We start from the raw sequence: 115,343 nt of genomic DNA, 5'->3' as shown, positions 1-115,343 counted from the left end.
TCATAAGATTTGAATTTCGCTTGCGGATACCCGTTCGTCTGGGCTTGGCATTCTGCCCATGAACGATACACACCTGGCTTGTGCCCTACCCAAACCACATAAAATTTCACTGCTGCCATATTATTCACTCCGTATTTTAAGATGTAATTGCTCTACCAGCTCTTCGACAACCTTCACCGTATCCTGAAAATACGGGCGGTAATCCAAATCGGCGATAAACCGAAGATACGTTTCACCAATGTCTACAATTTGCTGGCGATATTCACGACTAGGAATGACATGTGTCTCTAACTCGCGGTACGAACCGTTCGAACGTTCTTCTACAGAAGAGAGCTCGAGCTGTTCATCCGCCAGATGTCGCACAACGAATGAGAAACCTCTGCACTCCGGATCACCGCAGCCGCAAACGAAGAAAGGCATCTGCTCCCACTGATCGGCGGGAGCGAAGCGATTCGGGGCTGTGTCATTCAGCGCGCTGTATAATAAAGCAGGCAGACCAACATCAATGCATAAAGGTTCTTCAATAATCAAACTATCATCCACAGACATATGAACATCCGCTTGAATGATTTGCAGATCTTTATCTAAGGACCAGCCCTTAATTGCTAGTTCAAACATGCTTTCTCCCCACTTTCCCGACTTCCATTTTTTCATTATAACAAAGTCGAAACATTCCTGCTTTTACGCTTTTATAAAAAGGATTAAATTCCCAAAAAAATAATGAGTAATATTAACAAAATTGTTCATACTACCTATTACTGGAGGTGATATCAGATGGCTACAGGACAATCTCGCAGCAGTAACTCCTTAGTAGTTCCTCAAGCTTCATCAGCCCTAGACCAATTGAAGTATGAAGTTGCTCAAGAATTGGGCATCCAAATTCCTCAAGATGGCTACTATGGTTATATGACGTCTTATGACACAGGTTCTATCGGAGGCAGCATCACTCGTCGTCTCGTTCAAATTGCTGAGCAACAACTTGCTGGAACAAGCAATAAATTCAGCAGATAATTTCGCTCCAAAATACTTAAGCAACAAAAGGGCCTTCATCCGGGTAGATACTCGGAGAAAGCCCTTTTTTTTCAACTTATTTAATGTCGTAGATTTTGTACAAATCATCCAACATGATGTTTGCTGATCGAACTCCGCCGCCCGTATTCCAAGTAGCATCATTTACTTTGACTAATTTATTTTCTTTCACCACTTTTAGATTTTTCCAAAGCGGATCATTCATCCATTCTTGCTCTTGCTTGTTTCCTTTGCCATCACCGGTTTCATACGTAAAGTAGAATACGCGATCTGCGGCATCCAGCTCAGTTAAACGTTCTTTGGTAATGTCTTCGAAAGATTTCTCATTACTTTTTGCATCCGAACGAGCGAAACCAAGCTGTTTGAAGATAACGCCCGAGAACATGTCATCATAGTAATATCTCGTTTTACCACCCATAAACCGGATGACAGCTACTTTTTCCTTCAGCTTATCGCCTGCTTTTGCTTTGAAATCATTAATTCGTTTATCGAAGCTAGCGATCACAGTGTCGCCTTCCGCCTTCTTATTCAACGCATCTGCATACAAACTAAAGTTGTTCTTCCATTCACCACGCAGCGTTTCCGAGAAAACCGTCGGCGCAATGGCTTTCAATTGCTCATATACTTTCTCTTGACGAAGCTTATTACCAATAATTAAATCAGGCTTCAGTGACGCGATAACTTCCAAATTCGGTTGTCCTTCGACACCTACTGTTGTAACACCTTGCATGTCCGCTTTAAAATGTTCAAACCAAGGATTGCCATAGAAGGATTCAACAGCTCCAACCGGCTTAATACCTAGAGCAAGTAAAGCTTCTGTTCCTTCATTCGTCAAAATAACAACACGTTTGGGATTCGCAGGTACAACGGATTCCCCCATAGCGTGTTTAATTGTACGCGGAGCATCTGCTTTCGCAGTTTCTTGCGGTGCTGCAGAGGCAGACGACTTCGTTTCTGCTTTCTCTCCACATGCAGTTACAATCATACTAAGAACAAAGAGACATGCAATTAGAGCCCACGCTCTTCCAAACGCATGGTGTTTTTTACTAAACATAATAATGGTGTTCCCCCTAGTTGACTTTTAATGTGATAACGATTCTCATTCTCTAGCACATAGTACTAGAATAGCACCTTATTTGTCAACACATTTGATAATGATTCTCATATTCGTTGACTTCGAGTACGGTTAACTTTAAAATATATGAAGCAAGAAAGGTAGGAAGGAAGCAGGTAACCATCATGCATACATCAGCGACAGAGCGGCTCTCTCATTTTTATAAAAGTATCGGTTTACTAGCAGCCGTTTGTGTTCTACTTATACTCATACTTAGCAGTGTCCGATTCGGCCTCAAAACGTATTCCTGGGATCAAATCATCACTTCTTTTGATCCTTCTGACAAACCAACAAATGAATCGATTATTATTCAAACTGTACGAATACCTAGAGCTTTGATTGCCGCACTCGTTGGCGGCAGTTTGGCCGTCGCTGGTGCACTTATGCAAGCGATGACTCGAAATCCACTCGCTTCGCCGAGCATTTTCGGAATTAATTCTGGGGCTGCATTTGCTATTGTTGTAGCTGTTAGCTTTTTCAACATATCCAGCCTAACGCAATTTACATGGGTTGCTTTTTTTGGTGCTGCCGTGAGTGCTACATTGGTCTATGGGCTTGGATCGCTAGGACGCGACGGCTTAACACCCATGAAGATCACACTCGCAGGCGCTGCGATGACGGCCTTTTTCGCTTCACTCACACAGGGGATATTGTTAGGTAATGGCAAAGCCTTCGAACAAGTACTCTACTGGCTTGTAGGTTCTGTCGAAGGGCGTACAATGGCTATGCTGCAATCCGTGTATCCTTATATGCTGCTCGCTTGGATCGGAGCGATCCTGCTATCCCCCCACATCAATGTCTTATCCATGGGTGATGATATTGCCAAAGGATTAGGACAACAAACCGTATACATTAAACTAATTACTGCACTCATCATTATTATTCTTGCTGGCGGTTCTGTGGCTGTTGCCGGTCCGATTGTGTTCGTCGGTCTCATGATCCCTCATATTGTTCGCTTTCTTGTCGGAATTGACTACCGATGGGTCATTCCCTATTGCGCTGTGCTAGGCGGTATTCTGTTAGTAAGCGCAGATATTGGGGCTCGCTTTATTATTATGCCGAAGGAAGTCCATGTCGGTGTGATGACAGCTATCCTTGGTGTTCCTTTCTTCATCTACATCGCACGCAAAGGGGGACTCCTGAAATGAGTACTTCTAAGCGAGATATTACGATTCGAAGCAAAAGTTACTCTTTTTTAATAAACAAAAAAGCCATCATCATCACGCTATCTCTATTCCTTGCTGTCATCCTAATGATGATTATAAGCACAGGTGTCGGCAGTATTACGATCAAACCTTTGAATGTCGTAAAGGCCGTATTCGGCTATGGAACGGATTCAAGTACGATGATCGTTCGCTCATTACGTTTGCCTCGTGTCATTGTAGCTGTTCTAATCGGCGCATCTTTAGGGGTAGCCGGCGCTATTCTACAAGGGATCGTGCGCAACCCGCTGACATCACCGGACACGATTGGAACAACAGGCGGTGCAACGTTAGGCGCTGTAGCTTTCTTCTTTTTTTTCTCAGATAAACTAAGTATTCATTGGCTGCCGGTCGCAGCTATACTAGGGGCATTCCTCGCAACCTTACTGGTTTACCTCTTTTCTTGGAAAAATGGCATCACACCGCTGCGACTCGTCCTCATTGGGACTGGGCTTACAGCTGCGATGAGCGCAGTCTCTTATCTCATGATGCTTACAGGCCCTATAGTACTGGCTCAACAATCACTAACTTTTATGACTGGCAGTATCTATGGCGTATCTTGGGCCAAAGCGGTTTATCCCTTGCTCCCTTGGGTGGCTGTGCTGATACCCGTTATTTTCTTCTATGCGCGGCACATTACAATCCAGTCCCTAGGAGAGGATATTGCACAGAGTGTTGGAAGCCATGTACAGCGTCAACGGTTTCTGTTAATTATGCTTAGTGTTGCCTTGTCCGGAGCGGCTGTTGCCTTTGGAGGTGCGATAAGCTTCATCGGGCTTATGGCCCCGCACATTTCACGAAAACTTGTCGGACCTAGCTTCGGCTCCTTGATTCCTGTTTCTGCACTCGTTGGATCTCTACTGTTGCTGCTTGCAGACTTAAGTGGTCGTTTCCTGTTCAAGCCACTCGATATACCAGCAGGTGTATTTACGGCAGCCATTGGCGCACCTATTTTCATCTACGTCCTATATCGCAGTAGGAATCGGGGATAACCCGCATGTCTACGAAAAAGGAGAACGAGCTTATGACAACCTCAGACCAAGCACTCGAAGCCCAAACGCTTCAATTGACATATGGCGATACTACAATTTTCCAAAGCTTAAATCTGCAAATCCCAAAGGGTAAAATAACCGTATTTATCGGCAGCAACGGCTGTGGAAAATCCACACTGCTCCGCTCACTTGCTCGACTTATGAAGCCAACCTCAGGCAGCATACTATTGGACGGTCATGTGATCGCTAAGCTCTCGACCAAAGAGATTGCACGACGAATGGCCATCTTGCCTCAAGGGCCTACAGCGCCAGAAGGTCTCACGGTCAGACAACTTGTCAAACAAGGGCGCTATCCTTATCAAAGTTGGTTGCAGCAATGGAGCCAAGAGGATGAAAACAAGGTCATGAAAGCACTCGAGCTAACCGATATGCTAGATGTTGCCGATCGGACCGTAGATTCACTCTCTGGCGGACAACGCCAACGCGCGTGGATCGCGATGACATTAGCGCAGGACACACCTACATTACTCCTAGATGAACCAACCACTTATCTCGATCTTACGCATCAGATTGAGGTATTGGACTTATTATTCGAACTGAATGAGAGAGAACAGCGTACGATTGTCATGGTTCTGCATGACATTAATCTTGCTTGCCGTTACGCGCACCACATTGTCAGTATCAAGAAAGGCTCTATTTATGCGGAAGGAAAGCCAGAGGACATTGTAAATGCGCCTTTGTTGCGTGAGGTGTTTGATATGGATTGTCAGGTAACAACCGACCCGATCTTCGGAACACCGATGTGCATTCCGTATGGCAAGGGCCGCGTACTGCGCCAAAAAGAACCCCAATCACAATTGTGATCGGGGTTCTTCCTCCTAATAGAAAGGGTATAAGTGCTAAATCGTTCGTGCGAATGTAGCCATATTATAATTACTTTCGAACATGATACTTATTGAAATAACATTTTTTCTTACAGCGAAGTCGAACATAATTTCCCCATGCGTCCAGCTCTTCTTACGCTTAAGTGACTCGATTGCCATTTGACGAAACGTTTGGAATTGTATTTCTGTTAGCCCTGCCTTTGCAGCAGGTAATACACCCTCTGAGCTTTCAAACGGCAAATGTTTAATACCAAATTTGCCAATCTCATTGTTGCGAATATGAACAAACACTGTACCTGAGTTCACATGAGAAAGCTCATCTTTAATCTTACGAAATACCACATCGATTTGTCTCGCGAGTGTAAACTGTTCCAATTTTGTATTACTCCTCCTTAAATTATGTATATTTACTAATTATGTTAATTTTGTGACTGTAGACCTATTATACCTAGACGATTTACATAATTCAACAGTTTATTTCCAATATTTGAATAATTCTCTATATTCTTTATATTTAATCTTTATAATTTCCAAACTTCTTGTAAATACCGAACGATTGTTGTCGAAAAACTGTAGAATGTTTCCATGTTCGGTGATATAATTTTCAAATACACCTATTATTTTTCTCCATAAGTAAACAAATTTTGCAGAGGAGTCGATCGGATTGGAACAAATCTCATCCTTATCGTTTAGAAAGAAATTACAACTTGGTTGTTTTGCACTAATTGGTTTAAACTCGCTATTCATGTTAATTGTAACTTTCGCCTCAGACTGGAACCGCTTACTTGGCATTATTTTCCTAGTCATTATCGTAGCTGGAAGCTTTCCCTTCATCCGTTGGTTTGAAGGTCAACTTACGGAGCCAATCGATGGTATCTCCCGGATTGCCCTTAACATTTCCAAAGGGGACTTCTCTCAAAAGGTCGCAATCACGTCTGACGACTCACTAGGTCAACTGGGCCAATCCTTTAACAAAATGATTGACAAACTCCGCGATATTTTACGTGATACAGGTTCTATTTCGAAGCAGGTTTTCCAGACAAGCCGTGATATTTATGTGAAGAATGAAAGCTTTCGTACCGTTCTTGAGCAAGTGAGTATTTCGGCCCATGAGCTAGCTGCTGGTGCGGGACAAATCTCCGAGGAGATCTCGGGCGTATCCATCACTTCCAAAGATATTGAAGTGAAAATCGTCAATTATGCTGGATCTGCCCAAGAAATGAAACACCGTTCGGATCTAATGATGACCCTCGTAGAAAAAGGACGCACATCGGTTGAAAGCCAAGGCGTCGGCATGAAACGAAATGTAGAAGTAACTAGACAGGTTTCAGATACAATTGATATGCTTGCTCGCCAAGCCGCTGGTATTACGAGCGTTACACGCTCCATTTCCGAGATTGCTGAGCAAACGAACCTGTTGTCCCTCAACGCATCCATTGAGGCTGCTAGAGCCGGTGAACACGGCCGAGGCTTCGCTGTCGTAGCACAAGAAGTACGTAAGCTTGCTGAAGAATCCACTTCCCTTACACGTGAAGTTTTCGGATTCGTAAAAAGTATTGAGCAAGGTATACAAGACGCGATTCGCAGCATTCAAGTCAATGAAGATGTCGTTAAGAAACAAACGGTCTTAATCGATCAAACGGAAATTGTATTTGCTGAGATTGTTGGCAGTGTTGGCTTTATTTCAGAGGAAATTACACGATTTGCAGAAGAAAGTGAAAGCATGCTGCAAAGCTCCGGACAAATCGCTGCAGCGATGGAAAATATTTCAGCCATCACAGAAGAGTCCGCGGCTGGTACGCAAGAAGTGTCTGCTTCCATGAATGAGCAAATTTCAACCGTACAGGGCATCGTCACGCAAGCGGAAGAAATGACGCGGGTTGTAACTCAGTTGCAGCAAACCATTCAAATATTTAAGCTATAATACATAAAAGAAACAGCCCCTCAGAGCCTTCTATGAGGGGCTGTTTCTTTGTTCTATACTTACTACACACGTACCTTCGATTCGGTTAGCTCCATGAACTGCTTCACATCTTGCGCAGCCATGTCAACAGCACTTTGCCAGAAATCAGGCTCCGTGAGATCCACGCCTAAATGCTTTTGCGCTAGCTCCTCTACGTTCATACTACCTGTATCTCGTAGCAAGGAGATGTACTTGTCTTCGAAGGTAGCACCTTCCTGCACGGCTCTTGCATAAATGCCAGCAGAGAACATGTATCCGAAGGTATACGGGAAATTGTAGAATGGAACATCCGTCGCGTAGAAATGCCCCTTCGCTGCCCAGAAATGCGGATGGTAGCTGCTTAATGCATCTCGATAAGCAAGCTTTTGCGCTTCGACCATGAGCTCATTAAGGCGTTCTACGCTGACTAAGCCTTGACTGCGTTCAGCATAGAAGTTCGTCTCAAAAATAAACCGCGCATGAATGTTCATGAAGAACGCGATAGCCCGCTGGATTTTATCCTCAAGCAATACAATGCGCTCATCATCTGTCGATGCACTCTTCACGACAGCATCTGCTACGATCATTTCAGCAAAGGTAGAAGCTGTCTCTGCTACATTCATCGCATATTCCTGCGCGAGCGCCGGCATATCCGTCATGACATGCTGATGGTAGCCATGGCCTAGCTCATGAGCGAGCGTAGAGACGTTATTTAACGTCCCGCCATACGTCATGAAGATTCGCGTCTCACCGGCAAGCGGGAATGAGGTACAGAAGCCGCCAGGGCGCTTTCCAGGGCGATCCTCTGCTTCGATCCAGCGCTTCTCGAAAGCTTCTTCAGAGAAGGCAGCAAGCTTCGGACTAAACCGCTTGAACTGATCAATGATCAGACTCGCACCCTCGTCATAGGAAATCTTCTTGGATGAATCGCCAAGCGGCGCATCCACGTCAACCCAAGCCAGCTTATCAACGCCAAGCAGCTTCGCTTTTCGATTTAGATACTCCACGAAAAGTCCCTTATTGCGGTCAATGACGTCCCACATCACGTTCAATGTCTTTTCTTCCATGCGGTTGATTGCAAGTGGTTCTTTATGTATGCTTTTCCAGCCTCTTGCCTTATAAACTTGAAGACGGAAGCCAGCCAAGTGATTTAATGCTTCTGCACAGTATTCTTCTTTATCCGTCCATGCTTGTTCCCATTTATCAAATAGGTCTAAACGTTCTTCACGATTCTCGGTATGCAGCTTATTAAAAGCTTGACCTGCGGATAATTCAACCTGCTTACCATCGACTTCAACAGCCATGCTGAATTGACCTACGGTCGAATTATACAAATCGCTCCACCCATGATAGCCATCTACGGCCAAATCATTAATTAAAGCTTCTTGCTCAGGCGGGAGCTTCTCTTTAGCCAGTGCGCGACGTTCATCGAGCGAAAAGGCGATAGCTTGAAAGGGCTCTTGTTGCAACACGGCTGCCCATACCTGATCTGGGACTCCTGTCAGAATCTGATCAAAATGAGTAAGGGAAGATAAGTGCTCGGCATATAAGCTTTTGACTTGCCCACTTAACACAGGTGCTTTCTTATCCTTCTGATTGTCCGCTTGCAAACACCCCACGAAGGAATCTGCCTCGTGAATATGCATCACATTATGCTGAAGCAATTCAATCAATTGTGCCAGCGACGAGGTATCCTCTACGCTTTGCGGAGAAGCTGTACGACGTACTTGCTCTTGAAAAGATGCAATGGACTCCTGAAGCTTCTTCAGGTGTGCAGCGAATGCAGGAGAATCACTTCCTCCAGGGAAAAATGTTTCAAGATTCCATGTTTGATTAAGAGGTAATGTTAACAATGCGATCACCTTTCCTTTCCACTATTAATTAAATCATATCCACTAGCCATTCGCCAACTATCCACATCTTCCTCATTGCTTCTCTTCAAAAAGTATGATTCAATTATGTATAGTTCCTTCGGACTAAATCGGAACAGGATGGGTGATTTCTTAATAATGAAACCGTTACAAATTTCTCCTGAAACCGCTGTTAAGTTAGCTGAGCAGCTTAAAGTACCTTTAGAACATCTCATGCATATGCCACAACATATTCTTCTTCAGAAATTAGCAGAGCTCGCGAAAAGCACATCGTCAGACACGAGCGACTCGGAATCGAAGTAGCCTTGATACCTTTTGCTAACACCTGGCCTTATGACATCATCATGAAGGACATTTACGTGGCCCAATGTCCATTCTGTCTAAGCTCAAATGTCTTGCTGCCGCTCAAAATCCATGAGCTCGACTCCATACACCAAGGTAAGAAGAAACTGCTTGTCTTCCCCTGTTGTCATAACAAATTGACACTTGTGGACACAGATCGAGATTATTTACTAGCGGACACCGCGGTACGAAATAAACATAATTCGTAGTTCATTGCAAGGAGCAAACGAACCTTTATGAATGAGTACCTCATTCCTTTGACAAGCGCATGTACATTAGTGACCTTAAATTATTTAGCCTTGAAGGTTCATAGCAAGATGTTAATTGATTCGCACGAACATCTATTTGCTTCATTGCTTACAGGGTTAGCCAGCATCGTCATGATGCTGGTTCCACTTCCAGAGACATTCGGCTTAATCGATCTTCGTTCGTTACCCATCTTCATGGCCGGATTGCGATATGGATTACCTGTTGCCCTCTTCTCAACCATATTGCCTGCTGGTTCTAGTCTTATCTCACAAGAAAATCAAGCCTGGTTCATCATCGCACAAGACCTCATTGCCCCAGCCTTCATTAGCTCCTTTTTCCATAACAAAGAATACCGCAATGGCTTCTTGGACATTCCTATTCGACTTGCCCTGCAAATATGTGGTTTCGTATTCATTATGCGCTTACTTTCCCACAGCTTCCTGGAACGCAGCTTATCTTGGTCCTATACGCTTGATCAATTGTTCATGTTTGCCATTACGTCCGCCACCCTCTTCATGATCATCATTATGGTGAATGACGAGAACAACAATTGGCGACTGCAACGCAAGCTTGAAATGCAGGCGAATCAAGATGGATTAACCAAGTTGCCCAACTTAAGAAGCTTTATGCCCATCGCTCAGAGTACCCTACATAAGCGTAATGTATCTATCATGATGATTGATCTCGATAATTTCAAGCTGTATAACGATCGATTCGGACATTTAGAAGGGGATCAATTACTCCAAGAAGTAAGCTCTGTTCTACGTCATTTGATTCATGAGCAAGATTACCTTGCGAGGTATGGGGGAGAAGAATTTATTCTGCTCTGTACAGAAACAGACCCTGCTCGAGTCCTTAGCTACGGCCAAACCTTATGTACCTCCATTGCGGAATTATTTCTCTATAAAAAGAACGGATTGGAAGCGGCCCCCATCTCCATTTCCATCGGGATCTCAACATCTGACTCTCCACACATGGATCTTAAAACACTGATATCGGAAGCTGATCATGCCCTTTACCAGTCCAAGCATACCGGCAAAAACCGTCCCACGCTATTCAAACATCAACAGGGAATCGCACAAAAAATGAACGCTTAACCATCCGGTAGGATACCGTATTATGGCTAAGCGTTCATTTTGTTTTCTTGCCTATCTATTCTGCCATTACGTAGCTTGTTTCATCTCATCCGGCAGTTCTAAACGCATAGCGAGCATATCTTCACGAGTTGTCACCCATTGTTCACGACTAGCCCTAATCATCCCGGCGTCCATAATCTTACGATCATTAATGATCCGCGAAAACCATTTGACAGCATCTGTAAAACGTTTTAATCTCCGGTTCAGCTCACCCATTAGATACATAAGCTTCGCATTATTCAAATCCATACCTTCGGTTTCGAAGACATTCACATAGGCCTCTAGCGCAAATGAGAGGAAACGTTCTTCTTGCTCCCAGTCACCTTTAATCCGGTAAAGCCAAGCCAAATGATGCAATAAACCAGCAACCACACGTGACTTCTCATTTTTGATTTGGGCACTTAGAAGCGCTAGCTTAAAGCACTGAAGAGCATCTTCCCACGTTCTCTCCTTGCAATAATCGCGCATCGACCAGTTCTGAGCTACTTTTTCATGGAATATGGCTCGTTCCCCTGAAGTCCATTTATCCGAGAAGTTCTCCGTATGGGCATAACCGCAAAAAGGACAGATCCGCACAACGTAGTAATCTGGATTAATATCTTTATAGTGAAGACAGAAATCCGTATCTGATTTACTTGCCTTCTTGAAGCTAGGTCGAACCTTCTTCGACTTAAACGTATTGGTACAATAGGTGCATGTCACTGATATTTCATATAAGGGTTCGACCACTTGAAATCCCGCCTTTTTCCCTAATTAATGTGGAAGGAAGAACGGACTAGTCTTCCTCAGGTGTGTTGATGAAATGATAGGCAGAACCTCTAAGCCGTTCTATGAGAAAAGCCTGTAAATCATCCGGCATGCCTATGTCAGCCATCGCTTCTGTCATACAAGATAACCATGCATCCGCACGCTCTCTTGTAATCGGAAAAGGCATATGCCTAGCTCGCATCATCGGATGACCATGGCGATCGGAGTACAAGGTTGGGCCACCGAAAAATTGGGTCAGAAACAACGTCTGTTTCTCTATTACTGGGTCTATGTTAGCTGGAAAAAGCGGCGAAAGTAACGGGTGCTGCTGTACTTTCGGATAGAAGGCCTCTACCAAACGACTTACCGTCTCCGCCCCCCCATTAACTCAAATATGGTTCTGTTTTTGCTCTCTGACATACAAAGGAACCTCGCAATTCATATTCAATAGTTCTCTAAATCCTCGTCCCCTGCGTGCATGAGCGTTTCTCGAATGACAAACACGAACATACAGACAACCAATCCGGCAATGACACCTGTCATTTGAATCACTCCCGACGTATAGGATTTAAGTTTAAGTTTTACTAGTTCTATTTTACCATAAAAACAAGGACTGAACAGTCCCATGGACCAAAATATACAGACACTCAGTCCTACTTGGACGTGGGTGTTTACCACATAAGAAATTATGTGAAACATATATAACCTACTATTTCAAGAATTTCGGGACGGCATGTATGTCCAAGCTTATTCATATAGTTGAATAAGAGGAGGTATCTACCGTCTATGCCGAAACAAAACTTCACCCCGGCCTTACTTATATCATTTGTTATTATAGCCATCATTGTATGCTTAGTCCTGTTCCCTCATGACGGGTTTCAAGCTGCTTTGCGCGGCGTTTCCATTTGGTGGGATGTGCTCTTCCCAGCTCTATTCCCATTCTTCGTCATCTCCGAAATTATGCTTGGCTTCGGAATCGTTCATTTCTTCGGCACACTGCTTGATCCAATGATGCGTCCCGTTTTCCGTATCCCTGGGATTGGCGGTTTCGTGATGGCTATGGGTTTTGCTGCCGGCTACCCTGTCGGTGCAAAGCTAACAGCGCAGCTCTGGGAACAGAAGCTGGTCAACCGGGAAGAAGGTGAACGGCTTGTTGCATTCACAACAAGTTCGGATCCGATATTTCTGATCGGAGCCGTTTCGATTGGATTTTTCCACGACGCATCATTAGCTTTTATTTTAGCCATTGCCCATTACGGAGGTTCTTTCATTATTGGCCTCGTCATGCGGTTTCATGGCAGGAAGGCGTTACCCACACCTCAACCACTTAAGGAAAGAGGTCCTGTATGGAAGCAAGCCTTTGAGACTATGCACAACGCGAGAATACAGGATGGAAGACCTCTAGGGACGTTGTTAAGTCAATCTATTGTGCAATCTTTGCGTTTAATGTTCGTTGTAGGTGGACTTGTTGTCTTCTTCTCGGTTGTTCTTGAGGTCCTCACTTCTGCTCAGGTGATGAATGTTTTCTACATGCTGATCACTACCCTCTTAACGATCACGGGCTTACCGCATGAACTCTCGCAAGCCATCATGAATGGGTTGTTCGAAGTTACACTCGGCGCTAAAGCTGCAGGTGGTGCCCCCGCTGAGATAGCCCTTTCCAGTAAAGTCGCGATAGGCGCCTTCATCCTCTCCTGGGCCGGCATGTCCGTGCATGCTCAAATCGTCAGCTTGTTAAGCCATACAAACATGCGCTATCTTCCGTTCTTGTTTGCCCGCCTCCTCCATGGCATTCTCTCTGCTGCTATTGTTCTCCTGATTTGGGAGCCTATGCAGCGATTTCGAAGTCCCCAGGCTGTATTCTTGCCGTACTATGAGGCGAATTCACCCCTTTTGAGCTATCTAAAACTTATCTTTCCGATAAGTGCGATGGTCTTTGTTGGTGCTTTTGCTGTCATCATGAGTCTCTTCTTCGCATATTCCTTACTTAGACTGGTGTATGAAAAGGTTGGTGGAACAAGATAATATGGGTAACTATGATCATGTTTATAAAGGGAGAGAATATTCAGATATGATAGCAGCCGACCCCCAAGAGGCGAGAAGTTTGCCTCCAACGATTGAACGACTTCGCGAGCTAGCTTTTAATTTATGGTTCAGTTGGAACCATGAGGCGCTGCAGCTTTTTGAAAGCATGGACCCTGGCCGTTGGAAAGCCCTCGGTCACAATCCCGTTCGACTGCTTAACGAGCTAGAAGCTCCCCAGCTTGAAGCATTAAGCCAGAACAATGATTTTGTCGAGCGGTATCAACAAGTCATGCTAAGATTTGATACGTATATGAATGAACCCGGTTGGTATCCAAACAACTATGCCGCCGAAGGTTATGTGCAAATTGCTTATTTCTCTGCTGAATTTGGTTTTCATGAATCGCTTCCGATTTATTCAGGCGGGCTTGGCATTCTTGCCGGCGATCATATCAAATCTTCCAGTGACCTAGGAATACCGCTTGCAGGCGTGGGCTTACTCTATAAAAAAGGCTATTTCACACAAAAAATTGATGCGAGCGGCAGTCAGCAAAGTGAATTATTCCCCTATGACTTTAAGCAATTACCGATTCGTCCGGTACTTCAAAATGACCAGCAGCTCACGGTTTCGCTCGATATATCTGGTCGTACAATCACCCTCATGGTTTGGGCTGCTAAGGTAGGACGCAATTTGGTCTTTTTGCTGGATACCGACCACGAAGCCAATCATGACACAGATAAAGCCCTGACCGAACAGTTATATGGCGGCAATCAAGATATGCGGATCGCTCAGGAAATGGTGCTGGGAATCGGTGGTGTCAAGGTACTTCGTGCACTCGGCATTTACCCCAATGTATACCATATTAATGAAGGTCACGCGGCTTTCCTGACTTTAGAACGGTTGAAGGAACTGCTTCATTTGGGCCTTCCGTTTCACGTGGCCGTAGAGACCGTGCGCTCCGCCACCGTTTTCACGACACATACACCTGTTCCAGCAGGTCATGATACGTTCTCCGTCCAGATGGTGGAACACTATCTGGGTCACCTTTTCAACGAGCTGCCTAAGCATAAACAAAGCATTATTTCATTAGGACTTGATCATAAGTCCGGTCAATTCAATATGACACATTTGGCGATGAATACGGCGGGGCTGCGAAATGGTGTCAGCAAGCTGCATGGGCAGGTTTCACGCGAAATGTTCAAAGAATTCCATGGTCATATCGATGCCAGTGAGGTCCCGATCAGCTCTATCACAAACGGTGTTCACTTGGACACTTGGACCGCCCCTGCTTGGAAGGAGCTTTTCGATCGATTCCTCCCCGGTACATGGCGAGCGGAGCAGTCCAACGAGCATCAATGGGCGCAAATCGAGGTTATTCCCGACGAATCCATTTGGAAAGTTCATCAGCATCTGAAGGAAGATTTAGTACGTTATGCCCGCAATAGTCTCATAGAGCAGCGCAAACGTAACGGGGAATCCGAAGATAGGATTGAAGAGGTTCGGCACTATTTAAATCCTAAAGCCCTTACAATTGGCTTCGCAAGACGCTTTGCTACCTACAAACGGGCCAATCTGATTTTCAATGATTTGTATCGTCTCAAGAAACTAATCAACGATCCCGATCGACCTGTGCAATTTATTTTTGCAGGTAAAGCCCATCCTGCTGATTACCCTGGCCAAGATCTCATTCGAGAAATTTACCGCATCTCACAATTAAAAGAATTTCTCGGTAAAATCGTTATTCTTGAGAATTACGATATCAACATGGCTCGCTATCTCGTTCAAGGCGTCGATGTCTGGTTAAATAACCCTCGCAGACCTCTTGAGGCAAGCGGTACCAGCGGCCAGAAAGCAGCTATGAACGGCGTTCTTAATTTCAGCGTGCTGGACGGCTGGTGGGAGGAAGGCTACAACGGTATGAATGGTTGGGCTATCGGATCCACGGGAGCCGCGGACTGGGCCGCACAGGAGAAAGAAAATACGAAAGCGATTTATCACCTTTTGGAGAATGAAATTATTCCGCTTTACTACAATCAAGGCGAGGTCCCACATCAGTGGATTGGACGCATGAAGCGATCCATTCAATCGCTCACCCCCGTCTATAATACGCACCGTATGGTGCAAGATTATACGAATCTTTCGTATGTACCAACAGCCAAACGTGCTCGTCTTTTTGTAGCGGACAATTATGATGTTGCTACCAAAGTTGCCGATTACAAGCAGTTCATCCGCAGCAATTGGCATCAGGTCCGGATTATGAATATTGATGATCATGCCAATAAATCGACTTCCGATGTTCCATTAGATGAAATTCCACCCGGTACGAAAGAGATTACGGCGCAAATCCATTTCGGCCCTATTTGGCCGCAAGATACGGCAGTAGAAGTCATTTATTACGCAGAAAATGGCGAAACGTGGGAGCAGAAAATCATCCTCATGGCTCCAATTGGGGAACTTATTGAGCAATCGCAGCATTTCCAAGCTACCATTCCATCCCATCTTGTTCATGGGCCTCACTTCTCGATTCGTGTGCGCCCCATCTCAATCAACTTTGCGCATTCGTTTGAACTCTCCCTCGTTACGAGCACCTTGACTTAATAATAAAATCGGATAACCTAAGCTAAAGCCCCGTTTGGGGCTTTTCTTATTGACTTAGATAAATTATGATGAGAAGAGAATTTACAGGATGAACAGGCAGATGTGAATGTAAATCTAACGACTTGGTGATGCTATGGATTGGAATAAGGTACTAGAATTGGCATCCTTTTCGCCAAATCAGGATTGTCATATTATCATTGTTGGTGAATGTAAAGATGGACAGCCTTTCTGCTTTGAAGACAACTTTGCTATCGACAAAATAAGTGAAGATTCGATAACCGTATGTCTTGAACAATTAGGCGTATACCCATTCGACAAGCTTGAACATGTTTCACTCGTTGAATTTTCTTTCAAAGATGGTGCCATTTTATATTATGCTTATGTCGATTTGATTGGGCTTGAACTCAAAAAGACGATCTGTTCCCTGACATTATCTCTTCCTGAGGAAGTTTTTCAGCATCAAAACCGAAGATATCCTCGAGCTAAGCTTACCCTGCGTACACCGATTACACTTCGTGTCGCTGGCATACGAAACTTATCTGCACAGAAGGGTGTCGCTTTTACCGGACAACTCCTTGATATCAGTGTTGGCGGACTATCCTTTGTCACCTCCAATCGACTTTTCTTTCCTTTGATTCTGGAGTTCAGCTTCATTCTCCCGAATGTCTCTCAGCCTATCACTGTCTATGGTGAAATTGTAAGAGTTGCGCATTTCAGCAACGACAGCTATCGGGTTGCCGCAGAATTTCGGCATACGCCTGAATCCATTCTCCAAGAAATTGATGCCTACTGCTCCAATTATTAAGAAGACCATTCTACGATAACTCTTAGGAGGAACAAGATTGAAATATAACGTCATTGAACGAGGCGATGACATCTCCAAGGAGCTGACCGAACGCTTCCACACACTCGCCGCTAAGCAAGGCATGCCAAGGGATGAAGATCATCCCGATATCGTCCTGTCCATTGGCGGGGATGGCACGATGCTCCAAGCTTTTCATAAATATGTCGACAAATTGGATCATATCGCATTCGTTGGGATTCATACGGGGCATCTTGGCTTTTTCGCAGATTGGAAACCGGACGAGTTAGATCATCTAGCTTCATTAATGTTTAGTGTGACAACACCTGAGGAGCTGCAAGTCGTCCGCTATCCCGTTGTCGAAATCGAAATTACGACGGACAAGGGTGTTGAAACACATCTCGCTCTTAACGAGTTTACGATTCGCGGGATTGAAGTTTCACTAGTTGCAAGACTTCATGTGAACGATGAAATGTTCGAAATGTTCCGCGGTGACGGTATCTGCATATCTTCTCCTGCAGGCAGTACCGCTTACAACAAGAGCTTGGGCGGCGCCATGGTCCATCCATCGCTTGAAGCTATTCAAATTGCCGAGATCGCATCGATTAACAATCGCGTGTACCGTACACTGGGTTCATCAATGATTTTACCGAAGCATCACCACTGTGACATTTACCCGAAAGCGCAACAGAATATGCTGCTGTCGTTGGACCATAAATATATGCAGCGTGCCGATGTCGTCTCCATTCGTTGCCGTGTTGCTTCCAACGTAAAAGTAAAGTTTGCGCGGTTCCGTCCGTTCCCTTTCTGGAATCGTGTTCGCGAGGCCTTCGTTGGCCTTGAAGTAAAATAGGACAATGAACAACGAAACAAACACCGACATGATAAAACGCCATCTGCTCTCCACGATTGTTGGAGGCCAGATGGCGTTTTGTTGAGCTAGTGCTGATTAAACCGTTGTTGAACTTATAACTTCTGACGGTGTTTGCTGTTTAGGCGCGTTAACTTTCTCGATAATAAAGTATGCACAGCCAAAGTTACAGTACTCATTCAAGTAATCTTGAAGAGCTGCGATGGAGGATTCTTTGGTCGCTTTTGGGTGGATTTCTTTGAAAAACCCTCTCAGTCGTAATTGACTATATCCCCAATCGCCCACAATATAATCGTACCGCTCCAACACTTCGCTGAAGCGTTCCTTGAACACTTCGAAATTCCAACCATTTTTGTGATCGGTAACAAGCTCGTATGTTTTATTGGCAATATGAATCATGGTGGTAGGAAGCTCTCCTTTCTATGATCCGTTCATTGAATTCTAAACGCTTGATGCTGCTTTCACCTGTTCATGCGCATGATAGGAACTGCGTACCAGCGGGCCCGACTCCACGTGCTTAAAGCCGCGTTTCATGCCCTCTTCTTTCAGCATAGCAAACTGTTCAGGCGTGTAATACTTGGATACAGATAAATGCGTCGTGGACGGCTGTAAGTATTGACCGATCGTCATAATATCACAATCCACTTTACGCAGGTCTTCCATCGTTTGAAGCAGCTCGTCCCACTCTTCCCCTACACCAATCATGACACTGGATTTCGTTGGAATGTTCGGCGCTATCCGCTTAGAACGCTGCAACAGCTCGAGTGAACGATGGTATTTCGCTTTGGAACGAACGCGATCTGACATCCGCTCAACCGTCTCCATATTGTGATTCAGAATATCTGGCTTTGCCTCAAGCACGGTAGCCAGTGATTCTTCTCGACCTAGGAAGTCAGGAATCAACACCTCAACTGTGCACATAGGCAGTTTACGACGGATCGCTTTGATCGTCTCTGCGAAAATCATAGCACCGCCATCCGTTAAATCATCGCGTGCTACTGAAGTAACAACACAATGACGAAGCCCCATTTGCAGCGCTGCGTCTGCAACACGTTCCGGCTCTTCCAAATCAAGCTCAGTAGGGAGACCTGTTTTAACTGCACAAAAGCGACAAGCACGCGTACAAATGTCACCTAATATCATAAAAGTCGCTGTCCGATTCGCCCAGCATTCATGAATGTTCGGACATTTGGCTTCTTCACACACTGTATGCAACGTCTTGGAACGCATCATGGATTTAATTTCTTTGAAATTCTCATCGGTCTTAAGATTGATCTTTAACCAGTCTGGTTTTCTCTCTAGTACTTTTCTAGGCACTGTAATTCCCGCCTTTTTATTTGGTTTCTCAATGATGTTATTATAACATGAATGACTGACAAAACAATCCACTTTAGGGGTCACTTGTGATACACTTGTTTAGATAGACCAAAACAGCTCAGCTTACTACATAAAGGCTGTATGGGAGGATAGAAACATGAGCATACAAGAAGTAACACGCGAGAAAGATCGCAAGCTTGGTGAAATTTTAAGAAACATGGGCCGTGTCATCGTCGCCTTCTCCGGAGGGGTTGACAGTACATTCGTCCTCAAACGTGCACAGCAAGAGCTTGGTGATCAAGTCCTTGCCGTTACTGCAGCATCTGAAACGTTTCCCACGAGGGAGTTTGATGCCGCGGCACAACTAGCTGAACAATTTGGCGTTCGCTTGCACAAAACAGAGGTAAAGGAATTGGAGAACGCGAATTTCGTTGCCAATAATCCTGACCGTTGTTATCACTGCAAGACGGGGCTTTATTCACATTTGCAAGATATCGCCAAAGAACTGGGTTACCCGTATATCTTAGACGGTTCCAATGTGGACGATCTAGGTGACTATAGACCAGGTCTTCAGGCGAAAAATGAGCAAGGCGTCCGCAGTACGCTGCAAGAAGCCGGCTTAACCAAAGACGAGATCCGAGCGCTTTCCAAAGAATTGGGTCTTAGCACATGGAACAAACCTTCCTTTGCCTGCTTATCCTCTCGTATTCCGTATGGTACGCAAATCGAGAAGTGGAAGATTGACCAATTGGATGAAGGCGAATATTTCCTTTCCCAGCTTGGTCTCTATCAGGTACGCGTGCGTCATCACGAGAAGATTGCTCGAATCGAAGTCATGCCAGAAGAGATTCACAAGGTCGTGGAACACCGTGATGCGATTTACGAAAAATTCAGCAAGCTCGGCTTTACGTATGTCACGTTAGATCTGCAAGGCTACCGCACGGGCAGTATGAATGAAGTGCTATCTCAAGAAACGAAAGATAAGGTGAAACAAGCATCCTTATGATGGACTTAGAGAAGATCTTAAAACTCGTCCAGACCGGCGATCTGGATATAGATGAAGCCAAAAAGCAAATCATCAAGGAAGGCGGATCAGGTCCCGCCAACCTTGATCTTGGATTTGCACAGCTCGACATCGATCGCGAGAAGCGTACAGGCTTCCCCGAGGTCATTTTCGGGGAAGGCAAGACGCCCGAGCAGATCGAGGCCATTTTCCGGCGGCTGATGGAGCATACCGACCGCGTGCTTGCCACACGCGTCGACGCGGCCAAAGCCGCTCATGTTGTAGCCAACGTGGCAGGTGTTACCTACCACGAAACCGCACGGGCGCTCACTTGGTTTAAGCGCCCGCTGCTCAAAGTCCACGACGGCTATATCGCCGTCGTGTGCGCAGGCACCTCCGACCTCCCCGTGGCGGAGGAGGCGGCCCTAACAGCTGAATGCCTAGGCAGCCACGTTGAACGTGTGTACGACGTGGGTGTCGCTGGCATTCATCGGCTATTCCGCCGGCTCGAGCTCATTCGCGGTGCGAATGCGATTGTGGTTGTTGCCGGCATGGAGGGCGCGCTCGCCAGCGTTATGGGCGGGCTTGTGTCTAAACCCATCGTCGCTGTGCCGACGAGTATTGGGTACGGTGCGAACCTTGCAGGGATCGCACCCTTGCTGTCCATGCTCAATAGCTGCTCACCGGGCATCTCCGTCGTTAACATTGACAATGGCTTTGGCGCAGGGTACTATGCTGGACTCATTAACAAAAATATGTCGAAACGAGCGTGAACTACGACCATGCGTATTTTATATTTGGACTGCTTCTCCGGAATTAGCGGCGATATGACCCTTGGCGCTTTGGTTGATGCGGGAGCAGATCGTGCTTATATTGAGGATGAGCTTTCCAAAATCAAACTAGAGCCCTACACTTTGGAGTGGAAACGCGTTGTGAAACGCGGCATTTCTGCCCTTAAGCTGGATGTCATACTCGATCCTGAACATCCTCCGAAGCATCATAGACATTATTCAGAAATCGTCAATGCCATTCAAAAAGCAGAATTCAATGAGAGAGTTACAGCATTAAGCTTAGCTATTTTCGAAAAAATTGCGATTGCTGAAGCTAAGATTCACGGGACTCCTATTGAAAAAGTGCATTTCCATGAAGTCGGAGCTATTGATTCCATCGTCGACATCGTTGGTGTTGCTTTAGCCATCGACTCCTTGCAAATCGAGCGTATTTTCTCCTCCCCAGTTCCACTAGGATCCGGAACCATACATATCGATCATGGTATTTATCCAGTACCCGCTCCTGCCACACTGGAGATGATGAGAGGCTTGCCTATCGCTTCAACTCCTTATAGTTTAGAAATGACAACGCCAACTGGAGCCGGTATTATTTCAGGTATTGTTGATGAATTCTCCAAAAGCTTCCCACCCATGGTAGTTGATCATATTGGCTATGGTGCAGGCACTAGAGACTTGCCAAAGCAACCCAATGTACTGCGTGTTGTCGTTGGTAAAGTTGATCCGTTTATTGGTAAATGGCAAGTTAGTCATGAGCATCTAGCGCATGATCATAGTCATGAACATACGCATACGCATGATGACCATCACCACCATCATGACCATTCACACAAGCATGATCATAAACACGATCATCATCATCATGATCACTCTCATACTCACACCCATCATGGCGTTGCCACACCTAGCACCCCACAATAGCTTATACATGACAAACGCTCTTCCATCACAATGGAAGAGCGTTTTTTTGTCTCTGTTGTTGCAAAAATAACAACCTAACTTCCTCATAAACCATCTTCAAAGGTACTTCATGCATCCTTGCTACTTGTTCACATTCCTTAAATTCAGGTGCATATTGCACCAATTTCCCTGCGTGATACCCAACTTTTACTGTTAAGAGTCCCCATGGTGTTTCCACACGCTCAAATTCTCTGGCTAATCGATGACAAGATGCATGCAGATATCGAATGCCAAGTGTGGTTGTTTCACTAAATATAATCTCCTCAATTGCAGACAATCGTTCCTCGTCCACCAATACATTCAGCATGATACCAGGACGCCCTCGTTTCATAATGATGGGTACCATGTATACATCATTTGCACCCGCATCAAAAAGCTTATCCATTACGTAAGTCATCCACTCTGGATTCATATCATCCAAATTGGCTTGAACTAATAACATGTGATCGTCAACATGCTCTTCTCTATGGTTAAAAGTCACTATTCCCACCTCTTATTGGCATCATAGCAAATATCCCGGGGCAACGAAAGATCGAAGGATAAACAACAGGACATCCGTACATCCTAAGAACTAACATTTCAGGAAGGATGATAGAGATGCAAAGCAGAGCATTTTGGTCAAAGGTTCTCGTCCTTAGCCTCCTCCTATCAACAATCACATTAACACCTATTTCAAATATTGATGTATCACCTGCTATGGCAAAAGAGCAGATTACTCCAATGCCAAGCTCCCAGCCGACCAAACCTTCACATGGAGAGCGAAAAGAGCTTTTTGAAAAAATAAGCTTACTCTCGGGTATCCCTTGGACGTACCTTGCTGCTGTAGATCAATATGAGAAAACGATGAACACCGCCAAAAAAAGAACAGTTCAACAAAGCATCACGAATATTTATTTTTCAGAGCTTGTTTGGGCGGGCATGCTTAATCCAGATCCACAAGACACCAATTTGATAAGTATTTCCTTTTTCCATGGTTTAGGGCGGGATGGATCAGGGGATGGCATTGCTGACCGAACTAACGATTTAGATGTACTAGCGGCTATGGCAGCAATCTTAGGCAACAATGGAACTAAAGTTGATAATTTACAAATGAACCTTTGGAATTATTACCACAACGCACGCAGCGTAGAACGCATTCGTCAATTCGCTGCGATCTATGAGTCTTTGGGCACTTTAGATGCGAATGCTCATGCATTCCCACTTCCTGTTACTTCCAACTACTCTTATCGCAGCACGTGGGGAGATAGTCGAGGCTGGGGTGGCCATCGTACTCATGAAGGAACTGATCTATTCGCTGGCTACGGTGTTCCTGTTAGAAGCACTTGTTATGGCATCGTTGAAATCAAAGGATGGAACCCCTACGGAGGCTGGCGAGTTGGCATTCGTGATCTAAACAACATATATCACTACTACGCCCACCTATCCGGCTTTCAAAAAACGCTCAAAATAAACGATATCGTCAAACCCGGACAAACCATCGGTTGGGTCGGCAGCTCCGGCTATGGAAAACCAGGTACATCCGGTAAATTTCCTCCCCATCTTCATTTTGGGCTATATCGCGATAATGGCACTACAGAGTGGAGCTACGATCCCTATCCATCTTTACGAAGATGGGAGCGCGAAGATCGAGGTAAAAAGAAATAACCCGCCTCTCACGGCGGGTTTATTTTTGCTTTTCATTTGGTTACGCCCACCTTGGGAGTAGAATTCGTTGCCCCTGAGTGCGGAATAGTTGGTAATGTTATGCTCGGCGGACTGCCTTCCTTCGAACTTCCCACTGGATTTCCCTTGTTGTCATAGTAATAAGTAGGAACATCGCCCACAACAAGCGAATAGGAAATAGGAATTTCAGTTTCTACAATTTCTGTTTCTGAATCGAAAGGGATAATAACAGAAACTTCTGCAACAATATGTACGTATACTTCGAACATAACCATATTAATACCGACATTTTGAGTACGTGTATTTAAATCCACCTTCACACTTCCAACAGGAAGCAATCTTATCGGGATATCTGGGCCAAAAGAGGCGAGAATAGCACTATCCATAGCCTGCCCGAGGGGAATATGATCTGAAATGCTTTCCAGATTATTCAACTCGCCTTGGACTGTTTTAATAGCCTCCGAAGTAATCCTCATATGTTCATTATAATTCAACATGAAACCTGTAATCTTATTGTTTTTATCCATTTTCCAATCAATCAGTTGCTCAGCATTCGTTCCTCCTGCTACATGATCGGCAATTGCACTATTAATCGCTTGGGTTGCAATCTGTTTAACCCTAACCTTCGCCAGATTCATCAAAGGCGGTCTAAGATTTCGTTCTACAAAAATAAAAAACTGTATGCAAAACAAGACTAAGATGAGCAAACCAATCCACAGTACCTTTTTACGGCTTGTTTTCACAGTTGGCCTGCTTCTCCATCGTCGCCTCTGCAGCATGCTTCTCCCCCTTTTCTCCGTGACCAACCCTACCTACCGCCATGATTCATTAGTACTACCTTATGCGGACATGTTTTGAAAAAGACGATCCAATCCGAGGCCAACCTACATTCCTAACGTACTTGCGCTCCCGTTTACATTTTCTTTTCAAACAAATGGCCTGGAGGCTTTCGATGCCCCGAGACTGCGACTGCGGCATATCGCGGGGCCAAACGGGGACTATTTGGGAGCAACTAGGGAACGACTGGTTACTTGAGATTTGAAGAACAAAAAAACTTTCGTCCCCATCATTTGAATGGTTGCGAAAGTTTGGAATTAATTGTCTATGTAGCTATGGAGTGTAGCTATCGTGCAGATGGAATAAGAGCAGTGCCACCAAGTCCGCTAGGGGTGCTGCTTGTTTTGGTTAGTGCGATCTTGTCCACTTTGGCTCCATCTTCCCTTACTTTGATATATAGCGTATGTGTGCCAGTTGAAAGTGAGATTGAGCTGCTCGGCTTTTTCCAGGCCCAGCTGCCTGCGCTGCCAGTTGTTACTTGGTAGTTACTACCTGAGTCAACAGCCACGTTGAAGCTATCTGAACTGCCATCTGGGCCTTGTGAAAGCAAGTAGATATAGAAAGAACCGCCATTTGTTACTTCCAGATCATATTTAAGGTAGTTTGCATCACTATCTCCCGAACCATTTGCCGTTTGCATGTTTGCCGTTCCTGAGCATTCCGTGCACGTTGCTTGTGTAAATGTTCCAGTTTTCGATGTAACTGTTTCGGCTTCCAGATAGGATACGGTGCTTCCATTGATAGTGTAGTATAGTCTTCCTGTACCAGATCCGCCACTTGCAAGCGTCGTAACTGAAGCAGCATTGCTTGCAGCAGATACGTTACCAGCAGCATCTTTGGCAATGACTGTATAGCTATAGGCAGTTGAAGCCGTAAGACCCGAATCACTATATGCTGCTGTTGATGAAGTGCCCACTTTTGTCCCATTGCGGTACACGTCATAGCCTGAAACTGCCACGTTATCAGTCGAAGCTGTCCATCCCAGTTGAACTTGCGAACTCGATGTTGCCAAAGCGGCCAGTCCAGTTGGCACAGAAGGTGCTGCGGTATCTGGCGTTGGCGCAACTGGCGCATATCGCTCCATGATGAGACTCGTTTTTAGAACATCAGATTGTACTAGCCAGCCTTTGGTTGTAAGTAGATTCATCAAGTCGGTACGTGCACTTGTCGCTTCACTCAGAGTATCTGCTTTGAAGGAAGCCTCTACGATGTCTTCTGTTCCTGTCTTAGCCGCATTCAGAATCGTCCATACTTCGATATCTAGATCATAATCATCAAATGAGCCCTCGTATCTTTTGAAATCAATAGGTCCATATATGAATGAATTGTTTAATTGGGTTGTTCCCCAGCCTGAGCTGGTCCAGTTTTTTAACTGGCTTGGTGCGTTGGATACGGAAATAGTTTGAGATGTTGCTAAGTTGGGTGCATTGAGCCCACTGCCGTTGTACCCTGAGACAGTTACATCTTTTTCATATTGTACGCTTAATGTTTGCTTGCTGAATGTCCAATCAACTTGAAATTCAAAACCAGAAGCGGAGCTATTCAAACCATCGTTCGCTGCTGTAGTCAATGCTCCTGTTATGTCACCATTTGTGATGGGATAGCGCTTTTTGAATTGCAGTTGATGCGTGCTGTCGCTGCTTTTTTTACGAATACGATCACTCCAGCCTTGTGCATCCAATGCTCCTGTCGCAGTATCCATATATTGTACACGATAGGCTTTCGAGGATGAGCCGGTTGAAAATTGACTACGTACGCTGCTAATCAAGTTATGACTGGAATCCACCACGATGCTCGGATTTAAATTAAATTTCACCTCATAGTTTGGCGTACCGTTTGCTGCAGAAGCTTGCTGAGGCGTAAGGACTCCACTTGTTAGTAGCAGAGCTGCTGTTGTTGAAACCATGATTAACTTAGTCATCTTGTTAACTTGAAACATCATTTCATCTCCTTTATCCTTCATGAATGATAGTTTTCTTACCGTCCTGAGCATAAAGGAGTTTTGTTCGCAGATTGTCATTTGGGTTTGTGCTTTTTGTAAATGGGAGCATCTCTGGCAGTTTATAGGTGCTCGAAAAAGAGGGAGAGCAAGATCTGCTCTCCCTTCAGCCAGGTGCTCGAATCGTTGTGTAACGATGTGAGCACCTTTCACTTTTTCAACCCTTCATAAGCTCATCTAGCTCATCCCAAGACGTAATCCGCGGCAATTCCAGATGTCGATTATAGGATCTGTCTTTCACACAAATGCGAACAGGCAGGTGAGCTAATGTTTCCAGAACTGTCGGTTTATCATCAAAATAATAATCCAGTTCTAGCGCCTCTATAATATGTACTTTCTCGGAATCACTCATCCCACAGAAGAAATGCCCCTCTGTCACAGGGAATCCATGGTCTAGCAGCCATTGTCGTGTGCGCTCCGTATGCTCTTTGGCTCGTGCGGTAATGTAGTACACCTCGTGGCCTTGCTCCACCAGTTGGTTCAGAACCTCTCGCGCATGGGGGAATGTTGCACAATCCGAATAATAAATCTCATCACGCAGACTGTGCCACAGCTTCCCTCCTTCTTCCTTGGATAATCCAAACGCACTGTGGATTTCCATCGTAGACAGGGCTTGAAACACCTCTAGCCCAATGTTCTGCTGCAGCGTCTTATTATAGATATGAAACGCATGCTCTCTTAGATTAATGAGGGTATCATCAATATCAAATCCAAGTTTCACCGTCTAACCCTCCATTCACCTTGCCTCTATTCCTTTAATTTGATCCCAAAAAGACTTACAAATACGGAAGCCTGCCCTCTAGAAATGATGCATCCACGCAAATCTTCAATACTAACACCTAAACTTGTAAACTCACATGTGCTGAGGTCGATCCCTTCCAGTTTCGCACCTGTAAATTGTGCTTGCTCCAACTGACAAACCTCAAATTGTAGCTTCTGCAAAGTCGCTTCATAAAAATCAGAGCTGTTTAAAGAACACGTATGAAACGAAATTTGTTTGAGATTTGCCATTCGGAATGTCGCAAAATCCCCTAAGCAATCTTGAAAAAGGATATTTCGTAATGTGGCTCCCGTGAGATCCATACCAATAATTTTGCAATTCCGAAATTCCGTTCTATGTATCGTTGCTTCTGTAAAGTCGACATTCGACAAATCACATCGGTCAAAAATCACATCGGTCAGCTCAATTTCTTTCATCGCAATTCGCGTAAAGGTCACGTTGCGAAAAATAATTTTATCAAACGCGACTTTATAGGCGGATTGATTATCTATTACGCAATCACTAATAATACCAGTATGAAAGCTATCCTCAGGCTCAAATTTCCCTTCTTGCAAGGTAATGACGGGCAATTCTTTAGGCATTTTGGGTGCATCTAATTTAGGATTACTCATGTGAAGCTCCTTTATTATAAGGTAATGGGCAAAAAAATAAGCCTTATCGGCTTACTTTATAAAATGATCACAGTGGATAAGCTGTGCAGCATGAAGAATAAGGATCCCCATTTTCTTTTGATATAATTCCGGCCTCGAAAAAGCCTAGTCTTAATCGTAGAAACAGGTAAATTCACTTCGCGGCTGATGTCTTCTAAGGACATATCCAAATAATATTTGTAAACAATAAGGTCTTTATATTTATCGGGCAGATCTTGAATCATTTGTTCCACCTGGCTATACGTTTCCTGTTCAATGAGCTGAAGCTCAGGCGTCTTCTCATGACTCACCAGCTTCTCAATCAGGGGGCGTTCATCTTGGGATGGGAACCCACTCGTATCCATGGAGAGTTCTTTTTTCTTCTTCCGCATCAAATCAATCGTGACATTTTTGCCAATGCTGAAGATCCAACTGGAGAAGTTCTTGGTAGCGTCAAATCGATGTGAATTTAAATGTGCACGCAAAAAAGTCTCCTGAACAACATCTTCGGAATCTGATTTATTTCGAAGCATACGAAAAGCTAATCGATAAATTCTGTCCTTATACAGCTCCAGAAGTCGATTAAACGCTTTCGCATCTCCTTGACTCCACATTGTTGCAAGTTGACTATCGCTTAATTGCAGCATGTTAAATCTCCTTCACATATAAAACTACCTATCTCCTATTCTACCAAATCGAAACAAAAAAAAGAAACCTTTTCAGGCTTCAAAGATGACTATTTATCGATAAAATTGGACACATATTCCGCTTTCTCTGCACTTGCTATGACGATTAACGTTACAATAATTCCGAATAAGATAATCCCGCCTACGATCATACCGCGCACCCTCTTTGCTGATTGATACGAATGATCATCTCTTATCAAAGATATGATGCGCGCTACTTATTATTCACCGATATTCATAATAACATATTTCTCAATATGACTTACCAATAAGCCGAAGGTCGGCTTTTGGACTTCAACATGTTCGCCAAGCAGCGATTTCACAGCTAAATACGGGAAGTTAATGCCCGATAAACAGGTGACATGTAAACCGCCTGACATCCGAGGATTAATCTCCAACAGCTTCGGTACACCCTGATTATATTTAACTTGAATATTATAATTAAAAGGAATGCGGTAGGTAGCAGCTACCTGATTAGCGAGTTCGATCAGCTCTGGCACTTCCTCTAACAGCCTCAATCTTCCATCCGCTTTACGACGCGGGACAGCTGCAAGAAGCTCGCCGGATGCGGAAGCTAAGCAATCGATGCTGTATTCATGGCCACCCAGTACTTCCATAACCATGACATCATCAAAACGTTCCACTGTCGATAAGTTCTGATATGCTTGCTCTTTCGTGAGATACGGCATTACCGGTCCAAACATATCACCCAGCGCATTTCGCTTATTGCTGATAATCCGAAATCCATTGCCGCCCTCACCATTCGTTGGCTTCATGCAGACGTCATGACCAGCTGCCGTGAGCGCATCATGTGCCATAAGAAACTGCTCAGCCGTATTCACCACATGATAATCGGGAATTGCGACAATCCCTTTTGGCCCAATGGATTCGTAGAATTTTTGCTTTTCCATGAGATTTTCTAGGAGCTCCAGATCACGACAAACCGTTACACGTGTACCTATTTTCTCGAACTCTTCAATGTGCTTGGCAATCGCGTACATATGCAACCTAGGGATAAACACATCGATACCATGCTGCTTACAAAAGTTGAGCGCATATTCCACATAGTCATCGTCACCTAGAACAGGCTCCGTATCTGCAAAATCAGCTGCTTGCAGCGCTATGTGAGTACGATCCGGATGCGTTGCATACATCTTGAACTGAACCCCGTCCTCGTTGTTACGGATGCTGTTCATGTAATGATAAGCAACAGAGAACCAGCGGTTAAACCATACTTTTTTCATGAGGGCTCCTTTATGAGCAACTTTCGGTGCTCGCTATGTGTGGAATGGACAAATGAGGTAATATCATCAGCTGCAAAAATGCCGGATTCCTCGGTAAATCGATATTTCCCGGACTGTCCCATTTGCTCTTGGCGGAATAGCTCTCCATGACCCGGAGCAATGGCATAATCAGCGATGTCTAACAAGCTCTGGTCCAGAAGTGAGTCACCGGAAGCGATAACTTTCCGTCCACCAAGGACCTCGCTCAGGTGTGCGACCGCTGCTCCCTTACTCACAGCCTCAGGAACGATGTAGACCTTCCTTCCTTGAACGGAAGTACGCCAGCCCATCCCCATCAACTGTGTGCTCAAATCGGCTATTTCCTGCATAGGCATGCGGTCGCGCTCGACGATATGAGAGTAAAATAAATCATCGCAGAAGCTCGAGCTGATCAGCCAATCCTGTTGCAACACTCCCTGCATCACAGGGAAAACATCCTCGACAGGAGCACTGGTATCGCTAACACGGGTCCTGACAAGATCTCGCCATTCTGTATCTACCTTGCCATCAATCAGCATATTTCCTCCATTGCTTGTCACGGCATATTGAGGTTTCAGGGTCTGACTAATGAGATGAATTCGCACATACTGTGCAATCGTTCGCGTTGTCACAGGGATGAATATGAGCTCATTCATCAGCTCTTGCAAGCGTTGATACGTGGTTGAAGACATGTAGGATCTTACCTTGCCATCAATCAGCTCGGCGACCATGATACGATCTCCCCAGTGCTCCGCTCGTTCTGCGGGCTGGGAATAAATTAAGGTCTGATCTAAATCACTGGCATAGATCATTCGGCATCCCCTTTCACAGATTGTATGAGTCCGCAACAGGAATAAGTGAGGCCTGGATAGACCTCAACAGGTACACCACGCGCCTCAGCTAGCAGCAGGATATGGCGAATATGCGGATTATCCATGCGATCTACCAAGATTCGCCACGGCACTCTCCTGAGCAGGACACGAGTCGTTTCTCCCACACCAGGTTTAATCAAGTTGATATCAGCCATCTGATAAGTCGTCTGAATCGCTTGGATATCATGTAAGCCGTGCCAGGAAATCTCAGGCGGATGAGTCACTAAAGATTGAGCCATCGCCTGAGCATCCTTGGTCACCTTGCTAAAATAAGGCACAATCGTTTCGATAAAATGATTAGATTGATCGTGATCTAGCCATTCCTTGTAATATTTCGAGCCATGAAAATCATGGGGTCCAATCAAATCGTCGCGCAACACTGTACGACTCATTAAACCGGAGACCGTCGAGTTCAGGCATGCACTCGGAATGAGAAAGTCCTCGCGGGTTCCGAACATGTCTGTGCAATGCCCAGGATCGGCGAGCACCGCTAGATCATCGTCCAGGATGATCCCGTAATCCCTTTCCATTTTGCAACAAGCTTGGGTAAGCACTTTACGAATAGCCCCCTTGCCTGTCCACCCATCAATGAATTGCAGCCTTGCGTCCGGATGTTTCTGCAACATGTACAAGAGAGCGTTCTCATCAATCCCCTTGCCTCGAATAATCGAGATACTATAATGCGGCAGGTTCATCTGGTGGATATCTTGCAAGTAACGCTTGATCAAAATGCCAACAGGTGTGCCCGCTCTAGCCAAGGAAACGAGGACCGTGTTCGGCCCCTTCTTTGTTCGGATGATCTCAGCTACCACACCTACGGATACGGCTACTTTCTCTGCCGACAGCTCGAGTGTTTCTTGATAAAGGTTCAAATAATCCGAGGAAGGCAGATGCTCCTGCGGAAGCATTTCGGAATAGTGCGTTCCGGACTGGATCGCTCGCTCTCTGGCATCTAGGGCAACTTCCAGCTTGATATTGCTGATATCCTTCAGTAGAAATGTCACATCGGAAGGTGGATAACTGCCCATTGGCTGGGGGTCATCTATTCGTCTGGATCGCCAAGTTTCCATACCTTAGCCTCCTTCCAATCGACCGTTTGAGGCGAGAAGAAGACGATATGCAATGTGTCCAGCCCCCTCGCTTGGAGAATTCGCAATATCGGTTCCATAGATGAAGGCGAAGCTTCTCTCTCCATAAAAAGAAAGAGCTCCTGATACGTGCCGTAAGGGATATTGTAGAAGAAGTGCACGACTTGTTCATCCTCTGGAGAAGGGAAAGCATGGCCATATTTCACCGCATAGTCACCGTGTTCAATGACATGAATAGGACTGCGTGTCGTCGATTGATAAGACACCCCTGCACCCATCTCAGCAGCAATTCGCATTGGGATATACATAAACTCCCCCGTACCCACACAGAGTGTCTTGATCCCTGTACGTTTACGCTTGAGCAGCTCGGCCGTCTGCGTGATGGAACGATCCAATTGTTCCGTATTGGAGGGGGTAAGTCCAAACCTGCCGCTATGATGCAAATAAGGGCGGTTACCTGCATAAGGAGCGTGCGAGAATAGTCGATTCACATAGGATATGTGCAGCAGTTCTGTGCGCTCTTCAAGCAAAGGGCTAGGCGCTTGCAATGGCAAGCTCTCGCTAGAGCCAACTACCTTCGTATTCCCGCGAATTAATGAGATGACGTGAATCGTAATGTGTAGTTCCTTCTCCAGCTGGGCAAATTGCAAGATATCTTCCTCTGTACGCCAATCCAGCAGTGCTAACACATAGTAAATTTTCTTTGGAAATTTCCCTTGCAGGTCGCGAATGATATTAAGCGACGTTTTCCCTGTTGTAATTTCATCATCGACGAGAACGAGAATTTCGGGCTGCGCAAGAATTGCAGGGTCATCGGAATAACCATAATGTGCTGTAGCATGCGAATGCTCTTCTTCAAACTGAAGAATGGACGGTGATTCTTCGATCACTTCGCGTGTCGTGTGCAAATAATGGCTTCCTTGCCCAAAAGCTTCATATACCGCATGACCAATGGCCGTAGCTGTTTCCGCAAATCCAATGAAAGCAATTGGCTGCTTCAATGGTAAACGTTCAGACATAATCGCTTTATAAGCCTTTTCCGCTTTCTCCGGGTATACGAGCCCCTCAACAGCCTGCTGTACCTTCTCTTCTGACTTCGTTCTTTGTAACGCTTGCTGCAATAATAACGCTAAAGTAGTTCCACTTAAGAGTGAGGTGTACGGATTCACCGGGATATGTTTGCCTAACACCTTACTTACAAACAAAAAAGATCTTTTCTTGTTAATTCTCGCCGCCATCGCGAATAATGCGTCGGGCGGTATGTTGTGGGGATTGGAAGTCACGGTAACGTGCAGCTCCAAATCACCTGCAATTTTATACGTACGCTCGGTTAGTCCGTGTGAGTAATCCATCAAAGGTTTGTTGTTCATGCAGCACCCCATAAACTTGTGATCGTAAAAGAATACGTTTCGCCCAATTGAAATGGGGTTTGAATTCATTCATTTTATTGCCGTAGTCACTCTTCAGAACTCCAAGGTCGCCATGATTGTTCTTAAGAATACTTGTAGCATCCGTATATTCTTCATGTGTAACCGCATAGAGAGTTTGCACTGGCTTAATGTGCGTAGGATGAATAATTGTTTTGCCGATTAAACCATTTTCCTTATCCAACATCACTTCGTTTATGAGTCCCTTCGTAGGGAAATATTCCCAAACAGGTCCGGAAATTACGTTGGAGGCTTCCATACGACCAAAAATATTAATCATATCAGCGACACAATCCCGTATCGGGGCGATGTCATAAATCGTTCTGTCCGGACTTCGTCTCAGCCCAAATAAGCTTGAAAAGTCAGTAGCCCCAATCCGGATGTTCAAGACCAAATCCTTAAATTTCGTTATAATTTCGTTAATCGCCAATAAGGTAGAAGTGCGGCTTTCTTTATAAATAATCGAGGCAGATTCCAGAATCGGTAATCCATATAAGATGGGTGCTGATGCCGATTTCTCATCATTGTAATTTTCTAAGACTTGAAAATAATCCTCGCCATTTTCCACAGTAAATTTCGGGAACACAATGCCCGTAAGAAGGGCTACATTCTCTTCCAGTCTCTCTAGCACATAGTTCAATTGATTCACGCTTCTCACGCGAATGAATATCAGCGGCAGATTCTCTACACTTACAATACCAACTTCCATCCAATGGGCGATCTGATTCATTTGCCCAATAAGCGATTCTTCTGCAGCATGCACTTCGTTATCACCTACAGCATCCTCCAGATCAAGGACAACGGACACTAAGCCTTCAATTTTACCAAAAGCAATATCTTCTGCGAACGTACGTCGGGTCGCTGGCATGTACAAAGCAGCACCGACAGAATGAGCTAAAATGTCTTTGTGCGAATGATTATGGAAGGAATTCGGCGGTAAATAAAATAAAGCTTTCTCTTCATCCGCGGTTAAATAATTGAAATATCGCATGCCGATTCCTCCCTCTTTATTTCAATGAGAAAACCTCTATCGAGGCCATTCAAGGATGAGCGACCGCGTTTAGAGGTAGGTTTTATCGCCAATATGAAAGCAATTTTCGGGGACCGAAAACTTATACTTTCCTATGTGGTAAACAATCCCTCCTTAGCGGAGGGATTGCCCATTGGTTACACTTATGATTCTTTTACGGATCCAGACTTGTCCTTTTTGCGAAGCATACTAAGAATGATTGTTCCTCCGAACAAAGCAATAATGACGGAGAAGAATACTACGTGAGAGATGTGGAAACCGAATGCTCCAGCAATCATTTTAAGACCGATGACGATAATTAAAATAAACGCTGTTTTCTCCAATTCAGGGATCTTGTCAATGAGCTTCAAGAAGATTTGCGCCACGCCTCTCATCATCAGAACGCCTAAAATACCACCTAAGAACAATACCCACACCTTGTCGCTCACACCAAATGCTGCAAGAACGCTATCGACACTGAATGCGATATCCATGATTTCTACTGCAAGAACGGTGCGCCAGAAGGAAAGACCTTTGTTCTTAACCTCACCATCTTCGCCATGCTTCTTCATGAAGAGATTACTATAAGCAATCCAAAGCAGATACGCCCCACCGGCTACCTTAATCCAGGTAATCTGTACTAAGAACGTACCCACACCAATGGCGATAAACCTAAATATGTAGGCACCTAATAGACCATAAAATAAAGCTCGCTTCTGCTGTTCCTTCGGCAAATGCTTGACCATTACAGCAAGCACTAGCGCATTATCTGCGGAAAGCAATCCCTCTAGAAGGACGAGCGTGCCGATAATCCCCCAGTTTACGGGATCAGTTAATGTTGCTGAGAGCACGTCCCAACTAAAAAAATTCATGAAATTATCTACAAAGCTTTGAAAAAAGTCTGACATTAAGATGGACCCCCTGTTTTATTTGCTATTCATCCTTACGCGATCTATCCTCATCTATCTCATTCACCGATTACACGATTCGTCTACTCGGATCATTGAATTCCAATCCATAACGCAACAAAGCTGGTCAAGTGAACACCATTTCTCGAGTCGAATTGATTAAGAAGAGTAGGGTAGGTGATGCTCCTAAAAGCACCACCCTATGACATTAAACTTCCATCTTAGGAAGTTTGTAAACCATAATCGCGTGCCAATCCTGCTAGTCCGTCTTTATAACCGCTGCCGATTGCGCTAAATTTCCACTCACCGCTATGACGGTAAAGCTCACCGATTACAACGCCTGTTTCAATGGAGAAATCTTCGCCAAGATCGAAACGAATTAGTTCCGTGCCAGATCCTTCATTCAGTACACGCACGTAAGCATTGGAAACTTGTCCAAAGTTTTGCGCTCTTGTTTCCGCGTCATGAATCGTAATGCAGAAAGCGATTTTCTCTGTTTCAGCAGGTACTGCGCTAAGATCAATGGAGATAACTTCATCATCGCCATCGCCTGCACCTGTACGATTGTCACCTTTGTGCTCGATAGAACCATTTGCATTTTTACGATTGTTGTAGAAAATAAAATCAGATTCGTTGCTAACTTTACCTGCAGCATTCGCCGCAAAAATGGAAGCATCCAAATCGAAATCCTTACCGCCATCATATTTGTTCGTATCCCATCCTAAGCCAACGATAACTTTCGTCAAGCCTGGGTTAGTTTTTGTTAAATCGACTTTCTGACCTTTAGATAATGAAATAGACATCTGAAATACCTCTCTTTATATTGATTTGGATGTGCCATTATTGATATCTTTTGACCAATTGTCCAATGGTTGTGTCTGTACTGCCCTCACCAATTGCACTGAATTTCCATTCGCCGCTGTGTCGGTAAATTTCACCAACAATGAGGGATGATTTGCCTGAATAGTCATCAGTTAAGTTAAACTTAACCAACTCTTGTTGATTAGAACCATTCAATACACGGATATAAGCTGATTGAATGAGACCGAAATCTTGCTTTCTATTCACACAGTCATAAATATTCACGACGAATACGATTTTACTCACATCCGCGGGAACTTGTCCTAAATTAATAGCAATTGTCTCATCGTCACCATCGCCATCTCCAGTACGGTTATCACCAGAGTGAACGACTGAACCATCAGGGCTTTGTAGATTAGCAAAATAAATCACATGTTTCTGATTTGTTATTCTTCCCTTTTCATCCAATAAGATCACGGAAGCGTCACAATCGATCTCAACTGCCGATTTCTTCGAGCCGAAGAACCCCTTCTTCTCAACAACAGCAGGATCCCAACCCAATCCAACCACAACTTTAGAAAGACCTGCGTTACCTTTTGTTAAATCAATCTTTTGACCTTTGACTAAACTGATTGTCAACGAGGTCACCTCCCTTCGCTTACCTGTTTTAGTGAACTCCCTTATCTGATACGCATGAAATTCAATCACGTTTCACTTTCCTGGGTAAATTATTTGTGAATTCGACTTTAGTAGTCAAAATCCCCCAGACTCAAAAGAAAAACAGCCACAGGATGATCCTAGGCTGCGTTATTATTATTATAACATTTTACAACTTATGGTATTCAAAAGATTTCCATTGGGACGTCTCCGACACCGACTTCTGATCCGCGTGTGGAAGTGAAGTGATCCAAGGTCCCAAGAGCTTGGCCTGCTGCCAAATGGCTTTCATAGTCTTTCTTGTCCCATTGCGGCCAATATTGATGGAGCTGCATCAGATCAATCGTTTCAAGCCCTGAATCAAATAGGCTTCATCATACGTACCGAATGACCCGCCTAAGCCCATTGCTCCGAAGCCAAGACGTGACACTTGATCGGTTGAACCTGCAAAACTCGTATATTGCATAGTCGTATTTGCCTCCTCTTACCCGAATAGTCAGGGATAATTCCACTGAATAAATCACATTATAACGAGCAGGAGAAGGTAAGTATTTATCCAAAACCAACAAAGTTGTATCCAAAAACACTATGCATCCTTCTGGCTACCACTGTCCGCCATATCGAATTGGACCTCGCCAGGCGAAAGGATTCGTCGCTTTCAATTGCTCATCAGTTAGTTTAGGCTGTGTATGGAAGAGAATACCTGTTTCAGCTGTATGGTTAGCTAGCAAGTCAGGAAACTTCGACGTTAATAACGTTCTCAACATCACCAGCATATCGCGACTCCCAGCATTTGAATCCTGACTAAGATCATTCCTTTCTTCTGGATCCTGCACCAGGTCGAATAACTGCTCACTCCCGCCACAGACATAATACAGATACTTCCACTCGCCGTTCGTTACCATATACAACCCGTCCAGATCATTCATATAGCCATAAATCCACGGGCGCCCCTCGGATAATGCGCTCAAATTCAGCAAGCTTCGACCGTCCCTTCTCCGGTCATCCTCCATCAAACATCCAGCAAACTCAAGCACAGTTGGGTAAATATCAGCTAGTATAATAGGTGTCGTGCTTACCGTAGAAGATGTTAGTTCTCCCTGCCACTCTTTTGGCGGCTTCAGAAGGAAGGGAACTTTGGACGAAGGTTCATAGAAGCATGTTTTGTGAAATAGTCCGTGGTCGCCCAACATTTCCCCATGATCTGAAGTGAAAATAACAACTGTGTTATCCCATAGGTGCTGACTTTTTAATTCACCAAATAATCGTCCTAGCTCGTAATCAATATGAGTCAGTTGCGCATAATAATGCTTCCTTGCCATACTTACGATGTGTGGCGGTAATCCATCTAATTTATGACTCTTCTTCCTTGTGCGAACCCATTCGGGAAGTTCCTCCGACGTATTCCAATCTGCAGCTGCTGGCGACGAAATGTTCACACCGTCATAGAGTCTGACAAAGGATTCTGGTGGGTCGTAGGGTGGATGCGGCGCTTCAAAGCTGGTCCATAGAAAGAAAGGCATCTCTGAATCACGCTGACGCAAAAAATCGATCGATTCATTCACTGTCCAATGTGTGGCTGAATATCGAATGGGAATCGGATTATAAACGGGATATACTTCATTTCCACCAATACCGTGTCCACGATATAATCCTCGATATTCCGTGGTTTCAAGGAAATTCACATAATCCTCTGGAACGAGTCTCATCCGTTCAAAACCATTTCGATTCCTTGGCGGAATGAACTGCATCTTTCCGGCAGCATGCGTCTGATAGCCTGCGGTGCTCAACCTGCCAGGCAAGGTCATGTTCGAATCCTCAGGGATACGAAACTCCCCATTCTTGGCTACACCATGATGATAGGCAGCCTGGCCTGTCATCATCGACGTCCTGGATGGTATGCAAAGCGGACAATCGGAATACGCGCTTGTGAAACGAATCCCTTCGCACGCTAGTTGATCCAAGTGTGGTGTCATGACAGGATGCATGGAATCAGCAATCCCAAGGCAATCGAATCGTTGCTGGTCTGTCGTGACGAATAGAATGTTCGGGCGTTGGCTCAAAAGTAAATCCCCCTTTTCGGATAAACCGCTTACAATAAGTATAGGGAAATGCTCCGATCATTCCTATGCGCTAATCTACAGAAAAGGTTTGAAATATCCAGTACTTCCTGCGAGATACGTAGATAGTGACGTTTAAAGATATACTTTATCGAAAATGAAAAACCGAGGCAGATCGCGATGATCCACCTCGGTTTACATGTCTTGGTTGCTTGACTGCTCACCCAATGATTAGCTTTTCTTCTGGATATCGGATTAGAGGTTTCTTCTTCCCGTTGGTAAATAAGGAGTAGAATAGAAACAATCCGATCCTTCCGATAAACATAAGCACGATAAGCGAGATTTTACTAACAGAGCCAAGATCTGCGGTGATTCCCGTGGATAGACCGCACGTTCCGAATGCTGACGCCACTTCGAATAGGATCGCGGACACTCCCCAACGGTTCGGCTCAGCTAACAGCAGCATGAAGATCCCTCCTAGAAGCAGTGCTATACCCGTTAGGAAAAACACAAAGCTTTTGAGCGAATCCTCTTGGCTTATCATCCGACCGAAGACCTTCGGTTCTTTCTCCCCGCGCGCATAAGCAATAAGAGCCAGAACAATGACCGCTACGGTCGTTGTTCGAACACCGCCCCCCATACTGGAGGGGCTTGCCCCAATAAACATTAAGACAGAAACCAGCAGCAAGCTTGCCTCTGTAATGGTAGACATGTCAATTGTTGTAAGTCCAGCGCTGCGTGATGTGACGGATGTAAAGAGTGCCGTAATGATTTTCCCATGCCAGCTCATACCTACCAAGGCATGTGTTCGCTCCGTCAACCAGAAGCCGATCGTTCCGAACAGCAACAATACCGATGTCGTAACGAGTGTCAGCTTGGTAAAAAGGGAGAATCGGAAATTCTTATGCCCGCCCCACCAATATTCTCGCAACTCAGCCAGTACGGGGAACCCAATCCCACCTAATACAATCAAAAATATCGTAAGCGCTTGTACGAAATAATCACTCGAATAATTAAGTAATGAGTTACCAAACAGATCAAATCCAGCATTTGTAAACGCCGAAATGGTATGAAACATCCCATAATACAGTGCACTCCCAATCGACCCATACTCACCTGTGAAATAGAAATACAAGCCAAATGCCAGTGTACTAATTGCCTCTAGAATCAGCGTAAAGCCAAGCACTAGCTTCATTAACTGTACCAATCCAGATAAATTGTTGCGATTCTGGTCAATCATAATCATCTTTCGCTGCAGCAATCCGATTTCCTGCCCGAACAATAGCCAGTAGAAGCTCCCCAACGTCATGACGCCGATCCCACCGAATTGAAAAGCAACGATTAGTACGCCGATGCCGAAACTGCTAAGCGTATCATTAATACCAACCGTTGTCAGCCCCGTTACACTGACAGCACTAGCTGATGTAAAGAGGGCGTCCACAAAGGAGATTGTGGCGCCCGCTTTTAAACTGATAGGTAATTTAAAAAGGATGGCGATAAGAAAGATGCCAATCAGATAAGCGATAACAATAAGTCTTGATGCAGGCATTTTCTGTAGTTTATTAAGCATGATTTATACCTTCAACTCAGAGTAATAGGACTAGATACTCTTATAGTGTCCTTTGAAATGTTTTCCCATCCAAAGGCATACGTCCCATAAATCTGCAACAGGCTGGTTCGTAAACGGCAAGGTGTGCAAATAACCTGGAGGTCCAAACTCAGGTGTATAGGTAATTGTTGTTAGGCCTGCATCCTGCTTCGCTTGTACGATGCTGTCCCACCAGCTCATGTGCCTCTGCAATTCGTGTGCGTATTCCGGTGCTCTTGGATCTGGTACTTGAGGTCCTTGTGCATACCCTACTCGGCCGTGAATATGCTGGACACGGGAGAAGGTTTTGCGCAAATTGTCCTCTTGATTCTCTAAGGTGGTCTCGGTTACACAGCACCAGTGGCTGTAATCAGCTGTTAGATTGATCCCCGGCACGGCGTCTAGCAGCCTGCCCGTTTCCCATGGATTATACAAGGCTCTGCCGCGATGAGTCTCGTGGCCGATTGTAATCCCGTATTTTTTCTCAATTTCAACCGCTTCACGAAAGAATTCAACTTGCTCTTCAAAAGACATCGAATCCTTGGCACTATGTGAAGTAATGCTAACAGGACGGAATGAAACTGCACGTGCCACTTGCTCAGCAAAAGAAGCTGCATGATTAGGACCTTGGGTAAATACCATCGCAATATAGTCCAATTGATGCGTTTCCAGTAGCTTTCGGAACTGATCTTCTTCCGCAAGTGCCGGCAGGGGCGCTTCAATTCCGTCATATCCCGCTGCAGCAATACGCTCAAACTGGGATTCAAGCGCCCCCTCCATGCCCCACAATGCTTTAAATAATTTGATTTCCATCTTAAGTAGCCCTCCTCATCACATTACATCACAACAATGAGTCAAGCTTAAATCATCTTACATTATTTGACTAGTACAAATTTCAGACCTTCTCTATTTATAAACCAGTTAATCGGTCCACGTTCAAATAGTTCGTATTCCCTTTCGAACTGGCCTGCCCCAGTCGAATCGTGTTAGATCCGGCAGCCAGCGATACCGTCAAGGAAACGGTGCTCCAGGTGCTCCAGTTAGAAGTGCCATTGAAAGTGAGATTAGTCGCAACATCGACGCCATTGACATTCACATATCGGCTCGCATTCCCTGCTGCTGCCGCATAACGGAAAGTAATGGTTTTGGTCCCTGCCGTATTCTGATTCACATAGAAATCGATTGATGTACCGTTCGTGTTCCAACCTGCCACATAGCCTCGCCCATTAAAGCCAGTCTGTGTGCTTTCATTGATAATACCGCTGCCGCTTACTAAGGTTCGCCTTGCATTTTCTGCTTCATATACACCATTGCCAGCAATATTTCCCGTATAATTATCTGCTGGAGCAAGTTGCAGAATGGAGGCTCCTGCTGCGGCTGCCAAGCTTTGAACATAGCCTGAACCGGTAGGTGCCGTCCAGTCACTCCCGATGATACCGTCTGATGTTCGCCTGTGGTTATGCAGCGATGACTTCATTCGTAAATACTTTTTATGATGCATCCGCCAAATACTTCTACACGAACAGCGACCATCAGATTCAAGCTGCGCATGCTTATGGTCCGAACGGTGGACTCTACACGGATTTCTGGTGGGAGGCTCAGTTGTGGGAAACGGTGATGGATGCATATCAACGTACAGGAAGCAGCACATATCGCACGATGATTGATGATATTTACACAGGCTTCAATGCGAAATACACGAACATGGTAGCGAATCAATTTAATGATGATCTCGGCTGGTGGGCGCTAGCTTGTCTGCGTGCCTATGAGATTACGGGAACACAAGAATATTTGAACCGCGGCTCCTTTCTCTTCGATCATGTCTACGCCAGCTGGGATACGACCTATTATGGCGGCGGGATCTGGTGGAGAACGGATGCGCAGAATCCAGCAATTAGCACCAACGCACAGAAAAATATAGCTACCAATGCTCCAATGGTCATGACAGCCATTAAGTTAAAGAATGCTTATAATAACGCAAGTTACTTAACGAAAGCGCAGCAAATATATAGTTGGATCCAAACGAAGCTGGTTAATGGCAGCAAGGTGAATGATCACATGGAAGGCACAGGAGCCGGCATTGTGAAGGATTGGGATTTTACGTACAATTATGGCACTTACCTCGGCGCTGCTACAGCCTTATATATGGCTACAGGGACAGCTAGTTATTTGACAGATGCGAATAACGCTGCTACTTATGTCATCGACAAAATGACTTCCGCAACTACGCTATTATATGAAGGAGAAAATGACGCCCCTGGCTTCAAAATGATTTTTGCCCGCAACCTTAATCAACTTCGCACGCAAGCCAGTCAATCCCAATATCTCGGCTTTTTACAGCAAAATGCCACACAAGCGTGGAAGTTCACCTCCTTTCAGACAGCTGGTCTACCTATCCTTATACCTACCTCTACCTCGTCGCAACTCCTTTCTCTTGACTAGCTGCAGATTCTAACGGACATGGCGGATGTTAATTCTGCCACAATGGCTCGCTTTAGAATCTAACGGACACCATTGCCGTTATTATGGCATTCATCCCTCTAAATTTGACGAATGTCATGGAATAACGTCATCTGTGTCCGTTAGCATTGCAAAACCTTCTATACCATGCAAATAACGTCCCCTATGTCCGTTAGTAAAGCTTGGGGATCGGGGGTGAGATCCGAAAAATCGAGATCTGAGCTCGGGAATCAGATTCCCTCTGCCACACACCTTTTATCGCTGGCTCAGCAAGCCATTCTTCTCCAATACAGCCATTCTCTCCAACAACATGACGCCGCTCAAATTAACACTTAGATCCTCCGCTGGTTCAGGCGAGGTTGCCCATGATTTGCTGAACATCACGCGCTGTTCATCTCTTCCGTAAGACCAGAGGCTATTCGCATTCGTTACCAATAACGCTAGAGACTCCTCCTGGCTCGGGTCTATCTGCACGAGTTCTGCTAAGTAGCGGACAAATATACCTTTGAATAAACCGCCATCCCCGTTGCTTTCGCTAGGCAGCATGCCCGTGATCGGGCTGGTAAGCCTGGCTTTCGAAGCTTGGGCAGTCCGCACGGCGTCATCTAGATAGCTTCGCTCCCCCGTTGCCCGGTACAATTCAACGCCTGCACCGATGTAAACCCCTTGGCAGTAGGAGAACTCCCAGCTCTTATCGATCTTGCCATCACCCTCGCGATTCTTCCCGTCCCAGACGAAGCCTGACTCTGGGTCTACTAGATTGGCCTTCTGCCAATCGTATATCTTCTTCGCCCATATGAGGTCTTCTGCCTGGCCAAACTGCCGATACAATCTCGCCGCTAAGATGACAGCTGGGGCATTCGCTGGTGTATTCTTATAATCAAGCTGCGGCTTGCGCCACGCAATGCCTCCGCCTTGCTCCTCGTTCCACCCTGTTTTAATATCTTCCCAAAGAAGCAGTGTCGCTTGTTTATACTGTTCATCACCCGTTGCCTCATAAGCTCGAAGCCATGCTATCGCTAGCCATTCCATATCATCATAGAAATCATTGGGCCAAGCACCGCCGTTGCGCTCCAACATGCCTTGATACATATTCGCCAAATAACCTTTAACTTCGCTATCCTCCGTTCTTACATAAACATCCACCAATGTATCTACACCATGGGCTTGCCACCAATAATGGAATTTCTCATTGCATAAATCGTTACACGGCGATAAATTATCGAATAAGTTCCGCTTGCTGTTCCAATACTGCTTCATCAATCCCGCTTGTGCGAGGTCTGCTCTCTCCGCCCAGGTTTCTGTTATTGGTGCACTTACTTGTGCATCCATGGTTTCTTTATGCTCGTTCCCCATGCTCATCACTCCCCAGATAGCCACTATAATTATTCCTATCCCGACAGCCACTAAGGCTATTCGCATACTCCACCGTTTGTTCAATCGGATTCACCTTCATATCTAACGTGCGGATTACCCCTTGGTCCCCGTAAAAGCAATCCCCTGCACGAAATACTTCTGTAACAGCAGAAACAGGATCAGAATGGGGATAACTGCGATTAATGCCCCTGCCATCAAGGGTCCGAAATCGACCTGTTTGTTATACGTAAATGCAGCTAATCCTAGCTGAATCGTTTTCTTAGCGGGGTCGTTCAGCATGATGAGCGGTCCGAGAAAGCTATTCCAGCCTGCTTGAAAGGTGAAAATACCTAATGTGGCTAAAGCCGGCTTCGCCAGTGGCATATAAATGTTCCAATAAATACGGAGCTCACCGCTCCCCTCAATGCGTGACACCTCTTGCAGATCACTCGGTAAGGATACGAAAAACTGCCGCATGAAAAATACCGCAAATGATCCCGATGCACCTGGCAAAATAACAGCCCAGAACGTATTCAACAGTCCGTTCCCGCCACCGCCAAGCCAATCATTCCCACCTACGAAGGGGATATGTTTGAGCACAAAAAATTGCGGGATTAAGGTCACAACACCAGGAATCATCATGGCGGCCAGCAATATTTTGAACATCGCATCCCGGCCTCTGAATCGAAGCTTAGCGAACGCATACCCGCTTAATGAACCTAATAGCAAGTTAAACATGACACCCATGAAGGCTAAGTAAAATGAATTTTTGAAATATAGGCCAAACGGGACTAAGTCGAACGCCTTCAAATAATGCGATACCGTCAAGCTAGATGGAATCCAGCGAATCGGCAGCATGAAAATCTCCTCATCTGGCCTGACCGAAGTAATTAAGCTCCATACAAAGGGAATCACCATGACCAGACAAACCGCGATGGAAATGAGATACAACATCGTTGTGTATAAATAGTTTTGTTTCATCGTCCACCCTCCTAGATCATGGCATCTTCTTCTTTGTTAAGCTTCATATTAATGAGTGAAAATACGAGAATTAGAAGGGACAAGGCGAAAGCCATCGCGTCTGCGTACCCCATCTGCAGCTGCCCAAACCCTTGCTGATAAATGTAATACACCGTCGTTTTGGTCGAGTTCGCTGGACCGCCTTTGGTTAATACGTAGGCTTGATCGAAGAGTTGAAGCGCCCCAATAATCGCCATGGTACTTACGAAAAAAGTAGTCGGCCTTAAAACGGGCCAAGTAATGTAGCGGAATGATTGCCAAGCATTCGCACCATCTAGCTTTGCTGATTCATACAGATGATCAGGTACGCCGTTCAGTCCGGCAATATAAATGATCATATTCGAGCCTACAGATTGCCATAAGGTCACGAACACGATCGAGATCATCGCATAGGGCATTTCTCCCAGCCACGAGGGTCCTGTGATGCCAATTTTGCTGAGCAGTTCATTCACTAGTCCGAATTCAGGATTCAGAAGCCATATCCAGACCGTTGCAGCCGCAACGCCTGAAGTTAACGTTGGCAAATAGCCTGCCGTGCGAAATAATTTCACTCCGATGCGTTTGCGCATAAAGAGGACAGCCATGGATAAGGAGATCGCAATATTCAATGGAATATAAAGCACCGAATAGAACAAGACATTTTTCAATGTTGTCCAAAAAGTGGGATCATCCACCAGTCGCTTATAGTTTTCCAAGCCAACAAAATCATTTTTACTCACAATGTCATAATTCGTGAAGCTGAGATACAACGCCATAATCACAGGAATGACGGTAAATATGACAAATAGGAATATTGTCGGCGTAATGAAAAAGTATCCCATCCTAGCTTGATGCCGGCTAAGCTTACTGACCGATGCCATAGAATTCCTCCTTACAAGAAAGGGGAAGGATCACCTTCCCCATGTGCGTCTATTTACTTTCCTACCGCGTTCTGATCGAGCAGCTTATCCCCTTGCTCTTGCCCCTTCTTCAAGGTTGTTGCCGCATCCTGCTTACCTTGGACGAATAGATCCAGATTCGGCATCAGCCCATCCACTTCCATGACGGAATAGCCAGGATGCTGTGGACGAATCTTCGCGAATTCCAATGTATCCATGAATGGCTTCCAGTTCGGATCATCTTTAAAGAACGGATCCTGCATTGCTGGCTTGAAGCCAGGCAAGTTCATGCTGGTTTTCGCCCAAAGAAGCGCATTGTCTTTATTCGCTAACCACCATTTCTCAAATTCCCATGCCTCATCTTTGTGCTTAGAGCCAGCAGGGATTACGAGACCGAAGCCGCCCATGACGCTTCCTTTGCCACCGCTAGGTCCAGTTGGTGGAGGAACAACACCGAAATCAAGTTCTTTGCCATATTTCTTATACGTGGACAGCATCCAAGGACCTGTATAGGTCATCGCTACTTTCCCCGTTACGAAGGCATCTGTGCCTTCCCCTAAGCCTTTTTCAAAACCAACTTTATATACCTTATCTTTGTTGATCAGTTTATCCCAGAAATCTAGCACTTGCTTGCCCTGATCATTATTGAAGTTCGTTTTCTTCAAATCGCTTGTTACCATAGAGCCGCCTGCTTGCTGCAGCCACATATTGAACAGACCATTATCGTTCATCGACATCCCGGAGCGAACCAGTTTATCGCCTTCCCATACGGTTAACTGCTTCGCCGCATTCTCCAGCTCTTCCCATGTTTTCGGCGGTTGCAGCCCTTTTTCAGCGAATAACTTTTTATTATAAAAGAGTGCTCTCGCATCAACTGTTAAAGGAAGACCGTACAATTTATCGCCGGAAGACAGTTCTTTTAAGGCTTCATCATAGTAATCGGTACGCTTAATGTTATCTCTCTTCATATATTCATCAATTGGATGAAGGACATTTTTGGAGGCGTACAGGGAGGTCCGCCATCTATCCCAGAACATCACATCCGGTGATCCGCCCGAGGTCGCTGCTGTCAGAAACTTTGTAATCATATCTTCCTGAAGCACGTATTTCACTTTGATTTTGTCTTGTGATTTATTGAAAGCATCAGCCATCATGACGAACTGCTTTTCTCCTTCACCACCCCAGTCACCCCAGAATGTGATTTCTACAGGAGCTTTGGCTGCAGGAGCTGTTGTTGTAGAAGCTGCTGGGGCTGTTGTGCCCTCAGGCTTCGTACTTGCTACTGTGTCTGTGTCGGTTTTGGACGTACAGGCTGCTAAGCTAAGCGTTAGTGTAACAGCGGTTATCACAGTCATCCATTTTTTCATGATTCTTCCTCCCTTTTATATGAAACAATAAGAATAAGTGCCTCAATATTATGTTAGAAGGGGTTACCCCCGCATAACCTAGCATCATTGCCGAACTATTTTCATAATCGAAAGACCACACACATCCAACACTAACTCACTAAACATGGCGTTTGCCCAGGAAAACCAAGGTCGCGTATACTTCGACGGATCATCTACGTGAAAGCCTTCATGCATGAATCCTGTTCCAGCATCTGTATCTGCCATGAGATCCAATAAGCGAAGCTTTTCTTCACGGCTAGAAGCCGTAAGCCCTTGAACAGCCAGTGCAATTGGCCATATGTAACGCTCTGGTGTATGCGGACTGCCAATGCCTTCAGCAACTTTTCCTGTATAAAAATAAGGATTTTCTTCGCTTAGTATGAAGCTCCGCGTACGCTGATAAGTAGGATCCGACAGTTCCGTGTAGCCTAAATACGGGATGGAGAGCAAGCTGGGAACATTGGCATCATCCATCAGATGATAGCCTCCGAGACCGTCTGTTTCGTAAGCGTACATAACGCCCAGCGTAGGATGATTGGTGGTTCCATATGATTCAATTCCGCTTCTAATTTCAGCTGCCAATTGAAAGGCCTCGGCACTAACCGTATGATCGTTCCAAACCTCATTTGCGATCTCGGCCAAATAGCCAAGCACTACGACGGCGAACATGTTGGATGGCACCAAATAACCATACGTACAAGCATCGTCACTAGGGCGAAAACCTGACCAAGTCATTCCGGTATAGCCAACTTCGCTGCCAAGTCCTTCTCTTGTTAGTGTATCTGTAGGTGGACAGTTCGACCGTTGGAAGCGATACGGGGAATGGGTTTCATGCGCTTGTTCTACTCGCCAAAGATGCAGAATGGAAAGAACGGCTGATCGAAAGTTATCGGTGAATTGGGAAGTTCGGCCTGTTACCTTCCATAACAAGTAACTAAGCTGAATGGGATAGCAGAGGGAATCAATTTCATATTTACGTTCCCAAATCCATGGGCTCATTTGTGTAAAGTCCTGTTGATGTCCTGCGCCATGGGGTTCTTTGTTGAAGGCATTCGCATACGGATCAAGCCCGATATACTGAACTTGCCGCTTTACGACACCCTCAATCATCTCGGCAATTTGAGGATCTTCTTTCGCTAGCAGCAGATATGTCCGAACTTGAGCCGAAGAATCGCGCAGCCACATAGCTGGTATATCGCCCGTTATCACGAACGTTGAACCATCTTCTAGCTGCCCAATCGTGGTTTGAAATGTATTTGCGAAGCATTCGCCAAACATATCAGCGAGCTTTGGCCGCTCGATCTTATGCAGCTCGTTCCTTACATGATCAATGAGATTACACATGGATGTCGGAAGCACAGAAGATTTGCTCATCGGGTGAACCATCTCCTTAACTTGGAAATAAACCGCTTACATTTATGATTATAGGCGACCTACGAACGTTATGTCAATATGTATTTATTATATTATTTGTATACCATTTAAATTGATTAATATATCATTATATAAAAAAGAGATTGCTAGGTTAGCAATCTCCGGTGTAGGCCTTGTGGATCGTTTATTTGTTGATCCGATCATTTTGCTGGACCTGTTGACTCTCCGATGATCAGCTTGGCATCCAAAGTTGTTTTATTGGACACTTTCTCACCGCGCTTTAGCTTGAGCACATTCTCAACAGCCAATTTGCCGATTTCATCTTCATTCTGAATCATGTGCGTAAAGCGATAGCCGCTGCCTAGCGTAGTTGGCGGACTATCGAAACAAAGGATAGAAATGTCCCCTGGTATCTGAAGTCCCATTTGTTCTACTGCTGCCTTGGCAAGCAAGGCTATATTATATTCCATCGCGAATAAAGCTGTAATGTGCGGATTGCTCCGCAAGTGCGCTTTGATCATCTCGATATCTTGATCCATGTTGGGTTGATGGAACGAATTCGGAAGCGTAGACGTAATGTCGTCTAACCACAAGGATCGATCCACGAGTACACCGCGTTCCGCATGAGCGCGAACGAAGCCTTCGATTCGATCTTCAATCGCCGTTGTATCCATCGGCGGCGGCGTAAGTAAGCAGATTTGCTTATGGCCCAAATCAAGCAAGTAATCCGTCCCTGTGCGCGCAGCACTGATGTTATCTGTACTGATCGAAGCCGCAGCTACCCCTTTGAGGTGACGGTCCACCAACACTAATGGGAATTGTTGAATGACTAGCTTCAGGATTTCCGCATTGTAGAACTCCCCTTGCGCAGGAAACACAATGATGCCATCCACACCTAATTCGAGAAACGAGCGAATCGCTTTCTCTTCATTCTCAGGCAAGCCGAAAGAGCGGCGCAGCACAAGGAAGCTATCGTTGTCGGCAGAGGCGCGCTCCATGCCGTAAATCATTTCCGTTCCGAACGTATTCCCGAAATCTGTGATGACAAGGCCAATCAGCGTATGTTTCGCCCGTGCTTCGGAGGACAAGACTTCCGCTGAAGGCTCGCCTTCCTCTGCGACAAAGGAGCCTTTGCCTGGCTTCCGGACGATCAGTCCAACTTCAGCCAGCATCTCCAGCGCTTTTTTACTCGTGATCCGGCTCACGTTATAGTCATCAGCCAATTCCTTCTCAGATGGAACGCGGTCGCCAATGTTATATTTGCGTTGTAGAATCTCTTCACGCAGCGTTTCATATATTCGCTCATAAATGGGTCTTGAATCTGTCGACATTGCTCCCCACTCCCTACACCCAACTAAATGTTATATCATATATTGATATTAATATATCATGTTATACAGGTTTTGGAAAGATGGGAGTTGAGATGGGATCTACCTGCAGTTCGTTCTACTAGCCTCTAAACCGCTAACCCCATTTGGCAACTGAGGGTTAATGCTTTAGCATCAGTTGGTGCACCTAACTGGACTTTCTCCAGTTAATTTGTGGGGAATATGCCTATTTGTACAAATAAATGTATTTTCTCCAGTTAATTTCATCGTTTTGTAGCCTTTCAGCCGATTTCCCTGAAATTAACTACATGAAATCCATCTATTCGGCGAATTATGGTGAATACGTCAAAATTAACTGGAGTTTTTCCATTTATTCCATCGAACTCCGTCCACCGAGCCTCTATTTTTCCTTCTGGTTACTCTGCCGGCTCATAAACCACAGCGTTAACCAGATGAGTATAAAGCCAACTAGCTGACCAATCGTTAACTTTTGACCAAATACAAGCCAATTCATACAGACACCAACCGCAGGGAAGGCAAGTTCGGCTAGCGTTGCGAAGAACGCTTTGGTAGAAGATAAGCCTTTATAGTAAAGCAGCATGCTGAGCAGTCCTGGGAAAAAGGCTTGGAACAACAGGTTTACCGCGATCATCGTCAGCTCACTGCTCGAACCGTTCAACTGCCACTGGTCGCCACTTGCCAATAGCACTATCGTTAGTAGTGGAAGTGCCAGCAAGAACCGAAGTGAGGTCACCACAGGGAAATCCAGCTTTTTCTGAAGCAGGAATTTCCCCATCACCGTTGAGCCGCCCCATAAAACAGCTGCCAGAATAGAAAATAAGCAACTTATCGTACCTAAATCCTTCAAGCCCATACCAGGTAAACTGAGGCCGAACGTCAGCAAATACGTACCTAGCAGCGCTACCCCGATATAGGCAGAAAACTTCGATGGCAATGTCTCTTTGAGCAAAACACGAGCAAGAATGATTGCGAATAAGGGCTGTAATTTCTGCAAAAGCAAGATAGCATTGGCGCTTCCGTGAGAGAATGCCGCAGTGAACAGAATGGTGGCAATCGCCGATCCGCCCCAGGATATGAAGAGCAGCGCACCAATGACGGCAATGGATAGCTTACCTGTTAACGTTCGACGATACTTCATCAATACGGGCAGCGCGTAAATGGCTAGTAATACATGTTCAATGAATACAATTTGCGCCGAGGTAAAGCTTTTCAATAAAAGGATCCGAAATAGCGGATCCAGTCCCCACAGTGTGGCGCCAAGTGCCACATACCAGATCCCGCTCATACCACTTGTACGTAAGCCTTGAGATGCCGCACCTTTACTTCTAAACTTAACTACATTTTCCAATTCAAAAACCTCCTATTGAACGTTTTGAATTGAACCTTCATGAAGAAACAATGCCCCCGTCATTATAAACGGGGGCATTGACAAACAGACCTATTAAATTATCGAAATTTAAAAAGCTGTTCTTCACCTTCTCCCATCCGGACTATACCGTCGGCCTTGGAATTTCACCAAGTCAGTCCCAACCATTGCTGGCTGAGAGTCGCGGGCTTAGATACACACGGGTATCCTCACCGCCGGTAGGGAATTGCACCCTGCCCCGAAGGTTCATATTCGATTAAATGTATACTATCAGGTTACAGTTTGATTGGCAACCCTTGATTTATTGAATGCCACTATTCAACATTCACACCTCTAAAGCTGTTTCGGTATTCAAATAGTTGACCAAGGTCATCACCCAAGTAGTAATCCACCTATATGGCTCATATGTTCAGCACATCAAGGTCCTCTACAAGTAGTTTGCCAAAAATAGGGCTAAGTGCCTCCGCGATGCGAAAATAGCTTAAATCTGAAGGATGAATTTCGTCTACGGTGCAATCCTGGTAATCCGCTCCCAATAACTCTGCACCATCACAGAAGTGGAGATTAACATCCCCCTCCTGCTGCAATTGCTCAACAATTTCCCATTGAAGATGTCTACGTTCTTCGCGACGATGAAGCATGTTTTCGTCAAAAGCTTCCTTCGCTAATCGGATTTGTGAGATGACGAGAATAGGGACTTCAGGATGGCTGAGGCGATAAATCCGGATAAATTTCGGTAATGATTCCTGAAGCCGTTCTGTACTAGGCGTATTAGCTTCATAATCTAGAACAAGCAGCGCAGGTTCATCGATTTGGCTGATCAAATGGGCAAGCTCGGGCTCACCTTGAGCATTCCCGGAGAATCCGAGATTCACAATTTCAATCGGGAATTTCCGGCTTAGAATGTTGGAATAGCCATACCAGGCCTAGAGGCGCACGCTCCATGGGTGATGGAAGTTCCGTAAATAAGAACCCTCTTGTGGGTGGCAAAGCCGGGAAATCCGCCTACCGATGAAGAAGGAGCTAGACCTATCCAAATCTCCTTCACTCCCTGATATAGCGGGAGATTTAGTGTGATATCCCGCATTTGCCACGGCATTGATTCAAAGAGAGTGGATTCGTATTCATTTTTTAACTGATCAAAGCGAGTCGTATTTACATAAAGTTGATTTCCTGTCGTACCGACGTAGCAATCAACCCCACATTGACCTGTGGCGGGCATTTGGTACATGGTGGCCTTATCAGCCAAAATGACCCTCACAGAAAGCTTGGGTGAATCTGTCTGGAAACGAATCTGCACGCCAGCAGTAAAATTCGCGAGTCGATCTACCTCTGGTCGAATCCGATGGCTTGGTTGGAGTGGCAATCTTCGATATAGCCCGTCTTGTTCAAGCCAAGGCAACCCTGTGACCCGAAATGGCTCACTAAGAGGCGAGTGCCATTCCCAATCGGTATTGATATCCGCTACTATTTTCATGCTTTCATCTAGCTTCTCTATCTCGTTCTTCCTTGATGCACTCATCCATTGTCACCAGCCTTTCACATGACAGATTGTTTCATCTAGTATCTGATATATTAGACCATTACCATGATATATCAATTGTTCCGCTAATATTGGTTAGTAGTACGCGACCCCCTACAATTTTACCGGATAATTCCAAATAGTGTTCGCCATTCTTCACTTCGACGACTCCTGCTTGCAGCTGCGCAAGTGGCGGATAAATGGTCACATCTGCCTCAATAAGATTGTAAACACTAATATTACGAACAGTGCGTTTCTTCGATGTCGGAAAAGGTTGATGTTCCCTGGACAAGATGCGGGACAATTGTTTTTGATTCACAAATACGCGGCATTCATCATGAAACGTTCGATCAAGCGCATAAGTAGCTGTTCCTTCCCCAATCAGGGCTGATTGTCCGATGATGAGCGGAGCCCCATCTGGAAAGCGAAGCTGCAGCGTTACGGAAGTATCCTGTTTACAGCCTGTAAGAATGAACGCGTTGTCGCGCCTTGTGATGAACATAAGCGCAGGATGGGCATCTACTTCACTCTTCGTCTGGTAGAAGGAATAGCCGAATTCATGGAGCAGATAGCGCACTATAACTGAGCTATCCATTAACTCCTTCTCCTGCCGTACTGGTAGGTGCGTCACGCCTGCAGTTTGAAACGGCAGCGCCCCGCGTACCCAACCAATCCTTCCTCCGTCCCATTCAGGTAAGGCTCTAGTTAGTGTAAACGTACGCTCTAATCCATCCTGCTTCACTGTTGCATGTACTTGCGTAAATGGGTCAGCCGCATCATCCACGACCTCTTTCAACCCACCTCCGGAAATATGCGAGCTGATCTCAAGCAAATGAACCCCTTTTCCCCCCTGATGCTGATCACTTGTGATCGTATCTTCTGACAATGACAAGTTGACAGAGAAACTACCGTCAAGCTCATCCTCAGATCTGAGATTCAGCAGTTTACGTAGCGCCGGATCATCGACAGTGCCATAGAAAATGATCTTTCCTCCACGACGAATATACTCGATGATTCTCTGCGCTTTCTCCCCTTTGATCCAAAATGCCGATGTAAACAAGATCGTATCTTGAAGTTTTTGGATAGCATCGTCATGCATGGCGAAAAAGTCATCGGTGCTAAGTACCGTATTAAGCGGCAGCCCTTGGTTAATCGCGTTACGCACAAACCAATCATTGAAGAAAGCGTCACTCGAATGCTCGCCCGATTCAGCCATCGCTTCATGCATCTCTCGAAACGGGTACAACCAAATTAAGATCCCCGGCTGATCGGGCGCATCTTTGAAGGCCTTCTTGATATGAGGAATAACCTCCATCGGTACATCTTGATTTAGCTCGCCTTTTTCCGTATCTATGGTCAAAATTTCTACGATACCCGGGCTCTCCAGCTCCCCCTCAGCGTTAACTCTAGCAACAGTGAGCGGACAATAAATGTCATGCGGCTCCCGATCGTAGAGATCCCACCACGGATTTTGCCAGAACCAAGGATCATTGGCATAGAAGCGGTACGGGTAAGTCTGTCCCGGCAGCACAGCAATGCGCGACATGTAGCCTGTTAACTCCAGACCGAAATCGTAATTAAGAGCTCCCCAAGGCGAGTTCGGCGGCGGAAATTCGATATAGTTTCTCTCATACAGATCAAGTAAGGGAATACAGTCCTTGGCTAGATCCATGCCAGTTCCGTAGTTTGTCCCTCTGATTTCTGTCCGGTATTCCGGGCATTCTTGCTTGAATAGTTCCCAGAACGACAACATCTTAGTCGATAGCTCTTCATAGTCAGCCATCGCAAGCTGCGTGCCATCGTAATTGGCTCCCAGATACGTCCAAGGAAAGTACGACAGCGCAAATCCATTGGAAAACCAAATATAATCAAAGCCTAATGCAGGTAAAAAGCTTGCACACTGCCGCCCCAAAAACTGTCCAAACGCTGTACCCTCGGGAATGCCGTCAGGGTAAGTCGCATAAGCTACGTTATCTTCTTTAAGCTTCGACCAACCACATACGACTGTATAGTCCGCCTTCAGCGAGATGAACTGCCCGCCCACTTCGGCGCGATTGATTTCCGGGTGAAGCTTGTATTTAAAATCTGAGTAAGCAAATTCTGGTCCTGCGTCAAAGGTGGCTCCCACCTCTATGCGAATGCCGTAACGTTCTGCTGCAATCTTTTTAAATGATGCTATAATGAACTGCAAATCACCATAGGTGATTCTGGCTGTTTCGCTAATGTAAGGCTGGGCGATTCTTGGGTCTTTGTCGTCCTTGATATGTCCGAAATACTCCTCATTGGCGAATCCGATATAGCGAGCCCATTCGATCTCGCGCTGCAAATCACCGTCCCAGACTAGAATCTCGCTTCCGTCAGCGACCCACAGCAGCATGGAACAGCTTTCTGCCATGCCGATCAGAGGAAGCCACTGACGGATCGCTTCCGTACACACATCTTCGATGGCCTCAGGGGCCATACTCTTGAATGGCTTGAGGCTCATTTCCAGTGTGACTCTTTGCAAGGTATGTTTTGGTTTTACGGGTATTGTCATACGATTTCCACCTCAATGCCTAGTACTTTGGCAACGTTACGGATCTTCGAACTCACGTGCCCCACGCCAAGTGCAAAGTGATGAGTAGGACCTGCCGAACACCATCTTTCCACGAATTCTGCAACACTGTAATTAAATTTACAGCGTGTATTCGTGTTTCCTGTCTGTGGAATTTCTCCTTTGATGGATTCGCCTTCCGTGGCGATCATTTTGAATTTGCCGTTAGCGGTTTGTGAAATACTGAGCAAAGTAACAGGGCCTGATTTAATGCTGAATTCGACGCCGATTCCCGAACCGCTTTTGCCATGAAACAGATCCAATCCGCGAATGATCGGCTGCCCGTCGCTAATCTTGATGTTGTGCGGCCCATCATGTCCGACCAGCACAATCTCATCGACGAAATCGCAGGGATGCAGCTCCGCGAACGAACCCCCTGCATCAAGACGATCCATAATTAACATCGCTGCGCACGTCTTCAAATCGGCTTCTCCGGCAAGCGGAACCCCTTTGCCTGTCAACAGTGAGTTACCGAGCACCATATTCGATCCGATTCGTTCATATTCATTATTGTCGAGACCCCGGTAATAATAGGCCAGGCCTGTTAATCCATATTCCAAAATCAACTTATCCAGTCCAACCGCGACCTTAGCAGACCATTCCAAATCCTCCTGCTTGATCGGTCTTGTTACCGGGTCGATAAAGGGATCTGATATTTTGAAAACGCTTTTAATTTCATCCAGTTTGTCGGCCGTTTCCTTAGCCGTTGCTCCATTTACCAACTTGGCTAAATCGCACATCTCCAGCATTAGCACATGCGAACCAAATGCAGCCGTAAAAGCCGTCGGATCGGAGTTCATATCATACATACCCTCGTAGGTATGCCCCATATAGCCGATTTTGGCATATTTGAATGCTCTGCTCGTATTGGCGACTTGGCACCATCCTTGTAACTCCTTCATCGCGCGGTCATCATCATAGAGCGTTCCTACGATCATCCCTGCTGCAGGCTTTCCTGCTCGTACAAGCACGCCGCCTATTTCGGGAAGCGAACAAATATTATCGTTGGCTAACTGCATATACGTCGTCGTATTTCTATAGTCAAGACGCTTCCTTGGCTGTAATGCAACAAGTACCGTCGGAACGGACAAGTTCAAGATCGGAGTCGCTGCCGTCGAAGACGTTACATACGTGCTCAAGAAGCAAAAAAGGAAATCAATGTCTTGGCTTCTCAAATAGGACGATGCAGCAAACGACTTATCTACCGTATCAACAAAGCCTGCCGATACTACCTCCACGTCATGCCTCCGAAGCATTTCCTCAAATTCACGGCCGTATCCCTCCAGCTCCTCTTTTAACCCCGGAAATTGTACCCAATATGGCTCGTGACCAACCGTCATCACGCCGACTCGCGCTTTTACTTTTTGGAATAAACTACTCATTTCCTCATCATCCTCCCTGCTTTGTTTTCTTCTTAAGCTTAGTAAAATCAGTCTATTGAAACAATGAACAATCCAATAATTATTTCAACAATTCTACGATTTCAGTTATACTAAGAGAATGTTCACTGACCTGACAGAGACAAGAGAATTTGCTAAAAGGAGCCTTCTATGATCCAACCGGTTGCTATCTATTTCGAGCATTGTGAGCCGAATTGGCATGTACCTAAAGCTAAAACAAACAACCATATTTTGATCCTCATTACAAGTGGAAGCATTCTCTACACGATTGAAGACCAATCCTTTTCTATGCAAAAAGGCGATCTTTTATTTGTTCCTCAAGGTGTTTGGCGCAGCGCGATGAATTCGACCAAAGAACCGCATGACATGTATGTCGCACACTTTCATTATCAAGGGGATGGGGACGGACTTCCCCTGCTTATCGCACCTGATCGTTGCTTAACCAGGCCTTTTAACTTTGACTATATGAAGCAAAGATTTTCATTGTTGACCCAGCACTGGCTGCGTAAATCCGCCTATTCGGACACCATTTGCCACAGTATCATGCTTGAATTGCTTGCTGTCATCAACGAAGACATTGATTCTCAATCGACGCAAGGCAAATCTTATAGTATCGTTATGGAGCTTCAGGCCTATATTCTCAATCATTATCATCGCACCATCTCCGTGACCGAATTAGCTGAACATGTGGCACGAACACCTAACTATGTAAGCACCATTTTCAAACAGGTTACCGGACAATCCGTCACGGACTACATCCAGCAAATACGCATTACCGCCGCCTGCGACCTGTTGACCAACTCGCAGATGAATGTAGGAGAAATCTCCGATTTTCTCGGATTTTGCGAGCAGTCGTATTTTAATAAAGTGTTTAAAAAATGCACCGGCACCCTGCCCTCGACCTACATGAAGGAAAAGGTTCAGGTATGGAAATCTTAGGCGGTTTCGATGTGTTTATTTTGTTTGGCCATACCGAGGCAGCCTTGAAATAGGTAACTCTTTCAGCTGTACAGCAAATTTCTGTTTCATTTTATAGGCTGCCTTCGCAATGTTTTAGTGTGATCGATCGAGGTACGATCCGATCTGATGTGAGGACAATCTCCCCGTGCTTATATAGAAGTGGCTGCATGCTTTAGCCGATTTCTTCGCTCACTGCATATACCGATGATCCAGTAATTTATTCCTAAAAATTTTCACGGGTGATTTTACTTGTAAAATGAAAAAAAACTTCCAGGTTTATGTGCTTGAACATACACATAACTTAGGAAGTTCATTGAATTTGACCCAATCTCACGATTCGCATATTAACATGGACATCATACGTTGCCGTTTTATACATCTCATGCCAACCATCACTTGTCAGATTCGAGTGGTACACCCGACTACGGTAGATTTCTCCAAATCCAACCGGATCGGAGTTTAGAGCAGTTAATTTCTTTAATAAAGTTTGTATATGCGCTTCAGATTTTTTACTCATTTGCTTTTGCAGGGCTTGAATAACATCGGCTTGACCGAGATCAAACTGCGCAGATGTTTCTGTCAGCATACCCTTCAATTTAATATCAACCTGAAATTTAAGCGGGTCTTGGCTGATCAACTTCTTCGTGCTATCACTAGCTATATTCTCCACGACCACTCGCACGGTCTTATCTTTGACATTCTTCGCGATATCTCCCAATTGATTCGTATCCAAGGACAATTCTATATTACCCGCTTTATATCGATCCCGTATCGTCTTAAGGAAGAAAGCCTCACTCGGGTCGATTGAACCTACCATTTTATCACCACTGAATACGGCCACATCTTTCAGCTCTACGCTATCGCCTTTTCTTTGTAGAAGCGGTACCATGGGATCTGCCGTAGAATATAAGGCTGAGAGAAATTCATGAAGTGTGCCTGACACCATCTGTTCACCCACAATATTCTGGTGAATGCTGTCTACAATAAAGCTTCCAACATCCGGGAACTGCGGATATTTATGCTTTAAGAGATCTTCTGTACTGTCTTTACTGACAGCCATATAAACCGTACTGGCGATGGAGGCATCCCGAAATAAGGTATCTACCAATGGTAGAAGTCCTGCCTGAGCAAGTTTATTATCATAAATAGCGACCCGAAGTTGACCTGAAACGACCTTCTTATTCGATTTGCGGTTCGCAGCCACACGAGCTCCTTTACTAGTCAGCCCCTCACCGGTGATCGTCATCACAGAGGATTTGGAAATCGGATCGATCTGATGGATCACATAGGTAGTATTAATCTTATCTCCGTCCCCATGGTCATACCCGACTGCAATCGCCATGCCTAATTTCTCCAACACATTTTTCTCCAAATGTAAGCCGGTAGCCAAAACGAATACCAGCAACACAAAGAAAATGAGATTGAATCTTTTCATGCAATCACCTCTGGTTGTCTCCTGTTCTTCTGTCTCCACAAAAATAAATGGACCATTCCGAACAGGATCACAGGATACACATAAACGATATAGACCGCCCACTTTGCAAATAGATTATTCATAGTATCCACCTGAATCCGAGAGTCAATGAAAGAACAAACGATCCAGACTATTCCCAGGTATAGATACAACCAATATTTTTGCTTCCAGGAAAAAGTACGTTTGAGTCCTTTCGTCGCGGCCCAGCTATACATGAGTAGATTCGGAACAATCACTAAGAGCCACAGACTAACACCGATATACTCAAACCGTTCTAAAAACGGAAATTTGATAATCTTCAGCATGGTAAAAGTAGCCCAATCCGTCTTCAGAAGCTCCCCCCCACTGAAGAATACGATAGAAACGAACATGACGGCTGTGTACACAAACGTGACACTCATAATACCAATTTGGGTATATCGCTGGACTTTGGACTTATCTTTGGCATAGGCATAAATAAAATAGATGATTTCAAACCCGGCCATCGTTAAAGTCATCGAAAGCACCCCTTTACTCAGATGCTTCAGATCTGTTTCCAATATGGGTAATACACCGGTCCACTCCGCATACATCAAAGGAAAGTAAAGAAGAGTGAGCAGCCAAACTGTTAGAATCACAAACATGACACATGCGCCTACAATCGTTCGCAAGCCCCCATTTACACCATAAAATACGACACTTAAAATCAATAAAGAAAGCAACCATTGCGGGGCGGTTGGAAATAACCAGACCTGAATCATTTCGACATAATTGCGCGTCACAATAATGGTTGCAAATAAGAAATACATCAGATAGATTACATTTGCAATATTGCCTATCACTTTTCCATAAACCAGCAAGTGAATGTCATAGAGGTCCTTATTTTCGAATTTAGCCAACGTTTTAATCATCAACCAGACCACGAGTTGTGTTAGGACACCAGCAATCAAGGCCGCAATCCAGGCATCATGGCCTGCCAAACTATACACAACTCGTTGGTAACCAGGAAGCCCTACCCCCACCTGAGCGTCATGGATAATAAACATGAGTAAAAAGGAGCTATACATATACGTTTGATGTGGTTTACTCATCGATATCCTTGTTTCCCTTCGAGTTGTTCTCCCCCGTATTAGCGAATACGGATCGTTTCGGGGCCAGTTGGTAGGGGACCCTTATGAGGCCGTCTCGTTTGTTTTTATCTTCAATTGAATACGGAGGGTAGAAATAAGGTTGTCCCAGACTGGATTGTCGGAGCAAATGTAAAATAAAAAAAGCGACGCTAACGGCGATACCTAAGCCGCCCATTATACCTGCGGATAGGATGATTGGAAACCGAATAATCCGAATCGCATTCGCCATGGCAAATACCGGTGTTGTGAAAGAAGATAAGGCGCTTAATGCAATGATGATGATTAAAATATTGCTGGTGAACCCGGCTTGTACCGCGGCCTGCCCGATGACAATACCGCCAACAATCCCCATCGTTTGACCTACTTTGGACGGCAGTCTTGCACCCGCTTCACTTAAGAGCTGAATAATCATTTCCAGAATTAGCGCTTCTATGAGTGGAGGAAAAGGTACTCTTGCCCGAGATTGGGCTAGAGGGACAAGGAGTGCCTGTGGAATAATTTCGTAATGGTACGTAAGTGCAGCCACATACGTTGCCGTCGCAAATAGGGATATCGCAATACCCACAATTCGCAATGCACGGAAAAATAATCCCGTAGCCCATCTAAAATAATAATCTTCGATCGATTTAAAAAAATCAAAAAAAGTGTTAGGACAGATGATTACCTGCGGACTGCCGCTAACTGTAATCACAACCTTCCCCTGCAGTAGGGGAAATATCGCCCGATCCACTCTTTCAGTGGTAATCATTTGCGGGAAAACCGAACTTGGATTGTCTTCCAGCCATTGCGCTAAAATCGTTGCATCCAATAGCGCTTCAAGTTGTAACGCATCAATACAGTTATAAATATGTGTAACCATTTCTAAATCGGCTCGATTGCTCAAATAGACGATACGGATATTTGTTTGGGTATTTCCACCCATATTCATGGCGATTTCGCATAAATCAGGGTTCGGCAAATATTGATGAATCAGCGCAACATTGGTCTCCATATTTTCCGTGAAAGCAATTTGAGGACCTAATATCTGACTCTCATTTTCCGGCTTAGCCAATGCTCGTTCTCTGCGTTTAGTGGTGTTAGCTAGAATCCCATACGGATACCCGCTTATGTGGATATACGTCCAGCCACGCAAAATATACTGCTGCATGTGGTACCAACTATCGTCAAGCAGCAGTTGACCTATAGGGAGTATATTAACCAACTTCTCAGGTGAAGGCATATCTTCGATCTCAATTAATCGATTCAGAATTTCTTCGATGAGAAGATCCGAATCCACCAAATTACTGATATAAAAAATGCCATACGTAACCTTATTCGCCAATTCTCTACTTACGAAATCAGGAAACATGCGAAATGTTTCTTGGAATTGTGTGTTCATTTGAGCCAATTCAGCAACGAAGTGAAATGACGAAGTCTCCTTCGGGTTTGGCTGCTTGAACGTGGGTTTGGACTTGAATAACCTATTTTTTATGGAAACCATGGACGTACTCACCATAATCCTGACATTTCGATACTAGGAATATCATGCGCTGAATCGATGTAGATTATGTAAATCAATGGGTATATGTATAGTCAAAAAGAGGCTGAAATCACCTATTCTTCCCTGGTGATTTCAGCCTCTCACTAATTAGATAACAAATTCTATAAATTCCGGTGAACGCAGTCTCCCGCTATGGGTCCAGCTCCTCGTCTTGATCCTGGCCATGATCCGAGGTTCCATATAAGCGAAGTTCTTGTCTTCCTTGAAGACTAATCGCCTCTTCACGCCTTCTATGGCCTTCATATGAAGGGGAGATACGCCTGATTCAACGATTCCAACTGGTAACTTGGATCCATCAGCTGCATCAATAGAGGCTAACAAGGCAAAATTATTTTTTCGATAACCAGTAATGTACACATCTGCATACGTCCAATTAATTACTTTTTGCCAGCGGATAGAGCGTTTGTTCGTTTCGTATATGGAATTTTCTTTTTTGGATTTAATAATAATGCCCTCAAGCCCTCGGCCGCGAACTTGTTCATAATAATCGATTGCATTCCCTTCAAACATTTCAACTTTTTTATAATTCTCATTTTCCTTAAAAGCCTGGTCCAATAGTTCTTTACGCTTAAGTAAGCTTAAACCCGTGACGTCAATTCCTTTATATCGCAAAATGTCAAAAGCACAAAAAACCACAGGTTTCTTATTTTTTTTAGATAAAAACCTCGCGGACATGGCTTCAAAATCAGGTTTCCCTTGATCATCCAGTACGACTAACTCACCATCAAGTATGGTGCCTTCTGGTACAGGGCATCTTAGTAACTCAGGGAATTTATACGTGATTAAGTCATTGTGTCTCGTATACACATATAGTTTATCCATATTGGAAAGAATACATCGTAAACCATCTAATTTAAGTTCCGCAATATGATTCTTACTGTAAAATGGCTGATTATTTTTGGCATTGTACAGCATCATAGGAGAAATGAACATAGTAGTATCACCCTGATCTAAATGATACTTCACTATGAACCTTCTGCCTATTGGTAACTGTTTCCCGAGTCTCTCTTCCCTTTTGGGCAGAAACCTAGTATATTAAACGTACAGTTAAATAAAAGCGTTTTCATTGGCCAGGAGATAATGAGAGGCCCTAACACTAAACGATGTGTATTCATCGTTGTTGTTAGGGCTTTTTGTTGTTCTCTCGCGGGAAGGAGTAGACATGAAGAGTCTATCATAGTTTTGTCCTGGAATTTTCCGGATTTTTCGTTCTCACTGTCACAAACGAAATGGAGGAATAACATTGCGCAAAAAAAGTTTTTCGAAAATGCTCGTTAAGTGCTTGGTAGCCGCGCTGTTGGTATTGAATATCGCGGGATTAGGAAGCGTCCCGGTTGCCCATGCAGCAGTAAATCCCTCCGACTTGGTGATTACCGAAATCGTGCCAGCATCAAGCGGTACAGGTCAACCATATGAATTTGTAGAGATCTTTAACCGTACATCACAGACGATCGATCTAGAAAACTTCAAGTTACAGTATTATACTTCGTCACCTTATACAACTCCCGGCAACACATGGAAGATTACCGGCAAAACGATCGGACCGAGAAGCTATCTGGTCCTATGGTTAAAAAAATTTGACTACCCTAATGTACCTCTAAGCGACTTTAACTTAAACTATGGCGTCAATCTGACCACAACAAACGTATTCGAGATTGCTTTAACGACGAGCGCTCAAGGGCTGCATGACTCATCCAAGCGTCGTGTCGCCATTGCAGATGGCAGTGGAAATGTGATTAGCGGAGCTTTTATCAACGATGGCGTTGCTGACGGCACCGCCGGCAACATCAACAAAAGTGTAACCTACACATACACTGGGAACCTTGATGTTACCAAAGCCGCAAACGGACAAACTGCTGCTCCAGGAACAAAACCCTCAATACCAACTGGTTTGACGGCAACGCCTTCATTGAACAGCGTAGCGTTAAGTTGGAGCGCGAATACAGAAGCGAATTTGGCAGGCTACAAAGTTTACCTTGCAGAGACGCAGCAAGCCTTTACCGTTACGGGCACGACATATTCAATTGCCAGCTTGACAAGCGGAACCACCTATCATTTCCAAGTCTCGGCAACGGATACAAACGGCATCGAGTCACCTCGGACGTTAGTCAGTACAACCACACTAACGAATGTTAACCAGCCTCCCTCAACACCTGCCGGATTGATGGCGGTTGCCGGACCAGCGTCAGCAACGATTACCTGGAATGCCAACACGGAATCCGATTTAGCAGGCTACAAGGTTTATATGAACGGAAGCGACATTTCCGGCACTGTAACAGGTACGACGTACAGGATAACCGGATTGACAAACGACACGACGTATCATTTTACGATCACGGCTATGGATACCAATGGCCAGGAATCATCTCTTTCAGGTGTAGTCACCGCCACACCACAGCAATATCCTGCCCTGATGATCACGGAAGTAGTGCCTGACAGCTTGAAGATTGATTTGACCAGTGGCACACCAGACGCCTACGAGTTTGTTGAAATCTATAATACGGGCAGCGATCCCATTCAGTTAAAAGACTATAAAGTCATTTACTCGACGCCGACTGTTTATAAATGGCCGATTACGACCGATATCGTCATTCAGCCACAAGGAACGATCGTGTTATGGGCCAAAAATACAAGTAACTCCACAACGAATACGGCCACATTAGCAGGCTTTAACGCGAGCTACGGCACGAACCTGAACACGGATCAGTTCGTTGTGGTAGATGCTTTAGGAGGAATGGCCAACGCGTCGCCTAGAACATTATCTATTGCAGCTCCGAACGATGTGCCGATCAGTACAGTTTCCTATGACGCGGTAGATGTTGGGGAAAATCGAGGGGCTAATTTCACCTATCCGACGGACGGAACGATCACATTGCGAAAGCTAGCATATGCCGAAGCCGCAACGCCGGGTTCCGTGTTTGCCGCTCAGCAGCCGCCTTCTCCATCGGACAACAGTGCACCAGCCGCGCCTACTGGTGTTGCTGCTACAGCCAGAACAAACAGCAGCGAATTGAGCTGGAATGCGAATCTGGAGACAGATGTCGCATATTACAATGTATATATGGATGGAACTCTGAATCAAACGTTGCTTGGCAATCATACAACCACTACTATCATTAATTTGCAAAATAATCGACCTTATGCGTTCGAGGTAGCTGCAGTAGACACAGCAGGTCATGAATCACTGAAATCCGAAACGGTAACGGTGACGCCTAACGGTGCTATGCTGCCTAAGCTTCTAATCACTGAGCTTTCTCCAGACACAGGTAACTATTTACCAACAGAGGCGCCTACCAGCTATGATGCATATGAATTCATAGAGATATTCAATTCAAGCAACACTTCGATAGATCTCCAGGGATACAAACTACAATTTACGAGCGCCGATGTGACGAAAAGCTGGGAGAAAACGATCGACCAATCGTTCACGATCGCTCCGCGCGAAACTAAGCTGATCTGGACTCGAAATGTCGGACTCGATTTTTATTCGGATGAGCAGTTTAATCATTATTATTTTGACTCTTATTCGGAAAAGTACATTCCACAAGGAAATATATACAAGATCAATGACGTCAACGGTTTAGTCAATGCCGGTCAGCAAACGATCGCGATTTCCGATCCGAATGGAACGGAAATTATCCGTGCTACCTACAACAACAACGGCACTACCGACTTTGCGGAGAAAAAGACAATCAATTATGCCTATCCGTTTGACGGATCGACAATCATGAGAAAGATCGGCACGATGCAATCCACATCGCCTGGCGAAGTACAGGATGGACAAGTGCCTCCAAAAACGAAAACAGACGATCTTGCCCCCGCAGCTCCGACTGGCGTCATCGCTGTTGCCGGTGAAGGCGTGGTTTCGCTCAGCTGGAACGCCAATACGGAATCGGATCTAGGTACGTATAAAGTGTATAAAGATGGGCTGTTAGACATCATTTTACCTGCAGGGCAAAGAACCTTAAATGTTCCGCTGCTTCAAGGAGGAATCACGTATTCCTTCGAGATATCCGCACTCGATTCATCTGACAACGAATCGCTGAGATCTGCAGTGGTAGTGGCAACGCCGACGCATCAACTCATCACGCAAACGGAACGGGCTATTAATCCCTATAATCCGACATACCAAATGCTATGGAACGTAAGCAGTGAAGGAGCGATTATCCCAGGACTTGTCGAAGATTTCGTTCCCCAAGGAATGGCGTACGACAAAGATGAGGATTGGATTATCATCACCAGTTACATGGAAGACAAACGTCCGAGTACCCTTTCCATCATCGACGCACAAACCGATCAATTGATCAAATATGTAAACCTGTATGATGGGAATGTACCTTACAACGGCCATGCCGGAGGAGTAGCCGTCAGCAAAGATCATGTGTGGATTGCCTCCGGGGGGGCCATCTATCAATTGAGTAAGGAAGATCTGATCAATGCGCCGGATAAAGGCGGCGTCTCCTTCGAAGGCAAGTTTTTAACGATCACCAACGCATCCTTTACCAATTATGCAGACGGTGTTCTGTGGGTAGGAGAATACTACTTCCCGCCTACCTACACGACGGCTTCCAGCCATACGATGTTGACCCGCGACAATACGTACCAATATGCGTGGGTAGCTGGTTACCGATTAGACAACCAAACCGACGTGCTGCCAACCGGTAAAAATGACGGAACGAATACGGTTGTTCCCGATTTGATTTTGTCCATACCGGATAAAATCCAAGGAATGGCGATGCTGAATGACAGCATCATGCTTAGCCAGTCCTATTCGCGGAGCAGGGACAGCGATCTTTTGAAATACAACAAACCTGACTTTAACGGAGCATCCGATACGTCCGTGAAGGTAAATGCCATCGATGTGCCCGTATGGTATATGGATAGTCATGCGAAAGCGGACGGCAATAACGATTTACTCGTTCCACCCATGTTGGAGAATATGATCGAACGGGATGGGAAGTTATATCTGTTGTTCGAATCCGGCGCTAACGAATATCGGGATACGGCCAACTATACCCTTGATCGGCTCCAGATGGTCGATTTGACGCACTGGACGAATTACGGGAAACCTTCCATTCACGGTTTGGCCGCTTCAATGATAACAGGAACGCAAGGTCAGGCGAGCGTGCTGGAGGAAATGGGCAATCAGCCTCAAGCACACGCTACACATTTGTATCAATTTTCGAGCAGTAACCCGAGTGTCGCGGAAATCACAGCAACCGGACAACTTGATGCAAAGACGAATGGAGAAACCATTATCAGCGCATCAAATGGCATTCAGACAGCTACGTTCTCGTTGATGGTAACGAATTCGATACTCAACAACGTAACACTCATCGGGGTTCCTAAGACAATTGTAGAAGGTAGCTCAATTCAATTAAAGGTAGAAGCCGCATTCAATAACGGGAAAACCTATGATGTCACATCACAAGCATTATACAGCGTCAAAGAGGGATCGGATAAGGTTCTCGTTAACACTTCCGGCCTTCTGACAGCTATCAAGCCCGGCTCTACAGTCGTCACAGCGACTTATGGCGGTGTGATCTCAGGTGAATTTAAAATCATCGTCTCACCTAGAGAGGCACAAAATCAGGAACTCGATAACCATTCAGAAGTACCCGTGTCAAAACCTGCACCGAAGCCGGAAACAACCTCGATCCTTGTAAAACCAGAAGATCTGACTTCGGCTAATGGGAAAGTTATTTTCGAGCTATCGAATGAAAAGAACCAGGTTCTGTTGCCTGCCAACACGGTAGAACTGCTCACAACCAGCACTTTGGAAATCACCAGAGACGATCTTAGGGTAACACTTACGAAAGATGCGCTTCAATATATCGCCGCACAAGTGACCCCAAACGAACTGAAAGACGGAACCATTTCTATTACAATAAACAAATTGGAAAACGAGAACGTAACCACACGGCTGAATCAAACCCTTGGATTGGAAAATGTGATATGGAGAGACGCCAGCGATGCCGTTGACTTCCATCTGAGCATTACGACCAGTAACGGGGAGCAACAAGAAATCAGCAAATTTGAATCTCCGATCACGGTTACCTTTAAGATCAACCCCGATGTGGATAAAAGCCTGTTGGGCATCTATTACATCGACAACAACGGAGAATTGGCGTACGTCGGTGGGAAATTGAAAGGGGATGTCTTGGAAGCTCAGTTGTATCACTTCAGTACATATATCATGCTGGAGTACAACAAACTTTACGCTGATATTCCTGAAGGACATTGGGCGAAACCAGCCATCGCCGAATTGAGCGCTAAGCACATCGTTCAAGGCGTAACCGATAGGACGTTCGAACCTGCCAGAGCCGTAACGCGAGCTGAATTTGCAGCGTTGCTTGCAAGAACTATGCATCTGAATGCAAAAAAACAATCTACTTTTTCTGACGTCTCCGAGCATGCATGGTACGCCGAAGCAGTCGCAGCACTAGCAGAAGCCGGTATCGTGAATGGAGCCGAAAGCAATAACTTCGCCCCGGATCATACGATAACCCGCGAACAGATGGCGGTTATGCTGCTTCGGGCTGCAGAAGTCGGCGGAGCTGCTGCTGGTGCCGAAAGCGTGAAACCGGCATTTACTGATGAAGACACGATCAGTGATTGGGCAAGAGAAGCTATAACGAAAGCAATCGTCCATAGTTTGATTGAAGGGAAAGACCACAATCGCCTGGATCCGCAAGACCCGACATCCCGTGCGGAGAGCGCAAAGTCGATCTACAATCTATTGAAGAGATTGAAATCATCATTGCAATAATGACACTGGAAAAAGATCTGGATGCGCTAAGCTCCAGATCTTTTTTCACTTTTCACATGCGTTATCACAATTTTAGCGAGGCAACTCTACAGATACCTCACGATGAGCTGCCGCAGAGCGCAGCACGCCGTCAATAATCGCTTGTTGGATGAGAATTTGCTCACCAGGAATTGGAGCTGGTCGACCATCCCGAACTGCTTCGGCAAAATCATGCACTTTCTGATCGAACAGATTCAATTTATGCTCGACAAGCGGAATTGGCGTCGATGTATGACCGCCGAATTCATCATGGAATAGCGTGATGGAACCTACGGAGCCATCCCATACACCTGACCACGGCCCAGTACCTGCCGGCATTACTTTAAGACCCGCATCGGTACCGAGGAACATCGTTGCTCCGAGGGTATCCATGTGCATCGCCCACGATATTTTGAATTGCAGCACTAGATCATTCTCGAAGCGCACCATCGCAACCCCGAAATCTTCGACTTCGAACTTGCTCGCTTCCGGATGGTACAAGGCATTCGTACCAAAATGGTTAGACGTAAATGCGGACACAGTTAGTGGACGGGGATATCCAAGCGTATTAAGCGCCATGTCTAGCGAGTAACAACCAATATCCGCCATCGCGCCTGCTCCGGCGAGCTGTTTACTGATGAATGTCCCGCCCGGCATTCCCCGACGACGCCCGCCTCCCGTCTCTACATAGTAGACATTGCCGAGGCGTCCTGATTGCACAATCGTTTGCAGCAGCTTCATATTCGGATCATAGCGAGGCTGGAAACCTAGCGTTAGCATTTTCCCGCTTTCTTTCGCCGCCTGTGTCATTTCAATGCCTTCTTGAAGTGTCACGGACATCGGTTTTTCAAGTAATACATGCTTGCCTGCGCGCAGAGAATCAACAGTAGTTACGTGATGGGAAACATTCGGCGTACAAATACTAACCCCATCCAAGTCCAAGCGCAATAAATCAGTATGGCTATCAAATGAAGCAGCTTCCGTTAATCCTTCCGCTTTCGCAAATGCGAACGCCTTGCCTGGGATCACATCTGCCACACCTGCAATCTCCACATATTCAAGCTTTTTATACGCGGATATATGGGCTCTAGCAATGCCCCCAGTTCCGATTATCCCAATACGCAGCTTTTTGCTCATAATCGTCAATCCTTCTCTCTATGAAAGTGTAGGAAGTCCGAACTTCCCCTTCATTGCAGTACAGATTGACAATAGCATATAGCAAGACGACTTTTTAGTTCATATTGATGCCATCGGAAGTGTAAGATTGCGACACCAGTAAGCTCACCGCTTATTCGATTCGCTAACCCCCCTTACTATCTCAAGAGCTGAAGCCGCACGTGGCCATCCTGCATAGAAGGCCATATGCGTAATCGCTTCTACTAATTCTTCTGTGCTTAGGCCATTCTCTTTAGCCAATCGCGTGTGATACGGAAGTTGTTCCGTCATTCCTCCCGCAACCAGCACCGCAATCGTGACTAAGCTTCGATCCCGAAGAGGCAGCTGCTCCCTTCGCCACAAATCTCCGAAGAGCACGTCTTCAGAGTATTCAACGAATGCTGGCGCGAATTCACCGTAGGCTTCCCTCGCGGTAGACACTATTTTCCGATGAGTCATAGGTCACAACCTATCATAGGCTGCTTTAGCATTTGAGCTTCTCCGTTACCAAACGACCAATCCTCAAATTCGGTATCCACCAGTACCACAAACACATCTTCTTTCCGCATAGGAAGTTCATTGGATAGTTGTTCAGCCAACGCTTTGTATAAATCTCTCTTCTGCGTAGTCGTTCTCCCAGATTTGAGTGTAATTTGAATATAGAGCAGCCCATCACTTCTCTCGACTCCTAGATAGCTAGGACTGTAATAAAACTCCCCCTCCTTATGGGAATGAAACACTTGAAATACATCGTCCTCCGGTACGTTGAAGTACTCCACTAATGCCCTCCCGATCATTCGGCTGATCTGCCCTAACTTGTTAAGATCATATTGGTGCTCGTAGTAGCTGACTCTTATGAATGGCATACCATGCATCACTCCCTTGATGAGATAGCTACATTGTACTCCGTGAATCTTAATCTATATAATGGAATAAAATAATGATCTTAATCAATTTTGTCGATGGAGGTAGAGGGAATTGGATTTAAAAGAATTGATCACTTTTCAAACCATCCTTAAAGAGGGGACGTTCTCTCGTGCAGCGGAGAAATTGAATTATGCACAATCAACTATATCGAATCAAATGCAACGATTAGAGAAGGAAATTGGCGTACAGCTGTTCAATAGGGGATGGGACGTGGAACTGACGAACGCAGGGAAACTATTCGCGTTGGAGATTGAAAAACTCATTCAACATTGGAACGAAGTGACCGATCTGACCAAAGCTTTGCAGCATGATGAAATCGGCAACTTGCATGTAGGCGGAATCGAATCTGCTATACAGATGTTACTCCCTAACACCATGCGGCTATTTCACGAACAGAAGCCACGAATCTCCTGTCAATTCTCGATGGGAAATACCGACGCTTTGTCACAATTAATTATCAAAAAAGAGCTCGATTTCGCAATTTGCGGTGAACCATACGATTCGTCACCCTTCTTTTTCGAGTCTCTTTATCAAGAAAAAATAGCTATTGTCGTTGATCGAGGTCATCCACTTTTGGAACGAAATCAAGTTACTTTCCGTGAGCTTCTTCATTACCCGCTCCTCTCTGGGGGACCCACCTGTCTCTATTTTTCACAGATAACAAAACTACTATCTCGATACGAGGCAACGCTTCCTAATCTGCATACAATGAATCAAATTTCAGCCATCCCTCATTTCGCTAAAGGAACACTGGCTGTGGGTCTCGTTCTGGATTCGACGCCTTTGATCTCGGAAGTGGTGAAAATTAATGTAGCATTGGATGAACCTGTCATCCCCATCGGTATCTTGCAACTTCGTGGACAGCACGCCGCCCCCTTCTCTCCTAAGCAATTGTTCTTACAACTTTTGAAAAAGGTAATGAACGACTCATGAGCGCTCTTTTGGATCTCTACACGGCCTTACCAGATAATAGGCGTACTGCCTCTTCAAGTATCGTCTTATCTCGAAAAAGCATAAATTTGGCTGAATAATCCGTACAAGTTAGCACTGACTCTTGCATCACTGCCAATGCTTGGTCTAGTGTCATCCATTGAACGACCATACCCAGCTGCATTTCGTTTTCAGTAAGCATAGTATGACGGAAGCCAGCATTTGCTTTTGCTAGATAACAGTAGGAGAATTGCATATATTTATTTCTGTTTTTATGCTCTTCGATATACCCCAATTCATGAATGATCTCAGCATCATAACCAGTCTCTTCCTGGATTTCACGCAAAAATGCATCCTTCGAATCTTCGCCGTCATCCACCCCTCCGCCAGGTAGCTTGTACAGGTTCTTTTTGGACATATACATCATGGCAACGTTCAACACATTATCAACTAAAACTCCTCTTGATCCGAATCGCGAGATGGTATCTATGTATTCAGGTGCACTACCTAGAATATCGTTATCTGTAATTTTTCTGATTAGTTGCACAAAATCAACCCCCAATTCATGTCTTCATTCCACATCATTATAAGCTATAGATTCAGTTCTGCGTGTAAAAGAGAAACTCAATAAGTCAGCCTCGGCAGAGTCGTTTGTATTATCAAATCCATGAGTCAATGCAAAAAGAAGGTAACTAAGTAAGGTTGTGAACCGATGCCATCCATTGGACCCATTGGCAATTTTGATTTGGTAAAGAAAATAGACATAGAACATGCTCTCTCAACGATTCTACAGTATCGCCCTTTGTCCCGTGCCAAAATTGCTTCGCTTACAGGTCTCAATAAAATTATTACAACATCCGAACGGATGTCGTTGATTTCAGCGCCAATCTGCAGGAGTGAAACGATTTCCCTTTGCGGGCTGAGTTAACCAAGAGAGTCCCAGATACGGATTTCTATATCAATCCTGCTCCTTATGCAGGGGCTATGGGTGAAGTGCATTTCGGAGGGGCCAAATCTGCTGATCATTTGGTTTATGTGACTAGCTCGTGGGGGTTGTCTGCCGGGGTATACAGCAAGGGCGAATTATTCACCGGATCGACAGGTAATGCAGGGCGATTAGGGCATTCCACCATTCATATGAACGGCAAAAAATGCACCTGCGGAAGCAGGGCTGTTGGGAAATGTACGCCTCCATCAAGGCGTTGTATGAGCTGCTCGACACTACCCCTCAGGCGCTGTCTTTTGCAGAAATTGTGGAGGGCATCAAACGCGGCGATTCTCGAATGACCAGTGCTGTGCACGAGCTTGGCCACTACCAAGGCATCGGTCTCGCCAATGTGATCAACGCCTACAATCCGAAGGTCATCTGCATCGGAGGTCTGCTAGCTCTGCTCGGTCCAACGCTGATCAACTCCATCTGGAACACGTTGCGCGAAATGATTCCAGAGCGCTTCCTCCTGAACCTGGAGATCTACTGTTCGGATCTAGGCGAGCTTGGCATTGCTCACGGCGGCGTCTCGATGGTACTGCGACATCTGTCCGGAATGATTATTGAGCATTCGCTGCTGGAGCAACCGAAAGTGTAAGGAGTCTTTTGGTGAAGAGCATGAAACTAAAAAAAACGCTAACCCTGCAAAGGATTAGCGTCATTTTGTTTTACTACTTTTGAGGTAAACCACCTGGTACATAATAGGGAGGTATCCTAATCCAACCTCGTTTACGCATCAAAGTCTTTAAAGTTACCCCATAGCTTTTCTAATGTTTACTACATCCGCTGCCTAGCCGCCTCAAAAAGCAAAACCGTCGCCGCCATCGCGACGTTCAGCGATTCCGCCTTGCCCTGCATCGGAATAATGACCTGCACGTCCGACTGCGCAGCAACTTCCGGCGACACGCCCTTGGCCTCGTTGCCGAAAATCAGCCACGTCGGCTGCCGCAGGTCCGTGTCGTAACACGAGCCCTGCGCCTGCAGGCTCGTCGTCACGAGCCGCACGCCGCGCTCACGCGCGCGCGGCAACAACTCACCCAAATCTGCCTCCACGATCGGCAGATGATACATCGATCCCATCGTCGAGCGGATCGTCTTGGGATTGAACAGATCGACCGTGCCGCGGCCGAGCACGACCGCTTTGGCACCGACGGCATCCGCGCTGCGGATGATCGTGCCTAGATTGCCGGGGTCCTGAACACCGTCCAGTACCACGACCAGATCGTGCTCGCCGGCAAGCAGCTCGTCCATGCCAACCTGTGGCCGTGTCACGATGGCCACTACCCCCTGCGGCGTCTGTGCGTCCGAACACTTGGCCAACACCGCCGCGCTTACGCCGACCCATTCGACGGCGCAATCACCAGCGAGGGCGACAAGCTCGACAGGACTCCCTTTTTCCGCTAGAAAAAGAATAGCCTCCACCTCTGCCCCCGCTTTCAAAGCTTCCTCGATCAAATGATAACCCTCAATGATATATTTGCCTTGCTTATCTCTGCCGCGCCGCTCTAAGAGCTGAGCCCAGTCCTTCACTCTCGTATTTTGAACAGACATGATTTCTATATATGCATGTGTCATGATTTACCTACTCCGCAAAAGTGACTTCAAAGTTTTGAAGACTCGAATTTTTACCCACAATGACCAAAATATCTTCTTGTTTAATCGGCTCCTCCGCACTCGGCGGTATGATCATCTGTTCGTTATGTTTGATCGCAATCACGTTGCAGTCATATTTGGCACGCACATCGAGTTGACGCAAACTTTTGCCAATCATCTCTTTCGATGCTTTCATTTCTACAATACTATAATCGGCGGAGAGCTCTATATAATCAATAATGTTCGATGAAATCATATGATGGGCTACACGCTGCCCCATATCCCGTTCTGGATAGACGATTTTATCTGCGCCAATTTTTTTGAGTACCTTGCCATGGAGATCATTCACAGCTTTTACGATTGTCGTAGCTATGCCCATCTCTTTGAGAATTAATGTAGTAAGAATACTTGCTTGAATATCTTCCCCTATGGCCACAACCACAACGTCAAAATTCCGAATCCCCAACGCCCGCATAGCTTCCTCATCGGTAGAATCGGCTTGAACAGCATGAGTCACATAAGTGGAAACGTCTTGAACCGTTTCTTCGTCCTGATCAATGGCAAGAACCTCGAATCCTAGTTGTGATAACGTCTTAGCGACAGCTGAACCAAATCTTCCCATCCCAATAATCGCAAATTGTTTTTTCACCGCTCACGTTCCTCCATATTCCCAAGAATATTTCCCATTCATTATACCATACTCAGCCCCTTGAGCCACTTTACAACAATGGAGCCACTGCCTGCATTGGCGAAGAGTGGGAAGGATGAAGCCATCTTAATTTGCACATAGTAATAACGAGAATGAAATGGAAGCGAGGTCCTTGAATGAATATTACCCTTAGACAAGCCATCCACCAGCGGGTTAACAACAAAACACCGGAAGAACTCAAAGAAGTTATTGAAGACTCGATTGGCGGGGAAGAGAAAGTTTTACCTGGACTAGGTGTTCTTTTTGAGATTATATGGCAGCATTCAGAAGCGAGTACGCAAGATACACTTGTCGAAACACTAAAGGAACATCTTCAGTAAATTCCCTCCTAGTATGGACCATCGCTTTGTTAAAATCCTAAAACTTGCTGGGGGATGCTTCGGCATTCCTTAGCAATCGTTCTATTACCTGCCACGCAGAAAACCATCGCAATTGTAACTCACACGTGCAACTTTCATTCATTTCAAAATAAAATCCCCCTCATCAGTCACTGACCAAGGAGGAGGAGATCGCTAAGCTATGCTACTTCATTTACTATAGTTCCGTCAACGGATTCATCGCTTTCGGCTTCTCGCAGCTGCTCTTCATTACATAATGCTGACCAGAGTCAGACGCATCATGGAAACCATGCATCGCTTCCAGCACGTGATAGGCAAGCTCTCCGTTCGCACGATGTGCTGAGTTATCGCCAGTTATTAGCGCTTGTGCCATTGCAGCAACACCGAGTCCGCGGTTATTGTCTATGTAGCCGTGTGAAAGTGGAATCGGTTCATATACCGCAGAACTAGGTTTGCGAATAAGCACTTCCCCGCCAAAGTTATTCGGATTAGGCACACTCAACGAGCCCTGACTGCCGTAGATTTCAATGTGTGGCAGCCCAGTACCCGCCATAATATCAAAACTTGTCACAAGTGTTGCAATAGCACCACTGTGGAAATCTAATACACCAGCCACGTGTGTTGGCGTATCTACTTGAATTTTCTGCCCGCGCTTCTTCTCACTTGAAATCGTGCGCTCCGGGAAGCTCACAGCCGTTGAACCCGTTACACGACGAATGGGCCCGAGCAATGCAACGAGAGCAGTTAAGTAATAAGGACCCATGTCGAACATTGGGCCGCCGCCTTTGGCATAGTAAAACTCTGGATCTGGGTGCCAATGCTCATGCCCCTTACCCATCATGAAAGCCGTAGCGGCAATCGGTGTACCAATCCATCCATCCTGAATCAATTTCACACAGGTTTGGATACCGCCGCCAAGGAACGTGTCTGGCGCACTGCCAATCAGAAGTCCTTTGCGCTTAGCAACCTCCAAGATTTGCAGCCCTTCCTCACGCGTTACGGCAAGAGGCTTTTCCACATAAGCATGTTTACCTGCTTCGAGAATTTGAATACAGACTGCAGCATGTACAGCCGGGATCGTCAAATTAATCACGATGTCCACTTGCGGATCACCTAGTAATTGTTCTACTGTGTACGCATGCGCAATCCCGAACTCTTCGGCACGCGCTTCTGCTTTACTCACATCAATATCTGCACAAGCGACCAACTCCAAGTGTGCGTAGTTAGGAATATTTTTCATATAAGCCGCGCTTATATTTCCGCATCCAATGATACCAACCTTCATCTTACTCATCGCTTCATGTCCCCCTATAGTTAGCGTGTTGCCCAAAGCAATCCGCGTCGCATTAATTCCAACGTTTCTGGCATACGAACAATGTTAGCCTGATGGCCCAGTGAATTATAATAGACTTTGCCTGCACCGTAAGTTTTAGTCCATACGACCGGCATTTCCACATCATCGAAGTCCGTCACCGCATGCACCTTGATCGCAGGGTCGACATGCATATAATATTTTTCCGAAACTACGACGAAATCACCGATCCCCGCTGTCAGTGGCTGCTCGCTATCTTTCATACGAACCGTATAGGTAACACCATCATTTCCAGGATGCGCCACCCACTGGCCGCCTACCATGTACTGGTACTCCACTTCATTACGGAAGGAATCCCCCATCCCGCCATGACAGCCTGCAATCCCCGTTCCGCCAACTTTTACCGCGTTAATGAGAGGTGTCAGCTGCTCTTTCTCAATTTGCCCCATCGTCCACACAGGAACGATTAGATCTATGCTCGCCAAACGTTCCTCATCCCGGAAGCTGTCCAGCGTGTCTGTTACTTCTACCCCATAGCCCTCTTCACGCAGCACACCTGCAAAAATCCCCGCAACCTCCTCGGGTTGATGACCATCCCAGCCACCCCATACAATCAATGCTTGTTTCTGACTCATGCCATTCCCGCTCCTCTCTCCATGACCCTTTTATACTTCACTTATACGAACCCAGCGACGCTGTTCGATCGATTGATCCACGGCTTCCAGTACCTCTTGACACTTGACGCCATCCACAAAATTCGGAACTGGTTGTCGATCCTCAGAGAGGGCTGTCATCAACTCCACAACTTCATGTACGAAAGTGTGCTCATACCCGATCGTATGTCCTGCTGGCCACCAAGCATCCATATAAGCATGTGAGGCATCTGTTGCAAGAACACGTCTGAAGCCCTGAACATCCTCATCATCACTTGTAAAATACACCTGCAACTCATTCAATCGCTCAAAATCGAATTTCACGCTGCCTTTACTGCCATTAATTTCAAAAGAGTTCGTACACCGGTGCCCGGGAGCAAATCTCGTTGCCTCGAAGCTGCCCAATGCACCATTCGCGAAGCGTGCCATGAATAATGTCGCATCATCAACCGTAACAGGACCATGCGGTGCATCTTTGCTGCCTTTGGCACTTAGCCCCGTCATCGATGTCGGAAGCGGACGCTCCTTCACGAATGTTTCACTCATTCCGATCACTTCGGTCATCTCGCCAACGAGGAAGTGCGCCAGATCGATCAGATGCGCGCCCAGATCGCCATGCGATCCTGATCCCGCAATCTCCTTCTGCAAGCGCCATACCAACGGGAACGTCGGATCGACGATCCAATCCTGCAAAAACCATGCACGGAAGTGGTAGATTTGACCCAGTCGGCCGCTCTCCACGAGCTTCTTCGCCAGCTGAACCGCCGGTGCAAAACGATAGTTGAAGCCGACCATGTGCTTCACGCCAGCTTCTTCGGCCGCTTCCAGCATCTCCCTTGCATCCGCAAGGGTCAGCGCTAGCGGCTTTTCGCAGAACAGATGCTTGCCCGCTTTCGCTGCCGCCAAAGCAATCTCCTTGTGCGCATCACTCGGCGCATTGATATCGACGACGTCGATATCCGGATGCGTAACCAGCTCGCGCCAATCCGTTACATACCCGTCCCAGCCGAATTGTTCTGTTGCCTGACGAACACCACTCTCGTCGCGACCACAGATGAGCTTCATCTTCGGAATCGCCGTCTTTGGAAAGAACATAGGTAAATCTTTATAAGCATGACTATGTGCTTTTCCCATAAATTTATAGCCAATCATACCGATATTGAACGTTTTTTTCATCGTATACACGCCTCCCCAAGTGTGTTGTTACCAGCCTATCCACCCAACTCATCCCCCATAAACTGTAGAAAATCCATCTAAACCTCCAAACAAGCTAATTCCAAGGTAATTACCTACAGGAAATCCAGTTATTTCTCTAAAAACCCTAGCACTCTCACTTCACACTCGACACTCTGCATCCACTTAGCACATAGCACCCATTCCTCAACTATCAGCCCTTCAGCTCCCTGCTCTCAACACCCCAGGCTTCGACGACTGCCTAATCTTCACTTCCGTCGGCAGCTTAACTTGCAGTTGAGCCTTGCCCGCTCCCTGCCCGACAGTAGCAAGCACTGCGCGTGCCGCCTGCTTGCCCATTTCAAAGAAGGGCACTTTAATGCTGCTGAGCGGCGGATCACTTAACTTGGCGGCATCCGAGTCATCGCACCCGATGACCGCATAATCTCGCCCAGCTATCCATCCCCGTTCACGAAGTCCTTGCATGAGTCCAATGGCCATTCGGTCATTAGCCGCAAACACAGCTTCCACCTGATCACGGTTCTCCCACACCTTAGCGGCAATCTCATATCCGCTAGTACGACTGTAGTTCCCCTCAAATTGCAAATAAGGATCCATCGTTAAGCCGGCCTCTAGCATCGCCTTTTGATACCCCTGAAGTCTATCTAATGAATTGGTGTATTGGGGAGAACCATTGAGAAAGGCAATCTTCCGATAGCCTTCATCCAGTAAATGGCGTACCGCTTGATAGCTCCCCTCCACATGATCCGCGTCAACTTCAAGGAAGGATAGCCCCTCGAATCGTTGATTGACCAAGCAGAACGGTAGTCCCTGTTCCTGCAATTGCAGTAAAGAACTTCGCTGTGATTCAGTATCTCTCGCCCCCAGAATGACACAGGCATCTACCTTTTGCGAGCGATATAACCGGCCATAATCCAACTCGTCATCTGGTGTTAGGAGGGACAACAACATGTCATAGCCCTGTTCCCTCACTTGCTCCCCAATCCCGCTAAGAATCTCTGCAAAATAATACGCGGAAAACAGATGCACCTTCGGCATATACGGAAGCACGACACCAAGATTACCGCTTCTTCTTCGAGCAAAGCTTTGCGCAATCGCATTCGGATGATAGCCAAGTGCCTTCGCTGCTTCGAGAACTCTTTCTTTGGTTGCAGGCTTCATCGGACCAAGTCCATTGAATACACGAGATACAGTCGCCTCTGATACCTTGGCTAACTCGGCAACTTCTTTTCTCGTCACCATGTAGATTGGCTCCCTTCCGCTCACTTACACATAAAATGTACACGCGTACATTCTCTCATTCAGAACCTACTTCTGTCAATATAAATTCAAACACTTTACACTTCATTTCATTTTCGTCATCATTCGACATTTTCATCAATTTTCCATTAAGAAACTCGCATATAAAGTCCATTTTTTGTCATAATAGCAAACTCTTAATATTGTTTATCTCCTCTTAGAGCTTTATGATAAAGGATATTGGGACAACAATGAGATGGGAATGAGTGATAGCAAATGAAAGCAATCTGGCGCCATCTTCTGTTCACTGCGTCAACAACGATCGAAGCTCTCACGAGCAGGACAAAGATCACTCGACTTCACTCTCGCGGGCAGCTCCTTGCCCAGTTAGAACATGCTGTTCGGAAACACGATGACACCTCATCCTCTCAGGTCCGTGCATGTCTTGTTTTCGATATTGATCGTTTTCGCCAAGTGAATGTCTCCCTAGGATACGCATGCGGAGATCATCTATTGCACGAATTAAGCCGCAGATTGAAATTACTAGATCACATCGATCTTGTTGTTCGATCTGGCGATGATGAATATACACTTCTTCTTCGAGCAAATAACCAAGAACAACTTCAATCTGCGCTCCATCGCATTCAACACGTATTTGATTCTCCCTTTACCTATCAGGGTCAGGACTGCTTCCTTCGTGCAAGCTTCGGTCTGAATGCCCTTACGATAACACCTGAGAATATAGCGCAGGCACTCCACCAAGCTGAGCAAGCACTCCTCCTTGCCAAACAAACGGGCAAGAATAAACTTATTACTTTCCACTCCATGCCTTCACTAACACAGTTCACTAGTCAGATTCAAATGGAGACCGACCTTCGAAAAGCGATCACAGAGAATCAGCTTTTGTTATACTACCAACCTCGACTTGAGCTCTCGACCGGTCAAATTACTTGCCTTGAAGCCTTGGTGCGTTGGAATCATCCTACACATGGCATGATTGCGCCTGCCGATTTCATCCCGATTGCTGAGGAATCCGGCCTCATTTTGCCACTAGGTGAATGGGTATTGCGGGAAGCCTGTCTACAGAAAGCACGATGGCTCGCTGAAAATAAGCTTGATTTTCAAGTTGCCGTCAATATTTCACCTTGCCAGTTTCAAGATGAGAACTTTGCGGATAAAGCCATTCACATCATTCAACAAACCGGCATTAACCCCTCTTATATGGAGTTCGAAATTACCGAAAGCTCAATTATGCAAAATATGGAGAAAACAATCGCCGTCCTTGATAAGCTTTGTTCCAAAGGAATTACCATCTCCATCGATGATTTTGGAATTGGTTATTCGTCCCTCAATTATTTGAAAGAGTTTCCTATTCATTGCCTCAAAATCGACCGTTCCTTCGTCAAAAACATTCAAAGCAATTCCAATGATTTAGCGATTACCAACGCCATCATTCACCTCGGCCATGCCCTCAATATCCAAGTGGTCGCCGAAGGGGTTGAGGATGTGGGACAGCTGGATATTCTTAAAGAAACCACCTGCACAACAATTCAGGGTTTCTTGCTAAGTCCCCCTATTTCCGCCTATGACATTGAACAAACCTTTCATATGTATGACAACAGACCGGTTATGATTTCATAACCGGCCATAAGCTTTGGCGTATCTTCTTATTTTGGCAAAAACGCGCTTATCCTTTAATTTCCGAAAAATGTACGGGTCTGGACTCGTATTCACTTCAAGAATCCATGGCTCCAGATCTTTATCTAAGGCCACATCGACGCCTATCTCTTTTACCCCTCTATACCGAGCATTAATCGCCTTAGACACCTGGATTCCCATCACTTGCAGCCGCTGCACAAACCCTTTCCTCTCCGTAGGAGGCAAATACTTCTTTAACAAAGTATCCACCGATTTCAACGTACCTCCATTATGAAAGTTCGTCACAATCTTTGCGGGATGTGCCACGCGGCCAATTATCCCTGTCGTCTCCCATTTGCGAGTAGGCGTTTGCTGCACCATAACGCGAAGATCAAAGCGGTTCCCCTTGTAGGTCAACAGATGAATCCCTTTCTGAACTAAATAAGGCCGTTTCCTTGTCACCTTGAGGAGTGAGACGTACATGTCTGCGAAGGTTTTGAACCTTTTGATGGTGACCCCCGATTGGTAGGAATAGGGCCGTTCTGCATCCTCCCCTGCTAACTCGATACGGATCACACCGTTCCCGAACATGCCTATATTGGGTTTCACGTAGACCATTTTATATTGTTCGAGCATTTCTTGTAAGGTTGCTGCAGTCATGCGTTTGGTGCTTGGCACATACTTGCGAAGTGATTCAACCGACTCGACGGCCTTGGTTTTTCCGATTTTGCTGCTTACATATCTTGCCTTATTCAAGGGCAGCGCCTTTTTTGAACTATTCTTTATTCTCTTCTTCATACTTAGCCTCCAGCTTCGAATTCACCCCATCCTAGTGTATGAAGGCAACTGAGCATTGGCGACAACATCCAACAAGAAGAGGCTTTCCCTGAAATCTTCAGGAAAAGCCTCTTTTTACTTGCTATTATGGGGCACTCGTTAAGAACTGTGCACTTGGATTTTTATCAATGGAAGAGCGCAGCGCATATTCACTTTCGAACAAGCCTACGAAATTCCCTTTCTTATCTTTCACCAATTGAGAGTTAATCCGGAATTTAGCTGGATCGATTTTATCATCGATAATCCAACGCGCGAATTGATAATTCTGACGTTGCAAAAGGATATCCACACCATACTCCGATTTCATCCGATGCTCCAGAACTTCGAATTGAAGTTGGCCTACGACGCCAAGTATCATATCTTCGAAACCAATCGTGGTGAAGACTTGGATCATCCCTTCTTCAGTCAACTGATCGATCCCTTTCAGGAACTGCTTTTGTTTCAAGGCATTTTTGATCGATACCTTGCTGAATAGCTCCGGTGAGAAGGTTGGCAGTTCATCGAAGACGACCTCTTCTCCCTCGCTTAAGGAATCACCAATCCGGAAAATACCTGGATCGAATAGACCAATGATATCCCCTGGGAAAGCTTCTTCCACGATATCACGATCTTGTGCTAGGAACTGCTGCGGCTGTGCCAGCTTGATATCCTTGCCGAGCCTTACATGCTTCACGGACATTCCTCGCTCGAACTTTCCGGAGACGATACGTAAGAAAGCTACGCGGTCGCGGTGAGCGGGATTCATATTCGCTTGAATTTTGAACACATAACCAGAGAATTTCTCTCTCGTTGGCTCGATCACACCAGCAGTACTAGTGCGCGGCTCAGGTTGTGGCGCTAATTGCAGGAAGTTCTCGAGGAACGTCTGAACCCCGAAGTTGTTCACCGCACTCCCGAAGAAAACAGGCGTAAGTTCACCCTTCATCACTTTTTCCATATCAAAAGGGTCACCAGCAACATCCAACAGCTCGATATCTCCGCACAATTGCTTGTGCAGGAACTCACCAGCGATTTGCTTCACTAACGGATCTTCTACACCATCCACTTTGCGGACTTCAATTTCCTTATGATCGTCGCCTTGGTATAGCTCTAACTGCGATTTCCCTCGGTCGTAAACCCCACAGAACTGCTTCCCTGACCCAATTGGCCAGTTCATCGGATAAGAACGAATGCCGAGCACTTCTTCAAGCTCTTCTAATAACTCGAACGGATCACGGCCCTCACGGTCCAATTTATTAATGAATGTGAAAATGGGAATCCCACGCATACGACATACTTGGAATAGCTTCTTGGTCTGTGTCTCGACCCCTTTGGCAACGTCGATCAACATCACCGCGCTATCCGCGGCTGTCAATGTACGGTAGGTGTCCTCACTGAAATCTTGGTGACCTGGTGTATCCAGAATATTGACGCGGTGACCTTCATAGTCGAACTGCATAACGCTTGATGTTACAGAGATACCCCGTTGTTTCTCAATTTCCATCCAGTCCGATGTCGCATGTTTACTCGCTTTACGGCCTTTAACCGTTCCGGCTAAGCGAATTGCGCCCCCGAATAAAAGCAGTTTTTCTGTTAATGTTGTTTTCCCGGCATCCGGGTGAGAAATAATCGCGAACGTCCGTCGTTTAGCGACTTCCGTTTCGAGAAGCTTAGTGAGTTGGGTTTTCATGTGTTCGTTTATTCCCTTCTTCTTTTAGAGGTAGTTCAAAAAGTCCACTTTTGATCACGAAGTAGTCCATGAAGCGTATTCGACATCGAATATTGAATTCAGCCGGAACTTCCGGTGCTCACGTAGCTCTCACTACGCTCCGCTCCTCATTTCCTAGCTTCTTTCAATCTTCTCGGTGCTGAAAACCGGACTTTTTGAACACGTACTTATACCTATGACTACTTCAGAATCAAGCGTGTGCTTTCTCCAGGGGAACGGTATAGTTCGCTTCTTCGATGAACGTGCGATTACTGAATTCCCTGCCGCGCACAACCACTTTATCTGCAAATACTTGCACATAAATACCCTGTGCTTTATCCTGTGCAGTTTGTTGGTACGCCCGATTCAGCGTTCTCCCTACAGAGGCATTATGGAAATAATGGAACGTTTCCTGAATATAGTGCGGTGTCCCATTCTGAAAATCCTGATGACGATGACCACAGAAGACGAATACATTTTTGTAAGGCTTCAACGTTTCGCGGAACTGTATGGCTCGAATGAGCTGGTGAGTAGCACCATCGGTGCCAACAGGCGGCAATGGTTGATGCGTCATCACAAACAGAGGTCTTCCTGGTTTATATAAATTGCCCATCCTTCCTTTGAACCAAGTTAGCTGTTCATCGGAGTACCATGCACCTTCACCCACCTCGGGCTTCTCTTGCACGTAAGCTTCTTGTGATAGCAACAGTATAGAGTGTCCGTTCGTCGTAAAATCATTATAAATGGAAGTATAGCCCATGAATTTCTTGAACTGCTCTCTACTTACCGCATCACTTTTGCCATTCGGCACTTTATCTTGATCCCAACTATTCGCTTTATTAATCCAAATCGTATAATAATCATGATTCCCCATGTTCCCATGAATAGGAGGAAGCTTATAATTATTCAGTATGGCACGCAATGCCTTATAGTCAACCTCGGTTCCTGTATCCGTCAAATCACCGGTCAGCATAATTGCATCGACAGGACCATCGAATTGAGTGACATCATCTAACGCAAGCCTAAGCTTTTTATTGGGAAGCGAATCTCCCGATGTAACATGAAGGTCACTTAAGATAAAAAAGGACATCAACGGGCCGAGAGGCAGAGGTTCATCCGAAGGCGTTGGCGTAGCTTGAGGAGGCTCGGAGCTAGCAATGGGTGCGGCTACAGCCTGTTCCTCGGGAATGAATTTCTTCTTTACAAGTAGACTAAACCAAGCACTTAATCCTACTAAAACAGCCCCAATGGCAAGCAGCCATCGCACAAACGCTCTCCGTGACATCGATGCACCTCTAGTGTATAAAATGAAAAAATGGCCATATGCACTAGTATACCACAAATTGTGACCTATACGTCGTTCAGACTCGACAACATCAAGGATTTTCTTGCTGCGCTTGTACCTGCATGCAAAAAACCAACAGGCGAATTTCGCCTGTTGGATAAGCTCCCTATGCTAAGCCAATACGGTTGTTTTCTGAACAGCTTCCCAATCGACTTCCCCTTCATTCTGGCCATTAATCGGCCACCACTTGAATCCATCGTCACTCAAGAGCTTCGCTGCTTCTGCAGGACCCCATGAGCCAGCAGGATAGTGCTTGAGGTCATCTGTCTGTTCGCTCCATGCAGCCGCGATGCGATCCACATAAGACCATGCAAGCGCAACTTCATCCCAACGTGTAAAGTAAGTGGAATCTCCGCGAGTTGCATCATACAGCAAGCGCTCGTAAGCCTCTGGTGTATTGATACCGATTTGACAGCTTTGACAGAAATCCATCGCAACCGGTACGATCACGCCTTCTGAACCAGGTTGCTTCGCGTTCATTTTCAAATAGATGCCTTCCATCGGATTCACACGGAATACGAGCAGATTCGGCTCTAGCTCATGCTTTTTAGCCAAATAGACATTGTTTGGAATGTTCTTGAATTCCACAACGACCTCTGTCGTTTTGACTGGTAGTCTTTTTCCAGTACGAATATAGAATGGCACACCCGCCCAGCGGAAATTATCCACGTGAACACGCGCTGCAAAATAGGTTTCTGTCGTCGATTGCGGATTCACCGAATCCTCTTCACGGTATGCAGGCAGTGCTTTGCCTTTGGAAGAACCGCTGGCATATTGACCGCGAATCACGTTCGCACGTACATCCTCGCCGTCTTCGAACAGACGAAGTGAACGGAGCACCTTCACCTTCTCATCACGTATATCCTCCGGATGTAAACGGCTAGGCGGTTCCATCGCCATCATCATCAGCATTTGCAGCATGTGATTTTGCCCCATATCGCGAAGAGCCCCTGAGTGGTCGTAGTAGCCACCGCGCTCTTCTACACCAACAGTCTCACTCAACGTGATCTGGATGTTCGCTATGTATTTATTATTCCAAAGCGGTTCGAAGAAAGCATTCGCGAAGCGAACGAACTCGATGTTTTGGACCATTTCTTTACCCAGGTAATGATCGATGCGGTAAATATCCTTCTCTTCGAACACTTGACGAAGCTGTCCATTCAAACGCTCCGCAGATGGTAAGTCGTAACCGAATGGTTTTTCAATAACCAGACGATGCCAGCCCTTCGTATTAAGCAAGCCACCTTCGCTCAAATTGTACGATACATTGCCGAACAACTCAGGCGCGAGTGCCAAATAGAACAGACGGTTGCCGCCCGTTTGATACTTCTCATCCAATTTCGCTGTCAGTGTATTCAGTTCATGGAAACCTGCGACATTGTTAATGTCGAGTGACATATACTCAAATCTTTGGGCGAATTTCTCCCATTCTGCAGCATCCGTATTTTTGTAACGAGCGAAATCTTGAATCGAATTTTTCACGTCTTCACGGAATTGCTCATTCGTCCGAGGTCTGCGAGCCAGACCAACTACAGCAAAATTTTCTCCCAGCTTGCCTTCCCGATAAAGGCTATAAAAGGCTGGAAACAGTTTTCTTTTCGCTAAATCTCCCGTTGCTCCGAAAATATAAAACACAGCTCCACTCATCTATGCATCATTCTTTCTCTATTAGAATTAGTTAATATGCTTAGCATACCTAAAATTGTCAAGCTATTCAACTTATATAGACACTTTATCTCATAACATTTTCTTATGAGAAACTAGACATTCGTCTATACCGTTACATTCTGCATGGCATAGGCTAACAGTACATACGAACACGGAGGTGCCCTTAGTCATGCAACCCTTTCACCCAATCACCGAAAAAAGCTGCAAAAATCTTGTCGGAAAGCACGTTCTTGTCTACTTAACGAATGGCTCAGAGATCTATGGGATCGTTAGTCGAGTGGAGAAAAACAAGCTTATCTTAAATGACAATCAACAAACAAGCATCAAGTCCTATTCCAAAACCAGCAAGCCAACGCCTACGAAGAAGGGGAAAAAGAAGCAAGCTCAACCTGATGCCCCGACTCAGACGTCAACAGAAAATCAGTTGTCTTCCTTCGGGCTTATCCGTTTTGGAGGGCCTTTACAAGCCCCACTAGCTAGACCCAATGGTCCCGTAGATATCCAAATCGACTATATTGCTGCCATGCTTAGTGAATGACGGAAATCAAGGCTGTGGATGCTTAGCTCATCAACAGCCCCTTTCTCAACGTTTCAACCTTTTATTCATGCGATAACAGCTAAGCTCAGGCACATACGAATCAATTTCATAACCTCTTTTGCTATAAAATCGTATTGCCTTCGGGTTGCTGTCATCAACAAACAGCTCCACCGTTTGGCAACGTTCACTAAGCCCGTAGTCTTCTGCAGCCTTCATAAGTGTATGTCCAATACCTTTGCCCTGCTCACGGGGATCAACAGCCAGCATATCAATGAAGAGCTTGCTCGATTTGCGTATGATCGAAATGAAGCCGTAAGGCCGTTTGTACCCTTTGGCGATGACGAACGTTTTATTGGCGTTCAATCGCTTACGGATCTCTGAGTAGGTCACAGAATTACCTGAATCATACATTCTGGAAAAAGGAACTAATTGTTCAACAACTAAGCGATATATAGCAGCGTCGTCAATGGTAGCCAAACGTTTGCGTATCACATGGCACCGCCTCCACAAGAAGCAATAATGCTATCTTATGTAGCGAATCCCGTAATTGACCCCACAATACCAATTTACCCCAGTCTACTGGGGTGATATACTTAGCGTATGTGAAATGAGGTGATCGCATTGATCAATGCTTACCCGTCCGTCATGGCAGTGAACAGGTATCAAACTCATAAAGATTATTACCGTGTTGGCGCTGTAAGTGCGGTCTCTGGAGGTAAATCGAATACCATACGTCGTATGTTGGATTTACCGTTTGAGCAGCTCGCCTATAAACAGTTCGCACAGACGGCCGCCAAAGACGTGGCTGGCTTGGTTCAATCTACGCAAAACGTTAAACAATCCGCTCAGACACTCGTCAACACGACTGCTTTCACTCCGACTAAAGAGTCACAAACCGACATCACCCAGAACCTTCTAACGTTTATTCATACATATAATGAATTGCAAGATCAACTAGGGGATTCACCCGACTACGTGAGTCATGCCCTGCTTCAAGGCCTAGAAGGGGCCTCAAAGCCCAACACATTGCATGATCTGGGCATCGCCAAGAGTGATAATGGCAAGTTGACCCTACAACCTGAGGTGCTAGAGAAGCAACTTAATCAACCTAGTGCCATTAATCGCAAAAGTTTGCTTGATCTCACCAGCTTCGCTAGCTCGTTAGTAAGCCGTATTGATCATCTGCAGCAGCTGCCTTCCGTCTCATTGTTTCAACTTTCCACATCACCGCTTAAGCCATATGGTCAGTATCAATCCCAGCTTGAGGCGTATCTGCCTGTTCCAATGCGCGGCCTATTGCTGGATGCGAAGATGTGACTCCCAACGGGTTTTTCTGGCTAGTCAGTAGCCCTACTGCGATATTAGCTACCGCAGGGACTTCTTGCAGGAACAGCCCCGCCGCCTCCCGCAACGAACGCTCCCCATCCGAGTGCAACCCCATTCAACATTAACTGGAAAACATGTAGTTATTTTCACAGTTTCGAGCCATTAATCTCAAACAACTGGAAAACCTCCAGTTATTTCTCCCATATCTACTCCTTTTCCATCAAAAGTGGAGAAATAGATGTACATTATCCATTTATTCGCGGATTCAAGGTAATTCGGACAAATTTAACTGTATCTTTTACTTCTAAAGCTACCCTAATCAAACGTCCTTTAGCCGCCCCGGACTCCTGTTCTGACCCAACTACAACAAAAAGGCTGTATCCCCAAGTAGAATCATCTACTGGTGATACAGCCTCTTCCATTTAAAATAGCTTTTTCCCTAGCACATGGTCAATAGGAATGAAGCCAATGACGCGACTATCCATGCTATTGTTCCGATTATCCCCCATCACGAAAATATGATCAGCTGGAACGGTCCACTTTTTGTTCCCGTTCGCTCTCATTTCCTCATTGATGTAAGACTCATTCAGAAGCTCCCCGTTGCGATACATCTGATTATCCTTAAGCTCAAGTTGGTCCCCTGGCTTACCAATCACACGCTTAATCCATACATGCTTATCATCGCCTCGAACAAATAAGCTGAGCAATGGGCTGTCCAACAAATCATGTTTAAAAGTCCGCTTCATCTCAACCCTAGAGTCGATAATGACAATATCTTCATAATTAGGTTCGTAGTGAAAGGTATGCGACAATTTCGAAACATACACTCGCTGACTATCATGCAATGTCGGATCCATCGAATGGCCGCTGACTCTCGTAGATTGAAATACAAAAACTCCTAGAAAGACGACTAATACAAAGGAAATCGCAATGGAACCAAACCAGCTCCAAATCTGTTTGACTAGATTCAAATTTATCGCTCCCTTGCCTTATTCCGCCAGTCCGTGCTTAAAGGCATAAATCGCCGCTTGCGTGCGATCTTCTACGCCAAGCTTGGATAGAACGTTGGTGACGTGGAATTTCACCGTCTTCACACCGATAAATAAATCATCAGCCAACTCTTGATTCGATTTGCCCTTCGCGATCAAGCGAAGCACTTCCATCTCGCGGTCCGTTAGCTCCTCATGGGGCTCCGCAACCGGCTTCGGTTGACGGAAGCGATTCATGATTTTCGAAGCCACCTGCGACTCCAGAATCGATTGCCCTTTGGCCGCGGCTCTAATCGCTTGCGCGATTTCGGAGGCACGCGAGGTTTTCAACAAATAACTGAAGGCACCCGCTTCAATAACTGGATACATTTTCTCATCATCTAAGAAGCTAGTCAATACAATGACCTTACAATCAGGGTATAGTTGCAGTAATTTCCTTGTCGTTTCAATGCCGTCCATACCTTCCATAACAAGGTCCATCAGAACCACATCAGGACGGTATTCCTGGGCTAAACGAATGCCATCGTGGCCATTACTCGCTTCGCCTACGACCTCAATCCCATCTTCCGTCCCTAGAACAGCTGCTAGTCCGATTCTGACCATTTCATGATCATCGACAAGTAGTACTTTGATTAAGGTGTCGTCCATTTGCTTCTTCCTCTCTATGTACGATGTTAATTCTCGATCAATTGAGAATCGGTTGCTAAGATTGGTACTCGAATCTCGATACGTGTTCCTCGGTCTGGTGCTGTAATAATATCCACTGAGCCGCCGATTTCGTTCACACGTTCCTTCATGGACACGATGCCATAGGAAGTCAGCTTCTTCGCATCCAGCTCAAAACCAACACCGTCATCGCGGATCACTAATCGGATGCCGTCTGAACGATGCAGCAGCTTCACTTCCAGCTTATTCGCCTTAGAGTGACGCAGAGCATTCGAAAGTGCCTCTTGCACAATTCGGAATAAATGATCCTCGATCCCTTTGTTCAAGCGTATCTCCTCATCCATATCCCAGCTAATCGCCATTGGAACTTTGGCCGCCAGCTCCTTCAAGAGCTCAACGAGTCCCTCCGACAGTCGTTTTCCTTCGAGATGGATCGGTCTCAAATGCAGCAACAAGGCTCTCATTTCGGATTGAGCGACGGAAGCCATTTCTTCAATAAGATGAATCTGCCGCTTCGCTTTCTCGAAATCTTTATCCAGTGTCCGTCCAACAGCCGTGGCTGTCATAGATATAGCAAACAACTGCTGACTTACCGCATCATGCAGCTCGCGCGCCAAGCGCTGACGCTCTTCAATAACCGCGGAAAGCTTGGCTTTCTCGGTAAGTTCAGCATTACTATTCGACAGCCGTTGAAGGGAGGTCACTTGCTCTTCCCATCGCTTCATAATCCGGCCGAGTTGTTCGCCTAAGCGTCCAATCTCATCATCATCCCCGTTTTGAAAGCCTTCTCGGGCAAATGTTCCTTTTTCTAATAAAATCATCGTCTCCATCATCGGCTCCAGTCTGCGTGTCACCTTAGAGCTGTTCCAGTAACCGAACACCGCACCAATTACACCCAGAATCAACAAGGCCATGAACGAGAACTTGACACCCTGCTGCCAGCTGGTAAAGGGCTCAATTAAATGTCTTGAATTCAGAAAATACAGCATAGCACCGAAAACGGCGAAGCTAAAAAGGATGGCTTCCCCCATGCTGCGCCAGATCATGTTCGTTAATCGTCGTTTGTAGCCATCCACTTGGTGAAGAACCCCCTAAAGAAAGTTACAATACTTTGACCTTGATATCTCCTACGATGAAAGAGAGTATGAGTTTCACCCGATGGTCGCAATGTTGATAATTCTGCGATTGCCAAACTACTTTGTTCATCACACCTGATTCTTTTTCTTCCGCGATTTGAAGCTGACCTAGCATGACGGAAGCTGTAACGGAAACGCCGATATCATCAGGCACTTTTATATCGATATCTCCTACAACACCCTGTAGGATAACTGTTGTTTCTTTTTGTTCGAGAATGGCCATTGAAAGATCTATATACGTTTCTCCCACCAAGTACCAAGTCGAGGTATTCCGTTGAATCCATGGCTCTCGTCCTAGGCGAACACTATCGACAATCTTTTGCTTTTGGGTATACGTATCATCTTTATGAACCTGCTTGGATCGAATGAAAAATAAACCTAATGAAATCAACACAACCGAAATGACAATGGTGAGATGATCACCAAATAAAATGACGGCACCAATCCCCATCAGCACATAACCCTTGCGCTCTTTGCGTGAACGAACACGATGAATGCCCAGCAAAATAAGGATTACGGCCATAACGGGAAAAAAGCCTATGGTATGTTCCAGAAGCAAAAAAACACCGGCTCCAATCAGCACAAGCGCTGTATTCCGGCTGCGGTTATTTTTCGTTTCCTCTCCCATCGATGCACCTCCTCTGGCTGCCATTTCTCTTACGTTCATACGATTCCTAGCATACCATAAGAATGGACGACCTCCAAGATGCAAATCCTTATAGAGCAAGGCTTTGCTTTCGTGGAGGCCACCATCCAGGACTATTTGCTATCGCGTGGATCTCGCCCATCGCGAGAACGCTGCTCCTGCTGCCACTCATGCTGCAGCTTGCTTCGCAGCACGCGCAGTTCATGCTGAAGGTTGCCTCCGGCTTCCTTCAGCGTTTCCTTCGACAGGCGGCCCGCCACGCGGAGCCCCTGCAACGCCTCCCGGCCGAGCTCGCGGCCGGTAACCTCCAGCTCGCGCCAAGTGTCGCGAGCCTCTTTGCCGTGCAGCCCGCCGCACGGCTGCACATCCTCGGCTGCGTGCCCCACACGCAGCACGCGCAGTTCCTCTGCGAGCGCCAGGCACAAGTCCTGGCTGCTCGCGTACTGCGCGCGGTAGTGCTCGCTCGCAGCTTCCTCGCGCAGCTTCTCTTGCAGCGCGAGCCTCGCGAGATCCTCTTCGCCAGCGCGCATCGCAAGCTCGGCCTGCTCGCCGCGCAGCTTCGCCATCTCTTCCGCTCGCGCGATGTGACTGCGCAGCGCAATCGTTGCCTGCAGCGCGTCCTCGTAGCGCTCCTCAAGCTGAGCTATCAGGCTGCCGTCATTAGAGCCAGGATTCGTTTTGCCGATAGTCTCGTGCCAGACGGTTTCAGCCATTTTGCCAATACGGTCAAATATATTAGTAGGATCAATTTCCCGATTCTTATTGTTCATGTTAAATCGCCCCTCACCCTTCATCATACTCTTATGGTAGCTCACTTTCTGATGTTCTAAAACCGACTATCGACTGTTTTTGTACCTAGACCTAAGTCCAGTATCAGAGGGGCATAACCATATATTGGTCGTTGTCCGAGCATGCCTGTGATGATAAAATATTTGAAGCCGAGTCTAGTGCATAAATAAGGCACTGGTACGGGGGACGAAATACTTGGGGTGAATATTTGCTTCGGCTTGGAGCAGACTAGGGAGAACCTTCTTCCCGAACCCGTCAACTAACCTCGAAGGCTCATGAAGGAGGATTACCAATTGAATAAGCTTACTAAAGGGTTAACTAGCCTTGCTGTTTCACTAACAGTTTTGGCAGGAGGCTTTCTTTCCCCATTTACTGCGCCAGCGCAAGCGGCTGAAATGGAAGTGAAAGTGCAAGTCAATGATGACCTGATCCATTTCCCTGATGCACAGCCATTTCTGGATGGCAACCACACGACCCAAGTTCCACTTCGGTTTGTAACGGAGAAGCTTGGATACACAGTGAATTGGAAAAAAAATGGAAATCAGATTCAGGTAACATTAACTAACAACCAACATACGATTACCTTGGTTTCAGGGCAAAAAGAAGCCAACATTGATGAGGAAACGGTCGTCTTAGACGGAGCTTCCCAATATCAAAATGGACGGGTATATGTGCCGCTTCGTTTCCTATCCACAACCGCAGGCGTACCTGTGCAGTGGGATGCAAGCAGTAATCTAGCTATCTTAAGTAAAGATGGCGAGCAGCATGCACCTGATTATCAAGTATTTGAATCTACAGCTTACTCGGCAGATCCTTCTGAAAATGGCGGCTATGGAGCCTTTGATTACATGGGCAATCCACTAGCGATCGGCACAGTAGCTGTTGATCCTTCCGTCATTCCACTTGGCACGAAGCTTTATATTGAAGGTTATTCGTTTAGCGGGCTTCCTAAAGGCGGAATGTATGTCTATGCAACCGATACCGGTGGAGCTATTAAAGGAAAGCGACTAGACATCTTTGTCCCAGGCTCGAGGAATTCCCTACGAAGCTTTGGCATTCAGAAAATTAAAGTGTACCAAATTCCTAATTAATTGCATGGAGAGAGCTGCCCTAAGAGTCATCAAGGGCAGCTCTTTTTGATAGGTGAATGTTCCATCGAATAAGGGCATATGTCCAATCAACAGGGTTCCCACCTACATATGATGTATAGTGTTTAACCCACATTCATTCAAAACCGGAGGGGATACTATGTCAGCTGTAGTTGGTTGTGGAACGCCAGGATACGGAAATTCCGTAGGTATAATTCTTGTTCTTTATGTACTGTTGGTCATCATTCTTGCTACTTTCTACTAAGACCATCTTCCGCCTGAGAAAATAGACCCGCCTACTGAAGCTTCTCATTTCGAAGCTTCAGTAGGCGGGCTTTTTCATTTATAATCAATGCCACTTCCTGCAAAAAAGACGCCACAGCTTACCCTCCTGACAGACGGTTACTTGTTAGCGCCAAACTTGCGATGTTATCGATTTTCAACTGAATTTCACATATATAAGAATAAGTTCATTTACGTTATCGCGTTGTATACACCTTCACGCCATCACCACGGTGGTAGCCCTGCCCCCCAGCTGGCAGCCAAATCAAGCAATCCGCGTCTTTGATCGATACCATGATGCTCGATTTATCAATGCCCGCTGGCCTTACCCATAGGCACCCTGCTTCAACTCGTGTTGTCCCTCGTATATAACGTGGATAAGCGGAAGGTTTATCGTATGGAACATCCAAAAAGGCTGTTAACTCTTCCGCCTCTGTACGCTGGCACCCTAACATTGCCTTAATAATCGGCTTAGCGAATAGCTCAAAGCCTACAAACGAAGCGCCGGGATTACCAGACAGTGCCATGAGCAGCTTGCCTTTCCATAACGCAGCACTCGTTGGTGTGCCTGGGCGCATCGCCACTTTATTAAACAATAGCTTCCCATCGAAACGACCGAATAAATCGACGAGCACGTCGTAATCGCCAACAGAGACACCGCCAGATGTCAGAATAAGATCGACATCAGGCAGAACAGCTTCAAGCGCGGCTTCCACTTGCCCAGGATCATCCGAGAGTGCTGGCATGATGAGGGCCGCTCCCCCGTTTGCTTCTACTTGAGCCGCTAACATATAACTGTTACTGTTACGTATTTTCCCTGGTTGCAGTTCTTGTTCGACTTGTAAGAGCTCTGAGCCTGTTGAGAAAATAGCCACTCTTGGCCTACGGTACACCTCAACCATGGAGAACCCGAAGGTCGCTAATATCGCGGCTTCACCTGGACCAATCTGAGTACCTTGTGGGATCACTAACTCCCCGTGGGGAACTTCACCAGCAATTGGCGTAATATTACTTGCAGCTTGCACATTTTTCTTAATCTTCACCTTGGCATCCAAAGATAACACTGACTCCTCCTGCAAGGAATCCGTCATCTCCAACATTACAACCGTGTCCGCACCGTCTGGAACAGGCGCCCCCGTCATGATACGAGCCGCTTTCCCTGGTTGAACCGTAAACTTAGGCACGGTACCGCTTGGGATTCGCTCAATCACATGTAACACAATCGGATTGTCCGGCGTCGCCGCAGCGATATCTTGGGAACGCACAGCATACCCATCCACGCCTGATCTACGAAAATGTGGCACAGCATGATCCGCATAGATATCCTTTGCTAACATTCTGCCGAAAGACGTCGGAAGCGAAATAGTCTCCGTCTCTGTGGGTTTAACGTATTCGTAAAGTAGGGCTCGTGCCTCATCGACCGAGATCACTTTACGGCCAAACCTAAGCTTCATTTCGCTGCTCACTTGCTTCCCATGCCTCCCTATGCCCGTTAGCTAGCCGCCGATTTGTGACATTCGACGAATAGTTGGTGTATGTGACTGCTCTTCATTCATCAAGGCCTGTGCCATCTCGTGATTTTGTGGTTTAATATCCAGCGCTCGGAAGAATAAGTCTTCCACCGCAGCATCATCCCCAATATATTTCCGTACATTGAATTCATCCGACCAGTATAAGCAAGGCTTGATATTGCCATCCGCAGTCAGCCGCAGCCTGTTGCAAGTTTCACAGAAGTGATCGCTAATCGGATGGATGAGGCCGAATGAGCCTAAAGCACCTTCAATGCGATAATTCTGTGCAGGACCGTTGCCATAAACCGCGTCAGAGGCTGTTGCTTCCCAACCCATTTCCTTGCAGCGATCGAGAACCGTTGTAAGAGATAAATACCGCTTTTTCCAATCCTCGTCTTGATGACCGATGGGCATATATTCAATAAACCGAACCTGAATCGGTCGATCAATCGTCATTTGTAAAAAATCAGCAATCTCGTCATCATTAATGCCTTTCATCAGCACCACATTCAGCTTAATCGGCGTAATCCCTACACGATATGCTTCTTCTATGGAGGCAAGCACACGACGAATATCACCACCACGGGTGATTAATGAGAACCGATCTGCCCTCAAGGAATCCAAACTAATATTTACACGAGTTAACCCTGCTGCACGAAGCTTCTCAGCCCGTGATGCAAAGTAAATCCCATTCGTAGTCAATGCTATATCTTCGATACCGGGAATCTGTGATAACCTGCCAATCAGCTGCTCCAGGTTTTTACGAACCAGCGGCTCTCCCCCGGTTAATCGCAATTTGCGAACACCAAGTCCAGCTAATACTCGGACAATCTCTGTTATTTCATCAAAAGTTAACAGCTTCTCATCCGGTTCAAATTCCATTCCATCTTCCGGCATACAATATACACAACGCAAATTACAACGATCTGTCACTGAGATGCGCAGGTAATCATGCATCCGCCCAAAACGATCCAATAGCAGCTTTGGCATCGGAGTTCACCTTCTCTCTCTGTCCATTATGGCATATTTTCTGACAAAATCCTAGATTCTCAAGCATTTTCTCTAGAAAAATGAATTATAATGGTAGATTTTCTAACATAGACTCATATTCCTCAGGGGTATTAATATTAGTAACGAAATTCGTTCGAAGGCCACGTTGAAGCAAATAATCCCCGTCCACAGACTGCCAATCCAAATGCTCAAGCAGCCCCATCAATCGATAGCTTTGTTGCCCAAGCAGCAGCTCGGTCTCAGGCCCAACTTCTCTTGCATAGATCCCATGTAGGGGATGCAGACGGCCCTCTATCTTGGGGATAACCGCATCCAGATTAGACTCGCGGCACAGTTCTGTCATAACCTTAGCTGCATCTATAGAAATAAAGGGCATGTCGCAGCCAACAATCCATACATGGGCAGCACTTGCGACTTTCATGGCAGCATGAATCCCGCTCAAAGGCCCCTTTTGAAGATAGTGGTCACTCACACACTGTACGTCAATATCCTTAACCCCAACCAGCAATGGCTGGAGGGTTTCAATGTCATTGGTCACCACGATAATTTGCTCGCACCCACGCGACATTTCTTTCAGTTGTCTTAGGAGAATAGCCTCACCTTGCACAGGTAGAAGTGCCTTGTGCTTCCCACCCATACGGCGATTCAAGCCTCCGGCAAGTATGACACCCGTTATCATGCCTCGAGCTCCGCCAATCGTTTCCTAAACGATTGCTTCCAGCTGGCCGAAAGTGCATCTACGGTAAGAACTCTTTTGATCCCTTCGATATTGAACTTATCGTGGTATTTGATCTGATTCGCGAACGCAACCGTCACACCCGCTTCATCTCTAGCCATAAGTTTCATCTCGGAATCAGGTGCAATGAAGCCCACTTTCAGCACGCGAAAATAATATCCTGTATATCCCGTTTCCTGAACATGCAGCGTTGCTTCTGGCCAATTCATGCGCTTTGCTAGCTTATGACAAGGCTGCCTAGGCTGTGAGACCTGCACGATAACCTCGTCGATGGCAAATTGATCACCAATACAAACCTCATGCTCTTGCAAACCGCGAATAGTCAGATTTTCACCGAAGGTAGCGGCGTCCAATGAATGTCCCCTCACATTTTCCCAATAAGTATAGTGCTCATCTGGATACACGCAGATGGCTTTATCAACACCGCCATGAACCGTTAGATCGGCCTGCCCATCCCCTTCAATTTGCACCTTTGATACAAACAAAGAGGAGCTGACCGGCGTCTTATAAATCCCCGTGGTCAGCTCTTTACCTTGATAAGTTATAGTTTGGGGTAACCCCACATTGATAGATGTAATTTGCATGGCAAATGCTCCTTATCCGAACAGGATTCTTTGCCCTTACTATACCAAATTTTTTGCAAAAAGTCAGTGCCCGCTTCAACTGTCCTGAACCTGTATTAAGCGTTTGATTTGCCAACCCAAGCATCGTTATCATAGCCCCGCACTTCCCAATACCCCATATGCTCTTTCTCGATCAGCTCGATTCCTTGCAGCCATTTCACTGATTTATAGGCGTACATCTGAGGCACAATCAGTCGCACAGGCCCACCTAATTGTTGTGGAATCGGCTTACCGTCCATCAAGACGGCGACCATGATATCATCTCCGTTTGCCTGACTCAAGGAGAGTGCATCCGTATACACTTTATCGCCTGAATAAAATTTCACAAATTTAGCTGATGCTTGAACACCCGCTGCCGCTAACAGTTGTTTTAGTGGAATGCCTTCCCACGTACATTGGTATACCGACCAACCGGTTACACAATGAAAGTCACTGATTTGAACCGTGCGTTTCATCTGCAGGAACTGCTCCCAGTTCCACGCATTGGGTTTATCCACTAGACCTGAAATCGCGAATTTCCAAGTGTCCGAGGAGAACGTCGGTATTTCCGTCACCGTGTAGATGCGGAAATTCCCTTTGGCTCCTCCGCCTACAACTGCGGCGGAGTCGGGCAATGGCTCTGGCGGCGGCAGCATGCGGTTGCCGTCGCTTGCCACATATTCGGCGGTCGACGACCCGCCGGTATCGAATGCGCCTTTTATCCAGCGATAAAAGGCGGGGCCGACCGCGATCACGAGCACCACCCCTGCGACGAGTCGCAGGAAGGAGGCGCGTGTGATCGGCGATTCCTTCAGCGCGGCGATGACCGCCTGCGCTGCTGTGCGCCCTGCTGTGGCGTCCTCGGTCGCCACCGGGGTTATGTCCGCCGCTGCGACGCTTGCGGCGGCAGGCGGCCAGCTAGCAGCGGCTTGCTCGAGCCGCTGTTGGCGCTTGAGCCATCTGCTGCGCGAGATGGCGTGGTACACGGCATACGGCACTCCGACCCAGGTGAGTAGGTCATGCACGAGGAGTGCCGCGTTGTTCAAGGCCGGTGGCATGTGCCGGAACTGCCACAGGATCACGCCTGATGCGGCCCAGCCGATCAGGAGTGCGAGCACGAACACCAAATTCGCGCGTTGGTTGCGGCGCGCGCGAATTTGCCGCCAATGCTTGCGGATCATCGGCGCATACAGAATCATGAGGATCACAGAGGCGACACCCAAATAAATGTGGAGCTGCTTCAGCGTCACACGCAATGCGCCAAGCTCCCCGCGGATCGCACCAATACTGAGCACAATCCCTGTCACCGTCAGAAGCACCAAAATCCAAGCATTCCAGCTATGAATAGCATTTAAACGCTTTCCAAACGACTGCTTCAGCCAGCCTCTTTTTGACTCCACCTTCGGCCACATCCTTCACAAAATACGTACACGATTGTTTTACATCTATCATAACGTATTAACCTTAAAATTGGCTTACAATTGGATAAATTTATCTGATCATCATTCATCATTCATCATTCATCATTCATCTTTCACTCTAACGGACACCACCGACGCTATCCCTGCCCGAATGGGTCCTTCAATTTTCTAATGGACATGAGAAGCGTTATTGGATACTAACAGCCTACTTATTTACCGATTTCAGGTAAATAGCGGCTCCTATGTCCGTTAGGGGACTATACGCCTTCATTTTACCCTAATAACGCCTCCTCCGTCCGTTAGCCCAACAAATCACCAACAAACCGCACAAAAAGAAAAAGGTCAAATCGCGTCGTAACGGATTTGACCTTCAAAAGTTTATATAGTTGAATTTAGCCGCCAATCCGAATCTTGCGGTATGTATCGATAAACGATAGAACATCGACCCGTTTCCCCCTCTTTTTAGCTACACGAGCCATTTTCACAAGGGTTGTCCAGAACTCGTCTAGAACAGGTGATTCAAATCCATCTTCATTCGATTCTTGCATTAACTTATGTTTGTTTTTGTAGGAAGTGCCTTCGTCCGAAATGAGGTATTGAATTTGACTTTTTTTCCATTGCTCACCCGATACATAGCTGACTCCCATTTCACGCATTTTTTTGCGGACAGATGTAACAGGACGTGATAGCTCTCTAGCAATGACAACTGGCGGGCATTCCGAGGAAAGGCGAATTAATTTGTCCAGTTCTTGGGTGGACCATGGTTTTTTAGTCATTTCAATAAACCCCATTTCGTAAATATGAATGTTTCATTTTGCCTGTTCTTGGTGAAGTACTAAAGGTATAATCAGAGAATAGCAATGAAATGTTAAGTAAGTATGAGTTAACCATAATGAAAGTATGAAGACATAACATTTTCGCTATTTTTTTTAAAAACTTGTCCTTGGAGGGTGAAAAACGATGAAAAAACACGTAAATGGCACCGAATTGTTCGTTCAAGATCAAGGTCAAGGAGCTCCTGTTATCCTCCTTCACGGCTTTCCCTTGGATCATCGGATGTGGCAGTCACAAATGGAGACTTTATCAACACACTACCGCGTACTTACACCTGATTTCCGTGGCATGGGTCAATCCGATGTGCCAGTTACGCCAATGTCTCTTACACAGCATGCGCAAGATATTCTCGCTCTTATGGATGAATTAGGTATAGAAAAAGCCACCCTCGGAGGCTTCTCCATGGGTGGCTATGTCGCTTTTGCTCTACTGCGTCTAGCGCCTGAACGTTTTTCAGCGTTGATTCTTGCCAATACACGCCCCGAGCCAGATGGCCAAGAAGGGCGGAAAAATCGCATGAACATGGCTGTCTCTCTGTATGACAAGGGAGCCGCGGCAGCTCGAGATGCCATGCTGCCTAAACTTGTGACAGCAGCCACACTTCAGGAGCAGCCTCAGCTTATTGATAACCTCAAGTTGATCATGGACAGCATGCCAGCCGAAGGCCTTGTCCATGCCAGCATTGCGATGGCGTTCCGTGAAGACTCCGTACCTTTACTCAGCACCATCACGGTCCCGACACTTGTCATCGCTGGAGAGCAGGATGCAATCGCACCGCCGGATGTTATGAAGTCTATGGCTGATCACATTCAAGGCGCTAGCTTTCACGTCATCCCTTCTGCTTCCCACTTAACACCAATGGAGAAACCGGAAGCCTTCAATGAACTAGTTCTTTCCTTTCTGAAGGAAGCTTCGCTTAAATCAATGAACTACTACTCGCCTTCCTGAAAGAAGCTACGGCTTAACCAGTTGATTCATGACCATCACGGCAGCTCCAATGGCTAATGCTTCATCACCAAGCTGTCCTTTGCTGAAAATAACCTGATAGGCGGGGTAATAATACGTTCTGCGGATCGCAACCTGCGTTGCTGTCTGGAAGAACAGCTCCCCGCCTGTAATCAAAGGCCCCCCGATAATCACTTTCTCCGGGTGCAAAATATTTAATAAATTCGCCAGGCCGATCCCGAAATAGGTCGCAGCCTCCGTCACGATCTCCACGGCCAGGGGATCATTTTTTTTGAGCGCCTCCATAATATGCTGGTAAGTCACCTGTTCAGGATCCTCAACCATATGTACAAGTACGGTGGATCTCCCTTGCTTTAAGGCTGATTTCGCCGCCTTCTCTATGGCATAGAGAGAGGCGTAGGATTCCAATGCGCCATAATTTCCAGCTTGGTTACGATGGGCAACACCATCAGTTTGAATGATCATTTGCCCCACAGAGCCTTCCATATCGACCGCTCCATAGATGACCTTGCCTTCTGACACCATGGAAGAACGCAAACCGACGCCGGCATGTATATACAGGAGATGTTTAAAGCTCCGTGTCCGTTGATGCCAGGATTCCGCCAGAATCGCTGTATTCGCTCCATTGTCCAGCAGTGCAGGGACTTGCAGTTCTTCACTTAGCCACCTGCATATGTCCACATGCCTCCAGCCACTCGCTGGGAAATAGGAGGGCTCCAGAATAACCCCAGACAAACGGTCTACTGGTCCCACTGCGCCAATCCCAATACCCAACACCTGTGAGATTTGGATGCCATGGTGAGCTAACATACGCTGAGCTTCGTTGGCAATAAGGGGAAGCAGTACTTCAGGAGTCATGACTTCTGTCATCGCCCAGCTTTTCGTTTCCAGCTTGTTCATTCCTAGGTCTACAAGTACCAGCTTGGACAGCGTTCTCGAGATTTCCACACCAAATATATAAGCATAGGCCGGATTCTTCTCATATAAAATCGGCCTACGCCCGCCCGTAGATGCACCAAAGCCAGATTCCAATATGAGTCCCTGACTCGTTAACTCCTCTAAAAGCCGCGTTAACGTCGAGACCGTCATACCGCTTTGGTCTAATAAATCTATTTTCGAAACCGTCGTTTGACGTGTAATCAGCTCGTAAACTTCCTTGGCTTTACGGTTCGAAATTCGTTCTGTAATAACGTCTATATTCAAAAGAAGCAGCCTCCAATGATAATCTTTCTCATATGCTTCGCCATGAAGGAATCATTATCCTGCTTCTTATTGTGTCCTTAGTCTTTGGAGCCAATCATTAGGGTGTAACCCATATAAGGATGATACTTGCTGACCAGCTCATCATACCGAGCTGTGATCTGCCATACGCGGGGATCCATGAAGGATTGTCGATCAGATAAATGAACAGGATCTGGATGCTGAACCTGATCTTCGAACATCGTCAATGGGAAGGGATGGATGCCTGTCGAGGTGACAGCACCGAATTTATTGCTCTCCAGCAGCTCCTGCCACTCTTCCAGCTTATAGATCTTACTCACCCCATAGAAGCTGCACAGTGCCCTATGAATGCCTGCTGTCATATCTTTTACCTTAATCACTTCTCGGTCATACAGCTTTCCTTCTGGTTTTAATACCCGATAATACTCTGATACAGCTTTCTGAGCGTCTGCGAAGTTCGTGACAGATTCCACCATCACGACATCGAAAGTTTGAGCCTCGAACGGCAGCTGACAGACATCCCCAATCAGGAAATTCACCTGGGCTCCCTGCTTCTCCGCTCGAATCTTGGCTTTATTAATCATTTCTGGACGTATATCAATGGCAGTAACGTCACAACCTTGCTCTGCCAAATAACAGGCTGTTCTACCTGTTCCGCAGCCTACTTCCAGCACCTTTTTCCCTTTGTCGATCGGATATCTCTTCAGTTGCTCGATGGTCTCTCCAAATCCCCCGGGATGTGCGTTTCCTATCCCGAGCTTCGCTAACATATCCAAGTAATCGATAGCCCTTACACCTCCGCAATGGCATTACGTTCTTTTTCTACCATATGGAAGGCTACTGTTACTTGTTCAACTTCTCGCCATCTTTTAACAAAAACAGGCACTTGCCTAAAAGTCGTGATTGTCCCTATAGATTTAGGCGAAACACCCAAGCAAATCGTGACATCTCTCCATAGGATAGTATTGTCTCTCATTCGCTTCTGCGGAAGAGCATTCCTAGAGATGGGGGGTGACATAAATGGGTGTTGCTGTAGGTACTGGTGCAGGTTGTGGTACTGGAAGTTCCGCTGCTGTTGTTCTTGTATTGTACGTATTGTTAGTTATCGTATTAATGACTTTTGTTTGGTAATTAGCCATACATGTTATACAAATATAAGGAGCCAAGGCTCAATTGAGCCTTGCTCCTTATACATAGATCATGCTATTTTTTCGAAGCTGCTAAGAAAGCATCCAATTGCTTTTGCTTTTCAGCTATGATTTTATCAATGCCTGCTGCTTTCATTTTATCTTGATATTTCGGCAAGGAAGCATCCATATCCACAGAACCGGTATCCATCGCTGCATCGAATTCTTTGCCTACGTTAACTGCTGCAGCCACTTGGGTTTTAACAGGCTCGGAGTCGAACGTAAAGCCTAGTCCTGGTGATTTTTTGCCTGATTTATTGAACTCTTTGAATTTATCCCATTTCTGTGGATCTTCATTATCGTACAAGTAGTTCAAGAATTGGTTACCGAACTGCCATGCAGCACCTGGTGCATAATTTTTGCCTGCATCTGTTGCTTTAATAATGTTTTCCGACACTTTCGTGTAGTGCGTACCTTCGATACCAAAGTTGATGAGATTGTTTAATTGTTTATCCGTGTGCAAGAGGTTAATCACCATCATCGTACGAGCTGGATCCTTGGACGTTACGGAAATACCCAACATGGAGCCCGCTGTGTCGCCGGTGGAAATTGTACGTGGTGTCAACTCGATTTGGCCAAGTTTACCTACCAAGTTCGTTGCATTTGCCAGTTCACTATCTTTACCTGGTTTCAAAGAAGATGTAATCATGAATACATTCCCGGATTTCAAAGCATCTTGACCCGACAATTGCGTTGTAGCTGCATCTTTATTGACATACCCTTTTTGCATAAAATCACGTGTTAATTTCAAAATTTCTTTATAACGCGGTTGATCCCATTTCGGAATCACTTTTGTATCTGTGCCATCTTTCATAATAACACCTGGAATTGTGCTGTCACCTAGATAGTCATATTGTGCCAAATAGTGCGCATTCAGGTTATCCCCGTCGCGAAGGAAGAAAGCTGTCATTTCTGGCTTTTTCTCTTTGACTGTTTTCAGTACATTAGCCAGATCTGCCATCGTCTTCACAGCCGTCATATCAATGCCTAACTCTTTGGCAATATCAGCGCGATACACAACCCCACCGGAAGCTGCGAGTTCTTTATTCGTTGGCACACCATAATTTTTACCGTTGATTTTAGCACCTTGCAAGAACGCTGGATCCAAGGAATCCGTAATACCCTTTCCATATTGCCCAATCAAATCATTCAGCGGCATCAACGCGCCTTTACCTACATTGACAGCGTGACCATTCCATTGTGCTGTAAATAAGATATCGAACTCTTCACGTGACGCAATCATTAAGTTCGTCTTGTTATCCCATTGACCCCAGTCGATTGGCATTAATTTGATCGTTGCATTGATTTTTTCTTTCAAAACCTTGTTCATAGCTTCTTCTACTTTAGCTTGATCCGGCTGTGGTGTACCAGGGTAGACTAGTTTCACTTCATAAGGCTTCAAATCTGTTGTAGCTGCTTTCGTAGCAGCAGGCGCTGTACTTGTTGCTGGTGCTGCAGTAGCACTCGCTGCAGGCTCTGGTGTGCTCTTCGAACAGCCCGCCAAGGTGAGTGATAACGAAAACGTTAGTGTAAGAAGTGCAAGAGTGCTTTTTTTCAAAGCTTTCATTGATGGATTGCCTCCCTTTATCTCAATTCTTCTTATATGCTAAACCAGTCTATACTGGTACAAGCCGTGTTTAACTATCCTTTTATTGCACCAACCGTTAGGCCTTTCTTAAAATACTTCTGGAAGAATGGATACGCGAACACGATCGGCCCTATTCCGAGTACTGCCATCGCCATACGGACAGTTTCCGTTGGTAGTTGTAGCATGCCCCCTGCTTGGGATAAACCTTGACTCGCTTGCACATTCGAGGTTAAGAACTGTATATCCAGCATGGTTTTGTACATCATGAACTGTAGGTTGATGTTTTTACTGCCAGAAATGAACACCAGACTGAGGAACCAGTCATTCCAATAATTCAGCACCTGGAACAAACCAACTGAAGCCAATACAGGTAATGAGAGAGGAATAATAATTTGACTGAAAATCCGAACCTCACCGGCTCCATCAATCTTCGCTGCTTCGATTAAAGGCATCGGAATCGAATTCGCAAAGAATGTCCGAAGCAATAGGACAAAGAAGGCGGAGACTAACAAGGGCAGCATAAGTGCTGCGATGGTATTTTTCAAGTCCAGCATCTGGGTATAAACAAGATACCATGGAACGAGCCCACCATTGAAAAGCATGGTGAAAAACATGAAGAAGGAGAAGAAGCTTCTATGTGGAAAGTCACTTCGCGAGATCGGATACGCATAGAGTGACATCATCACTAAACTAATCGCTGTTCCTACCGTTGCTAGGAAGACTGAGATCCCGAAGGAGCGCAGGATTTGATGCCAATCCTTGAACATGAACTTATACGCTTCTAAGCTCCACGCTTCAGGAATGAAATTGTAGCCATGTATGAGAACTCCCTTTTCATCTGAAAAGGATACGATGATAACCAAAACCAGAGGCATAATACAAGCTGCGGTATAAATCCAGAAGAACACGTTAACCAACAAATTCGCTGTAGGCGTTAATTCATTTGGTCCCCGTTTCTTGGCTATCCGTTGTTTACGTACTGAAATTGCTTCACTCATGACAGCCACTCCTTCTTAAAATAGTGCATTCTCTTTGCTAACTTTTCTTACAAATAAGTTCGTAACCAGAACAAGTAGGAAGCCCACAACGGCTTGGTACAAGCCTGCTGCTGATGACATTCCGATATCCCCCATCGTTAGGAACGTTTGATACACATACGTATCTATAACTTGTGTCGTCGGAAATAAAGCGCCTGCATTTTTGGTTACTTGGAAGAATAGACCGAAGTCCGCATAGAAAATTCTCCCTACTTGAAGCAGTGTCATCGTAATCATGACCGGCATAATCAGCGGAATCGTGATGCGTTTGACTTGCTGCCATTTATTCGCTCCATCAATTAATGCCGCTTCATAATACTCATGATCAATTCCTATAATGGCTGCCATATAGATGACCGTATAGTAACCAAGGTTTTTCCATGTGTTCACAATCGGTAGAATAACCGTCCAATATTTCGGCTCTGTATACCAGTCAATCGGCTCTATACCTAATTTAGGCAGGAGTACTGTATTCACGAAGCCATGCTCGGCGCCCAAGAAAGCGTATACCAGATAAGCTACACACACCATGGAGAGAAAGAATGGCAGAAACATCGTGCTTTGATGAAACTTCGATAGAAATTTGCTGCGCATCTCATTAAACATAATAGCCATTGCAACTGCGATTACCAAATTCAATACGATAAAAACCAGATTATACGAGATCGTATTTCGAGTAATGACCCACGCAACCTCACTAGAGAACAGATACTTGAAATTATCGAATCCTACCCATGGACTTCCTAGAATCCCTTTTGTGTAATTCACATTTTTAAAAGCAATCAGAACGCCCGCCATTGGGATGTAGTTGTTAATGATGAGCAGCAGCGCTGCTGGTGCCATCATCACATAAAAGATCCAGTATTTGCGAACCGTCCATAGAAAGTTCGATTGAACCCTAGTTCGTTTGGTAGTACGTATAGGGGCTGCCTGCGCTGCCGTATTTGGAGTATCGTTCATCTTTTATTTTGCTCCCCTTTCCATTCAATCCGCTTGCATCCTCTCTCTTATAGGTTCATTGTAAAGTGTTTAGAACTAAATCTCTATCTTCGTAGTGACCGAATAAGCACTTCTGTGACATTCGTCTAAACCTTGATTTGCCTACCATCTATCCCTGGAAAGTTCAAAAAAAGCTACCCATTCCTGGGCAGCTTTTTACCATGCCATCTTAAGTTGTTTGAACACCTCTGATTCCATACCTCAGAACCTCATCAGCCCTGAAAGTTTTTCCGATACTCTTGTGGGGAAAGACCCGAATACTTCTTGAACATTTTCGCGAAAAAGGAAAAATGAGAATAGCCCGTTTGCTCCGCTACATAGCTGATCTTATCGTTGGTTTCCGCAAGCAGCTTCATCGCTTTCTCCATCCGAACCTTCAGACTGTACTCCGAGATGGAAAGCCCCGTTTCTTTCTTAAATAAACGCGATAAATAAGCCGGATTGAGAAACACAGAAGCCGCCAATTCCTCTCTGCTAAGCTCTTCCTCCATATGTTCGTCAATGTATTGGCAAACCTTCGCTGTAACTGCTGAGACGCCTTTCAGGTGGCTATTCATATAGTCACAGCTTACTGTAGCGATGCGAACAGCCCAATTCCTGAGTTGATTTAATGATCGCGTCGCACTGCTATAGTCCTGTAACTCTTGATGAGGGAGCATATCATGTACAGCTAATCCTTTTTTGTGCAAAACATGATACACCACATGCAACAACCCATAATAGAAAGCCTCTACGGTTTCAGAGCCCACGTCATCAGTCTTCTGCAGACGATCAATATTCTCCTGAATGCGAGCTACCAGCTCTGCCTTCTTTCCAGACTCTAATAACACAATCCAATCGGAAAAGGTTGGCGCCTGCGGCTTGTTCATAAGCGGTTGATCCGTTTCATTGTCCAAAAGCACACAGTTACTTTTCGTCACATTGTTCCGCTCATTCTGAAAAAGATCCGCCACCTTCGCCGTTAGCTTAAGTAAAGGCGTTTCCTCGCCTACATAGCAGGACAAGCTGCACTGGAAATAACGGTGACAAGCACTGATATACGCCTCGCACTTCGCTTTGATGTCAGATAGAGATAGTTCGCTTCCCTCAGCCACATACAGGAGAACTAAAGATGAACCATTCTCTTGAATTACACAGCCAGCCTGTTCCACAACAATAATTTCAGCAGCAGCTTTCCGAATCGCATACTCCATAATCTCTTCATCTCTTGCATTCAGCTCTTCCTTCCAGTGCTCCACACTTATCAGAATGGGTAGGATCCTGCTTGTCATGTCCAGTGGGATTTCATACATCTGGAAATTGCGAGTCAATCGCTCTTCATTAGCAGGTATTTTCCCACTTAATAGCTCCTGCCAAAACTTCTCAACCAATGTCGGCAGCTCATTGACCCAGTGACTGTAATACATCTTATACGTTTCATGAAAATCAATTTGCTCCTGATCTTCTTTAATCTTCTCAATGGCGAGCTTCACAATGTCTTGCAGTCGATCGTGATCTACTGGCTTTAGTACGTAATCAAAGCTTCCTAAACGAACAGCCTGCTGCGCATATTCAAAATTCGCATGACCCGTCAAGAAAATCGTCTCCGTATGCGGTGAATTCGTTCGTACCCACTCCTGCAGCTGCAAGCCATTGCTACCCGGCATCTCGATGTCCGAAATCATAATGTCAATTCGATTCTGAGATAGCACCTGCTTCGCTTCATTCACATCAAGTGCTTCAAAAATCTGACCTATCGGAAACGACTCCCAATCGATCCCCACTGTTATTCCTTTTACCGCGATCTTCTCGTCGTCAACAACTAATAAGTTAAACATCCTTCTCCGTCCCTTCCACAATGGGGGTGTGAAGCGGCAGCCTAATTTGAACCAAGGCCCCTCTCTCCGGCTTATTCAGAAATCTTAGCGCAACTTTGTTCCCATAATTCATCTGCAACCGATGCCGTACATTCCATATCCCAAGATGCTCATCGCCTGATTGATCCAAATACTGAGCTGAATTTAATTGCTGCAGCATTTCCGGTTGAAAGCCATCCCCGTTGTCACTTATCGACAAGAGGAAGAACTCCTCAGGTGCTTCTGGATCTTGCTCCGCTTTCACTTGAATGACGAACGTACCGTACTGCTTCGTAAACCCATGGATCACTGCATTTTCTACAAATGGCTGTACAATGAGCGGAGGAATAGCGTATTGGCTATATGTCTCTGGTAATTGGATGTCAAACGTCAAATTGTCCGGATATCTCATGACTTGAATTTCCAAATAATTGCGAATATGATCGATCTCATCCTTCAGTGTCATCGTTGTCCGATTCGTACGCATAATAAAGCGGAAATAATCGGCCAGATGTAGAGACATCTTTTGAACGGATTTCGTATCTTTTAACGCCGCGAGGTTATAGATGATATTTAAACTGTTCATATAGAAGTGAGGATTAATTTGCACCTGCAAATGCTTAAATTCAGCCTGCTGTACGCGTATCTTCTCCTCATAGACCGAAATCTTCAAATTCTCAATCTGATCCACCATGTTATTAAAAGTAGCTATCAGAAAAGCAAACTCCGTCGAGCTGCCTTCATGCAACCTGATTGACAATTCCCCTTGGGCAATCTTCCTCATTCCACGAATTAATTGCATCAATGGCTTGAATAAGATGCGCTGCACATACAACAAATAAACTCCAAGCACGAACGCTCCGCCCAATGGTAAAAAGTAAATCAATAACTGCAAATACGGTAAATTCTGCAGCATATTTTTCTCGGCAATAATGAGCTCATATTCCAAATCTGCATGTGAGGAGGCTTCCCGCACAATCAAAAACTGCAGATCAAGCTCCTTGTCTTTGACAATTTGAAAACCTGAGGTCTTCGGCGCGATTTGATCACTTATGTTCTTATACCTTTGTAATGGAAAATAAGAGTTTGTTAACGTAGTGCCATCTGGAGATACCACAATGGTGCCTCCACCTTCTCCTGTGTCCCACTTGCTGAGAGGCTCAACCATACTGCTCATTTTAATGAGAATGCCGCCTGACAGCCCTGCGCCCAAATCCTTATTAATCTTCATCAAATAGTGATCACCGTTCGCTGCCTTCATAATAAGCCAGTTGCCATTCGAGCTGTCATTAGGACGTGTCTTCGAATTTTCCACAATGAATTGTTTCACGGTCTGAACACGATCATAGTAATACGTATTTTCCCTTGTCGATACTAGAAGATCCCCCGTCGTATTCGAAAAGACGAAAAACGTGTTGACCAAATTGTATATATCCAGCTGTCGGGTTAACTTATTGAACAAGCGCTGCTTGGCAAGGACATAATCATCCGATTCCAAAGGGTACAAGTTCATATTAATCACATCAGGATCACTATAGAGATGAAATAAATAATTATCGAACTCTTTGAGCGTATTATCCGTGTCCTCCACGTACTGCTGCAGAAGCTTATTATAGTTTTGAGAAATTTGATCCCTCACTACATTCATGGAATACACATTATTAAATATGAGAAATAGGACCAAGGGAGCAACCACCAGCACAAACCCAATAAAAATCTTAAATCTTACCGAATTCACAATATTCAAAGAGTCTCCGCCTCATTAGTCATTTTTGGGAATGAACTTCCATTGTAAGCATTCCCTTTCTATTTTACTATCTGTAAAACACATATACATAGCATTTTAGATACAATGTGTACGAAGTAAATTACAATCTTCCGTTCTAAAAGTGAACAGAAAAAAAGCCTATGAAATCATAAGATTTCATAGGCTTTCTTTGTTCGTTATACCGGCAAGAGGACTCGAACCTCCACCCTTTCGGACTCGATTTTGAGTCGAGCGCGTCTGCCATTCCGCCATGCCGGCATAAACTTGTAAAAACAATGGTGCCGAAGACCAGACTTGAACTGGTACGGTAGTCACCTACCGCAGGATTTTAAGTCCTGTGCGTCTGCCGATTCCGCCACTCCGGCTTATAAATTTTGTGGAGGCGCCACCCAGATTCGAACTGGGGGTAAAGCTTTTGCAGAGCTCTGCCTTACCACTTGGCTATGGCGCCTTAGTAATAATGGAGCGGAAGACGGGGATCGAACCCGCGACCCTCGCCTTGGCAAGGCGATGCTCTACCGCTGAGCCACTTCCGCATATAAAACTGGGGATCAAGGATTTGAACCTTGGCATGACGGAGTCAAAGTCCGTTGCCTTACCGCTTGGCTAATCCCCATTATGTTGCTTAGGTAATAATGGGCGGACGACGGGACTTGAACCCGCGAATGCCGGATCCACAAACCGGTGCGTTAACCCCTTCGCCACGACCGCCACAATATTAAGTTTCTTGCATTTTTGGCAGGGGCAGCAGGAATTGAACCCACACCAAAGGTTTTGGAGACCTTTGTTCTACCCTTAAACTATGCCCCTACAAAAAGGAAAATGGAGGCTGATGGATTCGAACCACCGAACTCGAAGAGAGCAGATTTACAGTCTGCCGTGTTTAGCCACTTCACTAAGCCTCCACAAAGCAATGGTGCCGTCGAGAGGACTTGAACCCCCAACCTACTGATTACAAGTCAGTTGCTCTACCAGTTGAGCTACAACGGCTTATTAAGTTTTTAAATGGTGGCTTTGGACGGAATCGAACCGCCGACACGAGGATTTTCAGTCCTCTGCTCTACCGACTGAGCTACAAAGCCTAACTAGATTGTGTAATAATAATGGCGGAGCTGACGGGATTCGAACCCGCGGTCTCCTGCGTGACAGGCAGGCATGTTAGGCCACTACACCACAGCTCCACATGTATTATTTGGTTGCGGGGGCAGGATTTGAACCTGCGGCCTTCGGGTTATGAGCCCGACGAGCTACCGGGCTGCTCCACCCCGCGTCATTAAGTATAAGTCACGTTTCCTATTAAATCAAGTCTTTCATAAGGAAAAGTGATGGAGGCTGACGGGATCGAACCGCCGACCCTCTGCTTGTAAGGCAGATGCTCTCCCAGCTGAGCTAAGCCTCCATGGGAAGTAAAAATGGTGACCCGTAGGGGACTCGAACCCCTGTTACCTCCGTGAAAGGGAGGTGTCTTAACCACTTGACCAACGGGCCTTACTAGAAAGATTGTGGCGGAGAGAGAGGGATTCGAACCCTCGAGACGCTTGTGACGCCTACACGATTTCCAATCGTGCTCCTTCGGCCAGCTCGGACACCTCTCCATATGGCTCCCCGAACAGGACTCGAACCTGTGACAACTCGATTAACAGTCGAGTGCTCTACCAACTGAGCTATCAGGGAATAGAAACGATGAATCTTTCAAGGATTTATTCCTTGAAAACTAGATACGAAACTTCAACGTAAAGTACTATACTCAGGAATTTTGGTTAAGCCCTCGACCGATTAGTATTCGTCAGCTGCATACGTTGCCGCACTTCCACCTCGAACCTATCAACCTCGTCGTCTACAAGGGGTCTTACATACTGGGAAATCTCATCTTGAGGGGGGCTTCGCGCTTAGATGCTTTCAGCGCTTATCCCCTCCGTACATAGCTACCCAGCGATGCCTCTGGCGAGACAACTGGTACACCAGCGGTACGTCCATCCCGGTCCTCTCGTACTAAGGACAGCTCCTCTCAAATTTCCTACGCCCGCGACAGATAGGGACCGAACTGTCTCACGACGTTCTGAACCCAGCTCGCGTACCGCTTTAATGGGCGAACAGCCCAACCCTTGGGACCTACTTCAGCCCCAGGATGCGATGAGCCGACATCGAGGTGCCAAACCTCCCCGTCGATGTGGACTCTTGGGGGAGATAAGCCTGTTATCCCCAGGGTAGCTTTTATCCGTTGAGCGATGGCCCTTCCATTCGGTACCACCGGATCACTAAGTCCGACTTTCGTCCCTGCTCGACTTGTAGGTCTCGCAGTCAAGCTCCCTTATGCCTTTGCACTCTGCGAATGATTTCCAACCATTCTGAGGGAACCTTTAAACGCCTCCGTTACATTTTAGGAGGCGACCGCCCCAGTCAAACTGCCCACCTGACACTGTCCCCATACCGGATCACGGTACTAGGTTAGAACTCCGATACGATCAGGGTGGTATCCCAACGGCGCCTCCACCCAAGCTGGCGCTCAGGCTTCAAAGGCTCCCACCTATCCTGTACAGATCGTACCAAAGTCCAATATCAAGCTGCAGTAAAGCTCCATGGGGTCTTTCCGTCTTGTCGCGGGTAACCTGCATCTTCACAGGTATTAAAATTTCACCGGATCTCTCGTTGAGACAGCGCCCAAGTCGTTACGCCATTCGTGCGGGTCAGAATTTACCTGACAAGGAATTTCGCTACCTTAGGACCGTTATAGTTACGGCCGCCGTTTACTGGGGCTTCAATTCATAGCTTCGGGTTGCCCCTAACCACTCCTCTTAACCTTCCAGCACCGGGCAGGCGTCAGCCCGTATACTTCGCCTTGCGGCTTCGCACAGACCTGTGTTTTTGCTAAACAGTCGCTTGGGCCTTTTCACTGCGGCCCCCTCGGGCTATTCACCCTACCGAGGCACCCCTTCTCCCGAAGTTACGGGGTCATTTTGCCGAGTTCCTTAACGAGAGTTCTTCCGCGCGCCTTAGAATTCTCTTCTCACCCACCTGTGTCGGTTTGCGGTACGGGCACCTTCGCCTGGCTAGAAGCTTTTCTTGGCAGTGTGAACTCATGACCTTCGGTACTTAAATTTCCCTCCCCATCACAGCCCAGCCTTACGATGTGCGGATTTGCCTACACATCAGCCTCACTGCTTGGACGAGCATCCATCAGCTCGCGTCACTATCCTTCTGCGTCACTCCATTGCTCATAACGGCTACGGTGGTACAGGAATTTCCACCTGTTGTCCATCGACTACGCCTTTCGGCCTCGCCTTAGGTCCCGACTTACCCTGAGCGGACGAGCCTTCCTCAGGAACCCTTAGGTTTTCGGCGGATCAGATTCTCACTGATCTTTTCGTTACTTATACCGGCATTCTCACTTGTATGCGCTCCACCTGTCCTTACGGTCAGAATTCAACGTACATACAACGCTCCCCTACCCATGCACATACGTGCAAGCCATAGCTTCGGTGGCGTGTTTAGCCCCGTTACATTTTCGGCGCAGAGTCACTCGACCAGTGAGCTATTACGCACTCTTTCAATGGTGGCTGCTTCTAAGCCAACATCCTGGTTGTCTGTGCAACTCCACATCCTTTCCCACTTAACACACACTTGGGGACCTTAGCTGATGGTCTGGGCTGTTTCCCTTTTGACAATGGATCTTAGCACTCACTGTCTGACTCCCGGATTTAAGTTTGTGGCATTCAGAGTTTGACTGGACTTGGTAACCCTTGGCGGGCCCCGCACCCAATCAGTGCTTTACCTCCACAACTCAACATCCGAGGCTAGCCCTAAAGCTATTTCGGGGAGAACCAGCTATCTCCGAGTTCGATTGGAATTTCTCCGCTACCCCCACCTCATCCCCGAATTTTTCAACATTCGTGGGTTCGGGCCTCCAGTGAGTGTTACCTCACCTTCACCCTGGACAGGGGTAGATCACACGGTTTCGGGTCTACGTCCACGTACTAAAGCGCCCTATTCAGACTCGCTTTCGCTGCGGCTCCGTCTTTTCAACTTAACCTCGCACGGGAACGTAACTCGCCGGTTCATTCTACAAAAGGCACGCCATCACCCATATAGAGGGCTCTGACTTTTTGTAAGCACACGGTTTCAGGTTCTTTTTCACTCCGCTTCCGCGGTGCTTTTCACCTTTCCCTCACGGTACTGCTTCACTATCGGTCACTAGGGAGTATTTAGCCTTGGCAGATGGTCCTGCCGGATTCCGACGGGGTT

General features: G+C 45.9%; 104 protein-coding genes, 16 tRNA genes, 1 rRNA gene, 2 pseudogenes and 2 riboswitches (2 of these 125 only partly in view). Of the genes and pseudogenes, 28 read left to right on the top strand and 95 right to left on the bottom strand.

From position 1 onward, the window contains the following. On the bottom strand, positions 1 to 119 hold the start of the coding sequence (rnhA, locus tag ACSQ8P_RS07990) for a ribonuclease H (RefSeq protein ID WP_436234698.1). The gene continues 529 nt to the left of window position 1, outside the view; 119 of the gene's 648 nt are visible here — the first part of the coding sequence; its start codon is at positions 117 to 119; its stop codon lies beyond the left edge, outside the window. A gap of 1 nt (position 120) precedes the next feature. Then, positions 121 to 654 carry a hypothetical protein gene (locus ACSQ8P_RS07985; RefSeq protein WP_436234697.1) on the bottom strand — a complete coding sequence of 178 codons (534 nt, stop codon included), beginning with the start codon at positions 652 to 654 and terminating at the stop codon, positions 121 to 123. A gap of 120 nt (positions 655 to 774) precedes the next feature. Between ACSQ8P_RS07985 and ACSQ8P_RS07980 the strand changes: the two genes are divergently transcribed. Further along, positions 775 to 1,011 carry an alpha/beta-type small acid-soluble spore protein gene (locus ACSQ8P_RS07980; RefSeq protein ID WP_056613391.1) on the top strand — a complete coding sequence of 79 codons (237 nt, stop codon included), beginning with the start codon at positions 775 to 777 and terminating at the stop codon, positions 1,009 to 1,011. Positions 1,012 to 1,087: 76 nt separating this feature from the next. On the opposite strand, the gene ACSQ8P_RS07975 is transcribed toward ACSQ8P_RS07980, so the two are convergent. After that, the gene (locus ACSQ8P_RS07975; protein ID WP_436234696.1) at positions 1,088 to 2,083 is read right to left on the bottom strand and encodes an ABC transporter substrate-binding protein; all 996 of its coding nucleotides are present in this window, start codon (positions 2,081 to 2,083) and stop codon (positions 1,088 to 1,090) included. Positions 2,084 to 2,268: 185 nt separating this feature from the next. Between ACSQ8P_RS07975 and ACSQ8P_RS07970 the strand changes: the two genes are divergently transcribed. From ACSQ8P_RS07970 to ACSQ8P_RS07960, 3 genes are read left to right on the top strand one after another with little or no spacing between them, the layout of a single operon-like run. Beyond that, positions 2,269 to 3,291 (top strand): FecCD family ABC transporter permease, encoded by a 1,023-nt coding sequence (locus tag ACSQ8P_RS07970; RefSeq protein ID WP_436234695.1) that lies wholly within the window; start codon positions 2,269 to 2,271, stop codon positions 3,289 to 3,291. Next, positions 3,288 to 4,337, top strand: a complete 1,050-nt coding sequence (locus ACSQ8P_RS07965) for a FecCD family ABC transporter permease (protein WP_436234694.1) — start codon at positions 3,288 to 3,290, stop codon at positions 4,335 to 4,337. Before ACSQ8P_RS07970 ends, ACSQ8P_RS07965 begins: the two co-directional genes overlap by 4 nt. A 32-nt stretch (positions 4,338 to 4,369) precedes the next feature. Beyond that, positions 4,370 to 5,200 carry an ABC transporter ATP-binding protein gene (locus ACSQ8P_RS07960; RefSeq protein ID WP_436234693.1) on the top strand — a complete coding sequence of 277 codons (831 nt, stop codon included), beginning with the start codon at positions 4,370 to 4,372 and terminating at the stop codon, positions 5,198 to 5,200. 36 nt (positions 5,201 to 5,236) lie between these two features. Here ACSQ8P_RS07960 and ACSQ8P_RS07955 read toward each other — a convergent pair whose 3' ends face one another. Continuing rightward, complete coding sequence (locus ACSQ8P_RS07955) at positions 5,237 to 5,596, bottom strand: O-methyltransferase (RefSeq protein ID WP_436234692.1); 360 nt, start codon at positions 5,594 to 5,596, stop codon at positions 5,237 to 5,239. Between the two features lie 289 nt (positions 5,597 to 5,885). On the opposite strand from ACSQ8P_RS07955, the gene ACSQ8P_RS07950 reads away from it, so the two are divergent. Next, on the top strand, positions 5,886 to 7,145 hold the full coding sequence (locus tag ACSQ8P_RS07950; protein WP_436234691.1) for a methyl-accepting chemotaxis protein: 1,260 nt from the start codon (positions 5,886 to 5,888) through the stop codon (positions 7,143 to 7,145). A gap of 62 nt (positions 7,146 to 7,207) precedes the next feature. Here the strand turns inward: ACSQ8P_RS07950 and ACSQ8P_RS07945 are convergent, their stop codons facing one another. Next, positions 7,208 to 9,016, bottom strand: coding sequence for a M3 family oligoendopeptidase (locus ACSQ8P_RS07945; protein ID WP_436234690.1), 1,809 nt, complete (start codon positions 9,014 to 9,016; stop codon positions 7,208 to 7,210). Positions 9,017 to 9,172: 156 nt separating this feature from the next. Here ACSQ8P_RS07945 and ACSQ8P_RS07940 point away from each other — a divergent pair, with 156 nt between their 5' ends. Genes ACSQ8P_RS07940 through ACSQ8P_RS07930 form a run of 3 tightly spaced genes read left to right on the top strand, consistent with a single transcriptional unit; the run spans position 9,173 to position 10,722 of the window. Next, positions 9,173 to 9,337: a YycC family protein gene (locus ACSQ8P_RS07940; RefSeq protein WP_436234689.1), complete on the top strand. Its 165-nt coding sequence runs from the start codon at positions 9,173 to 9,175 to the stop codon at positions 9,335 to 9,337. A 2-nt stretch (positions 9,338 to 9,339) separates the two neighbouring features. Further along, positions 9,340 to 9,585, top strand: a complete 246-nt coding sequence (locus ACSQ8P_RS07935) for a hypothetical protein (RefSeq protein WP_436234688.1) — start codon at positions 9,340 to 9,342, stop codon at positions 9,583 to 9,585. Between the two features lie 27 nt (positions 9,586 to 9,612). Next, positions 9,613 to 10,722: a GGDEF domain-containing protein gene (locus ACSQ8P_RS07930; RefSeq protein ID WP_436234687.1), complete on the top strand. Its 1,110-nt coding sequence runs from the start codon at positions 9,613 to 9,615 to the stop codon at positions 10,720 to 10,722. A 66-nt stretch (positions 10,723 to 10,788) separates the two neighbouring features. Here ACSQ8P_RS07930 and ACSQ8P_RS07925 read toward each other — a convergent pair whose 3' ends face one another. Further along, positions 10,789 to 11,490, bottom strand: coding sequence for a DUF2225 domain-containing protein (locus ACSQ8P_RS07925; RefSeq protein WP_436234686.1), 702 nt, complete (start codon positions 11,488 to 11,490; stop codon positions 10,789 to 10,791). A 46-nt stretch (positions 11,491 to 11,536) separates the two neighbouring features. After that, the gene (locus ACSQ8P_RS07920) at positions 11,537 to 11,866 is read right to left on the bottom strand and encodes a globin (protein ID WP_436234685.1); all 330 of its coding nucleotides are present in this window, start codon (positions 11,864 to 11,866) and stop codon (positions 11,537 to 11,539) included. A 428-nt stretch (positions 11,867 to 12,294) separates the two neighbouring features. Here ACSQ8P_RS07920 and ylbJ point away from each other — a divergent pair, with 428 nt between their 5' ends. The 4 genes from ylbJ to ACSQ8P_RS07900 all read left to right on the top strand — a co-directional run bounded on the left by ylbJ (position 12,295) and on the right by ACSQ8P_RS07900 (position 17,784). Beyond that, positions 12,295 to 13,533, top strand: a complete 1,239-nt coding sequence (gene ylbJ / locus ACSQ8P_RS07915; protein WP_436234684.1) for a sporulation integral membrane protein YlbJ — start codon at positions 12,295 to 12,297, stop codon at positions 13,531 to 13,533. 1 nt (position 13,534) lies between these two features. Further along, on the top strand, positions 13,535 to 16,129 hold the full coding sequence (gene glgP, locus ACSQ8P_RS07910; protein ID WP_436234683.1) for an alpha-glucan family phosphorylase: 2,595 nt from the start codon (positions 13,535 to 13,537) through the stop codon (positions 16,127 to 16,129). Positions 16,130 to 16,262: 133 nt separating this feature from the next. After that, positions 16,263 to 16,934, top strand: a complete 672-nt coding sequence (locus tag ACSQ8P_RS07905) for a flagellar brake protein (RefSeq protein WP_436234682.1) — start codon at positions 16,263 to 16,265, stop codon at positions 16,932 to 16,934. 37 nt (positions 16,935 to 16,971) lie between these two features. Next, complete coding sequence (locus tag ACSQ8P_RS07900) at positions 16,972 to 17,784, top strand: NAD kinase (protein ID WP_436234681.1); 813 nt, start codon at positions 16,972 to 16,974, stop codon at positions 17,782 to 17,784. 96 nt (positions 17,785 to 17,880) lie between these two features. Here ACSQ8P_RS07900 and ACSQ8P_RS07895 read toward each other — a convergent pair whose 3' ends face one another. Then, complete coding sequence (locus tag ACSQ8P_RS07895) at positions 17,881 to 18,201, bottom strand: YutD family protein (protein ID WP_436234680.1); 321 nt, start codon at positions 18,199 to 18,201, stop codon at positions 17,881 to 17,883. Between the two features lie 42 nt (positions 18,202 to 18,243). After that, the gene (lipA, locus tag ACSQ8P_RS07890) at positions 18,244 to 19,191 is read right to left on the bottom strand and encodes a lipoyl synthase (protein WP_436239476.1); all 948 of its coding nucleotides are present in this window, start codon (positions 19,189 to 19,191) and stop codon (positions 18,244 to 18,246) included. A gap of 85 nt (positions 19,192 to 19,276) precedes the next feature. Between lipA and larE the strand changes: the two genes are divergently transcribed. Genes larE through larC (ACSQ8P_RS07875) form a run of 3 tightly spaced genes read left to right on the top strand, consistent with a single transcriptional unit; the run spans position 19,277 to position 21,831 of the window. After that, positions 19,277 to 20,125: an ATP-dependent sacrificial sulfur transferase LarE gene (gene larE, locus ACSQ8P_RS07885; protein WP_436234679.1), complete on the top strand. Its 849-nt coding sequence runs from the start codon at positions 19,277 to 19,279 to the stop codon at positions 20,123 to 20,125. Beyond that, complete coding sequence (gene larB / locus ACSQ8P_RS07880; RefSeq protein WP_436234678.1) at positions 20,122 to 20,895, top strand: nickel pincer cofactor biosynthesis protein LarB; 774 nt, start codon at positions 20,122 to 20,124, stop codon at positions 20,893 to 20,895. Before larE ends, larB begins: the two co-directional genes overlap by 4 nt. Before the next feature lie 9 nt (positions 20,896 to 20,904). Continuing rightward, positions 20,905 to 21,831, top strand: a complete 927-nt coding sequence (gene larC, locus ACSQ8P_RS07875) for a nickel pincer cofactor biosynthesis protein LarC (RefSeq protein ID WP_436234677.1) — start codon at positions 20,905 to 20,907, stop codon at positions 21,829 to 21,831. 25 nt (positions 21,832 to 21,856) lie between these two features. On the opposite strand, the gene larC (ACSQ8P_RS07870) is transcribed toward larC (ACSQ8P_RS07875), so the two are convergent. Then, a complete protein-coding gene (larC, locus tag ACSQ8P_RS07870; RefSeq protein WP_436234676.1) occupies positions 21,857 to 22,351 on the bottom strand; it encodes a nickel insertion protein in 495 nt (164 codons plus the stop codon). Positions 22,352 to 22,467: 116 nt separating this feature from the next. On the opposite strand from larC (ACSQ8P_RS07870), the gene ACSQ8P_RS07865 reads away from it, so the two are divergent. Further along, positions 22,468 to 23,514 (top strand): M23 family metallopeptidase, encoded by a 1,047-nt coding sequence (locus ACSQ8P_RS07865; protein ID WP_436234675.1) that lies wholly within the window; start codon positions 22,468 to 22,470, stop codon positions 23,512 to 23,514. 32 nt (positions 23,515 to 23,546) lie between these two features. Here the strand turns inward: ACSQ8P_RS07865 and yunB are convergent, their stop codons facing one another. From yunB to ACSQ8P_RS07770, 19 genes are all read right to left on the bottom strand, one after another. Beyond that, on the bottom strand, positions 23,547 to 24,275 hold the full coding sequence (yunB, locus tag ACSQ8P_RS07860; protein ID WP_436234674.1) for a sporulation protein YunB: 729 nt from the start codon (positions 24,273 to 24,275) through the stop codon (positions 23,547 to 23,549). A 380-nt stretch (positions 24,276 to 24,655) separates the two neighbouring features. Beyond that, entirely contained in the window at positions 24,656 to 26,290 is a 1,635-nt protein-coding gene (locus ACSQ8P_RS07855) for a fibronectin type III domain-containing protein (RefSeq protein WP_436234673.1), read from the bottom strand. 235 nt (positions 26,291 to 26,525) lie between these two features. Next, positions 26,526 to 27,089 carry a 5' nucleotidase, NT5C type gene (locus tag ACSQ8P_RS07850; protein ID WP_436234672.1) on the bottom strand — a complete coding sequence of 188 codons (564 nt, stop codon included), beginning with the start codon at positions 27,087 to 27,089 and terminating at the stop codon, positions 26,526 to 26,528. A 26-nt stretch (positions 27,090 to 27,115) separates the two neighbouring features. Further along, positions 27,116 to 27,760 (bottom strand): pentapeptide repeat-containing protein, encoded by a 645-nt coding sequence (locus tag ACSQ8P_RS07845; protein ID WP_436234671.1) that lies wholly within the window; start codon positions 27,758 to 27,760, stop codon positions 27,116 to 27,118. A 56-nt stretch (positions 27,761 to 27,816) separates the two neighbouring features. Continuing rightward, complete coding sequence (locus ACSQ8P_RS07840; protein WP_436234670.1) at positions 27,817 to 28,425, bottom strand: sigma-70 family RNA polymerase sigma factor; 609 nt, start codon at positions 28,423 to 28,425, stop codon at positions 27,817 to 27,819. Positions 28,426 to 28,685: 260 nt separating this feature from the next. Next, complete coding sequence (locus ACSQ8P_RS07835) at positions 28,686 to 29,708, bottom strand: ATP-grasp domain-containing protein (protein ID WP_436234669.1); 1,023 nt, start codon at positions 29,706 to 29,708, stop codon at positions 28,686 to 28,688. Continuing rightward, positions 29,705 to 30,538 (bottom strand): HAD family hydrolase, encoded by an 834-nt coding sequence (locus tag ACSQ8P_RS07830; RefSeq protein ID WP_436234668.1) that lies wholly within the window; start codon positions 30,536 to 30,538, stop codon positions 29,705 to 29,707. The genes ACSQ8P_RS07835 and ACSQ8P_RS07830 overlap by 4 nt, the downstream gene beginning before the upstream one ends. Beyond that, complete coding sequence (locus ACSQ8P_RS07825; RefSeq protein WP_436234667.1) at positions 30,535 to 31,668, bottom strand: cysteine protease StiP family protein; 1,134 nt, start codon at positions 31,666 to 31,668, stop codon at positions 30,535 to 30,537. The genes ACSQ8P_RS07830 and ACSQ8P_RS07825 overlap by 4 nt, the downstream gene beginning before the upstream one ends. Continuing rightward, positions 31,641 to 33,056, bottom strand: coding sequence for a phosphoribosyltransferase family protein (locus tag ACSQ8P_RS07820; protein WP_436234666.1), 1,416 nt, complete (start codon positions 33,054 to 33,056; stop codon positions 31,641 to 31,643). Before ACSQ8P_RS07820 ends, ACSQ8P_RS07825 begins: the two co-directional genes overlap by 28 nt. Beyond that, on the bottom strand, positions 33,001 to 34,104 hold the full coding sequence (locus tag ACSQ8P_RS07815) for an HpcH/HpaI aldolase/citrate lyase family protein (protein WP_436234665.1): 1,104 nt from the start codon (positions 34,102 to 34,104) through the stop codon (positions 33,001 to 33,003). The genes ACSQ8P_RS07820 and ACSQ8P_RS07815 overlap by 56 nt, the downstream gene beginning before the upstream one ends. Before the next feature lie 182 nt (positions 34,105 to 34,286). Next, positions 34,287 to 35,030, bottom strand: a complete 744-nt coding sequence (locus ACSQ8P_RS07810) for a TerC family protein (protein ID WP_436234664.1) — start codon at positions 35,028 to 35,030, stop codon at positions 34,287 to 34,289. A 221-nt stretch (positions 35,031 to 35,251) separates the two neighbouring features. Continuing rightward, the gene (locus tag ACSQ8P_RS07805; protein WP_436234663.1) at positions 35,252 to 35,833 is read right to left on the bottom strand and encodes a TerD family protein; all 582 of its coding nucleotides are present in this window, start codon (positions 35,831 to 35,833) and stop codon (positions 35,252 to 35,254) included. Between the two features lie 37 nt (positions 35,834 to 35,870). Further along, positions 35,871 to 36,470 (bottom strand): TerD family protein, encoded by a 600-nt coding sequence (locus ACSQ8P_RS07800; RefSeq protein ID WP_436234662.1) that lies wholly within the window; start codon positions 36,468 to 36,470, stop codon positions 35,871 to 35,873. Positions 36,471 to 36,673: 203 nt separating this feature from the next. Next, positions 36,674 to 36,823: a hypothetical protein gene (locus ACSQ8P_RS07795; RefSeq protein ID WP_436234661.1), complete on the bottom strand. Its 150-nt coding sequence runs from the start codon at positions 36,821 to 36,823 to the stop codon at positions 36,674 to 36,676. Further along, positions 36,823 to 36,954, bottom strand: coding sequence for a hypothetical protein (locus tag ACSQ8P_RS07790; protein ID WP_436234660.1), 132 nt, complete (start codon positions 36,952 to 36,954; stop codon positions 36,823 to 36,825). Before ACSQ8P_RS07790 ends, ACSQ8P_RS07795 begins: the two co-directional genes overlap by 1 nt. Positions 36,955 to 37,090: 136 nt before the next feature. Then, a complete protein-coding gene (locus ACSQ8P_RS07785; RefSeq protein ID WP_436234659.1) occupies positions 37,091 to 38,551 on the bottom strand; it encodes a sulfatase-like hydrolase/transferase in 1,461 nt (486 codons plus the stop codon). 217 nt (positions 38,552 to 38,768) lie between these two features. Beyond that, positions 38,769 to 40,118 (bottom strand): TrkH family potassium uptake protein, encoded by a 1,350-nt coding sequence (locus ACSQ8P_RS07780; RefSeq protein WP_436234658.1) that lies wholly within the window; start codon positions 40,116 to 40,118, stop codon positions 38,769 to 38,771. Between the two features lie 30 nt (positions 40,119 to 40,148). After that, positions 40,149 to 40,949 carry a sugar phosphate isomerase/epimerase family protein gene (locus ACSQ8P_RS07775; protein WP_436234657.1) on the bottom strand — a complete coding sequence of 267 codons (801 nt, stop codon included), beginning with the start codon at positions 40,947 to 40,949 and terminating at the stop codon, positions 40,149 to 40,151. 97 nt (positions 40,950 to 41,046) lie between these two features. After that, positions 41,047 to 41,613 carry a carbohydrate-binding protein gene (locus ACSQ8P_RS07770; protein WP_436234656.1) on the bottom strand — a complete coding sequence of 189 codons (567 nt, stop codon included), beginning with the start codon at positions 41,611 to 41,613 and terminating at the stop codon, positions 41,047 to 41,049. Between ACSQ8P_RS07770 and ACSQ8P_RS07765 the strand changes: the two genes are divergently transcribed. Then, a complete protein-coding gene (locus ACSQ8P_RS07765; RefSeq protein WP_436234655.1) occupies positions 41,604 to 42,578 on the top strand; it encodes a glycoside hydrolase family 76 protein in 975 nt (324 codons plus the stop codon). The genes ACSQ8P_RS07770 and ACSQ8P_RS07765 overlap by 10 nt on opposite strands. A 273-nt stretch (positions 42,579 to 42,851) precedes the next feature. Here the strand turns inward: ACSQ8P_RS07765 and ACSQ8P_RS07760 are convergent, their stop codons facing one another. From ACSQ8P_RS07760 to ACSQ8P_RS07715, 10 genes and pseudogenes are all read right to left on the bottom strand, one after another. Continuing rightward, complete coding sequence (locus tag ACSQ8P_RS07760) at positions 42,852 to 43,952, bottom strand: glycoside hydrolase family 76 protein (RefSeq protein ID WP_436234654.1); 1,101 nt, start codon at positions 43,950 to 43,952, stop codon at positions 42,852 to 42,854. A 114-nt stretch (positions 43,953 to 44,066) separates the two neighbouring features. Next, positions 44,067 to 44,933 carry a carbohydrate ABC transporter permease gene (locus tag ACSQ8P_RS07755; RefSeq protein ID WP_436234653.1) on the bottom strand — a complete coding sequence of 289 codons (867 nt, stop codon included), beginning with the start codon at positions 44,931 to 44,933 and terminating at the stop codon, positions 44,067 to 44,069. Between the two features lie 11 nt (positions 44,934 to 44,944). After that, a complete protein-coding gene (locus tag ACSQ8P_RS07750; protein ID WP_436234652.1) occupies positions 44,945 to 45,832 on the bottom strand; it encodes a carbohydrate ABC transporter permease in 888 nt (295 codons plus the stop codon). A gap of 53 nt (positions 45,833 to 45,885) precedes the next feature. Next, positions 45,886 to 47,217, bottom strand: a complete 1,332-nt coding sequence (locus tag ACSQ8P_RS07745; protein WP_436234651.1) for an ABC transporter substrate-binding protein — start codon at positions 47,215 to 47,217, stop codon at positions 45,886 to 45,888. 84 nt (positions 47,218 to 47,301) lie between these two features. Next, entirely contained in the window at positions 47,302 to 48,612 is a 1,311-nt protein-coding gene (locus ACSQ8P_RS07740) for a glycoside hydrolase family 125 protein (RefSeq protein WP_436234650.1), read from the bottom strand. A 200-nt stretch (positions 48,613 to 48,812) separates the two neighbouring features. After that, positions 48,813 to 49,943, bottom strand: coding sequence for a GntR family transcriptional regulator (locus tag ACSQ8P_RS07735; RefSeq protein WP_436234649.1), 1,131 nt, complete (start codon positions 49,941 to 49,943; stop codon positions 48,813 to 48,815). 397 nt (positions 49,944 to 50,340) lie between these two features. Further along, on the bottom strand, positions 50,341 to 51,246 hold the full coding sequence (locus tag ACSQ8P_RS07730; RefSeq protein ID WP_436239475.1) for a DMT family transporter: 906 nt from the start codon (positions 51,244 to 51,246) through the stop codon (positions 50,341 to 50,343). A 184-nt stretch (positions 51,247 to 51,430) separates the two neighbouring features. Then, positions 51,431 to 51,577, bottom strand: a riboswitch (FMN riboswitch). A 151-nt stretch (positions 51,578 to 51,728) separates the two neighbouring features. Beyond that, a pseudogene (locus ACSQ8P_RS07725) lies at positions 51,729 to 52,804 on the bottom strand (SGNH/GDSL hydrolase family protein). A 106-nt stretch (positions 52,805 to 52,910) separates the two neighbouring features. Further along, entirely contained in the window at positions 52,911 to 55,385 is a 2,475-nt protein-coding gene (locus ACSQ8P_RS07720; RefSeq protein ID WP_436234648.1) for a hypothetical protein, read from the bottom strand. Next, entirely contained in the window at positions 55,382 to 56,824 is a 1,443-nt protein-coding gene (locus ACSQ8P_RS07715) for an L-fucose/L-arabinose isomerase family protein (RefSeq protein ID WP_436234647.1), read from the bottom strand. Before ACSQ8P_RS07715 ends, ACSQ8P_RS07720 begins: the two co-directional genes overlap by 4 nt. A 168-nt stretch (positions 56,825 to 56,992) precedes the next feature. Here ACSQ8P_RS07715 and ACSQ8P_RS07710 point away from each other — a divergent pair, with 168 nt between their 5' ends. Further along, entirely contained in the window at positions 56,993 to 57,781 is a 789-nt protein-coding gene (locus tag ACSQ8P_RS07710) for an AraC family transcriptional regulator (RefSeq protein WP_436234646.1), read from the top strand. Between the two features lie 331 nt (positions 57,782 to 58,112). Here ACSQ8P_RS07710 and ACSQ8P_RS07705 read toward each other — a convergent pair whose 3' ends face one another. The 4 genes from ACSQ8P_RS07705 to ACSQ8P_RS07690 all read right to left on the bottom strand — a co-directional run bounded on the left by ACSQ8P_RS07705 (position 58,113) and on the right by ACSQ8P_RS07690 (position 62,858). Continuing rightward, positions 58,113 to 59,237, bottom strand: a complete 1,125-nt coding sequence (locus ACSQ8P_RS07705) for a Ger(x)C family spore germination protein (RefSeq protein WP_436234645.1) — start codon at positions 59,235 to 59,237, stop codon at positions 58,113 to 58,115. Then, positions 59,234 to 60,346, bottom strand: coding sequence for a GerAB/ArcD/ProY family transporter (locus tag ACSQ8P_RS07700; RefSeq protein WP_436234644.1), 1,113 nt, complete (start codon positions 60,344 to 60,346; stop codon positions 59,234 to 59,236). Before ACSQ8P_RS07700 ends, ACSQ8P_RS07705 begins: the two co-directional genes overlap by 4 nt. Further along, positions 60,339 to 61,865: a spore germination protein gene (locus ACSQ8P_RS07695; RefSeq protein ID WP_436234643.1), complete on the bottom strand. Its 1,527-nt coding sequence runs from the start codon at positions 61,863 to 61,865 to the stop codon at positions 60,339 to 60,341. Before ACSQ8P_RS07695 ends, ACSQ8P_RS07700 begins: the two co-directional genes overlap by 8 nt. Positions 61,866 to 62,012: 147 nt before the next feature. Then, complete coding sequence (locus ACSQ8P_RS07690; protein ID WP_436234642.1) at positions 62,013 to 62,858, bottom strand: ATP-dependent DNA ligase; 846 nt, start codon at positions 62,856 to 62,858, stop codon at positions 62,013 to 62,015. Positions 62,859 to 63,168: 310 nt separating this feature from the next. Between ACSQ8P_RS07690 and ACSQ8P_RS07685 the strand changes: the two genes are divergently transcribed. Beyond that, the gene (locus ACSQ8P_RS07685) at positions 63,169 to 68,694 is read left to right on the top strand and encodes a lamin tail domain-containing protein (protein WP_436234641.1); all 5,526 of its coding nucleotides are present in this window, start codon (positions 63,169 to 63,171) and stop codon (positions 68,692 to 68,694) included. A 72-nt stretch (positions 68,695 to 68,766) separates the two neighbouring features. Here ACSQ8P_RS07685 and ACSQ8P_RS07680 read toward each other — a convergent pair whose 3' ends face one another. The 3 genes from ACSQ8P_RS07680 to ACSQ8P_RS07670 all read right to left on the bottom strand — a co-directional run bounded on the left by ACSQ8P_RS07680 (position 68,767) and on the right by ACSQ8P_RS07670 (position 70,733). After that, positions 68,767 to 69,849, bottom strand: coding sequence for a Gfo/Idh/MocA family protein (locus ACSQ8P_RS07680; RefSeq protein ID WP_436234640.1), 1,083 nt, complete (start codon positions 69,847 to 69,849; stop codon positions 68,767 to 68,769). 144 nt (positions 69,850 to 69,993) lie between these two features. Next, complete coding sequence (locus ACSQ8P_RS07675; RefSeq protein ID WP_436234639.1) at positions 69,994 to 70,326, bottom strand: carboxymuconolactone decarboxylase family protein; 333 nt, start codon at positions 70,324 to 70,326, stop codon at positions 69,994 to 69,996. Continuing rightward, positions 70,323 to 70,733 (bottom strand): tautomerase family protein, encoded by a 411-nt coding sequence (locus tag ACSQ8P_RS07670; protein ID WP_436234638.1) that lies wholly within the window; start codon positions 70,731 to 70,733, stop codon positions 70,323 to 70,325. Before ACSQ8P_RS07670 ends, ACSQ8P_RS07675 begins: the two co-directional genes overlap by 4 nt. Before the next feature lie 112 nt (positions 70,734 to 70,845). Here ACSQ8P_RS07670 and ACSQ8P_RS07665 point away from each other — a divergent pair, with 112 nt between their 5' ends. After that, positions 70,846 to 71,727: a LysR family transcriptional regulator gene (locus tag ACSQ8P_RS07665; RefSeq protein ID WP_436234637.1), complete on the top strand. Its 882-nt coding sequence runs from the start codon at positions 70,846 to 70,848 to the stop codon at positions 71,725 to 71,727. Between the two features lie 16 nt (positions 71,728 to 71,743). On the opposite strand, the gene ACSQ8P_RS07660 is transcribed toward ACSQ8P_RS07665, so the two are convergent. Then, positions 71,744 to 72,271 (bottom strand): NUDIX hydrolase, encoded by a 528-nt coding sequence (locus ACSQ8P_RS07660; protein WP_436234636.1) that lies wholly within the window; start codon positions 72,269 to 72,271, stop codon positions 71,744 to 71,746. Positions 72,272 to 72,636: 365 nt separating this feature from the next. On the opposite strand from ACSQ8P_RS07660, the pseudogene ACSQ8P_RS07655 reads away from it, so the two are divergent. Next, positions 72,637 to 73,310: pseudogene (locus ACSQ8P_RS07655) on the top strand (ROK family protein). Positions 73,311 to 73,489: 179 nt separating this feature from the next. Here the strand turns inward: ACSQ8P_RS07655 and ACSQ8P_RS07650 are convergent. Together ACSQ8P_RS07650 and ACSQ8P_RS07645 are read right to left on the bottom strand one after the other, a co-directional pair. Beyond that, positions 73,490 to 74,263 carry a TrmH family RNA methyltransferase gene (locus ACSQ8P_RS07650; RefSeq protein ID WP_436234635.1) on the bottom strand — a complete coding sequence of 258 codons (774 nt, stop codon included), beginning with the start codon at positions 74,261 to 74,263 and terminating at the stop codon, positions 73,490 to 73,492. Positions 74,264 to 74,294: 31 nt separating this feature from the next. Then, the gene (locus tag ACSQ8P_RS07645) at positions 74,295 to 74,954 is read right to left on the bottom strand and encodes a potassium channel family protein (RefSeq protein ID WP_436234634.1); all 660 of its coding nucleotides are present in this window, start codon (positions 74,952 to 74,954) and stop codon (positions 74,295 to 74,297) included. Between the two features lie 176 nt (positions 74,955 to 75,130). Between ACSQ8P_RS07645 and sspI the strand changes: the two genes are divergently transcribed. Then, on the top strand, positions 75,131 to 75,334 hold the full coding sequence (sspI, locus tag ACSQ8P_RS07640) for a small acid-soluble spore protein SspI (RefSeq protein WP_436234633.1): 204 nt from the start codon (positions 75,131 to 75,133) through the stop codon (positions 75,332 to 75,334). A gap of 214 nt (positions 75,335 to 75,548) precedes the next feature. Here the strand turns inward: sspI and ACSQ8P_RS07635 are convergent, their stop codons facing one another. From ACSQ8P_RS07635 to ACSQ8P_RS07620, 4 genes are all read right to left on the bottom strand, one after another. Then, positions 75,549 to 76,646, bottom strand: coding sequence for a Gfo/Idh/MocA family protein (locus ACSQ8P_RS07635; RefSeq protein WP_436234632.1), 1,098 nt, complete (start codon positions 76,644 to 76,646; stop codon positions 75,549 to 75,551). 20 nt (positions 76,647 to 76,666) lie between these two features. Then, positions 76,667 to 77,299: a ThuA domain-containing protein gene (locus tag ACSQ8P_RS07630; RefSeq protein ID WP_436234631.1), complete on the bottom strand. Its 633-nt coding sequence runs from the start codon at positions 77,297 to 77,299 to the stop codon at positions 76,667 to 76,669. A gap of 30 nt (positions 77,300 to 77,329) precedes the next feature. Then, complete coding sequence (locus ACSQ8P_RS07625) at positions 77,330 to 78,493, bottom strand: Gfo/Idh/MocA family protein (protein ID WP_436234630.1); 1,164 nt, start codon at positions 78,491 to 78,493, stop codon at positions 77,330 to 77,332. A 219-nt stretch (positions 78,494 to 78,712) separates the two neighbouring features. Continuing rightward, the gene (locus tag ACSQ8P_RS07620; protein ID WP_436234629.1) at positions 78,713 to 79,753 is read right to left on the bottom strand and encodes a LacI family DNA-binding transcriptional regulator; all 1,041 of its coding nucleotides are present in this window, start codon (positions 79,751 to 79,753) and stop codon (positions 78,713 to 78,715) included. Between the two features lie 273 nt (positions 79,754 to 80,026). On the opposite strand from ACSQ8P_RS07620, the gene ACSQ8P_RS07615 reads away from it, so the two are divergent. After that, positions 80,027 to 81,391 carry a putative bifunctional diguanylate cyclase/phosphodiesterase gene (locus tag ACSQ8P_RS07615; RefSeq protein WP_436234628.1) on the top strand — a complete coding sequence of 455 codons (1,365 nt, stop codon included), beginning with the start codon at positions 80,027 to 80,029 and terminating at the stop codon, positions 81,389 to 81,391. Here the strand turns inward: ACSQ8P_RS07615 and ACSQ8P_RS07610 are convergent. The 4 genes from ACSQ8P_RS07610 to zwf all read right to left on the bottom strand — a co-directional run bounded on the left by ACSQ8P_RS07610 (position 81,386) and on the right by zwf (position 86,904). Further along, entirely contained in the window at positions 81,386 to 82,186 is an 801-nt protein-coding gene (locus ACSQ8P_RS07610; protein WP_436234627.1) for a YheC/YheD family protein, read from the bottom strand. The genes ACSQ8P_RS07615 and ACSQ8P_RS07610 overlap by 6 nt on opposite strands. Positions 82,187 to 82,310: 124 nt before the next feature. After that, entirely contained in the window at positions 82,311 to 83,894 is a 1,584-nt protein-coding gene (locus tag ACSQ8P_RS07605; RefSeq protein WP_436234626.1) for a peptide chain release factor 3, read from the bottom strand. Between the two features lie 229 nt (positions 83,895 to 84,123). Continuing rightward, a complete protein-coding gene (locus tag ACSQ8P_RS07600; protein ID WP_436234625.1) occupies positions 84,124 to 85,197 on the bottom strand; it encodes a metallophosphoesterase family protein in 1,074 nt (357 codons plus the stop codon). 171 nt (positions 85,198 to 85,368) lie between these two features. Then, complete coding sequence (gene zwf / locus ACSQ8P_RS07595; RefSeq protein ID WP_436234624.1) at positions 85,369 to 86,904, bottom strand: glucose-6-phosphate dehydrogenase; 1,536 nt, start codon at positions 86,902 to 86,904, stop codon at positions 85,369 to 85,371. 190 nt (positions 86,905 to 87,094) lie between these two features. Here zwf and ACSQ8P_RS07590 point away from each other — a divergent pair, with 190 nt between their 5' ends. Beyond that, on the top strand, positions 87,095 to 87,463 hold the full coding sequence (locus ACSQ8P_RS07590; RefSeq protein ID WP_436234623.1) for a hypothetical protein: 369 nt from the start codon (positions 87,095 to 87,097) through the stop codon (positions 87,461 to 87,463). Positions 87,464 to 87,508: 45 nt separating this feature from the next. Here the strand turns inward: ACSQ8P_RS07590 and ACSQ8P_RS07585 are convergent, their stop codons facing one another. Then, positions 87,509 to 87,955 (bottom strand): GNAT family N-acetyltransferase, encoded by a 447-nt coding sequence (locus tag ACSQ8P_RS07585; protein WP_436234622.1) that lies wholly within the window; start codon positions 87,953 to 87,955, stop codon positions 87,509 to 87,511. Between the two features lie 120 nt (positions 87,956 to 88,075). Here ACSQ8P_RS07585 and ACSQ8P_RS07580 point away from each other — a divergent pair, with 120 nt between their 5' ends. Continuing rightward, positions 88,076 to 88,780: a hypothetical protein gene (locus ACSQ8P_RS07580; RefSeq protein WP_436234621.1), complete on the top strand. Its 705-nt coding sequence runs from the start codon at positions 88,076 to 88,078 to the stop codon at positions 88,778 to 88,780. A 254-nt stretch (positions 88,781 to 89,034) separates the two neighbouring features. Here the strand turns inward: ACSQ8P_RS07580 and ACSQ8P_RS07575 are convergent, their stop codons facing one another. The 6 genes from ACSQ8P_RS07575 to ACSQ8P_RS07550 form a co-directional block, all read right to left on the bottom strand. Further along, positions 89,035 to 89,211: a hypothetical protein gene (locus tag ACSQ8P_RS07575; protein ID WP_436234620.1), complete on the bottom strand. Its 177-nt coding sequence runs from the start codon at positions 89,209 to 89,211 to the stop codon at positions 89,035 to 89,037. Continuing rightward, entirely contained in the window at positions 89,212 to 89,760 is a 549-nt protein-coding gene (gene lepB / locus ACSQ8P_RS07570) for a signal peptidase I (protein WP_436234619.1), read from the bottom strand. Between the two features lie 18 nt (positions 89,761 to 89,778). Continuing rightward, on the bottom strand, positions 89,779 to 90,426 hold the full coding sequence (locus tag ACSQ8P_RS07565; RefSeq protein ID WP_056618875.1) for a response regulator transcription factor: 648 nt from the start codon (positions 90,424 to 90,426) through the stop codon (positions 89,779 to 89,781). Between the two features lie 26 nt (positions 90,427 to 90,452). Then, positions 90,453 to 91,520, bottom strand: coding sequence for a histidine kinase (locus ACSQ8P_RS07560; protein WP_436234618.1), 1,068 nt, complete (start codon positions 91,518 to 91,520; stop codon positions 90,453 to 90,455). Positions 91,521 to 91,545: 25 nt separating this feature from the next. Beyond that, the gene (gene liaF / locus ACSQ8P_RS07555; protein ID WP_436234617.1) at positions 91,546 to 92,208 is read right to left on the bottom strand and encodes a cell wall-active antibiotics response protein LiaF; all 663 of its coding nucleotides are present in this window, start codon (positions 92,206 to 92,208) and stop codon (positions 91,546 to 91,548) included. 131 nt (positions 92,209 to 92,339) lie between these two features. After that, entirely contained in the window at positions 92,340 to 92,996 is a 657-nt protein-coding gene (locus ACSQ8P_RS07550) for a PspA/IM30 family protein (RefSeq protein ID WP_436234616.1), read from the bottom strand. Positions 92,997 to 93,152: 156 nt separating this feature from the next. After that, positions 93,153 to 93,304: riboswitch (cyclic di-AMP (ydaO/yuaA leader) on the top strand. A gap of 4 nt (positions 93,305 to 93,308) precedes the next feature. On the opposite strand from ACSQ8P_RS07550, the gene ACSQ8P_RS07545 reads away from it, so the two are divergent. Together ACSQ8P_RS07545 and ACSQ8P_RS07540 are read left to right on the top strand one after the other, a co-directional pair. Further along, on the top strand, positions 93,309 to 94,106 hold the full coding sequence (locus ACSQ8P_RS07545) for a stalk domain-containing protein (RefSeq protein WP_436234615.1): 798 nt from the start codon (positions 93,309 to 93,311) through the stop codon (positions 94,104 to 94,106). 157 nt (positions 94,107 to 94,263) lie between these two features. Next, complete coding sequence (locus ACSQ8P_RS07540) at positions 94,264 to 94,368, top strand: sporulation protein YjcZ (protein WP_204787638.1); 105 nt, start codon at positions 94,264 to 94,266, stop codon at positions 94,366 to 94,368. A gap of 214 nt (positions 94,369 to 94,582) precedes the next feature. Here the strand turns inward: ACSQ8P_RS07540 and ACSQ8P_RS07535 are convergent, their stop codons facing one another. The 6 genes from ACSQ8P_RS07535 to ACSQ8P_RS07510 all read right to left on the bottom strand — a co-directional run bounded on the left by ACSQ8P_RS07535 (position 94,583) and on the right by ACSQ8P_RS07510 (position 100,442). After that, positions 94,583 to 95,839, bottom strand: coding sequence for a molybdopterin molybdotransferase MoeA (locus ACSQ8P_RS07535; RefSeq protein ID WP_436234614.1), 1,257 nt, complete (start codon positions 95,837 to 95,839; stop codon positions 94,583 to 94,585). A 42-nt stretch (positions 95,840 to 95,881) separates the two neighbouring features. Continuing rightward, positions 95,882 to 96,886, bottom strand: a complete 1,005-nt coding sequence (gene moaA / locus ACSQ8P_RS07530; RefSeq protein WP_436234613.1) for a GTP 3',8-cyclase MoaA — start codon at positions 96,884 to 96,886, stop codon at positions 95,882 to 95,884. An 85-nt stretch (positions 96,887 to 96,971) separates the two neighbouring features. Further along, positions 96,972 to 97,586: a molybdenum cofactor guanylyltransferase gene (gene mobA, locus ACSQ8P_RS07525; protein ID WP_436234612.1), complete on the bottom strand. Its 615-nt coding sequence runs from the start codon at positions 97,584 to 97,586 to the stop codon at positions 96,972 to 96,974. After that, entirely contained in the window at positions 97,583 to 98,227 is a 645-nt protein-coding gene (locus tag ACSQ8P_RS07520) for an MOSC domain-containing protein (protein WP_436234611.1), read from the bottom strand. The genes mobA and ACSQ8P_RS07520 overlap by 4 nt, the downstream gene beginning before the upstream one ends. A 95-nt stretch (positions 98,228 to 98,322) precedes the next feature. Further along, on the bottom strand, positions 98,323 to 99,657 hold the full coding sequence (locus tag ACSQ8P_RS07515; RefSeq protein ID WP_436234610.1) for a molybdopterin-dependent oxidoreductase: 1,335 nt from the start codon (positions 99,655 to 99,657) through the stop codon (positions 98,323 to 98,325). A gap of 401 nt (positions 99,658 to 100,058) precedes the next feature. Then, positions 100,059 to 100,442 carry a hypothetical protein gene (locus ACSQ8P_RS07510; protein ID WP_436234609.1) on the bottom strand — a complete coding sequence of 128 codons (384 nt, stop codon included), beginning with the start codon at positions 100,440 to 100,442 and terminating at the stop codon, positions 100,059 to 100,061. A gap of 184 nt (positions 100,443 to 100,626) precedes the next feature. Between ACSQ8P_RS07510 and ACSQ8P_RS07505 the strand changes: the two genes are divergently transcribed. Further along, on the top strand, positions 100,627 to 101,448 hold the full coding sequence (locus ACSQ8P_RS07505) for an alpha/beta fold hydrolase (protein WP_436234608.1): 822 nt from the start codon (positions 100,627 to 100,629) through the stop codon (positions 101,446 to 101,448). Between the two features lie 6 nt (positions 101,449 to 101,454). Here ACSQ8P_RS07505 and ACSQ8P_RS07500 read toward each other — a convergent pair whose 3' ends face one another. The 25 genes from ACSQ8P_RS07500 to ACSQ8P_RS07380 form a co-directional block, all read right to left on the bottom strand. After that, positions 101,455 to 102,669 carry an ROK family protein gene (locus ACSQ8P_RS07500; protein WP_436234607.1) on the bottom strand — a complete coding sequence of 405 codons (1,215 nt, stop codon included), beginning with the start codon at positions 102,667 to 102,669 and terminating at the stop codon, positions 101,455 to 101,457. 77 nt (positions 102,670 to 102,746) lie between these two features. Beyond that, on the bottom strand, positions 102,747 to 103,457 hold the full coding sequence (locus ACSQ8P_RS07495) for a class I SAM-dependent methyltransferase (RefSeq protein WP_436234606.1): 711 nt from the start codon (positions 103,455 to 103,457) through the stop codon (positions 102,747 to 102,749). Positions 103,458 to 103,477: 20 nt separating this feature from the next. After that, the gene (locus ACSQ8P_RS07490; RefSeq protein WP_436234605.1) at positions 103,478 to 103,663 is read right to left on the bottom strand and encodes a hypothetical protein; all 186 of its coding nucleotides are present in this window, start codon (positions 103,661 to 103,663) and stop codon (positions 103,478 to 103,480) included. Between the two features lie 227 nt (positions 103,664 to 103,890). After that, positions 103,891 to 105,441: an ABC transporter substrate-binding protein gene (locus tag ACSQ8P_RS07485; protein WP_436234604.1), complete on the bottom strand. Its 1,551-nt coding sequence runs from the start codon at positions 105,439 to 105,441 to the stop codon at positions 103,891 to 103,893. 74 nt (positions 105,442 to 105,515) lie between these two features. Further along, positions 105,516 to 106,460 (bottom strand): carbohydrate ABC transporter permease, encoded by a 945-nt coding sequence (locus tag ACSQ8P_RS07480; protein WP_436234603.1) that lies wholly within the window; start codon positions 106,458 to 106,460, stop codon positions 105,516 to 105,518. Positions 106,461 to 106,475: 15 nt separating this feature from the next. Then, a complete protein-coding gene (locus ACSQ8P_RS07475) occupies positions 106,476 to 107,459 on the bottom strand; it encodes an ABC transporter permease (RefSeq protein ID WP_173120301.1) in 984 nt (327 codons plus the stop codon). Positions 107,460 to 107,710: 251 nt separating this feature from the next. After that, positions 107,711 to 109,315 (bottom strand): response regulator transcription factor, encoded by a 1,605-nt coding sequence (locus tag ACSQ8P_RS07470; RefSeq protein WP_436234602.1) that lies wholly within the window; start codon positions 109,313 to 109,315, stop codon positions 107,711 to 107,713. Beyond that, positions 109,308 to 111,071, bottom strand: coding sequence for a cache domain-containing sensor histidine kinase (locus ACSQ8P_RS07465; protein ID WP_436239474.1), 1,764 nt, complete (start codon positions 111,069 to 111,071; stop codon positions 109,308 to 109,310). Before ACSQ8P_RS07465 ends, ACSQ8P_RS07470 begins: the two co-directional genes overlap by 8 nt. Before the next feature lie 209 nt (positions 111,072 to 111,280). After that, a tRNA-Leu gene (locus ACSQ8P_RS07460) sits at positions 111,281 to 111,359 on the bottom strand. 18 nt (positions 111,360 to 111,377) lie between these two features. Further along, positions 111,378 to 111,466: transfer RNA gene (locus ACSQ8P_RS07455), tRNA-Leu, on the bottom strand. Between the two features lie 12 nt (positions 111,467 to 111,478). After that, positions 111,479 to 111,552 (bottom strand) — tRNA-Cys (locus ACSQ8P_RS07450). Between the two features lie 10 nt (positions 111,553 to 111,562). Continuing rightward, positions 111,563 to 111,637 (bottom strand) — tRNA-Gly (locus tag ACSQ8P_RS07445). An 8-nt stretch (positions 111,638 to 111,645) separates the two neighbouring features. Further along, positions 111,646 to 111,717: transfer RNA gene (locus ACSQ8P_RS07440), tRNA-Gln, on the bottom strand. Positions 111,718 to 111,739: 22 nt separating this feature from the next. Then, positions 111,740 to 111,812: transfer RNA gene (locus tag ACSQ8P_RS07435), tRNA-His, on the bottom strand. A 25-nt stretch (positions 111,813 to 111,837) separates the two neighbouring features. Further along, positions 111,838 to 111,911, bottom strand: a tRNA-Trp gene (locus ACSQ8P_RS07430). A gap of 13 nt (positions 111,912 to 111,924) precedes the next feature. Continuing rightward, a tRNA-Tyr gene (locus ACSQ8P_RS07425) sits at positions 111,925 to 112,006 on the bottom strand. A gap of 9 nt (positions 112,007 to 112,015) precedes the next feature. Then, positions 112,016 to 112,091, bottom strand: a tRNA-Thr gene (locus ACSQ8P_RS07420). A gap of 16 nt (positions 112,092 to 112,107) precedes the next feature. Continuing rightward, positions 112,108 to 112,183 (bottom strand) — tRNA-Phe (locus ACSQ8P_RS07415). 22 nt (positions 112,184 to 112,205) lie between these two features. Continuing rightward, a tRNA-Asp gene (locus ACSQ8P_RS07410) sits at positions 112,206 to 112,282 on the bottom strand. A gap of 12 nt (positions 112,283 to 112,294) precedes the next feature. Next, positions 112,295 to 112,371, bottom strand: a tRNA-Met gene (locus ACSQ8P_RS07405). Positions 112,372 to 112,427: 56 nt separating this feature from the next. Then, positions 112,428 to 112,500 (bottom strand) — tRNA-Val (locus tag ACSQ8P_RS07400). A 14-nt stretch (positions 112,501 to 112,514) separates the two neighbouring features. Next, positions 112,515 to 112,589, bottom strand: a tRNA-Glu gene (locus ACSQ8P_RS07395). 15 nt (positions 112,590 to 112,604) lie between these two features. After that, a tRNA-Ser gene (locus ACSQ8P_RS07390) sits at positions 112,605 to 112,696 on the bottom strand. 3 nt (positions 112,697 to 112,699) lie between these two features. After that, a tRNA-Asn gene (locus ACSQ8P_RS07385) sits at positions 112,700 to 112,775 on the bottom strand. 82 nt (positions 112,776 to 112,857) lie between these two features. Next, positions 112,858 to 115,343 (bottom strand): 23S ribosomal RNA (locus ACSQ8P_RS07380); it runs 429 nt beyond the window's last position.

The organism is Paenibacillus sp. LjRoot153, from assembly GCF_964253085.1.
Classification (GTDB): domain Bacteria; phylum Bacillota; class Bacilli; order Paenibacillales; family NBRC-103111; genus Paenibacillus_E.
Note: the sequence above shows the minus strand (reverse complement) of the source record. Positions and strands in the feature narration are given on the sequence as shown.

Bases quoted from the DNA above. Each gene is read 5' to 3' on its own strand.
- ACSQ8P_RS07520 (WP_436234611.1), bottom strand. From the start codon at position 98,227: ATGCAAATTACATCTATCAATGTGGGGTTACCCCAAACTATAACTTAT.
- ACSQ8P_RS07815 (WP_436234665.1), bottom strand. From the start codon at position 34,104: ATGCGATATTTCAATTATTTAACCGCGGATGAAGAGAAAGCTTTATTT.
- ACSQ8P_RS07750 (WP_436234652.1), bottom strand. From the start codon at position 45,832: ATGGCATCGGTCAGTAAGCTTAGCCGGCATCAAGCTAGGATGGGATAC.
- ACSQ8P_RS07745 (WP_436234651.1), bottom strand. From the start codon at position 47,217: ATGAAAAAATGGATGACTGTGATAACCGCTGTTACACTAACGCTTAGC.
- ACSQ8P_RS07795 (WP_436234661.1), bottom strand. From the start codon at position 36,823: ATGCAGCTCCATCAATATTGGCCGCAATGGGACAAGAAAGACTATGAA.
- ACSQ8P_RS07975 (WP_436234696.1), bottom strand. From the start codon at position 2,083: ATGTTTAGTAAAAAACACCATGCGTTTGGAAGAGCGTGGGCTCTAATT.
- moaA (WP_436234613.1), bottom strand. From the start codon at position 96,886: ATGCCAAAGCTGCTATTGGATCGTTTTGGGCGGATGCATGATTACCTG.
- ACSQ8P_RS07690 (WP_436234642.1), bottom strand. From the start codon at position 62,858: ATGTTCATTTCTCCTATGATGCTGTACAATGCCAAAAATAATCAGCCA.
- ACSQ8P_RS07855 (WP_436234673.1), bottom strand. From the start codon at position 26,290: ATGACTAAGTTAATCATGGTTTCAACAACAGCAGCTCTGCTACTAACA.
- ACSQ8P_RS07755 (WP_436234653.1), bottom strand. From the start codon at position 44,933: ATGAAACAAAACTATTTATACACAACGATGTTGTATCTCATTTCCATC.
- ACSQ8P_RS07635 (WP_436234632.1), bottom strand. From the start codon at position 76,646: ATGAGTAAGATGAAGGTTGGTATCATTGGATGCGGAAATATAAGCGCG.
- ACSQ8P_RS07845 (WP_436234671.1), bottom strand. From the start codon at position 27,760: ATGAGTAATCCTAAATTAGATGCACCCAAAATGCCTAAAGAATTGCCC.
- ACSQ8P_RS07705 (WP_436234645.1), bottom strand. From the start codon at position 59,237: ATGAAAAGATTCAATCTCATTTTCTTTGTGTTGCTGGTATTCGTTTTG.
- ACSQ8P_RS07840 (WP_436234670.1), bottom strand. From the start codon at position 28,425: ATGCTGCAATTAAGCGATAGTCAACTTGCAACAATGTGGAGTCAAGGA.
- ACSQ8P_RS07770 (WP_436234656.1), bottom strand. From the start codon at position 41,613: ATGAAGTCATCGCTGCATAACCACAGGCGAACATCAGACGGTATCATC.
- ACSQ8P_RS07765 (WP_436234655.1), top strand. From the start codon at position 41,604: ATGACTTCATTCGTAAATACTTTTTATGATGCATCCGCCAAATACTTC.
- ACSQ8P_RS07740 (WP_436234650.1), bottom strand. From the start codon at position 48,612: ATGAGCAAATCTTCTGTGCTTCCGACATCCATGTGTAATCTCATTGAT.
- ACSQ8P_RS07810 (WP_436234664.1), bottom strand. From the start codon at position 35,030: ATGTCAGACTTTTTTCAAAGCTTTGTAGATAATTTCATGAATTTTTTT.
- ACSQ8P_RS07610 (WP_436234627.1), bottom strand. From the start codon at position 82,186: ATGAAGAAGAGAATAAAGAATAGTTCAAAAAAGGCGCTGCCCTTGAAT.
- ACSQ8P_RS07575 (WP_436234620.1), bottom strand. From the start codon at position 89,211: ATGGAAGAGGCTGTATCACCAGTAGATGATTCTACTTGGGGATACAGC.
- ACSQ8P_RS07475 (WP_173120301.1), bottom strand. From the start codon at position 107,459: ATGAACGATACTCCAAATACGGCAGCGCAGGCAGCCCCTATACGTACT.
- ACSQ8P_RS07960 (WP_436234693.1), top strand. From the start codon at position 4,370: ATGACAACCTCAGACCAAGCACTCGAAGCCCAAACGCTTCAATTGACA.
- ACSQ8P_RS07515 (WP_436234610.1), bottom strand. From the start codon at position 99,657: ATGTGGCCGAAGGTGGAGTCAAAAAGAGGCTGGCTGAAGCAGTCGTTT.
- ACSQ8P_RS07760 (WP_436234654.1), bottom strand. From the start codon at position 43,952: ATGGGGAACGAGCATAAAGAAACCATGGATGCACAAGTAAGTGCACCA.
- ACSQ8P_RS07835 (WP_436234669.1), bottom strand. From the start codon at position 29,708: ATGAAAAAAGTATGGTTTAACCGCTGGTTCTCTGTTGCTTATCATTAC.
- ACSQ8P_RS07485 (WP_436234604.1), bottom strand. From the start codon at position 105,441: ATGAAAGCTTTGAAAAAAAGCACTCTTGCACTTCTTACACTAACGTTT.
- ACSQ8P_RS07670 (WP_436234638.1), bottom strand. From the start codon at position 70,733: ATGCCATTCATAAGAGTCAGCTACTACGAGCACCAATATGATCTTAAC.
- ACSQ8P_RS07780 (WP_436234658.1), bottom strand. From the start codon at position 40,118: ATGCTTAATAAACTACAGAAAATGCCTGCATCAAGACTTATTGTTATC.
- mobA (WP_436234612.1), bottom strand. From the start codon at position 97,586: ATGATAACGGGTGTCATACTTGCCGGAGGCTTGAATCGCCGTATGGGT.
- ACSQ8P_RS07550 (WP_436234616.1), bottom strand. From the start codon at position 92,996: ATGAACAATAAGAATCGGGAAATTGATCCTACTAATATATTTGACCGT.
- ACSQ8P_RS07820 (WP_436234666.1), bottom strand. From the start codon at position 33,056: ATGAACAACAAACCTTTGATGGATTACTCACACGGACTAACCGAGCGT.
- ACSQ8P_RS07695 (WP_436234643.1), bottom strand. From the start codon at position 61,865: ATGGTTTCCATAAAAAATAGGTTATTCAAGTCCAAACCCACGTTCAAG.
- ACSQ8P_RS07715 (WP_436234647.1), bottom strand. From the start codon at position 56,824: ATGAGTAGTTTATTCCAAAAAGTAAAAGCGCGAGTCGGCGTGATGACG.
- ACSQ8P_RS07510 (WP_436234609.1), bottom strand. From the start codon at position 100,442: ATGACTAAAAAACCATGGTCCACCCAAGAACTGGACAAATTAATTCGC.
- ACSQ8P_RS07630 (WP_436234631.1), bottom strand. From the start codon at position 77,299: ATGAGTCAGAAACAAGCATTGATTGTATGGGGTGGCTGGGATGGTCAT.
- ACSQ8P_RS07505 (WP_436234608.1), top strand. From the start codon at position 100,627: ATGAAAAAACACGTAAATGGCACCGAATTGTTCGTTCAAGATCAAGGT.
- ACSQ8P_RS07625 (WP_436234630.1), bottom strand. From the start codon at position 78,493: ATGAAAAAAACGTTCAATATCGGTATGATTGGCTATAAATTTATGGGA.
- ACSQ8P_RS07540 (WP_204787638.1), top strand. From the start codon at position 94,264: ATGTCAGCTGTAGTTGGTTGTGGAACGCCAGGATACGGAAATTCCGTA.
- ACSQ8P_RS07825 (WP_436234667.1), bottom strand. From the start codon at position 31,668: ATGGAAACTTGGCGATCCAGACGAATAGATGACCCCCAGCCAATGGGC.
- ACSQ8P_RS07985 (WP_436234697.1), bottom strand. From the start codon at position 654: ATGAAAAAATGGAAGTCGGGAAAGTGGGGAGAAAGCATGTTTGAACTA.
- ACSQ8P_RS07480 (WP_436234603.1), bottom strand. From the start codon at position 106,460: ATGAGTGAAGCAATTTCAGTACGTAAACAACGGATAGCCAAGAAACGG.
- ACSQ8P_RS07830 (WP_436234668.1), bottom strand. From the start codon at position 30,538: ATGATCTATGCCAGTGATTTAGATCAGACCTTAATTTATTCCCAGCCC.
- liaF (WP_436234617.1), bottom strand. From the start codon at position 92,208: ATGGGAGAGGAAACGAAAAATAACCGCAGCCGGAATACAGCGCTTGTG.
- ACSQ8P_RS07650 (WP_436234635.1), bottom strand. From the start codon at position 74,263: ATGTCTGTTCAAAATACGAGAGTGAAGGACTGGGCTCAGCTCTTAGAG.
- ACSQ8P_RS07730 (WP_436239475.1), bottom strand. From the start codon at position 51,246: ATGAGCGGGATCTGGTATGTGGCACTTGGCGCCACACTGTGGGGACTG.
- ACSQ8P_RS07980 (WP_056613391.1), top strand. From the start codon at position 775: ATGGCTACAGGACAATCTCGCAGCAGTAACTCCTTAGTAGTTCCTCAA.
- ACSQ8P_RS07895 (WP_436234680.1), bottom strand. From the start codon at position 18,201: ATGATTCATATTGCCAATAAAACATACGAGCTTGTTACCGATCACAAA.
- ACSQ8P_RS07700 (WP_436234644.1), bottom strand. From the start codon at position 60,346: ATGAGTAAACCACATCAAACGTATATGTATAGCTCCTTTTTACTCATG.
- zwf (WP_436234624.1), bottom strand. From the start codon at position 86,904: ATGAGTGGAGCTGTGTTTTATATTTTCGGAGCAACGGGAGATTTAGCG.
- ACSQ8P_RS07600 (WP_436234625.1), bottom strand. From the start codon at position 85,197: ATGTCACGGAGAGCGTTTGTGCGATGGCTGCTTGCCATTGGGGCTGTT.
- ACSQ8P_RS07930 (WP_436234687.1), top strand. From the start codon at position 9,613: ATGAATGAGTACCTCATTCCTTTGACAAGCGCATGTACATTAGTGACC.
- ACSQ8P_RS07495 (WP_436234606.1), bottom strand. From the start codon at position 103,457: ATGTTAGCGAAGCTCGGGATAGGAAACGCACATCCCGGGGGATTTGGA.
- sspI (WP_436234633.1), top strand. From the start codon at position 75,131: ATGAATATTACCCTTAGACAAGCCATCCACCAGCGGGTTAACAACAAA.
- ACSQ8P_RS07490 (WP_436234605.1), bottom strand. From the start codon at position 103,663: ATGAGAGACAATACTATCCTATGGAGAGATGTCACGATTTGCTTGGGT.
- ACSQ8P_RS07965 (WP_436234694.1), top strand. From the start codon at position 3,288: ATGAGTACTTCTAAGCGAGATATTACGATTCGAAGCAAAAGTTACTCT.
- ACSQ8P_RS07805 (WP_436234663.1), bottom strand. From the start codon at position 35,833: ATGTCTATTTCATTATCTAAAGGTCAGAAAGTCGATTTAACAAAAACT.
- ACSQ8P_RS07615 (WP_436234628.1), top strand. From the start codon at position 80,027: ATGAAAGCAATCTGGCGCCATCTTCTGTTCACTGCGTCAACAACGATC.
- ACSQ8P_RS07605 (WP_436234626.1), bottom strand. From the start codon at position 83,894: ATGAAAACCCAACTCACTAAGCTTCTCGAAACGGAAGTCGCTAAACGA.
- ACSQ8P_RS07970 (WP_436234695.1), top strand. From the start codon at position 2,269: ATGCATACATCAGCGACAGAGCGGCTCTCTCATTTTTATAAAAGTATC.
- ACSQ8P_RS07620 (WP_436234629.1), bottom strand. From the start codon at position 79,753: ATGGTGACGAGAAAAGAAGTTGCCGAGTTAGCCAAGGTATCAGAGGCG.
- ACSQ8P_RS07775 (WP_436234657.1), bottom strand. From the start codon at position 40,949: ATGGAAATCAAATTATTTAAAGCATTGTGGGGCATGGAGGGGGCGCTT.
- ACSQ8P_RS07905 (WP_436234682.1), top strand. From the start codon at position 16,263: ATGGATTGGAATAAGGTACTAGAATTGGCATCCTTTTCGCCAAATCAG.
- ylbJ (WP_436234684.1), top strand. From the start codon at position 12,295: ATGCCGAAACAAAACTTCACCCCGGCCTTACTTATATCATTTGTTATT.
- ACSQ8P_RS07865 (WP_436234675.1), top strand. From the start codon at position 22,468: ATGCAAAGCAGAGCATTTTGGTCAAAGGTTCTCGTCCTTAGCCTCCTC.
- ACSQ8P_RS07680 (WP_436234640.1), bottom strand. From the start codon at position 69,849: ATGAGCAAAAAGCTGCGTATTGGGATAATCGGAACTGGGGGCATTGCT.
- ACSQ8P_RS07790 (WP_436234660.1), bottom strand. From the start codon at position 36,954: ATGCAATATACGAGTTTTGCAGGTTCAACCGATCAAGTGTCACGTCTT.
- ACSQ8P_RS07675 (WP_436234639.1), bottom strand. From the start codon at position 70,326: ATGACTCATCGGAAAATAGTGTCTACCGCGAGGGAAGCCTACGGTGAA.
- ACSQ8P_RS07710 (WP_436234646.1), top strand. From the start codon at position 56,993: ATGATCCAACCGGTTGCTATCTATTTCGAGCATTGTGAGCCGAATTGG.
- ACSQ8P_RS07565 (WP_056618875.1), bottom strand. From the start codon at position 90,426: ATGGACGACACCTTAATCAAAGTACTACTTGTCGATGATCATGAAATG.
- ACSQ8P_RS07720 (WP_436234648.1), bottom strand. From the start codon at position 55,385: ATGACAATACCCGTAAAACCAAAACATACCTTGCAAAGAGTCACACTG.
- ACSQ8P_RS07590 (WP_436234623.1), top strand. From the start codon at position 87,095: ATGCAACCCTTTCACCCAATCACCGAAAAAAGCTGCAAAAATCTTGTC.
- ACSQ8P_RS07535 (WP_436234614.1), bottom strand. From the start codon at position 95,839: ATGAAGCTTAGGTTTGGCCGTAAAGTGATCTCGGTCGATGAGGCACGA.
- ACSQ8P_RS07735 (WP_436234649.1), bottom strand. From the start codon at position 49,943: ATGTCGACAGATTCAAGACCCATTTATGAGCGAATATATGAAACGCTG.
- ACSQ8P_RS07470 (WP_436234602.1), bottom strand. From the start codon at position 109,315: ATGTTTAACTTATTAGTTGTTGACGACGAGAAGATCGCGGTAAAAGGA.
- ACSQ8P_RS07940 (WP_436234689.1), top strand. From the start codon at position 9,173: ATGAAACCGTTACAAATTTCTCCTGAAACCGCTGTTAAGTTAGCTGAG.
- larB (WP_436234678.1), top strand. From the start codon at position 20,122: ATGATGGACTTAGAGAAGATCTTAAAACTCGTCCAGACCGGCGATCTG.
- glgP (WP_436234683.1), top strand. From the start codon at position 13,535: ATGGGTAACTATGATCATGTTTATAAAGGGAGAGAATATTCAGATATG.
- larC (WP_436234677.1), top strand. From the start codon at position 20,905: ATGCGTATTTTATATTTGGACTGCTTCTCCGGAATTAGCGGCGATATG.
- larE (WP_436234679.1), top strand. From the start codon at position 19,277: ATGAGCATACAAGAAGTAACACGCGAGAAAGATCGCAAGCTTGGTGAA.